Origin of the sequence: Leifsonia sp. ZF2019 (assembly GCF_019924635.1) — a bacterium.
In the GTDB taxonomy this organism is placed as follows: Bacteria; Actinomycetota; Actinomycetes; order Actinomycetales; family Microbacteriaceae; genus Leifsonia.
Map to the genome: position 1 here is coordinate 2,028,879 of NZ_CP065037.1, position 115,343 is coordinate 2,144,221.

The window sequence follows — 115,343 nt, forward strand, 5'->3', positions numbered from 1 at the left end:
GACCGCGGACTCGGGGGCCTCCCACCGGTCGAGGACGTGCCCGTCGCGGTGCACCTCGAGCCCGAGCGCGGCCAGTTCGTCGGCGATCGTGTCGACGAGCTCGCTGTGTGCGGCGGAACCGGTGGAGCGCATCCCGAGCAGGGTGAGCTGCTCCAGCTGGGCGGCGTATCGCGGCTTCGGGTTCTGCATGCCCCCATTCTGGCGCGCAGCGATGACCCCAGGACCGGGGGTGGCCCGCGTGGCCAGGCAGGCGCGTCTCGCAGCACTCGGAAAGGAAACGTCGGTAGGCTTTCCCGCATCCCACCGCTCCCGATCCCGGAAAGGCACGCCATGACGGACCTGCCGCGCCGCCACCAGCGCGCCCGTGGCCCGCAGCCCGTGCGCCACGGCCGACTCCGCCGCCGCGGCGCCGTCGGGTACGTGTTCGGGCTGCTCGCCGCGGCGATGGCGGTCGTGCTCGTGAGCGTCGGCGGTGTCGCGGCGTATGCGGTGTGGGACGTCGCCCGTTCGGTGAAGACCGGGGTGAAGCTCGTCTCGCTCCCCGGCCACACCCAGCAGGCCATCCCGGATGTCGCCGCGATGGAGGGTGGCATCAACCTCCTCATCGCCGGCACCGACAGCCGTTCCGGTCTCGGCGGGATCTACGAGTCGGCGGACGAGCAGGACGCGAGCAGCGGCGAGGGCAACAACGACGTCACGATGCTGCTGCACATCGCACAGGACCACAAGAGCATGATGGTGGTCAGCTTCCCGCGCGACCTGATGATCGCCATCCCGGACTGCCCGGCCCAGAACGGCGACGGGACCATCGACGGGAGCTCGTACGCACAGTTCAACACGGCGCTCTCCCGCGGCGGCCTTCCGTGCGTCGTCCTGACGGTCGAGAAGCTGACGGGGTTGACCATCCCGTTCGGCGCGATCATCAACTTCGCGGGCGTGAGCGCGATGTCGACCGCTGTCGGCGGCGTCTCCGTGTGCCTCGCGACGCCGGTGGAGGACAAGTACACGAACCCGCCGCTGGACCTCCCGGCCGGGGACAACGAGCTCGTCGGCGACGAGGCGCTCTCGTTCCTCCGCAGCAGGCACGGCGTCGGCGACGGCAGCGACCTCGGCCGCATCTCGAACCAGCAGGTGTTCCTCTCGGCTCTGGCGCGGAAGGTCGTCAGCGGCGGCGTGCTCTCCAACCCGGTGCAGCTCTACGGGCTCGCCAAGGCCGCCGTGCAGAACGTCACGCCCTCGGAGTCGCTGAGCAACCCCACGACGCTCGTGCAGATCGCCCTCGCCGTCAAGGACACGGGTCTCGAGAACATGGTGTTCGTGCAGTACCCGACGGTGACGGACCCGGACAACGTCAACCGGGTCATCCCGCAGTCCTCGGCGGCGAAGGCCCTCAACGAGGCGCTCGTCAACGACGTCCCGGTGAAGCTCACCGGGACGACGGGCCGGGCGGCGGAGGACCCGAGCGCGACATCGACGCCCGCCCCGACGGACACGGGTGCGGCGACCGATCCGGGCGCCGCGACGGACGCGGGGTCGCCCCCGGCGGATGCCCCGGCTGCGCCCGCGCCGACGGACACGGGAGCGGCGGTCGAGCTGCCCTCCAGCATCACCGGGCAGACCGCCGCGCAGGTCACGTGCACCAAGGGCAACAACTAGCCGCGCGGGAGAGCGCTTGCACCGGCGGCCCGGTGGCCGTTGAATGAGTCCATGGCGTCCGAACGCATGACTTCGCTGCAGCTGCGCGTGCTGATCATCGCGATCCTCGCCAGCTTCGTGGCCTTCCTCGACGGCGCGGTCATCAACGTCGCCCTTCCTGCGATCGACAAGGAGCTCGGCGGGGGATTGCCGCTGCAGCAGTGGGTGGTCGACGGGTATCTCGTGACCCTCGGGTCGTTCATCCTGCTGGCAGGCTCGCTGTCCGACGTCTTCGGCCGCAAGCGCGTGCTCTACATCGGGCTCATCGGCTTCGGGATCACCTCCCTGCTCTGCGCCTTCGCCCCCGACGGCGTCTTCCTCGTGATCGCGCGCGCCCTGCAGGGGATCGCGGGCGCGCTCCTGGTCCCGAGCTCGCTGGCGATCATCATCTCCCGCTTCGACGGCGCCGCGCAGGCGAAGGCGATCGGCCGGTGGACGGCGTGGACGGGAATCGCGATGATCGCCGGGCCGGTGATCGGCGGGGTCTTCGTGGACACTCTCTCCTGGCGGTGGGTGTTCGTGATCAACGTCGTGCCGATCGCGATCACCCTGGTGCTGATGCTCACCCTCGGCGAGACGGACCACGGCACCGGGGGCCGGGTCGACGTGCTCGGCGCGGTCTTCGGATCGGTCGGGCTGGCGGGCACCGTCTTCGCGCTGATCGAGCAGGGCGCCTACGGCTGGGTGAGTCCGCGGGTCTGGATACCGCTGGCCGTCGGTCTGCTCTCGCTCGCGTCCTTCTTCATCGTGGAGACGCGGGTGAAGCAGCCGATGCTGCCGCTCGCACTGTTCCGCGTGCACAACTTCTGGGTCGGCAACATCGCTACCGCGTTCGTGTACGGCGCACTCTCCTTCGGCCCGCTGATCGTCACACTGTTCCTCCAGCAGGTCGCCGGCTTCTCGGCGATCGCGGCCGGGTTTGTCTTCATCCCCTCGACGCTCTGCATGCTGCTGTTGTCGGGATTCTTCGGCGGCCTGGCGGGGCGGTACGGCCCGCGGCTGTTCATGGCGGTCGGGCCGATGGTGGCGTCGGTCGGCTTCCTGTGGCTGCTCCTGGCGGACGCGCACGTCGACTATTGGATCAGCCTGCTGCCGGCGGTGCTGCTCTTCGGCATCGGACTCTCGATGACGGTCGCGCCGCTCACCAGCGCCATCCTCGGCGCGATCCATCCGGCGGAGGCGGGGATCGCGTCGGCGGTCAACAACGCCGTGTCCCGTATCGCCGGGTTGATCACGGTCGCGATGGCGGGCCTCGTGATCGGGCAGCAGCTGGATGTCGACGGCCTCCACCGGGCGATGATCACGACCGCCGCACTCCTGCTCGCGGGCGGCATCGTCTCGGCCATCGGCATCCGCAACAAGGCGCCGGTGGCGGAGCCGGTTCAGGCCGCGACGACAGACTGACCCGCGATCGCCAGCATCAGCACATCGATCAGTGCGCACGTCATGATGAGCTGCATGAGCAGTCGGGTGGGACTGCTGCGCAGCAGGAGCACGACGCCGAGCGCGGCCGCGGCGAGTCCGAGCACCAGACCGACGGTGAGCGCGGGACGCATCGGCCACCCCGGTCCCAGCGCGACGAGCGCGGTCGCCACGGCAAGGCAGCCGAACGCGAGGAGACCGCTGACCATGGCACCCAGACGGTGCGGGAGGCCACGGATGCCGGTGCGCTCATCGTCCGCCAGGTCGGGCAGCACGTTCGTGATGTGGGCGGCAACGCCGAGCAGCGCCCCTGCGAGAAGCACCCAGGCCGCCGGGACCACCGGGCGCTCCTGCCCGAGTGTCGCGATCGCCGGCAGGAGGCCGAAGCTGATGGCGAACGGCACGAACGACAGGACGGTCGACTTCAGGCCGAGGTTGTAGGCCCAGCCTCCGGCGATGGCGACCGCGTGCGCAGCCAGTGCGCCGGGGCCCAGCGGAGCGGTCGCGACCAGAGCGAGCCCGAGGGCAGAGAAGGCGGCCGCCCGGACCGCGGTGGGGGAGATGTCACCGCGAGCGGCCGGCTTGTCCGCCCGGTCGACGGCGCGGTCGCGGGCGGCGTCCAGCCAGTCGTTCGACCACCCGATGGAGAGCTGGCCGAGCAGGATGGCCAGCGCGAGCAGGGCGAGGCGTCCGGGGGAGTATCCCAGACCGATTCCGAGACCGGCCGCGACGGCGGTGACCACGAGCGTCGGCCCGGGATGCGAGGCGAGCAGCAGGGAGGTCACGCGCGTCGCCATGCCCGCCATGCTAGACCTGGGCGCGCGCAATGCAAGAGACTTGCGTGATTCTGCAAGCACTTGCGTACACTGTCCGGTATGTCGAAACGTCTCGCCGAGGTCGCGCGTAAGGTCGGAGTCAGCGAAGCGACCGTCAGCCGAGTGCTGAACGATAAGCCGGGAGTGTCCGCGGCGACCAGGGAGGCTGTCCTGACCGCCCTCGACGTCCTCGGCTACGAGCGCCCCACCAAGCTGCGCGGGGAGCGCGCGCGCCTGGTCGGCCTCGTCCTCCCCGAACTGCAGAATCCGATCTTCCCGGCCTTCGCCGAGATCATCGGCGGCGCCCTCGCGCAGAACGGATACACCCCTGTGCTGTGCACCCAGACGGCCGGCGGGATCTCGGAGGCCGACTACGTCGAGCTGCTCCTGCAGCAGCAGGTGTCGGGCGTCGTCTTCGTCGGGGGTGCCTACGCCCAGGTCGACGCGTCGCACGAGCACTACGACCGGTTGCGCGACCTCAACCTCCCCACGGTCCTGGTGAACGCGCCGGTCGACGAGCTGCACTTCGCTACCGTCTCGTGCGACGACTCCGTCGCGACGGGGCAGGCGCTCGGCCACCTCCGCTCCCTCGGGCACGAACGGATCGGACTGCTCCTGGGGCCGCGCGACCACGTCCCCTCGATGCGGAAGCTGGAGGCGGCGCGCCGGATCAGTGCCGAGTGGGGCACGCCACTGTACGAGGGGCTCGTCGTCCATTCGCTGTATTCGTTGGAGGCGGGGCAGGCGGCGGCGGCCCGCCTGCTCGCCGCCGGTGTCAGCGCCATCGTCTGCGCGAGCGACCCCATGGCGCTGGGCGCCATCCGTGCGGCGCGCAGGGCGGGGCTGTCCGTCCCGCGCGACGTCTCGATCGTGGGTTACGACGACTCCGCGCTGATGAACTGCACCGAGCCGCCGTTGACGACCATCCGTCAGCCCATCGAGCCCATGGGGCGCACCGTGATCGAGCTGCTGCTGCGCCAGATCTCGAGCGACTCCGCCATCCGGGACGAGCTGTTCTTCGAGCCGGAGCTGGTGGTGCGGGGGTCCACCGGGCCCGCCTGAGGCGGCGGCGGAGCGCAATTCGGCGCAAATGTACGCAAGTGAATTGCGTATTGTTGAGTTCTTGCATCATCTTGTCGCGTTAGCTACATTTCGGTAGCAGCGACGGCGCCGAGAGCGCGTCGCGACAGCCGCGGCCCGCTCCGAAGGGCCGCCCGATGCGATGGGCTCACCGTGGATCTCTCCCTGCTGACCGGCGACACCGCCGGGCACGACACCGTCGCGGCGGCCGCCCCCGGCGCCGCCGCGCACCCGACCGGCGCGACTCCGAGGGACGACGACTCCGCCTGGTGGCGCAGCGCGGTCATCTACCAGATCTACCCGCGGAGCTTCGCGGACGGCGACGGTGACGGGGTGGGCGATCTCGCGGGTGTGCGGCAGCACCTGGACCACCTGAAGGCGCTCGGCGTCGACGCGATCTGGTTCACGCCCTGGTACGACTCCCCGCTCGCGGACGGCGGCTACGACGTCGCCGACTACCGCCGCATCCATCCCGCTTTCGGCGATCTGGCCGAAGCGGAGGCCCTCATCGCGGAGGCGCTCGCCCTCGGCATCCGGACCATCGTCGACATCGTCCCCAACCACGTCTCCGACCGGCACCCCTGGTTCCGGGCGGCGCTGGCGGCCGGCCCCGGCTCGCCCGAGCGGGAGCGGTTCTGGTTCCGCCCCGGACGCGGCGAGCACGGGGACACGATGCCCACGAACTGGGAGTCCAACTTCTCCGGGGACACCTGGACGCGCACGAGCGAGGCCGACGGCACGCCCGGCGAGTGGTACCTCCACCTCTTCAGCCCGGAGCAGCCCGATCTCAACTGGAACCACCCCGACGTGCGCCGCGAGCACGAGGACATCCTGCGGTTCTGGTTCGACCGCGGTGTGGCCGGGGTGCGCATCGACTCCGCCGCGCTCCTCGTGAAGGACCCGGCCTTGCCTGAGGTCCCGGAGGCGCCGGGCGCGGGCGAACACCCCACCCAGGACCGCGACGAACTCCACGACATCTACCGCTCGTGGCGGGCGATCGCCGACTCCTACCCGGGCACCCGGGTGCTGGTGGGGGAGATCTGGCTGCCCGACATCGACCGGTTCGCCCTGTACCTCCGCCCCGACGAGCTGCACACGGCGTTCAATTTCGACTTCCTCGCGCGGCCGTGGGATGCCCGCGAACTGCGCACCTCCATCGACGAGACGCTCGCGGCGCACGCTCCGGTCGGCGCGCCGAGCACCTGGGTGCTCTCGAACCACGACGTCACCCGGCCCGTCACGCGCTACGGGCGGGAGGACTCCTCGTTCGCCTTCGCGAAGAAGCGGTCGGGCACGCCGACCGATCTGGAGCTGGGGCGACGCCGCGCCCGCGCCGCCGCGCTGCTCACGGCGGCCCTGCCGGGATCACTGTATCTGTACCAGGGCGACGAGCTCGGGCTGCCGGAGGTCGAGGACCTGCCGCCCGACCGCCTCGAGGACCCGATGCACTTCCGCTCGGGCGGTGTGGACCCGGGGCGCGACGGCTGCCGGGTACCTCTGCCCTGGCGCGGCGCGACCGCCCCGTTCGGATTCAGCCCGGCCGGAGCGACCTCCGAGCCGTGGCTGCCCCAGCCGTCGGCCTGGGCGGCGCTCACCGTCGAGGCGCAGCAGAGCGACCCGGCGTCGATGCTCTGGCTCTATCGCCAGGCGCTGCGCATCCGGCATGAGGAGGCCGGTCTCGGCGACGGCCCCTTCGCCTGGCTGGACGCCCCTGACGGCGTGCTGGCGTTCGCGCGCGGCGACCGTTTCGCCTCCGTCACGAACCTCTCTCCGGATGCCGTCCCCCTGCCGGACAGCACCGCCATCCTGCTCAGCAGCAGCCCGCTGGTCGACGGCCTGCTGCCCTCCGACGCGACGGCCTGGCTGCGCACGCAGCCCTGACCGCCGCCGACCGCCACACCCGCACCACACTGAGTGACCCTCACCACATCACGGAAGGAAACACCGACAATGAAGTCACCACGCACGATCGCGGCCGTCACCGCGGTCGCCCTCGCCGGAGCAGGCATCCTCGCCGGCTGCTCGTCATCCGGAGGCGACGCCAACGACGGCAAGGTCCACATCACCGTCGCCAGCCTCATCCCGGGCAGCGACAAGGCCGCCTTCAAGGCGTTCGACGACCGGGTCAAGGAGTTCGAGAAGGCCAACCCCGACATCGTCGTGAAGTCGGAGGAGTACCAGTGGACGGGCCCGACGTTCGCGACGCAGCTCGCGGGCGGCACCCTCCCCGACGTCTTCAACGTGCCGTTCACCGACTCCCAGTCGCTCATCCAGGCGGGTCAGCTGGCCGACATCACGGCCGAGGTGAACAAGCTGCCCTACGCGTCGAAGTTCAACGAGAACGTGCTCGCGGTCGCCAAAGACGGCGACAAGATCTACGGGATCCCGTACGGCCCGTACGCGATGGGGCTCTCGTACAACCGCGAGATCTTCACCAAGGCAGGGCTCGACCCCGACAAGCCGCCGACGACCTGGGACGAGGTCCGCGCCGACGCCAAGACCATCTCCGAGAAGGTCCCCGGCGTCGCGGGCTACATGCAGATGACGCAGGGCAACACCGGCGGCTGGGAGCTCACCACCACCGTCTACGCGCGGGGCGGCCGCGTGGAGACCACCGAGGGCGGGAAGACGAAGGTCACGACCAACAACCCCGTCACCAAGGAAGCCCTGCAGTGGCTGAAGGACCTGCGGTGGAAGGACAACTCGGTCGGGAGCAACTTCCTGCTGGACTGGTCCGGCATCAACCAGGCGTTCGGCGCCGGGCAGATCGCGATGTACCCGTCCGGCTCCGACGTGCTCACCTCCCTTGTGCAGCAGAACGCGGTCGACCCGAAGAACTACGGGCTGACCATGCTGCCGATCGACCACAGCAACACGGACGCCGGCGTGCTCGCCGGCGGCAACGTCGCGGCCGTCAGCCCGAAGTCGACCCAGGAGCAGAAGGACGCCGCGGTCAAGTGGATCGACTTCTACTACATGCAGAAGCTGCTGAACCAGGACCAGGCCGTGGCTGACGCGAAGGTGCTGGTGAAGTCGGGCCAGCCGGTCGGTGTCCCCACCCTGCCGGTCTTCGATAAGGCGACGTACGACCAGAACATGGAGTGGATCACGGACGAGATCAACGTGCCGCAGCAGAACGTGGCTCCGTTCACGGACAAGATTTTCGACGCGAACCTGGTGCCCGAGCCGAACAAGCACACCCAGGAGCTGTACGGAGCGCTCGACACCGTCGTGCAGGCCGTGTTGACGGACCAGAACGCAGACATCGATCAGCTGCTGACGAAGGTCGACTCCGACATCCAGAAGCTCGTCGACGCCGACAAGTGACCACCCGGCCGGCCGGCGGCGCCACGTGCGTCGCCGGCCGGCCGGCTCGATCCGAGAGGGTGATCCGCGCATGACCGCGATCGACCGCACCCGCCCGGCCGCGCGCCGGGCCCGACGCACGCCCCTGACCTGGCTGCGCGGCGGCGGACTCAGCAACCTGCTGTTCCTGCTGCCGATGCTCCTGATCTTCGGCGTCTTCTCCTGGTGGCCCATCGTGCGCAGCGTGGTGATGAGCTTCCAGCACACCAATCTGGTGAGTCCGCCCGTCTGGGTGGGCTGGGACAACTTCGTCCAGGTGGTCAATGACCCGCTGTTCTGGACGGCCGTGGGGAACACCGCCTGGTTCGCGCTGCTCGCGCTCGTCCTGGGCTACCCCATCCCCTTGATCGCAGCGGTGCTGATGAGCGAGGTGAAGCGCGCGAAGGGACTCTACAGCGCGCTGGCCTACTTGCCGGTGGTCGTTCCGCCGGTCGTCGCCGTGCTGCTCTGGAAGTTCTTCTACGACGCGCGTCCCACGGGTGTCTTCAACACCATCCTGGGCTGGGTGGGCATCCCGCCGCAGCCGTGGATCCAGGATGCGACGCAGGCGATGCCGTCGCTGGTCGTCGAGGCGACCTGGGCGGCCGCCGGCGGCACGATCATCATCTATCTCGCCGCCATCACCGGTGTCGCTCCCGAGCTGTACGACGCCGCCGAGGTCGACGGCGCGAGCATCTGGCGCAAGATCTGGCACGTGACGCTGCCCCAGCTCCGGGGCGTGCTGCTGATCACCCTGATCCTGCAGATCATCGGCACGGCCCAGGTCTTCCTGGAGCCGTTCCTGTTCACCAGCGGCGGCCCGGTCAACTCGACCGTGACGATCCTGCTGCTGATCTACCGCTACGCGTTCCAGAACTCCCTCGGCGGCGACTACGGCGCCGCGACGGCGCTCAGCCTCATGCTCGCCGCGTTCCTGGCCGTCCTGTCCCTCGTGTACTTCCGCCTCACCAAGTCCTGGAGCCAGAATTGAGCACGTCCACCCAGCTTCCGCCCGAGGTCACGACGGTCGTGACCGCCGTCGTCGAGGAAGGCGCGAGCCCGGAGGCGCCCCGGCGTCGTCGGCGCCGAGGTCGGCCGCAGGAGGAGGGCGACCGCGGCATCCTCTCGATCTCCGACCGCCGTCGCCCCGGCGTGCGATGGACGTCGCGAGTCGTCAACGCCGTGCTCCTCGTGCTCCTGATCGTGGTCGGTCTCGGGCCGCTGCTCTGGCTCGCCAAGTCGGCCATCACCCCCACGGCGGACACCCTCAAGACCCCGATGGCGCTGTTCCCGAACGGCGTCGACTGGGCCAACCTGTCGACCGCGTGGTCCACCGTGCACATCGATGTCCAGTTCGTGAACACGATCTGGGTCGCTGCCGGGTCGTGGGCCGCGCAGATCCTCGTCGCCACCACCGCCGGCTACGCGCTGAGCGTGCTGCGGCCGAGGTACGGGAAAGTGCTCTACGGCCTCATCCTCACGACGCTGTTCGTGCCGTCGGTCGTGCTGCTGGTGCCGCTGTACCTGACCATCCTGAACCCGCCGCTGCTCGGCCAGTCGCTCATCAACACCTTCTGGGCGGTCTGGCTCCCGGCGGGGGCGAGCGCGTTCAACGTGGTCCTCGTGAAGCGGTTCTTCGACAACCTGCCGCGCGAGGTGTTCGAGGCGGCGCGGACCGACGGGGCGGGGCCGTTCCGCCTGTTCTGGTCGATCGTGCTGCCGATGTCCAAGCCGATCCTCGGCGTGGTCTCGGTGTTCGCGATCATCGCGGCGTGGAAGGACTACCTCTGGCCCCTCCTCGTGCTGCGCGATCCGGCCCTCCAGCCCCTCTCGGTGCGCCTGCCCACCCTGCAGGCGGCGATCCAGCTGGACGTGTACCTCGCGGCGCTCGCGATCTCGACCCTCATCCCGATCGTGCTGTTCCTGGTGTTCCAGGGACTCTTCCTGCGCAGCGCCGGGCTCGGAGGCGCCGTCAAGGGGTGAGGGCTAGCATCGTCTGATGCGGACGACGAGGCGGTGGGCGACGGCAGGCGTCGCGGCCGCGCTCGCGGTGACGGCCGCCGGCCTCGTGGGCTGCACCGCACCTGGTCCCGCTCGCCCTGCCGCCTCCGCTCCGCATGCTCCGGTCCGTGACTCGGCGACGCCGTCGCCGGCCCCGACCCGCGATCCCGCGGAGGCGTTCGCGGACCAGCGGCTGGCGAACATGACGCTCCGCCAGAAGGTCGCCAGCCTCTTCATGCTCCACGCTGGAGGGACGGACGGTGCGGCGCTGCGTGGCTTCTCCGATCGGTACGGGCTGGGCGGGCTGATCCTGATGGGCGACAACATCCCGGCGTCGCCGGAGGCGCTGGCCGGCCAGACGGCTGCGATGCGGGCATCCGACCCGACGATGCCGCCGCTCATCGGCATCGATGAGGAGGGCGGCGACGTCACGCGGCTCCCGTGGGACGGCCAGCCCGGCGGGGAGGAGCTGCGCGGCGGGAGCCCGGACGCGACACGTGCTGCGTTCTCCGCCCGGGCGGCCCTGCTGAAGCAGGCGGGCGTGAGCCTCAACTTCGGTGTGGTCGCGGACATGACGGCCGATCCGTCCTCGTTCATCTCCGACCGCGTGCTCGGGACCGACCCGGCCGGCGCGGCCGACCGCGTCGCGGCGGCGGTGGCGGGGGAGCGCGGCAGCGTGCTGAGCACCCTCAAGCACTTCCCGGGCCACGGGGAGACCGACGCCGACTCGCATCTCACCGTTCCGACGACCACGGTCTCGCGGGCGCAGTGGGAGGCCAGGGATCTGCCGCCGTTCCGCGCGGGGGTGGATGCGGGGGCCGAGGTCGTGATGTTCGGACATCTCGTCTACAGCCAGGTCGACGCCGCTCCCGCGTCCCTCTCGCCGACCTGGCACCGCATCCTGCGAGACGAGGTGGGGTTCCACGGCATCACGATCACCGACGATCTGCGGATGCTGCAGGACACGGGACTCCCGCAGTACCAGGACGCCGGGGCGAACGCGGTCGCGGCGATCGCCGCGGGCAACACGATGGTGCTCATGGTGCAGGGCGCCGACACCGATCCCGCTGCTCTGATCGACGCGGTCGTCGCCGCGGTCGGGGACGGTCGGATCCCGGTCGAGCAGATCGACGCGGACGCACGCGCGCTGATCGTCCTGCGTCATTCGATGACGAAGGAAGAGTGACGCGTCAACTTTTTTGGCAGAATCGGAATAGACCGACGATACATACGCTTGCATGTACTCGAGCGGGGCGAAGCATCGTCCGCCCGCTCCGCAAGCGAGACCACCGATTCTCAAGGAGATCACCGCATGACCATCGACATCCCCGGCTACAAGGCGGGCACCTGGACCATCGACCCCGTGCACAGCGAAGTCGGCTTCAGCATCCGTCACCTCATGATCAGCAAGGTCAAGGGCACGTTCGAGAACTTCGACGCGACCTTCGTGACCGCCGAGAACCCGCTCGAGTCGACCGTCACGGCGAAGGCCGAGGTCGCGTCCGTCAACACCAAGAACCCCGACCGCGACGCGCACCTGCGCACCGGCGACTTCTTCCTCGCCGAGGAGTACCCGACCATCGACTTCGTGTCGACCGGTGTGCGCCACGAGGACGGCGACTTCCTCGTCGACGGCGACCTGACGATCAAGGGCGTGACCAAGCCGGTCACGTTCGAGTTCGACTTCGGCGGCTTCGGCCAGGACCCGTACGGCAACTACAAGGCCGGCGCGACCGCGAAGACGAAGATCAACCGCGAGGACTTCGGCCTCACCTACAACGCGGCGCTCGAGACCGGTGGCGTGCTCCTCGGAGAGGACGTCACCATCACGCTCGAGCTGCAGGCGGTCCTCCAGCAGGCCTGACCTCTCCCGCGCGGAACGGAACCGCCGAGCACGCAGATCCTCTGCGTCCTCGGCGGTTCTTCGTGTTTCGGGGAGGCGAAGACTCGGCACGAATGCGGGGAACCCGCCCGTCGCTCTCGCGACGTTCGTGACGAATCGCGCGGTGTCAGTGGCCGATGAGGGGGCCGAGCGCGCGGGCGATGAGGGAGGCGCGGCCGGTGAGGGACTCCTCCAGGTCGGCGCCCTCCATCGCCAGGAGGCCGGCGTTGGCGCCCGCGAAACGGAGCGGCTCGGGCTCCCAGGGTCGTGAGCGGTGGCCCACCCAGGGAAGGCCTGTCAGGGCGGTGGCCCGCCCGGCGATGAGGTCGGCGAGTGTGCGGCCCGCGAGATTGGTGGTGCTCAGTCCGTCGCCGACATAGCCGCCCGCCCAGGCCTCCTTGCGCGCGGCGTCGAGGCCGACGCCGGCGTGCCAGTCACGCGGGACGCCGAGCGGACCGCCCCAGTGGTGGGTGATGCGCGCGCCCGCGGCATCGGGAAAGAGGTCGAAGAGGGTGCGCACCAGGTGGTCGCGCACCGTCTGCGAGCGGTCGTACGCCGGATGGACGGCGCTGCCCAGGTGGTAGCGTGCCCCGCGCCCGCCGAACGCGAACCGATCGTCCGCGGTGCGCTGTCCGTAGACGATGAGGTTACGGAAGTCGGTGAACGTCTGCCCGTGCGCGATCCCGATGCGGTCCCACGTCTCCTCGGAGAGCGGCTCGGTGGCGATCATGAGCGAGTAGAGCGGAAGGATGCGGCGGCCGACCTGCGGCACCTGGGAGCCGTAGCCCTCCGTCGCGTTCACGACGACTCCCGCCCGGACCGTGCGCTCCGCGCCGCCCGAGCGGGTCTGGACGACGCCGTCGCGCCACGAGAGCACTTCGGTTCCCTCGGCGATGGTCGCCCCCGCCTCCTCCACGACACGCGCCAGCCCCCGGACGAGCTTGCCGGGGTGGACGCGCGCGCAGTCGGGCGTGTACGTGGCGGCGACCGCGTCGGGGACACCGAATCGCTCGCGCACGGTCGCCGTGCCCCACAGCGCCACCCGGTCGACGCCGAAGCGCTCCGATTCGGCGAACTCCGCGCGCGCGGCGTCCAGTTGCGGACGGGAGCGGGCGAAGGTCACCGTGCCGCCGCGGCGGTAGTCGCAGTCGATGCCCTCGACGTCGGTCACGCGACCGACCTCGTGCACCGTGTCGATCATCGCGCGGCGCTGCGCGACGGCGGCGTCGAAGCCGTAACGCGCCTCCAGTTTCGTCGCCGACCACGGGAAGAGTGCCGAGCACCATCCGCCGTTGCGGCCGGATGCGCCGAACCCGGCGACCTCCTTCTCGAGCAGGACCACCCGCAGGGCCGGGTCGGAGCGCAGCAGGTAGTACGCGGTCCAGAGCCCGGTCAGCCCGGCGCCGACGATGGCGACGTCCGCCTCCACGTCCGCGGTGAGACCGGGCCGGGGCGCGAAACCTCCCTCGGTGTCGGCGATGGAGTCGAACCAGAAGCCGGTGCTGCGATAGTCCATGGGATCTCCGGGTGTCGGGGGAGGTGCGGATACGGAAGGCGGGCCCGGTCGCCGCTCGCGCGGAGGCCGGACCCGCCTCGTGCAGTCGGGTACTGCGGTCTTACAGGTGGTTGCTCGCCTCGGTCAGCACGGACTCGAGGATCTGGCGGATCTCGACGAACTCGTCGGGACCGATGGTCAGCGGCGGTGCGAGCTGGACGACGGGGTCTCCGCGGTCGTCGGCGCGGCAGTACAGGCCCGCGTCGTACAGCGCCTTGGAGAGGAACCCGCGCAGGAGCCGCTCGGACTCGTCGTCGTCGAAGGTCTCCTTCGTGGCCTTGTCCTTCACCAGCTCGATGCCGAAGAAGTAGCCGTCGCCGCGCACGTCGCCGACGATCGGGAGAGCGAGCAGCTTCTCGAGCTCGGCGCGGAAGAGCGGCGAGTTCTCGCGCACGCGGTCGTTCAGACCCTCCTCCTCGAAGATGTCGAGGTTCTCCATCGCGACCGCGGCCGAGACCGGGTGCCCGCCGAACGTGTAGCCGTGGTAGAACGACGTGTTGCCGTGCTTGAACGGCTCGTAGATCTTGTCGCTGATGATGGTCGCGCCGATCGGGGAGTACCCGGAGGTCATCGCCTTGGCACAGGTGATCATGTCGGGCACGTAGCCGTACTGGTCGCAGGCGAACATGTGGCCGATGCGGCCGAAGGCGCAGATGACCTCGTCGCTGACCAGCAGCACGTCGTACTTGTCGCAGATCTCGCGCACGCGCTGGAAGTACCCGGGAGGCGGCGGGAAGCAGCCGCCGGAGTTCTGCACCGGCTCGAGGAAGATCGCTGCGACGGTCTCAGGGCCCTCGAACTGGATCATCTCCTCGATGCGATTGGCCGCCCACACCCCGAAGTCCTCGATGTTGTCGGTCGGGGCCCCCATCTCGCCCGCGCGATAGAAGTTCGTGTTCGGGACGCGGAACCCGCCGGGGGTGAGCGGCTCGAACATCTCCTTCATAGCCGGGATGCCGGTGATCGCGAGCGCACCCTGCGGGGTGCCGTGGTAAGCGACGGAGCGCGAGAGCACCTTGTGCTTGGTCGGGCGCCCCTGCAGCTTCCAGTAGTACTTGGCCAGCTTGAAGGCGGTCTCGACGGCCTCGCCGCCGCCGGTGGAGAAGAAGACGCGGTTGAGGTCGCCGGGCGCGTAGTGCGCGAGCCGGTCAGCGAGCTCGATGGCGTTCGGGTGGGCGTACGACCAGATCGGGAAGAACGCGAGCTGCTCGGCCTGCTTGGCGGCGGCCTCGGCGAGACGCCTGCGACCGTGGCCGGCGTTGACCACGAACAGCCCGGAGAGCCCGTCGATGTAGCGCTTGCCGTGCGAGTCCCAGATGTGATGGCCTTCGCCGCGGGTGATGATCGGCACGCCTGCGCCGTCCTCCATCACCGACTGGCGCGCGAAGTGCATCCAGAGGTGGTCCTTGGCCTTGGCCTGGAGCGTCGCCTCGTCGGAGGTGATCGGCTCGCCGAACGTTTCTACGGTTGTCATGGTTATCGTGTTCCCCAGTTGTAGAACTGTTTGTGGAGTTTGAGATAGACGAACGTCTCGGTCGACAGCACGCCGTCGAGGGATCGGATCTCGGAGTTGAGCATCGTGATGAGGTCGAGGTCGTTCTCGCACACCACCTCGGCCAGGATGTCGTAAGTCCCGGCCGTGAGGACGACGTAGTCGACGGCCGGCATCGCAGCCAGCTTGTCGGCGACCACGCGGGTGTCCCCGGTGACGCGGATCCCGATCATCGCCTGGCGATAGAACCCGAGTTGCATCGGGTCGGTCACGGCTACGATCTGCATCACGCCCGACTCGGTCAGCTTCTGCACGCGCTGGCGGACCGCAGCTTCGCTCAGACCGACGGCCTTGCCGATCTCGGCGTACGACTTGCGGCCGTCCACCTGGAGCTGCTCGATGATCGCCTTGGAGACGTCATCGATCTGCGGAGCCTTCGCGCCGTTCGTTGCCCGAGGGGTACTCATGGAGCGATTCTGTCAGTGGAAGTGCTCTCTGGCAAGCGATTCCGCACGTTCCTGGTGCATTCGGTGACGGAATCAGTAGACTCCCGGCCATGACCGAGCTCAGGAACTTCGTGAACGGCACCCACGTCGAGGCGCGCGGGGACGCGACCCTCACTCTGATCGACCCGGCGACGGAGGAGGTCTACGCGAACGCGCCGATCTCCACCGCCGACGACGTCGCCGACGCCTACCGTGCCGCGCAGACCGCGTTCGAGACGTGGGGGGACACGACTCCCGCGGAACGCCAGCTGGCGCTCTTCCGGATCGCGGACGCGATGGAGGAGCGCGCCGAGGAGTTCGCCGACGCGGAGTCGCAGGACACCGGCAAGCCGCGCTCGACCCTGGTCGACGACGAGATCCTGCTCTCGATCGACCAGATCCGTTTCTTCGCCGGTGCAGCGCGCAACCTGGAGGGCCGCTCGGCCGGCGAGTATCTGCGCGATCACACGTCGTTCATCCGGCGTGAGCCGATCGGCGTCGTCGGGCAGGTGACGCCGTGGAACTACCCGCTCAACATGGCGGTGTGGAAGTTCGCCCCCGCGCTGGCGGCCGGCAACACGACGGTGCTGAAACCGTCGGACACGACGCCCCTGTCGACCCTGCTGCTGGCGGAGGTCGCCGCCGAGTTCCTCCCGGCCGGAGTGCTCAACGTCGTGCTGGGGGACCGCACCACGGGGGCGGCGATGACGGCCGACCCCATCCCGCAGCTCATCTCGATCACCGGGTCGGTGCGCGCCGGAATGGAGGTCGCGCGGGCAGCCTCGTTCGATCTCAAGCGTGTGCACCTGGAGCTCGGCGGCAAGGCGCCGGTGATCGTGTTCGACGACGCCGACATCCCGAAGGCCGTCGAGGGGATCGTCGCCGCGGGCTACTTCAACGCCGGCCAGGACTGCACCGCCGCGACGCGGCTCCTCGTGCAGACGGGCATCCACGACGAGTTCGTCGCGGCGCTGACCGAGTACGCCCGCGCCAACGCCGTGACCGGCGGGCCCCGGGAGGACGGCGTGCTCTACGGCCCGCTCAACAACGCGAACCAGCTGGCGCAGGTCAGCGGCTTCGTGGACCGGCTCCCGGACCACGCGACGGTCGAGACGGGCGGACGACGCCAGGGCGACCGCGGCTATTTCTGGGAGGCGACCATCGTGTCGGGCCTGCGGCAGGACGACGAGGCGGTGCAGAACGAGATCTTCGGCCCCGTGCAGACCGTGCAGCGCTTCGCCGACGAGGCGGAGGCCCTGCGCTGGGCGAACGGCGTGCAGTACGGGCTCGCCTCCTCCGTCTGGACGAAGGATCACGGCCGCGCCATGCGGTTCGCCAAGGGGCTCGACTTCGGCTGCGTGTGGATCAACACCCACATCCCGATCGTCGCGGAGATGCCGCACGGCGGCTTCAAGCACTCCGGCTACGGCAAGGATCTCTCGCAGTACGGCTTCGACGACTACACGCGCATCAAGCACGTCATGAGCTACATCGGGGAGTGACGCCGGAGCCCGACGTCCACCGGGGTCGCATCCTGCCGTTCCGCGCTTGCGGTGGCGGCAGGATGCGACCCCTGCGCCTCCGGGCGGATCAGGACTCGCGGCGCGGGATGCCGAGCGGGTTGCCGTCGCGCAGCTCGGGAGGGAGGACCTCCTGCGGTGCATCCTGATAGGCGATCGGGGTCAGCCAGCGGCGGATCGCGGTCGCGCCGACGGACGTGTGCACGGACGCCGTGGTGGCGGGCCACGCACCGCCGTGATGCTGCGCCCAGCCGATGGCGACCCCGGTGGGCCAGCCGTCGAAGAGCAGCCGCCCGGCGATCTCCGCGAGCCGGGCGGACAGGGCGGTGACGTCCTCGCCCGCCGCGCGATGGATCGTCGCCGTGAGGGATGGCTCGAGAGCGCCGAGCAGGGTATCGAGCTGCCCGGCGCGGTAGCGCACGAGCACGCTGACCGGCCCGAAGCACTCGGTGAGCAGGGCCTCCCGATGCGCGAGGAAGGCCGCGCCGTCCACCAGCGCGAGCGTCGGTGCGGACAGGCTGTCCTCGCCCGGGGCGGCTCGCACGAGCTCGACGCCGGGGAGGGCCCCATAGCCCGCGACCCCGGCCGCGAACGCCGTGCTCATGCCGGCGGTGAGCTGGCGTGACGCGGGGGCGGTGCCGAGCGCCTCCTGCGCCGCGCGCTCGACCTCGCCGCCCTCCGGGAGGAACACCAGCCCGGGCTTGGTGCAGTACTGCCCGGCGTCGCGGGTGAAGGAGGCGACGAGGCCCGCGCCGATCTCCGCCCCGCGCGCCTCGGCCGCGGCCTCGGTCACGACCACCGGATTGATGCTGCCCAGCTCGCCGTAGAACGGGATCGGCGCCAGCCGGGCGGCTGCGAGGTCGAACAGTGCGCGCCCGCCGCGCGTGGAGCCGGTGAAGCCGGCGGCGGCGATGGCAGGATGACGGACCAGCTCAACGCCGGCATCGAGCCCCTCGACGAGCGAGAGCATCCCGGCGGGGAGCACGGACAGCGCGAGCTCCGTCGTCCGGCGCGAGAGGCGGGGGTGGCCGGGATGGGCTTTCACCACGACCGCGCAGCCGGCCGCCAGGGCCGAAGCGGTGTCGTTGCCGAGAACAGAGAAGGCGAACGGGAAGTTCGACGCGGTGTAGACCGCCACCGGGCCGATCGGGCGCAGCATGCGGCGCAGATCGGGGCGCGGCGGGATCAGCTCGGGGTCGGGGGAGTCGAGCGTGGCCTCGAGGTAGGAGCCCTCGCGTGCGACCCCGGCGAAGAACCGGAGCTGCGCAGCGGTGCGGCTCACCTCGCCGTCGAGGCGGGAGGAGGCGAGCGCGGTCTCCTCGGCGGCGAGGGCGACGAGCCCCTCCCTGTCGGCCTCGAGAGCGTCCGCGAGGGCATCGAGCCATCCCGCGCGCTCGTCGCGGGTGCTGCCGGTGCGCATCGCGGCGGCCGCGGCAACGGCGGCCGTGTCGACGACGCCGCTCACGCGAACGCCGCCAGCCCGGTGAGGGCGCGGCCGAGCACGAGCGTGTGGATCTCGTCGGTGCCCTCATAGGTGCGTACCGACTCGAGGTTGGCCATGTGGCGCATCACCGGGAACGCACTGGTGATGCCGTCTCCGCCGAGGATGGTGCGCGCCTCCCGTGCGATCGCCAGGGCCTCCCGCACGCTGTTGAGCTTGCCGACGCTGATCTGTGTCGGCGTGAGGCGACCTGCCTCTTTCAGCCGCCCCAGGTGCAGGGCGAGCAGCATCCCCTTCTCGTACTCGACCAGCATGTTCGCCAGCTTCTCCTGGATGAGCTGGGTCGCTCCGATCGGCCGGCCGAACACCTCCCGGGTGGTCGCGCGGGCGATCGAGACCTCGAGACAGTCGCGCGCCGCGCCCATCGCGCCCCACACGATCCCGTAGCGGGCCTCGTTGAGGCACGAGAAGGGGCCTGACAGCCCGCGCGCCCCGGGAAGCTGCGCCGTCGCGGGCACGCGAACCTCGTCGAGCACGACGTCGCACTGCACGGAGGCCCTCATCGAGAGCTTGCCGTCGATCGCGACCGCCGAGAACCCCGGAGTCGCGGTGGGGACGAGGAAGCCGCGTACGCCGTCATCGGTCGCGGCCCAGACCACGGCGACGTCGGCGAGGACGGCGAGACCGATCCAGCGCTTGGTGCCGGTGATGACCCAGTCTCCGCCGTCGCGCCGTGCCCGGGTGCTCATCGCGGCGGGGTCGCTGCCGCCGTCCGGCTCGGTCAGGGCGAAGCAGCCGATGCGCTCGCCCCGCGCCATCGGGGGCAGCCACTCCGCCTTCTGCTCGGCGGAGCCGAACTTCGAGATGGCGCTCATGGCGAGCGAGCCCTGCACCGAGACGAAGGTGCGCCAGCCGCTGTCGGCGGCCTCGAGCTCGTGGCAGACGAGACCGTAGCTGACGGCCCCGGCTCCCGCGCACCCGTCGTCGGTCAAGTGCATGCCCAGGAAGCCGAGGGCGCCCAGCTCGGCGACGAGCTCCCGCCGGAAGTGCTTGTCCTCGAAGTCCTGCTCGATGACCGGGCGGATGCGGTCGGCCGCGAAGGCACGCGCCTTCGCGGCCCAGGAGCGCTCCTCGTCGGAGAGCAGGTGGTCGATGCTGAAGGCCTCGTCGAGGGGGGATACTGTCACGGTCGGTCCTTGTCGTCGATTGCGGATGCGGGTGTCGTGGCTACGGGAGGCTGCTCGTCGCGCCAGCGGGGCTCGTCGGCGCCGAGGAGGGGCGGCGGCGTGCGGTGGGCCGCCGGCGCGGTGTCGAGCCGGATCGGAGTCGCGGGCTGCCGGTTCGTGCGCCCGGTCGCGGGATCCCGCGTCTCGACGACGGGGGCGAGCCCGAGCTCCTCGGCGAAGGCGAACGCCTCCGCCACCGAGTTGACGAGCCCGGCCGGAACCCGGGCGCGGGCGAGAGCATCGACCCAGTCGGCGGCGGGCCGGGTGGCCAGCGCGGGTTCGAGCAGTGCCCGGAGCGCCGCCCGTTCGCCCACTCTGGCCTCGTTGGTGGCGAAGCGGTCGTCCGCGGCGAGAGCGGGCAGCCCGACGACCTCCGCGAACGCCGCGAACTGTCGGTCCGTGCCGACCGCCACGACGAGCGCTCGGTCGCGCGCGTGGAAGAGCTCGTACGGGGCGATGCTGGGATGCGCGTTGCCGAGTCGCGCGGGCGCGCGCCCGGTCGCCAGGGTGCTGGAGGCCTGATTGCTGAGGGCGGCCAGCAGCGAGCCGAGCAGGTCCACGTCCACGCGTGACCCCCGGCCGGTCTCGTCGCGCGAGCGGAGGGCGAGCAGGATCCCCGCGAGGGCGTTCTGGCCGGTCAGGATGTCGACCAGGGCGACGCCGACCTTGCTCGGCTCACCCTCCGGCGCGCCGGTGATCGACATCAGCCCGCCGACGGCCTGCACCAGCAGGTCGTAGCCCGGGAGGGCGGCACCCGCCTCGCGACCGAATCCCGTGATGGAGCAGTAGACGAGCCTCGGGTTGTCTGCGCGGAGGGAGGCCTCGTCGAGCCCGAAGGCCTCCATCACCCCCGGCCGGAAGTTCTCGACCACGACGTCGGCGGTCGAGGCGAGCCGGCGCGCGTCGGCGAGGCCGCCCTCGGTGCGCAGGTCGCAGACGACCGACCGCTTGTTGCGGTTGACCGACGCGAAGTAGGTGGACTCGCCGGCGTCGTCGACGGGCGGCCGCCAGCCGCGTGTGTCGTCGCCGGCGGGGCTCTCGATCTTCACGACGTCCGCCCCGAAGTCGGCGAGCATCATCGTGGCGTACGGGCCGGCGAGAACGCGGGAGAAGTCCGCGACACGCAGCCCGGCGAGGACTCCGTCGGCCATCAGCGCTCCGTTCCCTCCGGGCGCCTCCGCGCGCCACGATCGTGGATTCATTCTATACCGGATGATTCGATCGGGATATCGTGGGCGGATGACCAGCACCACCGGACCGGCCGCGGCACCCGCCCGCGTCTCGCCCGGGGCACGGGACGCGGTCTTCGCCCAGCTGGCGGATGTCGGGCGCGCCGAGCAGGTGTCTCGGCGCATCGCGGACGCGATCGTGCTGGGCGTGCTCGTGCCGGGGGAGCGCCTCCCGAGCGAGGCCGAACTGGCCAGGCGGTTCGGGGTCGCCCTCGTCACGGCGCGCGAGGGTCTCGGGATGCTGCGGGAGGCGGGGCTGGTCGCCACCCGGCGCGGCCGGGACGGCGGGAGCTTCGTGGTCGCACCCCGCGGCGGCGAGGACGTCCTGCTCGCGTCCCGCCTGCGCGGCCTCTCGCAAGTGGAGCTGGCGGATCTGGGTGTGTACATCATGACGATCGCGGCGGGCTGCGCAGACCGCGCGGCCGAACGCGCGACCTCGGCGGATGGGGAGCGCCTGGTCGCGTGGATCGACGCCGCGCCCTTCGATACCGCCGCCGACGCGCGCCGGAACGCCGGAGGCTTCCTGCTGGAGCTGGCGGTGCTCAGCCAGTCGGCGCGGCTCGTGCGCGAGCAGATCCGCCTCCAGGCCGAGTACGGCCCGCTGCTCTGGATCGGGCTGCAGGACACCGCGCTCCGATCGCGCGTGGTCGGCAGCCTTCGTGCGGCGGCGGAGGCCGTGGCGAGCCGCGAGCGCTCCCGCGCGCGCGAGGCCGTGACGGACCTCATCGGAGCGGTGACGGAGTGGCTCCTCGGCGCCAAGGCGCGCCTGGAGCGGGGCGGGGAGCTCGATGGCTGAGCCGACGCTCACCCCGGGCGAAGCGGCCGAGCGCGTCGGCGCCCTTTTCTCCCGCATCCAGGTGACCCTCGCGGGCTGGCGCGATGCGGTGCTCGCCGTCACTCCCGACCGGCCGACGACGACCGCCCTGGACGCCGCGATCGGAGCGCTCGTGCTTCCGGAACTGGACGCGGCCGACGCTCTCTTCGTCGGCGCAGGATTCATCGCCGCACCCGAGTTGACAGGAACTGACTCCGTCCACTTCTCCTGGTGGCTCGGCCCGCTGGAGGAGAACCCGGTGTACGGCGCCACGATGGGCCCGACCCGTCTGGATCTCACCACACGCTCCTACACCGATTACCTGCGCGACTTCCGGTCCCTCGAGTGGTACCGCGTCCCTCAGTCGACGCATCGGACGCATGTCACCGGTCCGTACGTCGACCACCTCTGCACGTGCGACTACATCGTCACCGTCACCGCCCCGGTCGAGCGGGACGGACGCATGATCGGGGTCGTCGGCGTCGACGTGTTCGTCAAGCGCCTCGAGCGCGACCTGCTGCCGGCCCTCCTCGCCACCGGCGTCCCTCTCGTCTTGGTGAACGCCGACGGGCGCGTCCTCGTCTCGACCGAGCCGTCGGTGCTCGCCGGGGCCGCCGTCGCTACGGAACCTGCGGGCGCCACCACTGCGGTCTGCCCCGGGACCCCGTTCCGGCTCCTCCCGGCGGCTACACTCGGATAGGTCGCCGCGGCAGCGGGCCGTCGCGACGACGAAGAAGGGGGCCACGCGTGAGTCCGGATCCGACGTCGGCCGACGCCCGCGGTGCCGACGCCCCCACCGGGTACGTCCGCTACGCGCCCACCGCCGGTCCCTCGCGCTGGCTGCTGATCGCCGGCCGCCGCTTCGTCGCCGCGGTCGAGAGCACCGTCTCGGACGCCATCGTCGACGCCATCTGGTGGCTGGCCGGGTCCGAGCTCGCCACCATCGAGTCCGTCGTCGGCGCCTTCCCGCTCGCCGGACCCGACAGCGTCCGGTCGTTCGCCGTCGCGGAGATCGGCCGGCCCGGATCGACCGGCGACGTCGTCGTCACGGCGGTCGTGCGCGGGTCCGCCGCGATCGACGTCTTCTCGGTCGGCGGATCCCGCCGGTTCTCGGCCGCCGGGGTGCAGCCGTGGGTCCTCGCCGAGTTCCGCAGTGTCACCGGGCTCGTCCTGCTGGGCGACGACGCCCCCACCGGTCCGGTCGCGCGGCTGTCGATCGGCTCCCTGCCGGTCGGGCTCGGGGTCGTGGACGGCGAGCTGCTCACCTGGTCGCTCTCGCCGATCGAACGGGTCGAACGCAGCGCCGCTCCCGAGCGGAGCGTGACGCCCGGCGGAGCAGGCACCGCCGGCGGCGAAGCCGACCCCGCCGACGGCGAGACGATCATTCCGCAGCGCGGCGCGGGTCTCTTCGGGCATGCGGCGGCGCCCGTGCTCGCGCCCGCGATGCCGTTCGCGGCCACCGGCGGCGAGATCCCGCCGGCCGCCGAGCGGCCCGTCGCACACGAGCTCCCGGGTGCCGTCGACATCGACGAGCCCGGAGTCGCCCTCGACACGCCAGATCTGCTCACCGTGCCCGTGGGGGAGGACGCCCAGCCTCTCACTGGGCCGCTGCTGGTCCCGCCTGCGCCGCCGACCTTCGCCGTCCGGCTGGGGGCGGGGGAAACGCTGGCGCTGGACACCCCGATCGTGTTCGGCAGGCACCCGGCGGCTCCCCGCGTGGGGAGTGGCGTCCCTCCGCGGCTCGTCGCCGTCGTGTCGGCCACTCAGGAGGTCTCCGGGACGCACGTGCGCATCGAGCAGTCCGGCGGCGCAGTGGTCGTCACCGACCTGCGCTCGACGAACGGCACGCGGGTCACCGCCCCCGGCGGCGCCCGTCTGCGTCTGCGGCCCGGCGAGTCGACGGTGGCGCTGGCAGGGGCGACCGTCGAGATCGGCGACGGTAATATCATCGAGATCACCGCCGCGCCGGGCGGCACCGGGGAGACGGACCGGCACCGAGACGAAGAAGGACGCGAGTGACCCAGATCGGTCGCAGCAACAGGCGCCACACCGTGGCCGTGCCCGGCACGCCGGACGCGCGGATCAGCCTCGCCTGGGCGGCGCTCAGCGACAAGGGATACCGGAGGAGCGTCAACGAGGACAGCCTCCTCGCTCGGTCGCCGATCTTCGCCGTGGCCGACGGGATGGGCGGCCACACCGCGGGGGACTTCGCCTCGACGGCGGTGGTGACGCGGCTCGCCGAGCAGGTGTCCACCGCGTTCGTGGGCGAGGCCGCGCTCACCGGCGCGCTCCGATCGGCCGTGGACGACATGGGCCGCGGCGTGGGGCACACCGATCTGGGCACCGGTACGACCGTCACCGGGGTCGCCCTCACCCTGGTCGACGGAGCACCCTACTGGCTTGTCTTCAACATCGGCGACTCGCGCGTGTACAGCTACCGTGACGGCACGCTGGAGCAGCTCACCGTCGACCACTCCATCGTGCAGGAGCTGCTCGACGCGGGAGCGATCACGCCCGCGGAGGCCGAGGTCCACCCGCACAGCAACGTCATCACGCGGGCGGTCGGCTTCAACGAGGACCCGGTTCCCGACTTCTTCCTCTTCCCGATCGTCGCGGGCTCCCGGCTGCTGGTGTGCTCCGACGGGCTCACGAAAGAGCTCACCGAGCACGGGATCCGGTACTTCCTCGGCGAGGGCTCGTCGCCGCTCGATGCGGCCCAGCAGCTCATGGACGCGGCACTGGGCAACGGGGGCCGCGACAACGTGACGGTGGTCGTCGTCGACGTGCTGGCCACCCCCGAGAGCGGCGCGCACCGCGAGGGCGTGTCGCGCCGCGCCGCCCGTCGGCACTGAGCCCGGCGGGCACCCCCGCCATCCGGCCGCCACGTGCGCGCTGGCATGACCCCCGGAGTGGGGGTGCCTGCGGCGCCCGCGGCGTCGTTCGAGGCCCGTAGACGGCCCTGTCCCGCTGCCTACAATTGGGAAACGCTCGCGCGCGGCGGGCGCAGTCGACGCGGAACGGAGGAGCCTCGTGGCCCGGCGCTTGCCGTCCCAGCCGCCGAACCTCCCCGGCTTCTCTTACGTCCGGGTGCTCGGGTCCGGCGGTTTCGCGGACGTGTTCATGTACGAGCAGAACCTTCCGCGCCGCCAGGTCGCCGCGAAGGTCATGCTCGCCGAGGTCGTCACCAGCCAGGTCAAGCAGATGTTCCAGGCCGAGGCGAATCTGATGGCGCAGCTCAGCACCCACCCGTCCATCCTGACCGTGTACCAGGCCGGGGTGTCGGGGGACGGCCGCCCGTACCTGGTGATGGAGCTCTGCTCGTCGGCCATCGGCCAGCGATACCGCATGGAGCCGCTGCCCGTGGCGGAAGCGCTGAGCGTCGGCGTACGCATCGCGAGCGCGGTCGAGACGGCACACCGTGCCGGAGTGCTGCACCGCGACATCAAGCCGTCGAACATCCTGACGACGGCGTACGGCCATCCCGTGCTGAGCGACTTCGGGATCGCCGCGACGCTCAGCGAGGCCGACGTCACCGAGGCCGTCGGTCTCTCGGTCCCGTGGTCGGCGCCCGAGGTGCTGCTCGACGAGACCAGCGGCACGATCGCGAGCGAGGTCTGGTCACTCGGGGCGACCGTGTACTCGTTGATCGCCGGGCGGTCCCCGTTCGAGGTGGCAGGCAAGGAGAACACCTCCGCCGAGCTGATCCACCGCATCACCAAGGGCCGCCCTCAGCCCCTCGAGCGAGCCGACATCCCGCCCCGGCTGGAGCAGGTCCTCCTCCGCTCGATGGCGCGGCGGCCGTCACAGCGCCAGCGGTCGGTGCTCGAGTTCGTCCGCGAGCTGCAGGCGGTGGAGGCGGAGCTCGCGCTCCCGCAGACGCCGATCGAGGTCGCGACGGACGAGTGGGCGGTCGCGGCCGCCGCCGACCCGGAGGATCGCACTCGCGTGACGGGCGTCCTCGCCGTCGATCCGGCCGGGTCGATGCGCCGCAGGCGCCGCGTCCCCGCTCCACCCGCTCCGGGCCGTGCCCCGACGCGCACGATCGTGCGCGAGAGCGGGAGCGCGCCCGGGACCGTCCCCGTGGCGCCCGCGCGCGCCCCGCGCGCACTCGTCTACTCCCTGGTCGCGTGCGCGGTGCTCGTCGTCGTTCTGGGCGTGACGGCCTCGATCGTCCTCGTGCGGGCCGGTGCGCCGGACGACATCCCGGTGGTGCGCGATCTCAGCGGCCAGGTCGCCGGGAGCACGATCGTCTTCCGTTGGTCGGACCCGGGCGTTCAGTCCGGTGACGTCTATCAGGTGGCGGTCGACGACGCGCCGCCGGCGAGCCAGCGCTCGACCGAGTTCCGGGTGGATGCGCGCGCCGGCCAGACCGTGTGCGCCACGGTGACCGTGAACCGCGACGGAAAGACCGGAGCGCCGAGCGGCCGTAAGTGCGTCGAGCGGAGCGACGGTCCGTGAGCAGGCTCGGGGCCGTCTGGGCGTGGGTCGCGACCCACAAGTCGATCGCCGCGACCGCGGTGAGCGGCACAGCGGTCGCCGCGCTCGTCACCACCCTCGCCGTCGTCTCCGGCGGGTACAGCGCACAGCAGCTGCGGCTCGACGACGCGTCGGTGTGGGTCGCGAGCGACGCGAAGAAGTCGATCGGGCGCGCGAACACCGAGATCGACAAGCTCAACTCGGTCGTGGCCGGCACGGGCGAGGCGCTGGAGGTGGTGCAGGACGGCGAGAACGTGCTCCTCATCGACCGCGAGGCCAACACGGTCGCGGTCGTCGACCCCGCGACCGCGGAGGCCGGCAAGTCGGTCGCGCTGCCGCCGCGAGCCCCCGCGGTCTTCCTCGTCGGAGACCGGGTGGCGCTCCTCTCGCAGACCACCGGCCAGCTGTGGCTGACGACGGTCGGGCAGCTGGACCAGTTCAATTCGGGATCGGCGGCGACGGTCGACTTGGGCGGCCGGACCGTCGCCGCGATGGACCCCGACGGCGCGCTCGTGACCTACCAGCCGTCGACGCGCTCCGTGGTGCGGATCGCGCTGAGCGGCAGCGAGCCCTCGACCACCACGGCGAAGGTCGCCACGCGCGGGGACGGGGCGAACGTCTCTCTGACGACGGTGGCCGGGCACTGGGCGCTGCTGGACCCGGACGAGCGCCGCCTGTGGCTCGACGGGCGGTCCGTCGATCTGTCGCCGGAGCTCGGCGACGGCTCCGACCCCGTGCTGCAGCAGCCGTCGTCGAGCGGGACCGCCGCATGGATCGGGACGACCAGCGGCGTCGTCCGGGTGCCGCTCGACGGAAGCGCGACGACGACGCCGTTCCGGACCGCCTCGGGCGCGGCCGCCGCGCCGGTGACCGTCGCGGGCTGCACGTACGCGGGCTGGAACAGCGGCATCGCCTGGCGCTCCTGCGATGCGGCGGGTTCGGGCGAGCGGTCGTCGCTGGCGACGGTTCCGGCGGGCGCGACCCTGGCCTTCCGCGCCAACCGCGACCGCGTCGTCCTGAACGACACACGGTCCGGCGTCTCGTGGGCGGTGCAGAGCGGCAACACCCGCATCGACAACTGGGACGAGCTGGTCGCCACGAAGACCACGAAGGAGCTCGTCGATCAGTCGAAGCAGGACACGACCCCCCAGTACGAGAAGCAGGAGCAGCCTCCCGTCGCGGTCGACGACCAGTTCGGCGCGCGCCCGGGCCGGGTGACGTCGCTGCCGGTGCTGCTCAACGACTACGACCCCAACGGCGACGTGCTGACGATCGACTCCTTCACGGCCATCCCGGACGAGCAGGGCACCATCGAGCTGACCAACGCCGACCAGCAGCTGCAGATCTCGTTGCCCGAGACGGCGACCGGGTCGATCGCCTTCGACTACACGATCTCGGACGGTCGCGGAGGCACGGCGACGGCCCATGTCGTGGTGGCGGTGCGTCAACCGCAGGAGAACTCGCCGCCGGTGTGCGTGCGCACGGCGAAGGCCGTGGTGCAGAGCGGAGGCCGCGTGACGACGGCCGTCCTGGGCGACTGCTACGACCCCGACGGCGACTCGTTCTATCTCGCCGGGGCCGCCGTGCCCCTGCCCGATACGGTCACGTTCACCCCGCAGGGCCAGGTGGCCTTCTCCGACCACGGCGAGGGCGGGGACCTCACGGACGTCGCCCTGACCCTCTCCGACGGCCGGTCCGAGGGATCCGGCCTGCTCGCGGTGACCGTGCGCCCACCCGGGCAGGTGCCCATCATCGCCGACCCCTTCGCCGTGCTGACCTACGAAGGCCAGGAGGTCGCCATCCGGCCGCTCGACCACGTGCGCGGGGGCAACGGCACCGTCCGGCTCGCCACGGTGCCGACGAAGGCCGACGCGACCATCACGCCGGACTACCAGGGCGGGACTTTCCGCTTCGAGTCCGATCAGCCGGGTACGCACAACATCGAGTATTCGGTGACGGACGGCGTGGTCACCACGACCGGCGTCGTGCGCGTCGAGGTCAAGGCGCCCCCCGGCGCGAAGACGGCGCCCATCGCCGTACCGCACACCGCGTTCATCCGGGAGCAGTCGACCCAGGATGTGGACGTGCTGTCCACCGACATCGACCCGTCCGGCGGCGTGCTGCTCGTCACGGGCGTCACGGAGCCGGACGCCTCCACGGGCGTGCACGTGCAGGTGCTGCAGCAGCGGACCCTGCGGGTCACCCTCGGGCGGCCGCTGGGCGGCCCCGTGGACTTCCACTACCGACTGAGCAACGGCCTCGCCGAGACGTCGGGGACGGTCACCGTCGTGCAGCTCCCGCCGCTCACGGTCCACCAGCCGCCGATCGCCGCGCCCGACTCCGTCTCGGTGCGCGTCGGGGACGTGGTGGACATCCCGGTGCTCGCGAACGACGTGCAGCCGGACGGGGACAAGCTGACCCTCGATCCTGCGCTCGCCTTGCCACTGCCTGCGGGCGCCGGTCTGCTGTTCGCGAGCGGCGACCACCTGCGCTACCTGGCTCCGACGCGTCCCGGCAACTACACCGCCGCGTACAAAGTGGTCGGCGAAGACGGCCAGTGGGCGACGGCCGACGTCACGATCGCGGTGCGCGAGCGCGATGCCGCGACCAACAACCCACCCGTGCCCAAGACGGTCACGGCCCGGGTGCTCGCGGGGGACGTGGTGCGCATCACCATCCCGCTCTCGGGGATCGACCCCGACGGCGACTCTGTGCAGTTCGTGGGGCAGGAGACGAACCCGCAGAAGGGCGCGGTGATCGCCTCCGGCGCCGACTGGATGGACTTCCAGGCGGGGGACTATGCGGCCGGGACCGACACCTTCACGTATGCCGTCGTCGATGCGCTCGGCGCGCGGGCGACGGGCACGGTCCGCGTCGGTATCGCCGCGCGGGCCGAGGGCGCGCGCAACCCCGTGGCCGTCGAGGACGACGTCACGACCCGACCGGGGAAGACGCTCAGCGTGCAGGTCCTCGCGAACGACAGCGACCCGGACGGCAGCCCGCTCTCCGTCACGGGGGTCTCGTCCCTCGACGGCGGCGCCAAGGCGAGAGTCAGCGGAGACATCGTCGTCGTGACCGCACCGCAGAAGCAAGGCGTGTACGGCTTCCTCTACACGATCCAGAACGAGCGCGGCGGTACGAGCCAGGCCTTCCTGCGGGTCACCGTCGATGCGAACGCGCCGCCCGCCCGTCCGATCGTCGAGGACACGACGCTCGGCCTGTCCGACATCCTCGGCAAAGACCACGTCGACGTGAACGTGCTCGCCAACGTCTTCTTCGCCGACGGAGCCGTCTCCAGTCTCCGGCTGTCCGTGGTTCCCGGATACGGCGACAGCGCTCAGATAACGGCGGCGAAGCGGGTCCGGGTGACGATCGGCGCGAAGAGCCAGGTCGTGCCGTTCGCGGTCGCGAACCCGGAGGACCCCTCCATCGTGGCCTACGGCTTCGTGCACGTGCCGGGCTACGACGACGCCCTGCCGCAGGTGAAGCGCGGCGCGGCGAAGCTCTCGGTGGTCAGCGAGAAGACGCTCACCATCCACCTCAACGACTACATCGTCGCGGTCGGCGGCCGGAAGGTCCGTCTGACGGACGCCGCGACCGTCCGCGCCACTCACGCCAACGGCGATGACCTGGTCGTGAGCGGGGACACGCTGCAGTACGCATCGACGTCGCGCTACTTCGGGCCCGCCTCCATCTCGTTCCAGGTGACGGACGGGTCGAGCGCCACCGATCCGTCGGGCAACGTCGCCACCATCGTGCTCCCGATGGAGGTGACACCGCGCGAGAACCAGCCGCCGGTCTTCACCGGCGCGCTCATCGACTTCGAGCCCGGCCAGAGCAAGACGATCGACCTCACCAAGCTCACCAGATATCCCTACGCGAAGGACCAGGGCGAGCTCGTCTACCGGGTGCAGGATCCTCAGCCCGCCGGGGTCTCGACGTCGCTCTCGGGCCAGAAGCTCACGATCACCGTCTCGGCGGGGACGCAGAAGGGAGCGACCCCCTCGCTCGCCATCGGAGTCAAGGACGCGGTGAATGCCGGCCAGGCGGGCAGGGTCGACATCAACGTCGTGCCGTCGACGCGCCCGCTCGCGAGCCCGCAGGCCGATCGCGTCGTCGCCCCGCGCGGGCAGACCACGCAGGTCGACGTGCTGGCCAACGACGCCGCGACCAACCCGTTCCCAGGCAAGCCGCTGCGTGTGCTCGCCGTTCGCGGACTCGGGGGGAGCCTGCCCGACGGCGTGAGCATCACACCGAGCGCCGACAGCTCGACCCTCTCCGTCAGCGTCTCGGCGACGGCGGCCCCGGCGGACACGACCCTCCAGTACGAGGTCGCGGACGCGACGGGCGATCCCGATCGGTACACCTGGGGAACCATCACGATCTCGGTGCAGGACCGCCCCGCGCCGGTGGCGAACGTGCAGATCTCGGCGATCGGTGATCGCAGCCTCACGCTGAGCTGGATCCCGGGAGCGTTCAACAACTCGCCGATCACCGGATTCGACGTCGCGATGACATCGGCCGCGAGCGGGACGACGCTCTCCACGACGAGCTGCACCACGACCTCCTGCGCGATCCAGACCCCGGGCAACGGCCCGGACAATGCGGTGCGGCTCAGCGTCAGGGCGCGCAACGCGCTCGGTCTCTCCGACCCGACACCGTACGCGGAGGCGACCTGGTCGGACGTCGTCCCGAATGCGCCGGCCTCCGTCGCATCGACCCCGCTCGACAGAGGGCTCCGCGTCACCTGGACCAAGCCGGCGAACGCCGCGGGGGCGAGTCCGATCACGTCGTATCTGGTGACCGTCGGGGGAGTCACGAGCTCGCTGCTCGTCGCCGGCGCCGACCCGGTCGGCACCGCGTACTCGATCAACGTCTCGGACGCGACGCTCGCGAACGGCGTCTCCGTCGGCTTCACCGTGGCGTCGCGCAACGAGTTCTACCAGGGCCGCACCACCTGGAATCAGACACAGTCGAGCGGTGTGCCCGCCGGCGCGCCGGTGACCACCGGAACGGCGCCCGTGGCCTCCCCGGACACCTCGGACGGTCGCACCGCGACGCTGAGCTGGCCGAGCGTGTTCGGGGACAACGGCAAAGCCATCACGTCGTACTTCGCGGGGGTGTTCCAGGGCGGAGCCCAGCCGTCGTGCTCCGTCAGCGGCGTGGAGAACGGCAACCCGGTCCTGAAGACCGATCCGCTCTCCGGATCCTTCCAGCGGGTGCAGGGGGGCAGCGCGACCTTCTCCAACCTGCAGCCGAACCAGCCATACGACTTCGTCGTGTACGCGTACAACGGACAGGGCTGCACGGCGAGCGCGGTCGTCTCCGCGACCCCGCGGCGCGCGCCGGGGCAGGTCTCGGGGGTCTCGGTGGATGCGACGCTCCAGCCGAGCGCGCAGGGCCTCTTCGATTTCTCGGTGAACGGCGTCTCCTACAGCGCGGGAAGCGGATCGACTTCGTCGGTGACGTACACGCTGACGTCGGGCGGGAGCGCCGTCGACAGCGGGACACTGAGCGGCTCGAACCCGACGAGCGGCATCGTCGCGGGCGGCAACGGACAGCATTACGGCATGGATCTCGCGATCACCATCACACGGATCTGCGAGACGTACCCGGACGGCTCCCAGCTCTGCACCGCCCAGGATCCGAACAGCTTCCCGCTCGGCGTCGCCGTGAGCACGGTGATCGGCGGCCAGCGCTACGACGCCACGACCCGCACGTTCACCTGGACCTCCTGGCCGACAGGCCCCGGCTACGCGGCGGTGCGGTACAGCTGCGGAGGGGCCGCCACCGACATGCCGGCGGCCGGCCAGACGGCGAGCTGCGTCGCACCGGGAGCCGACCCCGATCCGCAGCTCGTGATCTCGGTCACCCGCACGGCAGGAGACACGTACAGCACGCCCTATCGGTCTTCGGGGATGCAATGAGCTGCGACAGGCATACTGATCTCCGGACCGCGTGGCTGCGGCCGACCCGCCGAATCCCATCCTGAGAGGCCCGCGCATGACGATGACCCCTGAGCAGGCGACCTGGTTCTCCAGCGTGTTCGACCGCCTCGTGGCGAACATCGATCGCGTCCTGCTGGGCAAGTCTCACGTCATCCGGCTCGCGCTCACCGCGATGCTCAGCGAGGGCCACCTGCTGCTCGAGGACTACCCGGGGACGGGCAAGACGTCCCTCGCCCGGGCGATCGCCGAAAGCGTGCGCGGGTCGACCAACCGCGTCCAGTTCACCCCCGATCTGCTGCCCGGCGACATCACCGGCGTGAACATCTACGACCAGCGCACCGGCGCGTTCGAGTTCCATCGGGGGCCCATCTTCGCCAACATCGTCCTCGCTGACGAGATCAACCGTGCGAGTCCGAAGACCCAGTCGGCGCTGCTGGAGGTGATGGAGGAGCAGCAGGTGACGGTGGACGGCGTGCGCCACGCCGTGGGTGCGCCCTTCATGGTCATCGCGACGCAGAACCCGATCGAGCAGGCCGGGACCTACCGGCTGCCGGAGGCACAGCTCGACCGCTTTCTGATGAAGGCGTCCATCGGCTACCCCGATCACGAGGCGACGCTGCGCATCCTCGAAGGGGCGGAGCACCGCGCCCACGAGGTCGTGGTGCCCGAGGTGGTGTCGGCGGCGACCGTCGTCGAGATGGCGACGATGGCGCGCGGCGTGCACGTGGATGCGACGATCAGTGATTACGTGGCACGACTCGTCGACGCGACGCGGTCGGCGGAGGAGATCCGGCTCGGGGTCAGCGTCCGCGGCGCGCTCGCCCTGCTGCGGACCGCGAAGACGCTGGCGGCCTCGGCCGGACGCTACTACGTGACACCGGACGACGTGAAGGCACTGGCCGAGCCCGTCCTCGCCCACCGTCTCGTACTCGACCCGGAGGCGGAGTTCGAGGGCGTGTCCGCCTCGAGCGTGGTCGGGCAGCTGCTCATCGAGGTGCCGCCTCCCAGTGACCGGGCCATCGTGTGACCGGCACCGTCACCCGTACGCCGGCCGAGCTCACCAACGCCCGCTCCCGTATCGTCGGCGAACGCGAGGGGATGCTGGCGGATGCGATCGTCTGGATCGTCCGCTCGACGGCGACCGGGCGTCAGGCGGTCGCCCGGCTGGCCCGCCGTGCGGGCTCGGTCGTGACCCCGCTGGGGTGGTCGCTGGCGGCGGTCGTGGTCGTCGCGCTGGTGTCGGGCTATGTGCTCGGCTGGACCGAGGCGGTCGTGGCCGGGTGGACGGTGCTGGCCCTCCTCGTGATCGCGACAGGATACCTCGCCGGACGGATCGCGTTCGATGTCGGGATCTCGCTGCCGTCGAACCGCGTCGTCGTCGGCGACCGCGCCCCGGGCGAGGTCGTGGTTCGCAATCCGGGTCGCCGCCGGCTGTCGGGGGTGCACATCGAGGTCCCGATCGGAGCGGGGCTGGCGGAGTTCGCGTCGCCGGCGCTCGCGGCCGGTGAGGAGCACTCGGACGTGTTCGTGGTGCCCACCGCCCGGCGCGGGATCGTGCCGATCGGACCGGTCCGCACCGTACGCGCCGACCCGCTCGGTCTGCTGCGCCGCGAGGTGGTCCGGGCGGAAGCGCTCGACTTGTTCGTGCATCCCCGCACCGTCGCGATACCGAGCATGAGCACGGGCTTCGTGCGCGGTCTGGAGGGCGCTCCGACGCGCGACCTGACGTCGAGCGACATCGCATTCCACGCCCTCCGCGAGTATCAGCCGGGCGACGAGCGCCGCTACATCCACTGGAAGAGCACCGCCAAGACCGGCGACTACATGGTGAGGCAGTTCGAGGAGACGCGCCGCAGTCACCTGCTGGTCGCGCTCAGCCTCGCCGCGGCCGACTACGCCTCGGACGAGGAGTTCGAGCTCGCGGTCGGCGCGACCGGATCGCTGGGGGTCCGCGCCATGCTCGACTCCCGCACGGTGTCCGTCGTCGCGAGCGCGGAGACGCCCGAGTTCGCGAGGCGGATGGTGCTGAGCGCACGGCACCTGAGCACGGTCAACCGCGGCCGGCTCCTGGACGACCTCGCGGGCGTCGAGACGGCGGCAGCCACCCTCCGGCTCCCCGAGCTCGCCCGGGTGGCGGCGGATGACGCGGGCGGGACCTCGATCGCCTTCCTCGTGGCGGGGTCTCCGCCGACGGCGGCGCAGTTGCGGGCTGCGGCCGCGCACTTCCCGCTGGGGGTGGATGTCGTGGCCATCGTATGCGACGCCGGCGCTGTCCCCTCCCTCCGCCGCGTCGCCGACCTCACCGTGCTCACCATCGGTTTCCTCGAAGACCTGCAGCGCAGCCTCGCGAAACGGCTCGCGACATGACAGCGCGTGTGCGCGCGAGCAGTGCCGCCGTCGACACCGCGTTCGCGCTGGCGGCCGTCGCTCTCGCGGCCTGGTCGTTCTGGCCGGTGTACCAGTCGGGGCCGTTCGTCGTCCTGCTCATCGCGACGCTGGTGCTCGGCGGGGCGATCGGCGTGCTCGGAGCGGTGTTCCGCTGGCCGAGCATCGTGATCGCGGGCGCGGCGGCGCTGGTCTACCTCGGCGCCGGTGTGCAGCTCGCCGTGCCGACGGCCGCCACCGCGGGAGGCCTCCTGCCGAGCGGCGCGGGCTTCGTCGACCTGATCCGGGCCACCTGGCTCAGCTGGAAGCAGCTCGTGACGATCTCGGTTCCGGTCGGCTCCTACCAGGCGCTCCTCGTCCCGGCCTTCGTCCTGATCCTGCTGGCGGCGGTGGTCACCGTGAGTGTCGCGCTGCGTGCCCGTGTTCCCGAGTCGGCGGCCCTCCCTCCCGCCGTGCTGCTGGTGTGCGGCATCGCGCTCGGTCCCGGCACGACCGCGGTCCCGCTCTGGGTCGTACTCGGGCTGCTCGCGCTCCTGCTCGTCTGGCTGATCCGGTTCCGGCTCCGGCGTCGATCGGCCGCCTTGCGCGCGCTGGGGCAGCAGAGCGGGCTCTCCGTGGAGACGCCGCGGGAGCGCCGGTCGACGGCGCTGCTGACCGGGGTGGGCGCTCTCGTCATGCTCCTGGGAGCCTCGGTGGTCGGCATCGCCGCCGCGGCGGTCGTGCCGCCCGCGCCGTCGCGCCAGGTCGTCCGCACGGCGGTGGAGCAGCCCTTCGAACCGCGCGCCTATCCGAGCCCGCTCAGCGCCTTCCGTTCGTACCAGGAGGCCCCGCGCGCCGATGAGCCGATGCTGACCGTCCAGGGGCTGCCCCAGGATGGACGGCTGCGGATCGCCACCCTGGACACGTACGACGGCGTGACCTACTCGGTCGGGAGCGACGGAGTGACGAGCGCGTCCGGTTCGTTCACCCGCGTGCCCTATCGTCTCGACCAATCGCGAGTGCGTGGAGAGGAGCACGCCATCTCGGTCACGGTGCGAGCCTACCGGGGTCCGTGGGTGCCCGGCTCCGGACAGCTCCAGCAGATCGACTTCACCGGGACCGACTCCGCCACCCTGGCCGGAGCCTTCTTCTACAACGACGTGACCGGGACGGGCGCTGTGACGACAGGACTGCGCTCGGGAGACTCGTACACGGCCGACTCGGTCGTGGTGCCGACGCTCACGGCGGCGGCGATCGAGAAGGTGGAGCCCGGATCCGACGTCGTCCCGAAGCCGACCGTGGTGCCGGACGAGTTGACCTCCGTGCTGCAGAAGTACACCGCGGGCGTCTCCGGTGCCGGTCCCAAGCTCGCCGCCGCGCTGCGCGGTCTCGCCACAGACGGCTACATCAGCCACGGCGTGGGTCCCGACGAGCCCGCCAGCCGCTCCGGCCACGGCGCCGACCGCATCACCGAACTGCTGACGGACGTCCCGATGCTCGGGGACCAGGAGCAGTACGCCGTCACGGCCGCCCTGATGGCGCGGCAGCTCGGGTTCCCCGCCCGCGTCGTGTTCGGCTTCGCCGTTCCCGCGGGCACAGCCTCCTCCGGCACCGTCACGCTGAAGGGCGCAGACGTCTCGGCCTGGATCGAGGTCCAGACCACCGAGGGCTGGGTGACGGTCGACCCGACGCCGCCGCTGCGCCCGGTGCCGCCGAAGCAGCCCGACCAGCCGACGGAGATCTCGCGCCCCCAGACGAACGTCCAGCCGCCCGTCGACGAGAGCCCGCAGCGGAACGACGAGCCGCCGCAGGCCCAGGTCGACAGCACCGACCAGCGCCCGCCGGACCCGGTCGTGGAGACCCTCCTCGCCATCCTCGTCGCGGTGGGCTGGACCCTCCTGGTGCTCGCCGTCCTCGCCGCGCCGTTCCTCGCGGTGGTCGCGGCCAAGTGGAGGCGGCGCACGCTGCGGCGATCGGCGTCGACGGCGGTGGACCGGATCGTGGGCGGTTGGCGCGAGTTCGCCGATGCCGCCGTGGACCACGGGTACGAACCTCCGCCGGCCGCCACCCGCGTCGAGTTCGCGCAGACCATCGGAGGCGCCCGGGCTGCGGCGCTCGCGAAGGTCGCGGATCGTGCCGTCTACAGCCCCACCGCACCGACGCCGGCCGAGGCGGATTCCGTCTGGAAGACCGTCGACGAACTGCGCGGCCAGCTCGATCGGCGCGACACGCGCTGGAAGAGGCTGCTCGCGGCCGTGTCGCTGCGATCCCTCGGATACCGTGGAGGGAGGCGTGAGAGGAGAGACGGGCGATGAACTGTCGGGTGTGCGGTGCTGAGCTGAGCGAGGGGACGCTGTTCTGCGGCCGGTGCGGGAGCTCGGTGACTGCGGCGCGGGTCCGCGAGCCCGAGGTCGCCGACCCGCGGCCGTCGGACACCACCATCGTCGAACGTCTCCCGAGGCCGGCGGTCGCCGGCCCATTCGTCGATGAGGACGGCCTGCCGCCGACGGAAGCGGTCGCGGTGCTCCCGCTCGAGGCGGCGCCACGCATCCCGTCGGCCGCCCACGCGTACACCCTGAGCTTTTCGACCGGGGAGAGCGTCGTGGTGACGGGTTCCGGACTCATCGGCCGCCGGCCCATCACCCAGCCGGGCGAAGAGGTGGACCAGCTGGTGGTCGTCTCAGATCCGGCGCGCAGCGTGTCGAAGACCCACCTCGAGTTCGGGCTCGAAGGCGACGACCTCTGGATCTGCGACCGCTACTCCGGCAACGGGACGGTCGCCCGGCCGCTCGGGTCGGATGCGCGCCAGTGCGAGGCGGGTCGTCGCTATCGCGTCACGCGCGGCACGCGCGTGGAGATCGGCGACCAGTGGTTCGACGTCAGCTGACCCGCCTCGCCCGCTGTGGATGTAGTCAGACGAGCGCCTCCGCGATCTCGCCCGCCTGGAGGCCGTGCGCCTCGGCGACGCCGGCGTTGACGACCCGCCCGGCGTGCACGTTGAGGCCGAGACCCAGCGAGGCATCGGCCCGGAGAGCGTCTTGCCAGCCGCGGTTCGCGATCGCGCGGGCGTAGGGGAGGGTCGCGTTGGTCAGCGCGTAGGTCGAGGTGTGCGGCACCGCACCCGGCATGTTCGCCACACAGTAGAACAGCGACTGGTGCACCGTGAAGGTCGGGTCGGCGTGCGTGGTCGGGTGGGAGTCGGCGAAGCAGCCGCCCTGGTCGACCGCGATGTCCACGAGCACGCTGCCGGACTTCATGCGCGAGACCAGGTCGTTGCTGACCAGCTTCGGAGCCTTCGCGCCCGGCACGAGCACCGAGCCGATGACGAGGTCGGAGGCGATGACCGCCTTCTCGATCTCGAAGCTGTTGGAGGCGATCGTCTTGATGCGGCCGGCGTAGAGCGCGTCGAGCTCGCGGAGCCGGGCGATGTTCGTGTCGAGCACCGTCACCTCGGCGCCGAGGCCGACCGCGACCGAGATGGCGTTGGTGCCGGCGACGCCGCCGCCGAGCACGGTGACGACGGCGGGGTGCGTGCCGGGGACGCCGGGGACGAGGAGGCCCGGGCCGCCGTTGGGCTTGAGCATGGTGTTCGCGCCCACGATGGGGGCGAGCCGGCCCGCGACCTCGCTCATCGGCGCGAGAAGCGGAAGGGACCGGTTGGGCAGCTGCACCGTCTCATACGCGATGGCGGTCACACCCGCGTCGATGAGCGCTCGGGTGAGGGCCTCGTCGGCGGCGAGGTGCAGGTAGGTGAAGAGCACGAGGCCGTCGCGGAAGTAGCCGTACTCGGAGGCGATGGGCTCCTTGACCTTGAGGATCAGATCGCCGGCGGCCCAGGTCGCGGCGGCGTCGGGGACGATCGTCGCGCCCGCGCCTGCGTAGAGCTCGTCCGGGATGGAGGAGCCGACGCCCGCCCCGGCCTCGACGAACACCTCGTGCCCGGCGCCGACCAGGTCGTGCACGCCGGCCGGAGTGATCGCCACCCGGAACTCGTTGTTCTTGATCTCGCGGGGGATCGCGACCTTCATGGGATTCCTCTCACTTCGACGTGGTGTTCGCTCTCACCATAGTCGTCTCGACGGAGGATTTCGACATAAATCTCGGAGGCAGGACGCTGATTCCGTACAGGCATGGCATTCATTGAGTGGATTTCGTCTGTGCGCGGCGACAGTGATGACGTGGGGAGCCGCGGACGACGGTTTCCCGGGCGAATCGACCGGATCGAAACGGATTTCGTAAAGTTTGTGTTTCCGATCCGACGATTCGGCCCCTTTCTGGTGCGGATCGCTGCGTCCTGTGCCAGTATCGACCCCACCGCGACGGCACGCCGATGTGACTCGTCTCAGGCGTCGCCCAGTGGTCCGTGTTCGAGCCCCGAAGGAGCACCCGCAGTGAATCCCGGGCCCCTCCCGCAAGACCCGATGATCCGTCAGCTCGTGCAGTCCGCCCGCGCGTCGCAGCTCTCGCGCCGCGGACTCCTCGCCGGGCTCGGCGCCGGCGCCGCCACTCTGGCCCTCGCGGCCTGCTCGACCGGCGGAGCCTCCAGCAAGCCGACCGCGGCGAAGGACCAGTCGTCGTCGGACAAGACGATGACGTGGGCCAACTGGCAGGCCTACCTCGACCAGGACGAGAACGGCGGGTACCCGACCCTTCAGGCGTTCGAGAAGCAGAGCGGGCTGAAGGTCAAGTACGACGTCGCCGTCGACGACAACAACACGTACTACGCCAAGGTCAAGGACCAGCTCGCGCTCGGGAAGGACATCGGTGCCGACACCGTCTGCCTCACGGACTGGATGATCGCGCGCTGGATCCGGCTCGGCTACGTGCAGACGTTCGACGAGAGCGCCATCCCGAACAAGAAGAACCTCGTCAGCAATCTGCAGGACATCGACTTCGACCCGGGACGCAAGAAGTCTCTCCCGTGGCAGAGCGGTTTCGCCGGCATCTGCTGGAACAAGGAGAAGCTCCCGCAGGGCCTGAAGTCAGTGGACGACCTGTGGAAGCCGGAGCTCAAGGGCAAGGTCGGCGTCCTCAGCGAGATGCGCGACACCGTCGGCCTGATCCTCCTGCAGCAAGGGGTGGACATCTCCAAGGACTTCTCGGACACGGAGTTCGAGAAGGCGATCGACACGCTCACCACGAAGGTGAGCGACGGCCAGATCCGCAACATCAAGGGCAATTCCTACCTGAACGACCTCAAGAGCGGCGACACGCTGGCCGCGATCTGCTGGTCGGGCGACATCACGCAGCTGAACGCCGAGGCGGGGGACAACTGGGAGTTCGTGCTCCCGGAGGCGGGCGGCACTCTCTGGAGCGACAACTTCGTCATCCCGATCGGATCGCCCCGCAAGGCGAACGCCGAGAAGCTGATCGACTACTACTACCAGCCGGAGGTCGCCGCCGAGGTGGCCGCGTGGGTCAACTACATCACCCCGGTCGAGGGCGCCAAGGAGGCCGCGGTCGCCATCGACCCCGACCTGGCCGACAACCAGCTGATCTTCCCGGACGCCTCCACGCTGTCGAAGGCGCACATCTTCCGCTCGCTCAGCACGGCGGAGGAGCAGAAGTACCAGGCGGCGTTCCAGAAAGTGATCCTGGGGGCCTGATGCCGAAGGGAGTCTTCGCCGAGTCGGGAGCCGACCTGCGCCTCGCCGGCATCACCAAGCGCTTCCCGGGCTTCACCGCCATCGAGGAGCTCGACCTCACCATCCCTGCCGGGTCGTTCTTCGCCCTCCTGGGACCGAGCGGCTGCGGCAAGACCACGACACTCCGCCTGGTCGCGGGCCTGGAGGAGCCGACGGCGGGTCAGATCCTGATCGGCGGAAAGGACGTCACCACGACCAAGCCGTTCCAGCGGCCGGTCAACACGGTGTTCCAGAGCTACGCCCTCTTCCCGCACATGACCATCCTCGAGAACGTGGCGTTCGGGCTGCGCCGCCGCAAGATCGGCGACCCGGTCGCGAAGGCGCACGAAGCCCTGCGGCTGGTGGAGCTCGACCACCTCGCCGCGCGTCGGCCCGCGCAGCTCTCGGGAGGTCAGCAGCAGCGTGTCGCCCTGGCCCGCGCCGTGGTCAACCGACCGGCGCTCCTCCTGCTCGACGAACCGCTCGGCGCGCTGGACCTCAAGCTGCGCCGGCAGATGCAGCTGGAGTTGAAGTCCATCCAGACCGAGGTGGGCCTGACGTTCGTTCACGTGACCCACGACCAGGAGGAGGCCATGACCATGGCCGACACCGTCGCCGTGATGAACAAGGGTCGCATCGAGCAGATGGGTGCGCCGGAAGTGCTCTACGAGCTGCCCGCGACGGTCTTCGTCGCCAACTTCCTCGGGCAGTCGAACCTGTTCGTCGGGCGGGTGCAGGAGTCGACGGCCGACGCGGTCGGCGTGGAGGTCGGCGGTCATCGCGTGCGCGTCCCGCGGTCGCGGGCCCAGCGGGAGAGCGGCCTGGTCACCGTGGGGGTGCGGCCGGAGAAGCTCACCCTGCACGAGACCCCGGACACCATCCCCTCCGGCGCGAACGCCCTCGGGCCGGGTCGCGTCACGGACGTCTCGTTCAGCGGCGTCAGCACGCAGTATCTGGTCGACATCCCGGGCCTCGGCACGGTGATCGTGTTCGCGCAGAACATGCACGCCGGCCCGGTCGCCGCGCTCGGCGCCACCGCCTGGGTCGCCTGGGACGCGGCGCACACCTTCGTCCTCGGCGACGAGCCGCCGGCCGACGGCCGTTTCGTGGACGACACGGACACGCAGGCGATGGCCGCCCAGGCGCGCGAGCGGATGCTCACGGAGCTGGAGGAGGCGTAGATGGCCCTCGCCGCCTTCACCGGGCCGCCGCCCACCCAGGACGCCGAGCCCGCCGTCCGCCGGCGCAGCGGCATCGCACTCGTGCTGCTGCTGCCGGGCGTGCTGTACCTCGTGCTGTTCTTCCTGACGCCGCTCGTGTCGCTCATCATCACCTCCTTCCAGGCCCCGGTGCCCGACGGCGACATCGGGCAATACCAGGCCGCGTTCCAGTGGAGCAACTACACGGACGCGATCTCGGAGTACTGGCCGCAGATCATCCGCTCATTCGTCTACGCGCTCATCGCGACGGCGGCGGCGCTGGTGATCAGCTACCCGCTCGCCTACTTCATCGGAGTGAAGATGCGGGGGAGGGCGGTGCTGCAGAACCTCCTGATGACGCTCGTGATCGCCCCCTTCTTCATCAGCTTCCTGCTGCGGACGTTGGCGTGGAAGTCGATCCTGAGTGACGACGCGTGGATCGCGAGCTCGCTGAAGGCCCTCTCGATCCTCCCGCCGGACGCGCACATCACGGGGACGCCGTTCTCGGTCATCTTCGGTCTGACGTACAACTTCATCCCGTTCATGACGCTGCCGCTCTACTCCACGCTGGAGCGCCTCGATGTCCGGCTGCTGGAGGCGGGGCAGGACCTCTACGCGAACGCGTGGACGACGTTCCGGAAGGTGACCGTGCCGCTCTCGATGCCGGGCATCGTCTCGGGCACGCTCCTGACGTTCATCCCGGCGGCGGGCGATTACATCAACGCGTCGCAGGACTTCCTCGGCGCGGCGGACACCTCGATGATGGGCAACGTCATCGAGAGCAACTTCCTCGTGCTGCAGAACTACCCCGCCGCTGCCGCGATGTCGGTCATCCTCATGGCCGTCATCCTCGTCATCGTCGGCGTCTACGTGCGGCGGAGCGGAACGGAGGACCTGCTGTGACGACGACCGCACCGACGGCGCCCGCCGCGGGCGACCCCACTGCCGGGCAGAGGGTATCCCGCGCGCGTCGGTTCCGCTTCCAGGGCCTCGGGCTCGGAGTATACGCCTTCCTCGCGCTCGCTTTCCTGCTCATCCCGATCGTGTACACGTTCGTCTTCTCCTTCAACGACGCGATCAAGAACAACATCGCGTGGCGCGGATTCACCCTCCGCAACTGGACCAACGTGTGCGACGCCGCCGGCATCTGCGACGCGTTCATGGCGAGCATCGTCATCGGTCTCGTCTCGACGGTGATCGCCACGGCGCTCGGCACCATGATCGCGATCGCGCTCATGCGCTACCGGTTCCGGTTCCGGTCGCAGACCAGTCTGCTGCTGTTCCTGCCGATGGCGAGTCCGGAGGTCGTGCTCGGCGCGGGGCTGGCAGCCCAGTTCCTCAGCCTCGGCGTGAACAAGGGCTTCGGCACGATCATCATCGCCCACGTGATGTTCTGCATCAGTTTCGTGGTCGTGACGGTGAAGGCGCGCGTCGCGAGCCTGGACCCGGCGCTGGAGGAGGCGGGGCGCGACCTCTACGGTTCGCCCAACGCCGTGTTCTGGCGGATCACCTTCCCGCTGCTCCTGCCGGGCATCCTCTCCGCCGCGCTGCTCTCGTTCTCCTTGAGCTTCGATGACTTCATCATCACGAACTTCAACGCGGGCGCGGTGACGACGTTCCCGATGTACATCTACATCGCCGCATCCCGGGGCATCCCGGCCCAGGCGAACGTGATCGCGTCGGCCGTGTTCATCATCACGATCCTGGTGGTGCTGATCTCGCAGCTGAGCGCGGCCGCCCGGGCGCGGCGCCTGGCGCGCGCGACGCAGTAGACGCGGACGCGACCCCTACAGCCGTTCGGGCCCGACAGCGGACGCTGCCGGGCCCGGACAGTGCGTGCGTGTGGTCAGACGTAGGCGGCGCGGATCTCGCCGACCGGCTCGCCGCGGCCGAGGACGGCCAGGTCGAGCTTCGGGGCGAGCGCGTCGACCGCGGCTCGGTCGATCGCTCCGGCGTCGGCCAGGAGGGAGAGCGCCACGATGGTCGCCGCGCGGAGGCTGCCGTCCAGCATCTTGAGTGTGACGGTCGTGCCGTCGGGGGTCGCCATGACCATGACGCCCTCCGCCCCGCCCTTCGCGAAGACGCCGAGCTCGTCGATGACCACGGTGTTCGACCGTCCGGGGCCGTCTATCGCCCAGCCGTCCGCGAGCACGGCGTTCGTGAGGAGCGCGGCGTTGCGGTAGAGCGCGAACGGTGAGCCGTCGGAGGCCGTGGCGATGCGCTGGATGCCGCGCGCGAGGGCCACGAGCGACATGGCGTGCACCGGGGCGCCGCAGCCGTCCACGCCCGTCGCCACGACTTTCTCCCCGGTGAGGCGCTCGACGGTGTCGCGGATGCGGTGCTGCAGCGGGTGCTGCGGGTCGAGGTAGCTCTCGAGCGGCCAGCCGTTGACCCGGCACGCGACGAGCATCGCGGCGTGCTTGCCGGAGCAGTTCATGAACAGCGGCTGCTTCTGCTCGCCGGCGCGGATGGCGTCGTCGCGCGCAGCGGAGTCGAGCGGCCAGTCCGGCGGGCAGAGCAGGGCGTCCTCGGTGAGCTGGGCCTGCGCGAGGATGCTGCGCACGACGGAGAGGTGCGCGGGGGTCCCCGCGTGGCTGGCGGTCGCGAGCACCGCCCGCGCGCCCTCCAGCGGCACTCCCGCGCCGAGGATGGCGACGGCCTGGAACGGCTTCATCGTCGAGCGCGGGAAGACCGGCCTCTCCGGGGCCCCGAGCCGACGGGCCACAGCGCCGTCAGGCCCGAGAACGACGGCCGAGCCGACGTGCCGCGACTCGACGAACCCGCTCCGCTCGACCACGGCGAGCTCGACGGCCTCGGCCCCCGAGAAGACGGCGGCGTCCACGACGGGGCTCACAGGGCGGCGAAGGCGTCGTCGATCACGGAGATCGCGTCGGCGATGAGTTCGTCGGACACGGCGAGGCTCGGCAGGAAGCGAAGCACGTTGCCATAGGTGCCCGCATTGAGCAGGAGCACGCCCTGCTGCGCGGCGTACGCCACGATCTTCGAGACCGCGTCCGCGTTGGGCAGCTTCGTGGTCTGGGCCGTCCCGGGCTGGACGAGCTCGATCGCGATCATCGCGCCGATGCCGCGTACCTCGCCGATGATGTCGTACTTCTCCTGCAGGCCGCGCAGGCCCGCGGTGAGGGAGGCCTCGATGCGGCGCCCCTCGGCGAGGAGGTCGTTCTTCTCGATCTCGTCGAAGACGGCGACGGCGGCGGCAGCGGCGACCGGGTTGCCGCCGAACGTGCCCCCGAGCCCGCCGGGCTGGGCGGAGTCCATGATCTCGGCGCGGCCCGTGACGGCGGCGAGAGGGAGGCCTCCCGCGATGCCCTTGGCGCTGAGCACGAGGTCAGGCACGAGGCCGAAGTGCTCGCTCGCGAAGTACGCGCCGGTGCGCGCCATTCCGCTCTGGATCTCGTCGGCGATGAAGACGACGCCGTTGGCCGTGCACCACTCCTGCAGCGCCGGGAGGTAGCCGTCCGCCGGGACCATGAAGCCGCCCTCGCCCTGGATCGGCTCCGCCACGAGGCAGGCGAGGTCCGACGCGCCGACGACCTTCTCCAGGTAGGCGATGGTGCGGGCCGCGGCCTCCGCGCCGGTCAGACCGTCGTGGTAGGGGTAGGAGTTCGGGGCGTGGTAGACGTCGCCCGCGAACGGGCCGAAGCCGGTGGCGTAAGGTGCGGCCTTGTAGTTCATGGCCATCGTGAGGTTGGTGCGGCCGTGGTACGCGTGGTCGAGCACGGCGACGGCCCGGCGGCCCGTGTGCTTGCGGGCGATCTTGACGCCGTTCTCCACGGCCTCCGCGCCGGAGTTGACGAGCACGGTCTTCTTGGCGTGGTCGCCGGGCGTGTGCGCCGCGAGCAGCTCCGCCACCCGCACGTACTCCTCGTACGGCGTGATCGTGAAGAGCGTGTGGATCACGTCCTGCAGCTGCTCGGCAGCGGCGGACACGACGGCCGTCTCGGTGTGACCGACCGTGGTGACGCCGATACCCGCGCCGAAGTCGACGAACTGATTGCCGTCGACATCGACCAGGATGGCGCCGTTGGCGCGGGCGATGTACACAGGCAGCGCAGAGGAGACACCCGTCGGCACCACGGCGAGACGTCGCTCGTGCAGCGCCACGGAGGCGGGGCCGGGCACGGCTGTGACGATGCGGCGTTCCTGCGGAACGGTGAAGACGGGCGCGTTCAGAGTGTCAGTCATGATGCTCCGATTCTAGCCGCGGTGCCAGAATCGAACCATGAGACTCGAGCACAGCTACGCGATCGACCTGCAGTGGACGGGCAACCGGGGGAGCGGCACCAGCGGCTACAAGGACTACGGCCGCGACCACGTGATCAGCGCCGAAGGCAAGCACCCGCTCGAGGGCTCGGCGGACCGTGCGTTCTTCGGAGACCGCGACCGCTGGAACCCGGAGGAGCTGCTGCTCGCCGCGCTGGCCCAGTGCCACATGCTGAGCTATCTCGCGGAGGCCGCCCGAGCGGGCGTGGTGGTCGTCGGCTACACGGATGCCGCGACGGGGACGATGGAGCAGACGGCGAACGGGGGAGGGCACTTCACCGAGGCGACGCTGCACCCGCGGGTGACGGTCGCGGACCCCGCTCAGCGCGAACTGGCGGCGGCCCTGCACAAGCCCGCGTCGGAGAAGTGCTTCATCGCCGCGAGCGTGAACTTCCCGGTGCACCACGAGCCGGAACTCCTGACCCTGGCCTGAGCGCCGAACTCCGGCACGCATTCGTCACGAATCGCCGGAATGCGCGCGGTGGAGGCGACATTCGTCACGAATCTCGTGGCTCAGAGGCGCTCGGGGTGCAGGACCCGCTTCACGCGCTCGACCGGGTTGGCCGGTGGCGCCTCGTTGTAGGCGCCGGCGAGCTCCTGCCCGGTGAGGGCGTGGATGGCGGTCATGATCTCGTCGGTCGCCTGACGTCGGGCGCGCCCCGACTCCGCCGGGCCGTAGTGGGCCAGGTCGAGCGGCTCGCCGAAGGCGACGGTGACGCGGCGGATGCGCGGGAACTTTGCTCCGACCGGCTGCATCTCGTCGGTGCCGATGAGTCCGACCGGCACGACCTTGGCGCCGGTGGTGAGAGCCAGCCAGCCGATACCGGTCCGGCCCTTGTAGAGGCGGCCGTCGAGGGAGCGGGTGCCCTCCGGGTAGAGCGCGAACGCGGACCCGGTGTCGATGATCCGTCGGGACTGCTCGAGCGCCTCCTGCGCCGCCTGACCGGCGCCGCGCTTCACACCGACCGCGCCGATGGCGGTGAAGAAGGCGCGGGAGATGCGGCCCTTCACGCCGGTCCCCTCGAAGTAGTGGGACTTCGCCAGGAACTGCACGCGACGCGGCGAGGTGACGGGGATGAGGATCGAGTCGATGAACGACAGGTGGTTGCTCGCCAGGATGACCTTGCCATGCCGCGGGACGTTCTTGCGGCCGACCACCCGGGGCCGGTAGATCAGCTTGGCGATGGGGGCGAGGATCCACCGGCCGACGTAGTAGAGCGCACCGGGCCGCTGCACCGGGGCCTGCCCGTCGTCGGGTTCGTGGATCGTCACCATTCGAGGGTAGTCCGGCGCATATTCCACCGCGAGCATGCGCGCCGTGCTCGGGCGGATCGAGGCCGGGACGCGCCGGCCGTCACCCGGTGACGGCCGGCGCCTGCTCGAGCCGACCGTCCACGAGCCGCACCACGCGATGCATCCTCGGGAGGTGGACGACGTCGTGGGTCACCAGGAGGGTGGCGGCGTCGCGCTCGGCCGTGAGCCGCAGCAGCAGCTCGATGATCTCGGCGCCGCGCTCCTGATCGAGGGCGCTGGTCGGCTCGTCGACGAGGAGGGCGACCGGCTCGTTCATGAGGGCGCGCGCGATGTTGACCCGCTGGCGCTGGCCTCCCGAGAGCTGGTGCGGACGCTTGTCCCGCTGTGCGCCGAGACCGACGGCGTCGAGCAGGTCGTCCGCTCGCCGCGCAGCGGCGAGGCGGGCGCGGCGGCGCGCGCGTCGACGTCCGCCGAGCTCGCCCATCAGCCTCAGCTGCTCGCGCGCGATGAGCGCGGGAAGGAGGTTCGACTGCTGGAAGACGATCCCGATGCTCGTCCTCCGGAGCTCGGTCGCCTCCGCCGCGTCGAGCCGCGTGGCGTCGACCTCGCCGATGACGACGGTGCCGGAGTCGGGCCGGATGAGGGTGGAGGCGACGGCGAGCAGACTGGACTTGCCCGACCCGCTCGGTCCGGTGATCCCGGTCACGGTGCCGGGGCGGGCGGTCAGGCTGACGTGGTCGACGGCGGTGACGCGCGTGTCGCCGTCGGGGAAGGTGAGGGTGACGTCGTCGAGGCGGATCATCGGTTGCTCCCGAGTGCGGTGAGGGGGTCGGCGGAGGTGACGGACCGGAGCGCGAACGCCGCTCCGGCGAGCCCGAGGACGACGAGGATCGCCCCCGGGACGAGAGTGGTGAGCGGACTGAGGAGGAAGGGGAGTGCGCCGCCGGCCAGGGCTCCGGGGCCCGCCACCAGTGCGAGGCCGACGCCGATGCCGAGGACGAGCACGACCAGCGCCTGGCCGAGCGCATCCCGGATCAGCGTGCCGGTGCCGGCGCCGAGGGCCTTGAGCACGGCGATGTCGCCCGCGCGCTGGAGCGTCCACACAGTGAAGAACGCGCCGACGACGAGTCCCGAGATGCCGAAGAGCAGGGCGATCATCAGCAGGAGCGAGCCGATCTCCGACCGGAACGAGCTCAGGGCGGTGAGGGAGCCGATGATGCTCTCGGACACGGTTCCCGTCGCCGCGTCGGAGGCGGCCCAGTCGGGGTTTCCCGACACGGCGAGCACGGTGGCGTATGCGTCCGGCGCTCCGGTCGCGGCGGCGGAGGACTGCCAATCCGCGAGCGTCATCCGCACGACAGGGGTGTGGCTGTACCAATCGTCTCCGCCGACTTCGGCGACCGTGTAGTCGCGGCCGCCGATGCGGAGCCGGTCGCCGACCCTCGCGTCGAGCGCGGCGGCCGCTCCGGTCGAGAGCGTGACCGTTCCGTCCCGATCGGGCGCGGAGGTGGCTCCGTTCGCGGTCTGCCCGAACAGGGCGACCGCGGCCCGCGTGTTCCCCCTCCCGGCCCGCGACTGGCTGATGCCGATCGGCGCGACAGAGCGCACCCCCTCTCGCGCGGACCAGGCCCGCTGCTGGCCCGCTGTGACGGCGGAGCCGGCGAACGTCGCACCGGAGTCACCGGAGCCCGGTGCCGAGAACACCAGCCGATCACCGGGGAGCGAGAGCACCGCGGAGACGTTCTGGGTGGCGAGGCCTCCGGTCAGACCGCTCAGAAAGCCGACGAGCAGTGTGATCAGGGCCACGACGGAGCCGATGAGGAGGAAGCGGCCGCGGGCGAAGCGGAGGTCGCGCAGTGCGACGAACATGAGGCGCCTTTCGGACAGGGACGGGGACGTCCTCCAGCCTTCCCGCGGCGCCGCGAACGGACATCGACCGGCAGCACGGGCGTCGGCGACCGCGCGATGGACCGCGCGCTCCATCTTTCGGACGATGCCGTGGGAGCCGCTCCCGCGTAGAGTCGCCGCATGGCCCACACCGCGCTCACCCCGGTCTTCGTGGGCCTGCGCACCGGCCTGCACGTGCTGTTCGTCGTGCTCGACGGCCTCGTGGTGGTGCGCGCCCTCGTCGCGCCGTCCGCGTCGAGCGGTGTGATCGTCGCGGTCGCGCTCGTCCTGGCCGCGACGTATGCGGCGGGCGGCGTGGCGGCACGCACGGCGCCGAGACGACGTGACGCCGTCGGCCTGCTGTGGCTGACCGTGCTCACCCTCGAATGGGCGCTCCTGCTCTGGTTCAGCACCGAGGCGGCGTACCTCGTCTTCCCGCTGTTCTTCCTCTTCCTGCACCTGCTCGGAGCGCGCTGGGGGACCGTCGCCGTCGTGGTGGCGACGGCGGCTGCGGTCTGCGCGCTGGGCGTCCACGGCGGGTGGACCGTCGGCGGTGTCGTCGGCCCGCTGGTCGGGGCGGGCGTCGCCCTCCTCATCGGGCTCGGTTACCAGGCGTTGGCGCGGGAGGCCGCCGAGCGCGAGGCGCTGATGCGCGAGCTGCTCGACACGCGCGACCAGCTCGCCGCGACCGAGCACGAGTCCGGGGTGCTCGCCGAACGGGCTCGCCTCGCGCGCGAGATCCACGACACGGTGGCGCAGGGGCTCTCGAGCATCCAGCTGCTGCTGCACGCCGCCGAGCGCGCCGACCCCGACGGCGCCGGGGTGGAGCATGTCCTCCTCGCGCGCGAGGCCGCGGCGACCGCCCTCGCCGACACCCGGCGCTTCATCCGCGAGCTGGCTCCGCCGGAGCTGGAGGGCCGCGGCCTGGGCGGTGCACTGCGCCGGCTGGCGGACGGGCAGTGGGCGTCCCAGGGGCTGGAGGTCGCCGTGCGGGTCGCGGACGCCGTCCCGCTGCCGATGCACGTGCAGACCGCGCTCTTGCGCATCGCCCAGGGGGCGGTCGCCAATGTCGTGCAGCACGCGCACGCGCGGTCGGCGAGGATCGACCTCGTCACGGACGCCGACGGCCTCCGGTTCACGGTGTCGGACGACGGCGCCGGGTTCGACCCGGTGGCGGTCGCCGGCGAGCCGACCGGCATCTCAGACTCGTTCGGGCTGCGCGCCACGCGCGAGCGGGTCCAGCAACTGGGCGGCACCCTGGTGGTCGATTCGGCACCGGGGCGCGGAACGACTCTCACGGTCCTCCTCGCGAGCGAGGATTCCGCGTGATCCGGCTCGTCGTGGCCGACGACCATCCCATCGTTCGCGCGGGACTGGTCGCCCTCGTCGCCGCCGAGCCCGACCTCGCGGTCGTCGCGGAGGCCGCCACCCCCGACGAGGCGGTGACAGCGGCCGAGCGCGAGAACCCCGACGTCGTGCTGATGGACCTGCAGTTCGGTCCGGGGGCGGAGGGCGGGGGAGCCGACGCGACGCGACGCATCCGGGCGCTGGACGCCGCACCTTACGTGCTGGTGCTGACCAACTACGATTCGGACGCCGACATCCTGGGCGCGGTCGAGGCCGGGGCCAGCGGATACCTGCTCAAGGACGCGCCGCCGCACGAGCTGACGGCCGCGATCCGCGCGGCGGCGGCCGGCGAGAGCGCGCTCGCCCCCGTGATCGCGTCCCGCCTCCTGGACCGGCTGCGCGCACCGCGGGTCAGTCTCAGCGCCCGGGAGATCGAGGTGCTGCGCCTGGTGGCCGCAGGCCGGACGAACACGGAGGTGGCCGGCGCGCTGTTCGTGAGCGAGACGACCGTGAAGTCGCACCTGGCGCACATCTTCACCAAGCTCGACGTGACCTCCCGCACCGCCGCCGTCGCCGCCGCCCGCGAGCGCGGCATCCTGCGCTGACCGGGCGTCACCGGCGCAGACCGGGCGTCAGCCGCGCAGACCGGGAACGGGGGCGCAGCCGAAGCCGCCGACGTAGTCGAGGCACGGGAGCATGAACCCCGGATACCGCACGGCCGTCGGGTCGCCGAACCACAGCGTGTAGAGACGAGAGAAGTTGAGATTGCCGTACGTCGAGCAGCTGCCGGCCGGCCCGGTCGGAGCGGCCAGCGTCTCGTCGTTCGGCTGATACGGCGTGTAGTTGTAGAGGTTCGCCGTCGCCTGGTTCACGATGCGCACGCTGCTCGACCCGCAGGAGGCGTCGGGATGGAACTGGATGTCGTTCCTCCCGATGCGGTACCGCCAGTCGCCCGGGTGCACCGTGTACTCGCGGAACTGCCAGGCGGCCCGGTACACCTGGTTGACGAAGCCGAAGTAGCGCTTGTCGCACTCCGCGGTGTCCGGGCAGGCGTATCCGGTCGCCTTCTGATAGCCGGAGGCGCTCGGCGCGGTGAGCAGGGACTGCTCCTTCTGGAGCAGCACGAGGAGCACACGCGGGCTGATCGTGCACGCCTGCGCCACGCGCGCGATGACGCTGCTGGCGCGCTCGCCCTTCTTCGCCGGGATCGCCGAGCACCGGTCGGCCGACGCCGGGATGCGCGGCGTGTCGACGCGGTAGTCGGCGAGGCACGGCACCCCGTCCTTCGGCGTGCAGCTGCGCGCCTCGAGGAACGACTGGATCTGGCCCGTCGTCATGGCGTCCGGGTTGAAGAAGCTGTCGTCGCTGATGATGTCGCCGGGGTCGAAGGCGGCGCGTTCCGCCCCCAGCACCCCGGTCGCGGGCACGAGGGCGAGCGTGACGGCCGCGATGACGACCGCGGCGGCCGTCCGCCAGCGCCTGATCCGCATCTCCGGTCAGCCGAGCTGCGCCAGGGCCTCTTCGAGAACAGTGGCCGCGTCGTCGATCAGCTCCTCGCTGATGACGACGGACGGAAGCAGACGCAGGACGCTGTCCCAGCTCCCGGCGTCGAGCGGGATCACGCCGTTGGCGGTGGCGTGCGCGAGCACCGCCTTCAGCGCCTCGGGGTTCGGCGTCGTCGTGCCGGGCACGACCAGCTCGATGCCGAACATCGCACCCTTTCCGCGCACCTCGCCCACGACGGGGAAGCGCTCGGCCCAGTCGCCGATCCGCGCCCAGAGGGCCTTCTCGACGCGGCGCGCCTCGGCGAGCAGGTCCTCCTTCTCGAACGCCTCGAAGACTGCGAGCGCGGCCGCGGTCGAGACGGGGTTGCCGCCGAAGGTGCCGCCGACGCCGCCGGGCTGCACGGAGTCCATGATGTCGGCACGGCCGGTGACGGCCGCGAGGGGGAAGCCGCCCGCGATGCCCTTGGCGCTCGTGACGAGGTCGGGGACGACGCCGTGGTGCTCGATGGAGTACCACGTGCCCGTGCGGCCGATCCCGGCCTGGATCTCGTCGGCCACGAAGACGATGCCGTTCTCGGTGCAGAACTCCGAGAGGCGCGCGAAGTAGCCCGGAGCCGGGATGACGATGCCGCCGTCGCCCTGGATGGGTTCGACGAACAGCGCGGCGAGTTCGGTCGCGCCGATGTGCGTGCGGATGTAGTCGATCGTGCGTTCGGCCGCCTCCTCGCCGGTCATCCCTTCCGGGTCGCGGAACGGGTAGCTGATCGGGACGCTGTAGATCTCGCCGGGGAACGGGCCCATGCCTGCGCGCTCCGGCCAGGGGCGGTACGTCATGGCCATCGTGAGGTTGGTGCGGCCGTGGAAGGCGTGGTCCAACGTCGCGATCGCGCGGCGACCCGTGAACTTGCGCGCGAACTTCACCGCGTTCTCGACCGCTTCGGCGCCGGAGTTGACGAGGATGCTGCGCTTCTCGAAGTCGCCCGGTGTGATCTCCGCGAGCTTCTCGGCGACACGGACGTAGTTCTCGTACGGCGTGACAGTGAAGAGGGTGTGGGTGAGCTTCGCCGCCTGCTCCGCCGCCGCGGCGGCGACGTCGGGGTGCGCGTGGCCGATCGTGGTGACGCCGATGCCGCAGCCGAGGTCGATCAGACGGTTGCCGTCGACGTCGACGAGGATCGCTCCCGAGCCCGACTCCATGTAGATGTTCGCGAGCGTTCCCGCGCCGCGGCTCACCGTGGCCTCGCGCCGGCGCTGCAGCTCCTGCGAGCGCGGGCCGGGGAGGGCGGTGACGACATGGCGGGACTGGGGAACCGAGAATTCGCGGGTCATGCCTTCTATCGTAGGCGGCGACCGGGCGCGGTCCTGCCGCGGCGGCCCCGCACGGAGCCGACTGTCAGCGGAGGCCTAGGCGGATACGGCAGACTGTTCGATCGTGCGCAGATCTCTCTCCCTCCTCACCGCCACCCTCGTCGTCGCCGGGCTGGCCGCCTGCAGCTCCTCGTCCCCGGCGCCGTCCGCCACGAGCACGGCGGCCGCGGCCACCTGCCAGAACACGAAGGCGGGCGACACCTCGAAGTCGGTGAAGGTGGAGGGCGACTTCCGCAAGACGCCGACCGTGACCTTCAAGACCCCGCTCAAGGCCACCGATGTCCAGCGCAGCGTCGTCATCACGGGCGACGGCGCAGAGGCGAAGGCGGGCTCGAGCGTCGATATCGCCCTCGCCGCCTACAACGGCGCGACCGGCAAGGAGCTGACGACGTCCGCCGGTTTCGACGGGCAGGCCGCTCAGACCATCACCGTCGACGACACCAAGTTCGTCCCCGGTCTCGTGCGCGCCGTCGAGTGCCTCACGGTCGGCTCCCGCGTCGTGCTCACGGCGACGGCCAAAGAGGCCTTCGGCAACGCCGACATCAGCCAGCTCGGCCTCAAGGAGGCCGACACGGTCGTCTTCGTCGCCGACCTCGTCGACGTGCTCCCGACGCGCGCCAACGGCACCCCGGTCGAGCCCAAGGCCGGGTTCCCGACCGTGAAGCTCTCGAAGACCGGCGAGCCGACGATCACCATCCCGAAGACCGACCCGCCGGCCCAGACCGAGCTCGAGGTGCTCAAGCAGGGCGACGGCGAGACGGTCCAGCCCGGCGACACCGTCACCGTGCAGTACAAGGGCGTGATCTGGCGAACCGGCGAGATGTTCGACTCCAGCTGGAGCCGCGGAGCGCCCACGTCGTTCGCCACCACCGGTGTCGTGGTCGGCTTCAAGAAGGCCCTCGAGGGTCAGAAGGTCGGCTCGCAGGTGCTCGTCGTCATCCCGCCGGCGGACGGCTACGGCGACGCGGGCAACGGCGACATCAAGGGCACGGACACCATCGTGTTCGTCGTCGACATCCTGAAGACCACCCGCTGATGACCGGTCGACCGCGACGCGTGGTGCTCCTCGGCTCGACGGGGTCGATCGGCACGCAGGCGCTCGACGTCGTCGCTGCCAATCCCGATCTCTTCACCGTCGTCGGCCTCTCGGCCGGTCGCGACGCCGAGGGCCTCGCCGCGCAGGCGGAGCGGTTCGGTGTGCGCGAGACCGCGCTCGGGGCCGAGGACTCGGAGCGGCTCGTGCGCTCCGTCGAGGCGGACGTCGTGCTGAACGGCATCACCGGGTCGGTGGGACTGGGTCCGACGCTGGCCGCGCTGGAGACCGGCGCGAGCCTCGCCCTGGCGAACAAGGAGTCGCTGATCGTCGGCGGCGAGCTGGTCACGCGCGCCGCCGCTCCGGGCCAGATCGTGCCCGTCGACTCCGAGCACTCGGCGATCGTGCAGGCGCTGCGCTCGGGCACGGCGGAGGAGGTGCGCCGGCTCGTGCTGACCGCCTCGGGCGGCCCGTTCCGGGGGCGGAGCCGCGCGTCCCTGCGCGACGTCACGCCGCGCGAAGCCCTCGCCCATCCCACGTGGGACATGGGCCTGGTCGTCACGACCAACTCCTCCACCCTCGTCAACAAGGGCCTCGAGGTCATCGAGGCGCACCTGCTGTTCGATGTGCCCTACGACCGGATCGACGTCACCGTGCACCCGCAGTCGGTCGTCCACTCGATGGTGGAGTTCGTGGACGGCTCGACCATCGCCCAGGCGTCGCCCCCCGACATGCGCCTCCCGATCTCGCTCGGCCTCGGCTGGCCCGACCGCGTGGCCGGGGTCGGCGTCCCGCTCGACTGGACCGCCGCCCACACGTGGACGTTCGAGCCGCTCGACCACGAGGCCTTCCCTGCCGTCGCCCTCGCGAAGCGCGTCGGGACCGCCGGCTCCACCTACCCGGCCGTCTTCAACGCCGCGAACGAGCAGGCCGTCGCCGCCTTCCACGCGGGCGCCATCGGCTACCTCGACATCCTCGACACGGTCGAGCGCGTCGTCGACGCCCACGATCCGGTCGACGAGCTCTCGCGCGCAGCGCTCTCGGCGGCGGAGTCGTGGGCGCGAGAGAAGGCGGACGCCCTCATCGCCTCCCGCTAGGGCGGCGCCGGGACGTACAGGACCCGACCCGCACATAGGTGTCTAGCGGCTGGCTCCAAGCTGGCCGCCACTACCCTGAGTGCGTGGAAACCGTGCTCCTGTTCGTCCTCGGCGTCGTCATCATCCTGATCGGCCTCGGTGTTTCCATCGCGCTGCACGAGATCGGCCACCTGGTCCCCGCCAAGCTGTTCGGCGTCAAGGTCACGCAGTACATGATCGGCTTCGGCAAGACCCTGTTCTCGTTCCGTCGCGGCGAGACAGAGTACGGCGTCAAGGCGCTCCCGCTCGGCGGCTACATCTCCATGATCGGGATGTTCCCCCCGGGCAAGCAGGGCGGAGCCGGCCGCAACGCCACCACCGGCTTCATGCAGTCCATGGCGCAGGACGCGCGCACCGCCAGCGCCGAGACCGTCGCGGTCGGCGAGGAGGAGCGCACCTTCTACCGGCTCGCGGTCTGGAAGCGCGTCATCATCATGTTCGGCGGCCCGTTCATGAACCTCCTCATCGCCGTCGTGCTGTTCGGCGTGCTCCTGATGGGCTTCGGAGCGCCGCAGAACTCGACGACGGTCGGCAGCGTGAGCCAGTGCGTGATCCCCGCCTCCAGCACCAGCCAGACCTGTTCGGCGGACGATCCCCAGGGTCCTGCGGCCGCGGCAGGGCTGAAGCCGGGCGACACCATCGTGAGCATCGACGGCACACCGATCACCTCCTGGGCGCAGTCCACCACGATCATCCGCGAGTCGGCCGGACGCTCGCTCTCCGTCGTCCTGCGCCGCGACGGCGCCGAGCGCACCGTGACCCTGACGCCGGCCACCAACCAGGTCGCCAAGATCGACGCGGCCGGTCTCGTCGTGAAGGACGCGAACGGAAAGGTGGAGACGTACTCGGCGGGCTTCGCCGGCATCGGCGCGGTGCAGGAGCTGGTGCCGCAGCCGATCACGTCGGTGCTGCCCGCCGTCGGGGCGCAGATCGGCGGGGTCTTCGGCGTCGTGATCCACCTCCCCGAGCGCATGGTGGACATCTGGAACGCCGCGTTCGGCTCCGGCCAGCGCGACGCCAACGGGCCGGTTGGTGTCATCGGCATCGGCCGGGCGGCCGGCGAGCTGACCGCCCTCGACGGCGTGCCTGTCGTGGACAAGGCCTACACGATGATCGGCCTGCTCGCCTCGCTCAATGTCGCACTGTTCGTCTTCAACCTGATTCCGCTGCTCCCTCTCGACGGCGGCCACATCGCCGGCGCCCTCTGGGAGGGCATCCGCCGCAGCTTCGCGAAGATCTTCCGCCGCCGCGACCCCGGCCCCGTCGACATGGCCAAGCTGATGCCGCTCACCTTCGCCGTCGTCATCGTGCTCGGCGGCATGAGCCTCCTGCTCGCCTACGCGGACATCGTCAAGCCGATCAACCTGTTCGGGTAGCGCCCGCAGAGCCCACTCCCCGCCGACGCCCAGCCGGTTCCCACCGGCCCGCGTAGGATTGTCGGGTGGCAGCAATCAATCTGGGGATGCCCAAGGTCCCCGAGACCCTCGCACCCCGTCGCAAGTCCCGTCAGATCCGTGTCGGAAAGGTCCTCGTCGGAGGCGACGCCCCGGTGAGCGTGCAATCGATGTGCACGACGCCGACGACGAACATCAATGCGACCCTGCAGCAGATCGCCGAGCTGACCGCGTCCGGGTGCGACATCGTGCGTGTGGCGGTGCCGAGCCGGGATGACGCCGAGGCGCTGCCGATCATCGCGAAGAAGAGCCAGATCCCGGTGATCGCGGACATCCACTTCCAGCCGAACTACGTGTACGCGGCGATCGACGCCGGCTGCGCGGCCGTGCGAGTGAACCCGGGCAACATCCGCAAGTTCGACGACCAGGTGGGCAAGATCGCCGCCTACGCGAAGGCCGCGGGCGTCTCGTTGCGTATCGGCGTCAACGCCGGGTCGCTGGAGCCCAGCCTGCTGCAGAAGTACGGCAAGCCCACCGCTGAGGCCCTCGTCGAGAGCGCCGTCTGGGAGGCCAGCCTCTTCGAGGAGCACGACTTCCACGACTTCAAGATCTCCGTGAAGCACAACGACCCCATCGTGATGGTCAAGGCGTACCGCCAGCTCGCCGAGCGAGGGGACTGGCCGCTGCACCTCGGCGTCACGGAGGCCGGGCCGGAGTTCCAGGGCACCATCAAGTCGGCGACCGCGTTCGGCATCCTGCTCTCCGAGGGCATCGGCGACACGATCCGCGTCTCGCTCTCGGCCCCGCCCGCCCAGGAGGTCAAGGTGGGCCTGCAGATCCTGCAGTCGCTCAACCTCCGCGAACGCAAGCTCGAGATCGTCTCCTGCCCCAGCTGCGGCCGGGCGCAGGTCGACGTCTACACGCTGGCGAACGACGTGACGAGCGGGCTCGAGGGCATGAGCGTGCCGTTGCGCGTCGCAGTCATGGGCTGTGTCGTGAACGGCCCCGGCGAGGCTCGCGAGGCCGACCTCGGCGTTGCGAGCGGCAACGGAAAGGGGCAGATCTTCGTCAAGGGCGAGGTCATCAAGACCGTCCCCGAAGCCGAGATCGTGCAGACGCTGATCGCGGAGGCCAACCGCATCGCCGCCGAGATGGGCGAGGAGGGCGGCCCGTCGGGGGAGCCCGTGGTCACCGTCGGCGCTCACTGAGGCGCGGCGGGGCGGTCATCCGACGACGTCGAACCGGACGGTCCCGGTCGGGATGTCCGCCGCGACCAGGTGCAGGCGCACGCGCTCGCCCGGGCGCACGCCGTCCGGCCGTGGGACGGTGGCGGTCACGACCGGGTCGGCGAGCTGCACGTTGATCGTCCCGTTGCGCACCGCGAGCACCGTCGCATCGAACACCGCGCCGATGCGCGATGCCAGCAGAGCGGCCTCGACGCGGTCGAGCGCCTCCGAGTCGAGGCGGGAGGCGAGCCGGGTCGAGGCCCCCATGATCGACGGCAACGCGCTCAGCGAGTCCCGTGCCCAGACCGGCACGGGCCGGCCGGCGCACAGAGCCTCACAGACGACGAGCACCCACCGGTCGACGAGCCGTCGCAGGGGAGCGGTCGTGTGCGCGTACGGAGCGGCGATGGCGGACTGCTGCGGGTCCGCAGGCGCCTCGCCGTCCAGAACGACGTAGCCGGCACCGCGGAACAGCCCGGCCGCCGCCTGCAGGACGGCCGCAGCGCGGGGCTGGTCGTGGTCGAGGGTGCGCAGGTACTCGCCGTAGTCCACGTCATCGGACCAGGGAAGACCCAGTGCGACGGTCTGCGCCCGGAAGCCCTCCACGGCCTCCGGTGCGGGGGCGGGCATCGTGCGCAGGATTCCGATGCGCGCGTCGAGCATGATGCGCGCGGCCGCCATGCCCGTCAACAGGGAGAGCTGGGCGTTCCAGTCCTCGACGGGCAGGGGCGCACGGCGTTCGATCGCGTAGGCTCCGTCGCGGAGCACGATCTCCTCGTCCGGCCGGTTGAGGCTGGCGCCGCCGCGCAGGCGCTCCTGCTCGATGCGGGCCGGGCCGATCTCCGCCAGCAGAGCCAGCTCGTCGGGCGCGGAGCCGTCGTCCAGCGCGGCCTGCGCTTCCGCGTAGGACCACTGACGTCGTGAGCGGATGCGCGCGCGCGCGACGGAGGCCGTGACCTCGCGGCCGGTCGCGTCGAGGGCGATGTCCCAGACGTATGCGCCCCGCACCTGGTCGGGCAGCAGCGAGCCCGCGTGCTCGCCGATCGCCGCCGGATGCAGCGGGACGCGGCCGTCCGGGGCGTAGAGCGTCTGCCCCCGTCGTCGCGCCTCGCCGTCGACCGCGCCGTCCGGGAGCACCAGCGCAGGCACGTCGGCGATGGCGTAGCGGACCCGGAAGCCGTCGCCCTCCCGCGCCAGATGCAGAGCCTGGTCGAGATCGGTCGAGCCCGCCGGGTCGATCGTCAGGAACGGGATCGCGGTCAGGTCGGCGTCGGGGAGCGCCGGCTCTGCGGCGGCCCGGCGCGCCTCGGACTCCACCGCCGCAGGGAACTCCTCCGGCAGCTCCAGGGTCGCGCGCAGCGCCGCCAACGCGCCGGCGAGCTCGCTCTGCGCCGCGGACGGGGCGATGGAGGTGCGACGGTCGGGCATACCGCCAGACTATGCCTCGCCTCATCGTGCCCGCCGCCGCGTACCCCCTCCGCCCTCTAACATGGAACGGTGCCTACACGCCTGACGAACTATTTCCTCCGCACGCTCCGCGAAGACCCCTCCGACGCCGAGGTCACCAGCCACAAGCTGCTGGTGCGCGCCGGTTACATCCGGCGCCAGGCGCCGGGCATCTTCGCCTGGCTGCCGCTCGGTCTGCGGGTCAAGGCCCGCATCGAGACGATCATCCGCGAGGAGATGGCCGCCGCGGGCGCTCACGAGGTCCACTTCCCGGCATTGCTCCCGCGCGAGCCGTACGAGGTGACCAATCGCTGGGAGGAGTACGGCGAGGGGCTCTTCCGCCTGCAGGACCGCAAGGGTGCCGACTACCTGCTCGCGCCCACGCACGAGGAGGTCTTCACGCTGCTGGTGAAGGATCTGTACTCGTCGTACAAGGACCTCCCTCTGACGATCTTCCAGATCCAGGACAAGTACCGGGACGAGGCCCGGCCGCGCGCCGGCCTCCTCCGCGGGCGCGAGTTCACGATGAAGGACGCCTACTCGTTCGACACGAGCGACGAGGGACTCGACGCGAGCTACCTCGCCCAGCGCGACGCATACGAGCGCATCTTCCAGCGCCTCGGCCTGTCGTACGTGATCGTGCAGGCCGACGCCGGCGCGATGGGCGGCTCCCGCAGCGAGGAGTTCCTGCACCCGACCGTCGTGGGCGAGGACACGTTCGTGCGCTCGGCCGGCGGCTACGCGGCCAACGTCGAAGCGTTCACGACCATCGCACCTCCGACCCGCGGGTACGAGAAGCTCACCCCGGCCGAGGTGCTGGACACGCCGAACACTCCGACCATCCAGACGCTCGTCGATGTCGCCAACGAGAAGCACCCGCGTCCGGACGGACGCGCGTGGACCGCCGCCGACACGCTCAAGAACGTGGTGCTCGCGCTGACGCACCTCGACGGAACCCGCGAACTCGTCGTCGTCGGTGTGCCGGGCGACCGGGAAGTCGACACCAAGCGCGCCGAGGTCGCCTTCGCGCCGGCGGACGTCGAGCCGGCCACGGAGGCGGACTTCGCCAGGCACCCGGGACTGGTCAAGGGCTACATCGGCCCCTGGTCGCCGGAGGGCGCCGCACTGGGCGAGGAGTCGGCGACCGGGATCCGCTTCGTCGTGGACCCGCGCGTCGTCGACGGCTCGGGCTGGATCACGGGCGCCAACGTCGAGGGCAAGCACGTCTTCGGCCTCGTCGCCGGTCGCGACTTCGCCTGGGACGGCGTGGTCGAGGTGGCCGAGGTGAAGGAGGGCGACCCCGCCCCGGACGGCTCCGGACCCGTCGAGCTCGCGCGCGGCATGGAGATCGGCCACGTCTTCCAGCTCGGCCGCAAGTACGCCGAGGCGCTCGGGCTCAAGGTGCTGGACGAGAACGGCAAGCTGGTCACGGTCACGATGGGGTCGTACGGCATCGGCGTGACGCGCATCCTGGCGATCATCGCCGAGGAGAACAACGACGACAAGGGTCTCGTCTGGCCCGAGTCGGTCGCGCCGTTCGACGTGCACGTCGTGGCCGCCGGCCGAGACCAGGCCGCGTTCGATGTCGCCGAGGAGGCCGCCGCCGAGCTCGAGGGGGCCGGCCTCGAGGTGCTCCTCGACGATCGCCCCAAGGTCTCGCCCGGTGTGAAGTTCGGGGACGCCGAGCTCATCGGCGTCCCGCGCGTGCTCGTGGCGGGCCGCGGGGCGGCCGAGGGCGAGGTCGAGCTCTGGAACCGCCGCACCGGCGAGCGCCAGACGCTCCCGCTGGCGGAGGCCATCGCCCAGCTCCTCGCGTAACGGCGGATGACGGGGCCGCTCAGGCGGCCTCGTCATCCCCGGCGATCTCCGAGTGGATGCGGCGGAGATCCTCCACGAGCGAACCCAGCAGCACCCAGTGCCGCGGGTCCGGGGTCGAGATCACCAGCGGGGCCGTCAATGCGGGGATGCCCGCCGTCTCGGTGTCGGGTTCGACGATCGGAGTGTCGGGATCCCGGCTGAGCAGGCGCAGATCGTGCGCGGAGCGGCTCAGCTCCTCGGCGATCGCGATCATCGTCGGCTCGCCGACCAGGCCGTCGTCGTAGTGGTCGTGGAAGGCGCGCGTCATGCCGACCGCGCGGGTGACGATCGGCCGCAGCCGTGCGAAGAGCGCCTCGTCATGCTCGAGCATGATGCGGTGCTTGCCCTGCCGGGGGTTGAGCGTGAGGCTTTCGCGGGCGGCGGTGAGCGCCGCCCCGGCCTTCGTCTCCATCGGGCGCAGGAGCCGCGCCTCGATCAGCAGCGCGTCCAGCTCGCCCGGGGTGAGCCTGCTGGTGATCGCGCGCGCGAGTCGGTCCAGCGTGGCGGCGAGCTCGTTGCCGAGCGCGAGGACGGCGGTGCGGGCGGGAGCTGTGAGCACCGGCGGGACGACCGCGATGTTGACGATCACCCCGATCACGGCACCGACGATCGTCTCACCGATGCGGGCGAACGCGTACTCCGGGTTGGAGGCGCCGATGGCGAGCACCAGCATGGCGCTGATCGGCACCTGGTTCGCACTCCCGGGCGTCAGCTTGAGCACCCAGGCGAGCAGCACGGCGACGACGACGGCGATCAGCACGATCCAGCTGTTGGTGCCGAAGGCGATCCCGACGGCATACGCGACGAGTACGCCGACGATGACGCCCAGCGAGCGCTCGATGGCGCGGCCGACGGACTGGTTGACGCTCGGCTGCACCACCAGGAGCGCGGCGATCGCCGCGAAGACCGGCAGCTCTCCCGGCACGATGAGGCTCGCCGCCAGCCACGCCAGGACCATCGCGACGGCCGTCTTCAGCACCTGCGGGAACGGGGTGCGGCTCGACGCGCGGATGCCGGCGGGGAGTTTCAGGGCCACGCTTCCAGGCTAGCCCGCGAAGCGGAGGTAGGCGGCCGCCGCGCGTTCCGCGGCAGCCGCACGGGCACCTGACAGCGGTTCGAACGGAGCGGTCTCGATGGCGGTGCCCGCGCGCCGCCAGGTGCCGGCCACGCGCCCCTGCGTGACGAGGACGGGGGAGAACACTCCGTTCTTGCCGGGCACGACGCGCTCGAAGAGCGCGTCATCGATGACGGGCGCACGGTCCTGGTAGCCCAGCAGGTACTCGTCGAAAGCCGGCAACAGCTGGACGGCTCCGCGCTCGGACCGCGTCGCGGGGAGGGAGGCGGCCCGGTCGGCGAGTTCGGCGCCCAGCAGGTACTCGACCCCGTCGACCTCGAGCGTCGTCAGCTCGTCGCCGAGGATCGCGACGGCGGCGCGCGCGGAGGCGAGCGTGCCCTTGGTCCACCAGACGAAGTCCTTGACGGTGGCGGGACCGTGCCCGGCCAGGTATCGCCGGAGGTACTCGGCGCCGGCCTCGTCGGGGTCGAGCCGGCGGGCGCGCTCGGGCGGCGCCCACTCGTCGACAAGCACGAGGGCCTGCTGCGTCCGCAGCGTGGGGCCCCAGCAGATCACGCCGGTCTGCGCGAGGTAGTAGAGCAGGTGATAGCCGCGCTGGCCGCCGGTGGCGATGCCCGCGGACTCCCAGAGTTCCATCGCGTCGGCCCGGCTGAGCGCGCGTCCCCCGGCCAGCGCGGAGGTGAGGAGGTCGCGGGCACGCGTGAAGTCGGACGGCTCGAGTTCCAGCTGCCGGTGCCGGCGGGTGAGGCCCGCCAGCATCCGCTCCGTGGTGACGGAGAGCATCCAGCGGAGGTCCTCGGGCGGCACGAAGTGCAGCGTTCCGCGCATGGGCCACGAGCGCACGATGCGGCCGGCGTCGAGGTCTGCCAGCACAGCGTTCCGCGACGGCGCGACGGTGCGGAAGGCGATCGCCCAGCAGGCCGCTCCGAAGTCCTGCGCCTGCACGGCGAGCATCCGGCGGGTGACGTCGGCGGGCGTCTGCTCCCGTGGGCCGTCGATGGCGTGCGCGAGGCGCCGCATGCGGAGCAGGTCGGCGCGGCGTGCAGGCATGCGCCCAGTCTGCCGCACACGCCCGACAGAGACGGGGAACGCGTCAGGGCGTCAGGGGAGCAGGCCGTGCGCTCGGAGCTGCTCGCTCAGGCCGGCACCGTCCGGCGCGTAGACCCAGGGCGCGCCCGAGAGCTCGCTGTGCTTGTCGGCCTTCGAACGGCCGCCCGCGAGGACCGCCTCGCCGCCGGACAGCTGCCGGATCGCGACGCCGGCGACGTTGTCGGGGTGGGCGATGCTGAACTCGCCGTAGAGCTGCTCGTCGTGCTGCCCGTCATCGCCGATGAGGAGCCACTTGAGGCCGGGGAACTCCGACGACAGTCGCTCCAGGCTGGTGCGCTTGTGCTCCCGCCCGCTGCGGAAGATGCGGTCGTGGGTGGGTCCCCAGTCGGTGAGCAGCAGCGGGCCGGACGGGAAGAGGTTGCGTGAGAGGAAGCGACGCAGGGTGGGGGCGACGTTCCACGCCCCGGTGGAGAGGTAGATGACCGGCGTACCCGGATGCGTCCCGGCGAGGCGCTCCAGGAGGACGGCCATGCCCGGGGTGGGGACGCGGGCGTGCTCGTCGAGCACGAAGGTGTTCCACGCCGCGAGCAGCGGGCGGGGGAGCGCGGTCACCATGACGGTGTCGTCGACGTCGGAGATGATGCCGAAGGTGGCCTTCGGATCGACGATGAAGATCGGCGCCTCGAAGACGCGGTCCGACTCCGGTGTCGACATGCGCACGGTGTGCCAGCCGGGTGCGAGCTGCACGGGGACCACCGTGTCGATCACGCCGCCACGGTCGGGTTCGACTGTGTGCCGGTCGCCTTCGATCTCGATCGTCACGGTGACATCGGAGACCGGCACGCTGACGAAGGACCGCCATCCGCGGATGGACTCCTCGCGCTTGCGGTGCTTGCGCTCGGCGCGGCTGCCGGGCCGCGGCTCTCTGGCGAGCACGACCCGCCCCAGGATGCGTACCCACGACGGCGCGCCGTAGCCGGTGTACGGCACGACCGTGGCCAGATAGCCGCGTCGGCGTGCGCGGCGTGCCCGGAACTCGTGGAAAGCGTCTTCGATACGCGCCGCGCGGTGCATGATGGGCTCGACGGCGGCGCTGCGCTTATCGGGAGTTGCGGTCATAGAGATTCAAGTCTCTCATGGAGTGCAGGATCGATTTCCGCACTCCCCAGATCTGGGGGGCGGTTCTGCGGCGAGTCATATCCGATTCCCCGCAAGAAGTGAGGTTTCCCCGAATATGATCGTTTCAATGGAGTGCGCCACGCGAGCCGAGGCGCACGGGTTGGGGACCCGCAACACGTAACGTAGACAACCGGGAAGTAGAGGAGTCGCGATCGTGCCCATCAACGACCTTGTGGCCGGACAGAACACCGTCGGAGCCGCTCTCGTGCGCACCGAGCCGATCCAGGAGCGCAGCGCCGCCCGGGTCGACGCGCTGCTGGACGCGGCCGCCGAAGTGGTCGACGAGATCGGATTCGACCGGTTGACGACCGCGATGGTAGCCGAGCGGGCCGGGGCCTCGATCGGAACCGTCTACCGGTACTTCCCCGACCGCATCGTCCTCCTCCAGGCGCTGCGCGACCGCGCGGTGCTGCGGTACCGTCGCGCCGTCGTCTCCGCCATCCGCGAGCAGCAGCCGGAGCACTGGTGGAACGCCGTCGAGGCGGCGATCGACTCCTTCGTCGCGATGTTCCGTGAGGAGGCGGGCTTCCGTATCATCCGCTTCACCGACGCCGAGCGGTCGGGTGTCCCGGGCGACGAGGTCGTGCGTGACGTGTCGTTCGCCGCCCAGTTCGCCGAGATCCTTTCCGACGAGTACCGCCTCCCGGCCGGCCAGGATCTGGCGTTCCGGCTCGAGATCGTGGTCGAGGTCATGGATTCCCTGATCAACCGCGCGTTCCGCGACGATCCGACCGGCGACGAGCGCTACATCGCGGAGGCGCGCATCGTCGCTCGGGAGTACTTGGAGAGCCGTTACGGCTCCGGAAGCTGATTCGTCGGCCCATCCGGGAATGTCGGAGGTTCGCGAGACGCTGATTTCCGTTATAGAAGGACTCATCCGTTGCCAAACGGCCAGAACGCTGTTTGGGTGGAATGGATGGACCTCACCGACAGAAATGGGCCCCAGCGATGATCGAGTTCCGTTCGGTGACGAAGCGGTTCCCCGACGGGACGGTCGCGGTCGACGACTTCTCGCTGGTCATCCCGTCGCGCAAGATCACCGTGCTGGTTGGCTCCTCCGGCAGCGGTAAGACTACGATCCTCCGCATGATCAACCGCATGGTCGATCCGACCAGCGGCACGATCGAGATCGACGGGGAGGACGTCCAGAGGCTCCAGCCGGTGCAACTGCGGCGGAGCATCGGCTACGTGATGCAGAACTCCGGGCTCCTCCCGCACCGCAAGGTGGCGGACAACATCGCCACCGTCCCCCTGCTTCGCGGCGTGAAGAAGAAGGAGGCTCGCGAGAACGCGCTCACGCTCATGGACACCGTCGGCCTGGAGCGCTCGCTCGCGGACCGCTATCCCAGTCAGCTCTCGGGCGGCCAGCAGCAGCGCGTGGGCGTCGCGCGCGGGCTCGCGGTCGACCCCAACATCCTTCTGATGGACGAGCCGTTCGGCGCAGTCGACCCGATCGTGCGCGACGAGCTGCAGAACGAGCTCCTGCATCTGCAACGCGAGCTCGACAAGACGGTGGTGTTCGTGACGCACGACATCGACGAGGCCTTCCGGCTGGGCAGCCAGGTGGTGATCTTCCGCAAGGGCGGCATCATCGCGCAGCAGGGAACGCCGTCGGAGATCCTGGCCGCGCCCGCCGACGAGTTCGTGGCATCGTTCATCGGCGCCGACCGCGGACGGCGTGCGCTGCACGTCGAGCAGACCCCGACCGGCTCGGTGCTGGTCGACAGCGAAGGGCGCCCGGCCGGTGTGCTGGCGTCCGACGAGGCAAAGGCCACGACCCTCCCGGTCGTGGGTGCTCCGGCGCAGGGTGAGGAAGCGTCGTGAGCTGGCTGTGGTCGAACCTCGGCCTCGTCTGGGATCTCACGGTCGCTCACGTGACGTTGAGCGTGTTCCCGATCGTCATCGGGTTCCTGGTCTCGCTTCCGATCGGATGGGTGGCGAACCGATACCGCGCGAGTCGCGGCGTGCTGCTGACGATCGGCGGCATCCTCTACACGATTCCGTCGCTGCCACTCTTCGTCGCGATGCCCGCCCTGATCGGCACACAGATCCTCGACCCGGTCAATGTCGTGATCGCGCTGAGCCTCTACGCGCTCGCCCTCATGGTCCGCACGACGTCGGACGCGTTGGCAAGCGTCCCCGGCGACGTGCTGCAGTCCGCGACGGCCGTCGGCTTCAGCACCTGGCGCCGGTTCTGGTCGGTGGAGCTGCCCTTGGCGGGTCCGGTGCTGCTCGCGGGTCTCCGAGTGGTGTCGGTGAGCACAGTGAGTCTCGTGAGCGTCGGCTCACTGGTCGGTGTGAGCAACCTCGGCACGATGTTCGTGCAGGGACTCAATCAGTACAACAACGCGGAGGTCGTGACGGGCATCGTCACGATCGTCATCATCGCGCTCCTGTTCGACCTTGTTCTCGTCCTGTTGGGCCGGGCGCTCATGCCCTGGACGAGGCTCGGCACCACGAAGCGCGCGAGCCGTCGCGCCGCACTGAAGGCGGTGACCGGCGTATGACCGACATCCTCGCGGCCTTCGCCTGGGTCTTCGACCCCGCCAACTGGGCCGGGGCCTCCGGAATCCCCGCCCGCCTCGGCGAGCACGTCTGGTACTCCTTCCTGACGCTGGTCCTCGCCGCCGCGATCGCGCTGCCGATCGGCCTCGCGATCGGGCACACCGGCCGGTTCCGCGGTCTTGCGGTCGGCGTCTCGGGCGCGCTGCGCGCCATCCCGACGCTGGGCCTCGTCGTCTACCTCGCCCTGATCACGCTGAACCTCAGCATCGTGCCCCCGTTGATCGCCCTGACCATCCTGGCGATCCCGCCCGTGCTCGCCGGGGCGTACTCCGGGCTGGAGTCGGTCGACCGCCGGACCATCGACGCGGCGCGGGCGATGGGCATGACGGAGCTGCAGATCCTGTTCAAGGTCGAGATCCCGCTGTCCCTTCCGCTCATCATCGGCGGGCTGCGTTCTGCGGCCCTCCAAGTCATCGCGACCTGGACCGTCGCCGCCATCCTGCCGGTCGGCGGTCTCGGCCGCTTCCTGTTCGACGGCCTCGCCGTCCAGCGCTATGACGAGATGCTGGGCGGCTCCATCCTCGTCATCGTGCTCGCGCTCGTCACCGACGGCGTCTTCGCGATCGTGCAGCGCCTCGTCGTGCCGCGCGGCGTGCGCGCCGGGAGCGTGCAGGACGTCCGCACGAAGAAGGACCCCTGGCGTCCGATCGGGCCGTCCGTGCCCAACCGTCCGGTCGGCTCCGGAACCTGACCCCCGAACCCACCAAGATCCCCAGCACCCACCGAAAGAGAGAAACCAAAATGTTCGCATCCAAGAGAGGCCGCATCACGGCCGGCGTGGTCGCGGCGGGAGCCCTCCTCGCTCTCAGCGCCTGCTCGTCCGGCGGCGGCGCGCTCGGCGGCAACACCTCGTCCTCGTCGAGCGACAGCGTCACGATCGGCTCGGCGGCGTTCGGCGAGTCCGAGATCCTCATGCAGGTCTACGGCCAGGCCCTCGCGGCCAATGGCGTGAAGGTCAACTACAAGCCCAGCATCGGCCAGCGCGACGTCTACCTCAAGGCGCTGCAGGACGGATCGATCGATCTCATCCCCGAGTACAGCGGGAACCTGCTGCAGTTCTACAAGAAGGACGCCACCGCGACCTCGAGCGACGACGTGTACACAGCGCTCAAGTCCGCGCTTCCGAAGGGCTACGAGGTGCTCGACCAGGCCGAGGCGCAGGACGCCGACTCCTACAACGTCACCAAGGAGTTCTCGGAGAAGTGGGGCGTGACCAGCCTCTCCGACCTCTCCAAGGTCACCGAGCCGCTCACGGTCGGCGCCAACCCGGAGTTCGAGACCCGTCCCTACGGCATCCCGGGGCTCAAGTCGGCTTACGGCGTCACCGCGACGCTGAAGCCGATCAGCGACTCGGGCGGCCCGCTCACCGTCACCGCCTTGAAGAACGGCGACGTGCAGCTGGCGGACATCTACACGACGACGCCGGCCATCAAGGACAACGGGTTCGTGACGCTCAAGGACCCGAAGAGCCTGATCGCGGCCCAGAACATCGTCCCGCTGATCAACAGCGGCAAGGCGACGGACAAGGTCAAGGAGGTCCTCAACAAGGTCTCCGCCGAGCTGACCACCGACGACCTGATCGCGATGAACAGCGAGAACCAGGGCGACAGCAAGACCGCGCCTGACGTGGTCGCGAAGAACTGGCTGAAGGACCACCCGGTCAAGTAGCCGGGAGGATCATTCTCCGTCGTGCGGCGGCTCGGGAGACCGGGCCGCCGCACTCATGTGCGCGGCCTCGCGCTTCTGCAGGAGTTTCTTCACCAGGAACACCAGCAGGACGAACACCGCGATGATCGCCACGAAGATGTAGCCGGCCCAGTGCAGCTCGCGCGAGAGCTCCCGATAGCTCCCCGCGGCGAGCGATCCCACGGTGACGTAAGCGAACGCCCACAGGATGCAGGCGGGCGCGGTCCAGGCCATGAAGGTGCGGTACCGCATCGGGCTCATCCCGACCGTCAGCGGGATGAGGGAGTGCAGCACGGGCAGGAACCGCGACAGGAAGACGGCGATACCGCCCCGTCGTGCGAGGTACGCCTCCGCCTTGTCGAAGTTGTCCTGGCCGAGCCTCCGGCCGAGCCGGCTCGCCCGGATCCGCGGACCGAACCAGCGGCCGAGGGCGAACCCGAGGGACTCGCCGCACAGCGCGCCGACGACGACGGCCGCGACCATCGCGATGTACTCCACCGGGCCCTCGACCGCGGTGCTGGCCACCAGCACGACGGTGTCGCCCGGCACGATCAGTCCGATCAGGATGGAGGTCTCCAACATGATCCCGACGCCGGCCAGCAGGGTGCGCAGCACCGGGTCGACGCCCTGGACCAGGTCGAGCAGCCAGTTCAGGGCGTCGTTCATACGACCGGGCCCGTGCGCACCAGGGTCCAGAACGCGGTGAGGACCTCGGCCATGTCGGCGGAGGGGTCGAGCATCCACTGCACTTGCATGCCGTCGGCGACCGCGATGCCGAGCTGGGCGACCGTGCGCGCGTCGACCGCCGTCGTCATCCGCCCGGCCTCCTGTTCGGCGCGCACGTGCTGCTCGAGCCCCGCGACGATCTTCCGGTAGCGCTCGATGAAGTACCCGTGCCCGGGATGGTCGGGATCGGCCGCCTCGGCGGAGAGGGTCGCATAGAGCTGCACGAGCCCGGGGACGTCCGCGTTGTGGCGTACGACCCGCACGAGCCCGTCGGCCGCGTCGTGCCACTGGTCGTCCAGCGCTGCCGTGCCGGTGTCGACCTCGTCGCGCTTGCGGAGCACTTCCGAGAAGAGCTCCTCCTTCGAGGAGAAATGGTGCAGGAGGCCGGCCTGGCTGAGCCCGACGGATTCGGCGATCTCGCGCAGGGATGCTTTGCGATAGCCCTTGTCGGCAAAGACCTCCAGCGCGCGGGACAGGATCTCCTCGCGCTTGGCGATCCCCTTGGCGTACGACCCCTTCTTCGGCATAGGGACGATGCTACTGGGCACTGGCTGGGAGAGTCGGGGCGGCCCGAGCCCAGGCGCGGGATGCCGATCGCGTCAACTGGTGAGGACGAGGACGGGTGGGACCAGCACCAGGAGGACGATCGCGATCGTCACGCTTGTGCGAAGCGCAGGACCGACGGTGCGGCGGCCGGCGGTGAGCCGTGTCTCCCGGGCCAGCAGGGCATCGCGGCGCTGCTCGGGCGAGCGGCGGTCCTTGGGGGCACCGAGAGCGGTGCCCGCGGAACCGGTCTCGTCGACGATACGGATGGCCTCGGCGAGCACGGCGTCCCCCGAGGAGCGCCGCGCGGTGTCGTCCGCGAGCATCTCGAGCAGGAGCGCAACGGCGTCCTGTGCGCGCGTGGCGATCGGGAACCACGGGAGCGCGCGCTTCCACGAGCGGAAGGCGTCCAGCAGCAGATGGTGCTTCTGGCGGAGGTGGGTGCGCTCATGGGCCATCACGGCGTCGAGCTCCTCCGGGCTGAGGAGGGCGATCATCCCCTCCGAGAGCACGGTGACGCTGCGCGCGCCGGGAAGGCAGTACGCGGCCGGCGCCGGATGGTCGATGACGCGGGTGCTCGGGAGGTCGGGCAACGGCGAGCTCAACAGGCGCAGGAGCTCCATGTGCCGGTGCCGCTGGCTTCTGCTCCGCGCAGAGGTGAGCGCCAGGTTGAGGAGGAGGTGGGCGGTGAGCAGCACCGCTGCACTCAGCAGGAAGGCATTGAGGAGCGTGACGCCGGCGGGGAGGGGACCGCTGAAGAGCGTCCCGGCGGCGCTGCCGATCCGGCTCCACAGATCATCGCCGAACGGATGCAGCCCCGCGAGGAGGAGGGAGCCGATCATCGAGACGCCGCCGGCGAGCGCGATCGACTGCCACAGCGCCACGGCGAGCACGGGGGCGGCGGGCGGCCAGGTGGCACGCGCCAGCAGCACCGGCACGGGCCAGGCGAGGGCGATCGCCAGCAGGCCGAGGGCGATGGCCGTCTCGTTGACGGGGAGCACGGGCGGGCTAGGCGGTGCGTGCGTCGAGCAGGCGGCGCAGCACCTGCGCCTCCGACTCGTCCACCGTTCCCACGAAGTAGGCGAGGGCCTCGGTGCGGTCGGAGGAGGACTCCAGGACCTCGTGCATGAGGTCGGCGACGTGACCGGCGCGAGTCAGGGTCGCGAAGTAGACGTGGGGACGTGCATCGCGGTCGCGGTCGACCATGCCCTTCTGCTCGAGCCGCGAGAGCACGGTGAGCACCGTGGTGAGGGCGGGAGTCTTGCCCTCTCCGCGCACGGCCGATAGCTTGTCGCGTAACTCGTTGGCGGTGATCGGGGCGTCGCCCGCCCACAAGGCGTCCATGACCGCCCGTTCCAGTTCTCCGAGATTCGCCACGGACCAAGAGTACCGCGAAGAGGCTGAGAATGTTCTACACTCTGTAGAAGAGGCGCTTCTACACCGTGTAGAAGACTGATCGAAGGGTGAGACGCCGTGCACGATCTCCTGGACCCGCTGCTCCTGTCGAGGTGGCAGTTCGGTCTTACAACGATCTACCATTTCCTGTTCGTGCCGCTCACCATCGGCGTCGTCACGGTGGTCGCGATCTTCCAGACCTGCTGGTATCGCACGGGCAAGGTCCACTACCTGCAGCTCACGCACTTCTTCGGCAAGCTCTTCCTGATCAACTTCGCCATGGGCGTGGTCACCGGCATCGTGCAGGAGTTCCAGTTCGGCATGAACTGGTCGAACTACTCGCGGTTCGTCGGTGACATCTTCGGCGCGCCGCTCGCCCTGGAGGGCCTGCTCGCCTTCTTCCTCGAGGCGACGTTCATCGGCCTGTGGATCTTCGGCTGGGACAAGCTGCCCCGCGGCCTGCACCTCGCGACCATCTGGCTCACCGCCGCCGGGACGATCCTGTCGGCCTACTTCATCATCGCCGCGAACGCCTTCATGCAGAACCCGGTCGGTTACACGCTGAATCCCGAGCGCGGCCGGGCCGAGCTCACGGACATCTGGGCGGTTCTCACGAACAAGGTGGCGCTGGCGGCCTTCCCGCACACGATCTTCGGCGCCTTCATGGTGTCGGCCGGACTGATCATCACGGTCGCCGCGTGGCACCTCTCGCGGAACCAGCACCTCGAGACCATGCGCCCCGCTCTCAAGTTCAGCCTCTGGATGATGGTGGTCGCCGGCATCGGAACCGTGCTCAGCGGCGACCAGCTGGGCCTGGCGATGGTCGAGACGCAGCCGATGAAGATGGCAGCGGCGGAGGCGTTGTACAAGACCTCCACGGGGGCGGACGCATCGTTCTCGATCTTCACGCTGGGCACGCCGGACGGTGTGCACGAGCTGTTCTCGATTCGCGTGCCGTATCTCCTCTCGTTCCTCTCGACCCACACGCTCAACGGCACGGTCGAGGGCATCAACGACCTCCAGGCGCAGTACGTGCAGCTGTACGGTCCCGGCGACTACACCCCGACCATCTGGATCACCTATTGGGCCTTCCGCTGGATGATCGGGCTGGGCATGCTGCACGTGCTGGTCGCGGTCGTCGGACTCTGGCTGACCCGCAAGGGCCGCATGCCGCGACACCAGTGGCAGTGGAAGCTCGCCATCTGGGCGATGCCGCTCTCGCTGGCCGCGATGATCGTCGGCTGGATCTTCACCGAGATGGGTCGGCAGCCGTGGATCGTCTTCAGCCTCATGAAGACGGCGGACGGGGTCTCGCCCAACACCACCGGGCTCGAGGCGCTCATCTCGATCATCGCGTTCACCCTCGTGTACGGCGCCCTCGCCGTGGTCGAGTTCAAGCTGATCAAGCGCGCGGCCCAGAAGGGACCGGCCCCCGTCGAGGAGCATCTCGACGACGAGGGCAAGCACGTCCCGGTCGCGACGGTCTACTAGGAGGAGACGGAAAATGGATCTCGCAGTTCTCTGGTTCGGTATCGTCGCCTTCTTCTTCGTCGGCTACTTCGTCCTCGACGGGTTTGACTTCGGCGTCGGGATGGCACTGCCCTTCCTCGGCAAAGACGACGTGGACCGCCGCGTCATGATCAACACCATCGGCCCGGTCTGGGACCTCAACGAGACCTGGGTCATCGTGGGCGGCGCGGCGCTCTTCGCGGCGTTCCCCGAGTGGTACGCGACGCTGTTCAGCGGCTTCTACCTGGCGCTCCTGCTCATCCTGATCGCGCTCATCCTGCGCGGCGTGTCGTTCGAGTACCGCCACCAGCGGCCCGGCGCACGGTGGAAGAAGTGGTTCGACGGGATGATCGTCGTCGGCTCGGCGCTGCCCGCCTTCCTCTGGGGCTGCGCGTTCGCCAACATCGTGCAGGGCGTCGCCCTCGACGCCGGGCACAACTACACGGGCACGCTGTTCGACCTCCTGAACGGGTACGGCCTGCTGGGCGGCCTGACGACACTTCTGCTCTTCTTCACCCACGGTGTCGTGTTCATCTCGCTGAAGACGGACGGTGACATCCGCGAGCGGGCGCGCGCGCTGGCCGTCAGGTCGGGCGCAGTCACGATCGTGGTGGCGGCGGCGTTCCTCCTCTGGACGGGCATCGCGCACTTCTCGGTCGTGTTCCTCGTGTTGGCCGCGCTGGCCGCCGTCGCGCTGATCGCGTCGTGGGTCGCCAACCTGCGCGGAGCGGAGGGCTGGTCGTTCGCGCTCATGGCGGCCACGATCGCCTTCGCGGTGATCTCGCTGTTCGCGGCGCTCTTCCCGAACGTGATGCCGTCGTCGCCGAACCCGGAGAACAGCCTCACGATCGCGAACGCGTCGAGCACCACCGCGACACTGACGGTGATGACCTGGGTGGCGGCGATCTTCCTTCCGCTCATCCTGCTCTACCAGGGATTCACCTACTGGGTGTTCCGCAAGCGGGTCACCCGGGCGCAGATCCCGGACGAGACGCCCGAGCCTGTGGCCGCCTGACCCGTGCGGCCTCTCGACCCCCGCCTGCTGCGCTACGCCTCCGCGGCCCGCGGCACCCTGGTCGCCGGCGGTCTGCTCGCCCTCGTGCAGACCGCCGCCGGCCTGGCGTTCGCGTGGCTGGTCACCCACCTGATCGTGCGGGCGATCGCCGGCGACGGCCTGGCGGCGCTCAGCGGGCTGATCGCGTCCCTGGTGCTCGTCGTGCTCGGTCGCGGCGCCGTCCTCTGGGCGATGGACGCCGTCGCGGCGCGCGGGGGAGCCCGCGTGGTCGGTCAGCTGCGCGAGCGGCTGATGTCGGCGGTCGCCGCTCTCGGGCCGGGATGGACGGCCTCCCGCAGTTCGGCCGACGTCGCCCTGGTGGCGGGGCGCGGCATGGACGCGCTGGACGGCTACTTCGGCAAGTACCTGCCCCAGCTCATCCTCACGGCGGTGGCGACCCCGATCCTGGTGGTGGTCATCGCCTGGCAGGATCTCACCAGTGGCATCATCATCGTGCTGACCCTGCCGCTGATCCCGCTCTTCATGGTCTTGGTGGGTTGGGCGACGCAGGCCGCCCAGAAGAGGCAGTGGAAGGCCCTGTCGACTCTGTCGCGCGGCTTCCTCGACGTGGTCGGCGGCCTGTCGACCCTCAAGCTGTTCGGGCGTCAGCACCGGCAGGAGGCGCGCATCCGCTCCGTGAGCGAGGACTACCGCGTGCACACCATGAAGGTCCTGCGCATCTCCTTCCTCTCCGGATTCGTCCTCGAGCTGGCGGCGAGCCTCTCGGTCGCGCTCGTGGCGGTGACCATCGGTCTGCGGCTCGTCGCCGGTGACATGGAGCTCTCCGTCGGGCTCTTCGTACTGCTTCTCGCGCCGGAGGCCTTCCTGCCGCTCCGCAACGTGGGGGCGAGCTACCACGCCGCGGCGGAGGGCGTCGAGGCGGCGGACAACGCCTTCGCGGTGATCGAGGAGGCCGAGGCGCTGCGACCGGGGACGACCGGGACGACGCGCACGATGGCCGCGCCCCGGCCGGCCACCGTCGCGGACGGTCGCACGGCGCTCGCCTTCGAGGAGGTCTCGGTCGCCTACGACGGTCGGGCGGTCGTCGGCCCCTTCACCGCCGCCGTCCCGTCGGGCGCCCTCGCGGTGCTCAGCGCGCCGAGCGGAGCGGGCAAGTCCAGCCTCGTCGCGGCCGCGCTCGGCTTCGTGCCGGCGGAGGGCACCGTGACCGTCGCGGGCCGCGCGGACGCCGACGGGCGCCGCGCCGGCATCGCGTGGGCCGGGCAGCGCCCGGGGCTCAACGCCGGGACGATCGCCGACAACATCGCGCTCGGCGACCCGCATCCCGAGCGAACCGCGATCATCGACGCTCTGCACGATGCCGCGGCCGGCGAGCTCGACCCCGATGCGCCGCTCCACCAGGGCGGGTCCGGGCTCTCCGGCGGCCAGGCCCAGCGGGTCGCCGTCGCCCGTGCCCTGTACCGACTGCGCACGCGGAGGTGCCCGGTCCTCATCCTCGACGAGCCCACGTCGGCGCTCGACGCGGCGACGGAGTCCGCGCTGCTCGCGAGCCTCCGTCGCATCGCCGACGCCGGCACGGCCGTCCTGGTCGTCAGCCACCGCGCCGCCGTGGTCGCCGCAGCCGACCTGATCCTCGAACCGGAGGCGACGAACCGTGTCCGCTGACGTCCGCCGCATCCTCCGGCTGGCACTCCCGCCCGCCCGCCGCCTGTGGGCCGCGATCGCGCTCGGCGCACTGAGCGCGGCGTGCGCCGTGGCGCTGCTCGGGGCGTCGGCGTGGCTCATCACCTACGCGGCCGAGCAGCCTCCCGTCCTCTTCCTGTCGATGGCGGTCGTCGGGGTGCGCGCGTTCGCCCTGGGACGTGCCTTCTTCCGCTACCTGGAACGCCTCGCCGGCCACGACGCCGCCTTCCGCCAGCTGCCGGCCATCCGCTCGTCGCTGTACGCGCGGCTCGTCCCGCTGGCGCCCGACGGCGTGCGCGGGAACCGCTCCGGCGACGTGCTCTCCCGTCTCGCCGACGACGTCGACGAACTCCAGAACCACTCGCTGCGGGTCGTCCAGCCCCTGGTGACGTCGGGAGTCATCGCGCTCGCGAGCGTCGTCGCGACCTTCTTGCTGCTGCCTGAGGCCGGGGGTGCCCTGCTGGCCATGCTCGTTCTGGCCGCCATCGCGGGGTCGGTCGTCAACTCCTGGGCCGCCGGTGCCGCCGAGCGGCGCGTGGCCCCGTTGCGGGCTGAGCTCACCGCCGGGATCCTCGACCTGGTGCGCAACGTGGACGTGCTCACCGCGTACGACGCGCTGCCGGACGCGCAGCGACGCGTCCGCGAGGCGAGCGAGCGCCTGACGGGCGCCGTGCGAGCGCGGGCGGCAGGACTCGGCCTCACGGCGGGCGTCGTCTCCCTCCTCGCCGGCGGTGCGACGGTCCTGGGCCTGGTGTTCGGCATCCCCGCCGTCGACACCGGGCGTATCGGCGGCCCGGTACTCGCGGTGATCGCATTGCTGCCCCTCGCGGTGTTCGAAGTGTTCGGGATGGTGCCGCTCGCCTTGGGCGCCTGGCGTCAGGTGACGGCGAGCGCGCAGCGCATCGCGGAGGCCGCCCCGGCGACGCTTCCCGCGGGAGTGCCCGTCGACGGACCCGACGCTCGGCCGCTGACGATCGACGGAGTGCCGACGGTGCGACTGTCCGGCATGTCCGCTCGGTGGCCCGGCACGGATCTCCCGGTGCTCCACGACATCGACCTGGAGCTCGCTCCGGGCGAGCGCGTGCTCCTCACGGGCCCGAGTGGGGCGGGCAAGACGGCGCTCGCCCACGTGCTCGTGCGGTTCCTCGATCACGAGGGCAGCGTCGCGATCGACGGTGTCGAGACGCGCGACGCCCGCCAGGACGATGTCCGGCGCGTCGTCGGCCTGTGCGAGCAGCAGCCGTACCTGTTCGACGCCGACCTGCAGCAGAACCTCCTCTTCGCCCGCGAGACCGCGACCGAGGACGAGCTTCTGGCGGTGCTGCATCGGGTCGGGCTCGCCGAGTGGGCCGCGGAGCGTGACGGCCTGGCCACGAGAGTCGGTGAGCGCGGCGCGCTCGTCTCGGGCGGTCAGGCGCAGCGGATCGCACTCGCCCGCGCGTTGCTCGCCGACTTCCCGGTGCTCGTGGTGGACGAGCCGACCGCGAACGTCGACGTGGCGGCGGCGGACCGGGTCGTCGCCGACATCCTGCGGACTGCGGAGGAGGACGGACGCACGGTCCTGCTCATCTCCCACACCGACGTCCCTCCCGCACTGATCACCCGCCGGATCGAGCTGGAAGACGGCCGGATCAGGGGAGCGGCGGCAGCGGCCTGACCAGCGCGGAGAAGCGTGCTCGCCACGCGTCGAGACGCGCCCCGTCCGGGGACAGCGCCGGTCCGTCGACCCAGGCCGTGACGGTGCGGATGCCGTGAAGGGCGTTGACCGCCCAGAGGGTGACGCCGTCGAGCTGGGCGGGCCGGGCCTCCTCCTCGTCGACCGGGATGCGGAGCGCGGCCGCGACGCCGCGGACGGTGCGAGCGGCGACGCTGTCGACGCGGGGGAGCGAGAGCGGCGGGGTGACCAGGGTGTCGCCGCGCCACCACAGCAGCGCCGTGGTCGCGCCGTCGGCGACGAACCCCTCGTCGAGGATCACGGCCTCCTGGGCGCCTCGCTGCTGAGCGCGCTGGCGCAGGACCGACAGCCGCTCGATGTCCGGCCCCTTGATGTCGGGGACCCGGCGCGGGTCGGAAGCGGCGGTGGCGACCACGAGCTCGGTGCCGAGCGGCGGGGCGGTCCGCAGCCGGAAGCGGAGACGGAGCGCGTCGCGGGTGCGGACGAGCTCGAACCGCGGGAACCACGCGCCGTCCCGCGGTATCGCGGCGACGCCCGCCTCCCAGAACCGTTCGAGGTCGGAGCGATCCAGGTGCCCCTGCAGCCGTGCGGACTCGGCGAACCGCGACCCGTGCAGCCCAAGGGCGAGCACACCGCCGCCGTCGACCAGGAACGAATCGGCGACGAGCAGTTCGGTCTCCGCGACCTCGCAGCTGTCGCGAGCCAGCAGCTCCGCGTCAGACCAGTCGAAGAGGGTGCTGCTCGCGTCCATTCGCCTAGGCTAGCCCAGTGGTCCTCCCGCCCCTCGCGCGGCAGCTCGACGACTGGGTCGATCCTGCCGACGCCTTCGTCGCCCTGTTCGGGCCCGACTCCGCCGTCGCCCCCGGCGTCGACGCCGTCTGGCTGGATAGCGGGCCGGGCGCGACGTCGGGCCGCAGTATCCTCGGCACCGGCAGCCGTGTCCTCACCGCCTCGGCGGCGCGCCGGAGGGTCGTCGTCGACGGCGTGCCCACCCCCGGCGGCGTGCTGGATGCGCTGCGGCGCGAAGTCACGTCGTCGCGCGCCGCGCGCACCCCGGGATCGCCGCTCGGCTGGACCGGCTGGATCGGCTACGAGAGCGGAGCAGTCGCACTCGGCGTTCCGACGCGGGCCGGCGACGGCGCGGACTCCGCGCTGCTGCTCCTCGACCGCGCCGCCGTGTTCGACCACGCGACGGGTCGGGTCGAGCTGATCGCCGACGACCTGCCGGAGGGCTCCGACTGGCTGGAGGCGGCCGCGCGGGCACTGAGTGCGAGCGCCGGGGCCGCGGACGCGCACCTCGCCGAGCATCCTGCGCCCCCCGCCAGGGCGGCGTGGCGGCACACCGAGGACGAGTACCTGGACATGATCCGCGCCTGCCGGGACGCGATCTGCGCCGGGGACGCCTACCAGCTCTGCCTCACGAACCTCGCGACCGCCCGTACCGCGGCGGATCCCCTCGCCGTGCACCTGCGGCTCCGCACGGCGAGTCCGGCGCACCACGCGGGGTTCCTGCGGATCGGGGGCGAGACGCTGGTCAGCTCGTCTCCGGAGCAATTCCTGCGGGTGACGTCGGACGGCCGCGTGCGCACGAAGCCGATCAAGGGCACGCGGCCGCGAGGCACGACTCCCGCGGCCGATGTCGCCCTGCGCGCCGAACTGGAGGCGAGCGAGAAGGAGCGCGCGGAGAACGTCATGATCGTCGACCTCATGCGCAACGACCTCGGGCGCGTGTGCGAGGTGGGGACGGTGGAGGTGAGCCGGCTGCTGGCCGTCGAGAGCTACGCGCAGGTCCACCAGCTGGTGAGCACGGTCGAGGGACGACTGCGGTCGGGGATGACAGCCGTCGACGCGGTCGCGGCCTGCTTCCCGGCAGGTTCGATGACGGGCGCTCCGAAGCTCAGCGCGATGACGATCCTCGCCGGTCTCGAGCGGGGGCCGCGCGGCGTCTACGCCGGCTGCTTCGGGATGTTCGGCGCCGACGGTTCGGCGGATCTCGCGATGGTGATCCGCAGCCTCCGATTCCGCGACGGAGGTGTGGAGATCGGCGCGGGCGGCGGCATCACGGCGCTGTCCGTCCCGTCCGAGGAGGTGGAGGAGGTGCGGGTGAAGGCGTCCGCGCTGCTGCGTGCGGCGGGACTCTCCGCCTCCGCTCTCTGACCCGGCCCGTCTTGGCGTCCGCTGGGAACGGACTGGACACCTCCGACGTTTAGTAGTCTGGAGACCCGGGCTTCGTGCCCGGCGTCTGCTTCGCCGCCCACTCCGCCCGACGCTCCGCCGTCCGGCGCGACCGGACGGCGCCGACACAGCGCTAGCGAGAAAACAGGAGCCCCGTGGCACACCAGCACGATTCAGGGAGCACGCCCGCCGAGGGCGCGCAGTACGACTTCGCCGCCATCCAGAGCAAGTGGCTTCCGGTCTGGGACGAGCTGAAGCCGTTCGCCACGGACGACCCGGACGACACGCGCCCCCGCAAGTACATCCTCGACATGTTCCCGTACCCCTCCGGCGACCTGCACATGGGCCACGCCGAGGCGTACGCGCTGGGCGACGTCATCGCCCGCTACTGGCGGCAGCAGGGCTTCAACGTGCTGCACCCGATCGGCTGGGACGCCTTCGGCCTGCCCGCCGAGGGCGCGGCGATCAAGCGCAACCTGGACCCGCGCGACTGGACGTACGACAACATCGCGCAGCAGAAGGCCAGCATGCGCCGCTACGCCCCCAGCTTCGACTGGGATCGCGTGCTGCAGACGTGCGACCCGGACTACTACCGCTGGAACCAGTGGCTGTTCCTGAAGCTGTACGAGAAGGGCCTGGCCTACCGCAAGGCGAGTCAGGTCAACTGGTGTCCCTTCGACCAGACCGTGCTGGCCAACGAACAGGTCGTCAACGGGCGCTGCGAGCGCTGCGACAATCTGGTGACCAAGAAGAAGCTGACCCAGTGGTACTTCCGGATCACGGACTACGCCGACCGCCTGCTGGATGACCTGAAGCAGCTGGAGGGCGCGTGGCCCTCCAAGGTGCTGAGCATGCAGCGCAACTGGATCGGCCGCTCGACCGGCGCCGACGTGCAGTTCGCCATCGAAGGCCGCGAGGAGCCCGTGACGGTCTACACGACCCGACCCGACACGCTCTACGGTGTGACGTTCATGGTCGTCGCGCCCGACTCCGACCTGGCCGCCGAGCTGGTCGAGGGCGCCCGCCCGGAGGTGCGCCAGCGCTTCGACGAGTACCTGGAGACCGTCCGCGGCACGACGGAGATGGACCGGCTGAGCACGGAGCGCGAGAAGACAGGCGTCTTCCTGGAGCGTCACGCGGTCAACCCGCTGACCGGCGAGCGCATCCCGATCTGGGCGGCCGACTACGTGCTGAGCGACTACGGCCACGGGGCGATCATGGCCGTACCCGCGCACGACCAGCGCGACCTGGACTTCGCGCGCGCCTTCGATCTGCCGGTGCGCGTGGTCGTCGACACGACCCAGCCGGTGACGGGCGTCATCCCGGTGATCCCCGTCGACCCGGAGACGGGCGAGCCGATGATGCCGGAGGGCGCTCCGCCGGAGAACCCGTCCGAGACGGGCGTCGCTCTGACCGGCGAGGGACGCCTGATCAATTCGGGGCCGTTCGACGGCCTGAGCAAGTCCAACGCGATCCGCAGGGTGACCGAGGCGCTACAGGCGTCCTCGCTGGGCGAGCCCGCCAAGAACTTCCGTCTGCGCGACTGGCTGATCTCGCGTCAGCGGTATTGGGGCACGCCCATCCCGATCATCCACTGCGCGTCCTGCGGCGAGGTGCCGGTCCCCGAGGACCAGCTGCCCGTGCTGCTGCCGCCGGCCGAGGGCCTGGACCTGAAGCCGAAGGGCACCAGCCCGCTCGGGGCGGCCGAGGACTGGGTCAACGTCTCCTGCCCGACGTGCGGCGGCCCGGCCAAGCGTGACGCCGACACGATGGACACGTTCGTCGACAGCTCCTGGTACTTCCTCCGCTTCCTGTCGCCGAAGGACGACACGCAGGCGTTCGACCCGCGCGAGGCGGAGAAGTGGGCACCGGTCGACCAGTACGTCGGGGGCGTGACGCACGCCATCCTGCACCTGCTGTACTCGCGCTTCATCACCAAGGTGCTGTTCGACATGGGCTCGATCAGCTTCACCGAGCCGTTCACGGCTCTGCTCAACCAGGGCATGGTGCTGATGGAGGGCTCGGCGATGTCGAAGTCCCGCGGCAACATCGTGAAGCTGTCCGAGCAGCTGGACGAGCACGGTGTGGACGCGGTGCGCCTGACGATGGCCTTCGCCGGCCCTCCGGAGGACGACATCGACTGGGCGGACGTGTCGCCGTCGGGCAGCGCCAAGTTCCTCGCGCGCGCGTGGCGCGTCGCGCACGACGTGACGAGTTCGCCGGACATCGTCTGGAAGACGGGCGACCCCGCGCTACGCCGGGTCACTCACCGCTTCCTCGCCGACGCGCCCGGCCTGATCGAGGCGTTCAAGTTCAATGTGGTCGTCGCGCGTCTGATGGAGCTCGTCAACGCGACCCGCAAGGCGATCGACACCGGCGCCGGTGCGGGCGACGCTGCCGTGCGTGAGGCGGCCGAGGTCACCGCGATGGCTCTCAACCTGTTCTCCCCGTACACGGCGGAGGACATGTGGCAGCTGCTCGGCTACGAGCCGTCGGTGGCGCTGGCGCAGTGGCGCAAGGCCGATCCGACGCTGCTGATCGAGGAGTCGGTCACCGCTGTCGTGCAGGTCGACGGCAAGGTGCGCGACCGCGTGGAGGTCTCGCCGAAGATCTCCGCCGACGACCTCGAGGCGCTGGCCCGCGCCTCCGAGGCCGTGATCCGCTCGGTGGGCGACCGCGAGATCGTGAACGTCATCGTGCGGGCGCCCCGCCTGGTCAACATCGCCACCCGACCGAAGGGCTGAGGGGGGCGGTCGGGACGACCGGCCCGACACGCACCGGACGGCGGTCCTCCACAGGAGGGCCGCCGTTCTACGTTGTGCACTGTTTTCGGGTGGCACCGCCGACAACCGCGCCGGTTTCCTAGCGTGAGGACATGCGCCACCGCTCCGAGACCTCCGTGAGTCCGACCGAGTCGGACGCGCCGTCGTCCGAGCGGCGTCGACTGCGGCTCGGAGTCGGCGCAGTGGTGGTGCTCCTGCTCGGTGCGTTCGTCGTCGCCATCCTGACCTCGGCGTTCGCGCAGCGAGGTGAGGAGCAGCAGGGCGTGGATGTGCCTTCGGCTCCTGCGTCGGCGGGCCCGCCGCCCAGCGCGGGCGCGCCGGGGGCGGCCGAGCTCTTCGTCCACGTCTCGGGTGCAGTCCTGTCGCCCGGGCTCGTCACCCTCGACGCCGGAGCGCGAGTCGTCGACGCCATCGCCGCGGCGGGAGGTCTTGCGCCCGATGCCGATCCGGACGGAGTGAACCTGGCCCGGCCGATCGCGGACGGAGAGCAGCTGGTCGTGCCGCGGGAGGGCGAGGCTCCCGCGCAGGTCGATGGGGCGGCGAGCGGGCCCGGTGGAGGCGCTGCCGGCGCGTCGGCGGCGGCAGCGGTCAACCTCAACACCGCGGGACGGAGCGAGCTGGAGACTCTCCCGCGCATCGGCCCCGCTCTGGCGCAGCGCATCCTCGACTGGCGCGCCGCCAACGGGCGGTTCTCGCAGCCGTCCGACCTGCTCCAGGTGACCGGGATCGGCGAGAAGGTGTTCGACGGGCTGAAGGACCGGGTGACGGTGTGACCGGCCGCGCCGCGTCGCCCTCGGACCTGCGGCTGGCCCTCCCCGCCGCCGCACTGTGGACGGCGTGCGCCGTGGGCGTCGGCTGGCCGGAGGGGATCGGGCCCATGGCGGTGGGGGCGGGGGTCGGCGCCGCGGCGCTCGTCGCTGCCGCGGCGTGGATGCGGCGCGGGAGGCGTCGGGTGCTGGTCGCCGCCGTGATGGCCGCAGGCGTCGCGCTCGGTGGCGCCGTGACGGCGGTGCGCGCTCCGGAGCGGACGGCCGCCGTGCTGGAGGAGGCCGCCGCAGAGCACCGCGCGGTCACGCTCACCGTGCGGGTGGACGGCCCCGCGCGACCGGTGGCGATGGGACTCGACGGGCGACCCCGGTGGAGCTGGCGGGGAACGGCGACCGCAGCGGATGCTCAGGGGGAGTCATCGCGCGTGTCGCCCTCGCGAGCCGCTGGGAGGGGGATCCGGGTGCCGATCACCGTGTTCTCGGACGGCGAGGAGGGTGCGGGGTCCGGTGTGCCGACGATCGGCGCCGCAGCGATGGTCTCGGGGACGCTTCGCCGCAACGAACCCGGGGAGGCGACGAGCTTCCGCGTGGCGGCGTCGACGGCGCCACGGGAGGTGGAGCGGGCCCCCGCCTGGCTGTCGTGGACGGCGCCGGTCCGCGAGGCCTTCGCAACTGCGGCGCGGACGATGCCGGGGGACGGCGGCGCGCTGCTCCCAGGGCTCGCGATCGGCGACGAGTCCGCGGTGCCCAGCGACCTCGACGAGGCGATGAAGGCGAGTTCGCTCAGCCATCTGACCGCCGTCTCCGGGGCGAACTGTGCGCTGGTTACCGGCTTGGTCTTCGTGGTCTCCGCACGCCTCGGCGCAGGGCGCCGGTTGCGGCTGGCGATCGCGGGAGGCGCCCTGCTGGCCTTCGTCGTCCTGGTCGGGCCGGGGGCGAGCATCCTGCGGGCGGCGGTGATGGCGATCGTCGTCCTGGTTGCGCTCGCCCGTGGACGGCCTGCCGATGGACTGCCCGCGCTCGGTCTCGCCGTCATCGTCCTGCTCGTGCACGACCCCTGGATGGCGCGCGACTATGGCTTCGCACTCTCCGTGGCGGCGACCGCCGGGCTTCTCCTTCTCGCAGGACCGATCGCCCGCGCGCTCACCCGGTGGATGCCGCGCCAACTCGCCCTGGGCATCGCGATTCCGGCTGCCGCGCAGCTCGCGTGCCAGCCCATCCTCGTGCTGCTCAGCCCGACCCTCCCGCTGTACGGCGTCGTCGCGAACCTCCTGGCCGAGCCGGCCGCGCCGATCGCGACCGTGCTCGGCTGCCTCGCCTGCCTGGTGCTGCTGTGGGCGCCGATGCTGGGGGAGGTGCTCGTGCGGCTGGCCTGGCTCCCCTCCGCATGGATCGCGCAGATCGCGCACACGGCCGCCGGGCTCCCCGGCGCGGCTCTGCCCTGGCTCGAGGGGCTGCCCGGCGTTCTGGCGTGCAGCGCCGCGGTGATCGTGGTCGGGACGCTGAGCAGGGGAAGAAGGCTCCCGCGCGCGGTGACCGCGGCGATGGCGGCGACACTGGCCGCCGGTATCGTCGCGTACGCCGGGATCCTCGCCGGAGGCGCCGTGGGGCGTGCGCTGGCGATACCGCCGGACTGGCAGATCGCCGCGTGCGACGTCGGTCAGGGCGACGCCCTGCTGGTCCGCGGCGACGGCGGGGTCGCGATGATCGACGTGGGCCGCACTCCGGAGGCGGCCGCGGCGTGCCTCGACCGGCTCGGAGTGGAGCGGATCGCTCTGTTGGTCCTGACCCACTACGACGCCGATCACGTCGGCGGGCTCCCCGGGGTCGTCGAGCGCGTGGACGGTGCGCTCGTCGGGCACGCGGACGGAGCTGCGGATGAGGCCGTGCTCCGCGCGCTGGCGGCACGCGCCATCCCGGTGGCGGAGGCTCGACGAGGAATGTCGGGGGTACTCGGGTCGCTGCAGTGGGACGTCCTCTGGCCGGCGGCGACGGGGGCCGACGTGCCGACCGGGAACGATGGCAGCGTCGTCGTCCGCACGTCGGGGGCGGGACTCACCGGCCTGTTCCTCGGAGACCTGGGGGAGCGGTCTCAGGGGCACGTGCTGCGCGCCGGCGGTCTCGGCGGCGTCGATGTGCTCAAGGTGGCGCATCACGGTTCGGCCGATCAGAGCGAGCGGCTCACCTGGGCGGTGGCGGCGCGCGTCGGGCTGGTCTCGGTCGGCGCGGGCAACGGGTACGGACACCCCACGGCCCGCGCGCTCGGCCTGGTCGAGGCGGCGGGCGGCGTCGTCGCCCGCACGGATCGGCAGGGTCTGGTGCTCGTGGCGGCAGGGTCGGAGGGCCCGCGGGTCTGGTCGGAGCGCCGGACGGACGCCGATGCCGGTGGTCGCCCGTATCCTGGAGGGGAACGAGGAGGAACGTGGCGACCCGAAACAGCGGCCGCGGCGGCGCGAGCCGCTCCGGAGCGACCAAGGCCCGTGCGGCCGCCAGTGCCATCCCGCAGCTCGCCTGGAACCAGATCCGGCCGGCTCCGGTCGTGCTGGTGTCCGGCACGGAGGGCTTCCTGGCGGACCGCGCCATCCGGTCGCTGCGTGATGCGCTCAAGGCCGACGACCCGAGTCTCGAGATCAGCGACATCTCCGCATCGGACTACGCACCCGGTGAGCTGCTCACGCTCGCGAGCCCCTCCCTGTTCGGCGAGCCGCGGCTGATCCGGGTCGACGCCGTCGAGAGGTGCACGGACGCGTTCCTGACCGAGACCCTGGACTACGTGGCCGCGCCGGCCGAGGGCACGGTCGTCGTGCTTCGGCACGGAGGCGGTGTGCGCGGCAAGAAGTTGCTCGACGCCATCCGCGGCGGGGCAGGCGGCGGCATCGAGATCGTCTGCGCCGAGCTCAAGAAGGACGCCGAGAAGTACGAGTTCGCCCAGGCGGAGTTCACGGCGGCCGGCCGGAAAATCACAGCGGGCGCCCTCCGAGCCATCACGTCCGCGTTCGCGGATGATCTGGCCGAGCTGGCGGGAGCCTGCCAGCAGCTGATCTCCGACGCCGCCGAGCAGATCACCGAGGCGACGGTCGACAAGTACTACGGCGGCCGGATGGAGACGAACGCGTTCCAGGTGGCCGACGCCGCCATCGCGGGTCGCCACGGTGACGCGCTCCTCACCATGCGCCACGCCTTGGCATCCGGCGCCGACCCCGTTCCGATGGTGGCGGCGTTCGCCAGCAAGATCCGCACGATGGCCAAGATCTCGGGCGCTCGCGGCGGCTCCGGCCAGCTCGCGCAGCAGTTCGGGCTGGCACCCTGGCAGGTCGACCGCGCCAAGCGTGACTTGCACGGCTGGACCGAAGACGGCCTCGGGCGCTGCATCGAGGTGCTCGCCGAGACGGACGCCAACGTGAAGGGCGGAGGCCGCGATCCCGTGTTCGCCCTGGAGCGCATGATCCGCGTCGTCAGCTCCCGCGGCCGGGCCTGACACGCCGACACGCCGACACCCGCCAGCCGCGACAGCCGCGTCTCCGTGCACGGCAGCGGGCGGGCATGCAGAAAGCCCCCGCCGTCGGACCGGGGGGTCCTCGGGAGCGGGGGCTCTTCGCGGGCGGGCGGGTGCCGGCCGTGGATCAGCGGCTCAGAGAGCGGCGACCTGCTTGGCGATGGCCGACTTGCGGTTCGCTGCCTGGTTCTGGTGGATGACGCCCTTGCTGGCCGCCTTGTCGATCTTCTTCGAGGCGACGCGCAGCGCCGCGGTGGCCTTCTCCTTGTCGCCGGCGACGACGGCCTCACGGGTCGCGCGGATGGCGGTCTTGAGCTCGCTCTTGACGGCCTTGTTGCGCTCCTGCGCCTTCTTGTTGGTGCGGTTGCGCTTGATCTGCGACTTGATGTTTGCCACGGATGGTTACTTTCGTTCGGAGTCAGTATCGGATGTGCCGCTCAGCGAGAGAGGGCGCCTCGCGGCGTTCGTGCGGTTACACCCACACGCAAGCCAACAAACAACTTTACCAGCGGGCCACCCAGGCGCCAAATGACGCGCGCGCGTCGTACCGCTCAGCCCGCGGCGATCGTCTCGGGGGCGTACGACCCGGAGACGATCTCGTCGAGCAGACTCGCGCCGTTCGGCTCCCAGCCCAGGTCGATGCGCGCCTTCGAGCCGCGCGACCGCTGGTCGAGCAGCAGCGCCTCCGTGAGCCCGGCACCCAGGCGCTCGGACGTCTCGTCGGCGGTCTCGGCCACGACGCCTCCCGCGAGGCCCGCAGCGGAGGCCGCCGCCTCGCCCAGCTCGCGCACGGTGGGGTTCGCCCCTCCGGCCCCCAGATAGACCTGGCCCGCGTCGCCGTTCTCGAGGGCGAGGACGTAGAGCTGGGCGAGGTCGTCGACGTGCACGGTCGCCCAGTGCTGGGCGCCGTCCCCGATGAGGTGCAGGGCGGGCGCAGCAGCGTCGCCGCGCGGTGCGTCGACGACGACGCGGGCGAGGCCCGCCCCGTGTCCGTACACGATCGAGGGGACGACGACCATCCCGCGCACACCCGCGGCGCCGAGCACGACGGCTTCGTTCGCGCCGCGCCAGGCAGTGAGCGCGGGCGGCGCGGCCGGGGACTCCTCCGTGATGTCGTCGTTGGAGCCGTAGGTCCACATGCCGCCGGTGTGCACGAAGGGCTTGTCGCTGCCCTCGAGGCCGCGGAGGACGGCGGCGATGAACGCCGGGTCGACGTCCTGGCCCGAGGCGAGGTGGATGACCCCGTCGCTCTCGAGCGCCGCGCGGGCGACCAGGTCTCCGTCGGTCGCGTCGCCGATGAGCGCGGTGGCGCCGGCGGCCTCCACGATCTCCGCCTTCGCGGCGTCCCGCACGAGGGCGGTCACGCCGTGGCCCTCCTCGATCAGGCGGGGGAGGACGGAGGTGCCGATGTAGCCGGTCGCGCCGGTCAGGAGGATGCTCATGCAGAGGGCCAACGCACGCGGCGCCCGCGCATTCCCGGGTCGCCGGGCGAGCGTAGGCTCGATCCCATGACCAGTTCGAGCATCGCCATCGTCAACGCCCGCGTCGTCCCCGTGATCGGGGAGCCCATCGAGGGCGGCACCGTCCTCATCCGCGACGGCGTGATCGCGGCGGTCGGCGCGGCGCCGGAGGTGGAGATCCCGGAGGGCGTCGAGACGATCGACGCGACGGGCAAGTGGGTCCTGCCCGGCTTCGTCGAGTCGCACGGTCACGTGGGCATCCACGAGGAGGCGAACGGCCCGGCGGGCGACGACACCAATGAGATGACCACCCCGAACACCGCGGCGGTGCGCGCGATCGACGCCGTCAACATCGACGACGAGGGTTTCCGCGACGCGCTCTCGGGAGGGGTGACCTCCATCGTCGTCAAGCCCGGCTCCGGCAATCCGATCGGCGGCCAGACCGTCGCCATCAAGGCGTGGGGCGGGCGCACGATCGACGAGCAGCTCATCAAGGCGGCGGTGAGCGTCAAGTCCGCCCTCGGCGAGAACCCGAAGCGCGTCTACGGCGCCAAGAACGTCACCCCGAGCACCCGCCTCGGGGTGACGATGGTCATCCGCGAGGCGTTCGTGGAGGCGCAGAACTACCGCGCCCAGCGCGAGGAGGCCGAGCGCGACGGCAAGCCCTTCGCCCGCGACCTGACCAAGGAGACACTCACCCGTGTGCTCGACGGCGAGCTGTACTGGGACCAGCACACCCACCGGCACGACGATATCGCGACCGCGCTGCGGTTGGCCGACGAGTTCGGCTACAAGCTGGTCGTCAACCACGGCACGGAGGCGCACAAGATCGCCGATGTGCTCGCCGAGCGCGACGTCCCGGTGATCTTCGGCCCGATGTTCACCTCCCGCTCGAAGGTGGAGCTGCGCGACCGCGCGATCGCGAACCTCGCCGCGCTCGCGGCGGCGGGTGTGCGTGTCGCCATCACGACCGACCACCCCGTCGTCCCCATCAACTTCCTCGTCTACCAGGCGGCCCTCGCCGTCAAGGACGGCCTGCCGCGGCAGACCGCGCTCGAGGCGCTCACGGCGAACCCCGCCGCGTTCCTGGGGCTGGACGACCGCATCGGCGCCCTGGTGGAGGGACGCGATGGCGACGTCGTCATCTGGTCGGGCGACCCGCTCGACGTGAACTCGCGCGCGGAGCACGTCTTCATCGAGGGTGCAGAGGTCTACCGCTGGGAGGACGGCGCCGGGCACGTGGTGGAGCGCTCCGAGCGCTTCGCCTGACCGTCGGGCGGCGCGGCCCGGCTCCCGGTTCATGGGAGAATGGCGGCACGATGTCACCACGAGCTTTGACGGCCCTCGAGCCCGCCGCCACCGATCCCGCGTTCCTGCGCAACTTCTGCATCATCGCGCACATCGATCACGGCAAGTCCACCCTGGCCGACCGCATGCTGCAGATCACCGGCGTCGTCGCCGAGCGCGACATGCGGGCGCAGTATCTCGACCGCATGGACATCGAGCGCGAGCGCGGCATCACGATCAAGAGCCAGGCGGTGCGGATGCCGTGGCAGCTCGACGGCGACACCTTCGCGCTGAACATGATCGACACCCCCGGGCACGTCGACTTCACCTACGAGGTGTCGCGGTCCCTGGCGGCCTGCGAGGGCGCCATCCTCCTCGTCGACGCAGCGCAGGGCATCGAGGCCCAGACCCTGGCGAACCTGTATCTGGCGCTCGAGAACGACCTGACGATCATCCCGGTCCTGAACAAGATCGACCTCCCGGCCGCCGACCCCGACAAGTACGCGGCCGAGCTCGCCGGCCTCATCGGCGGTCGTCCGGAGGACGTCCTGCGCGTCTCCGGCAAGACGGGGATGGGTGTCGACGCGCTGCTGGACCGGGTCGTGCAGGAGATCCCGGCGCCGGTCGGCGTCGCGGACGCACCCGCCCGCGCGATGATCTTCGACTCGGTGTACGACAGCTATCGCGGCGTTGTCACCTACGTCCGGATGGTGGACGGCAAGCTCTCGCCGCGCGAGCGCGTGCAGATGATGTCGACGAAGGCGACCCACGAGATCCTCGAGATCGGCGTCTCGTCGCCGGAGCCCACCCCGTCGAAGGGCCTGGGGGTCGGTGAGGTCGGCTACCTGATCACCGGCGTGAAGGACGTCCGCCAGTCCAAGGTCGGCGACACCGTCACCTCGGCGGCCAAGCCGGCGACCGTGGCCCTCCCGGGCTACACCGAGCCCAAGCCGATGGTGTTCTCCGGCCTGTACCCGATCGACGGCAGCGACTACCCCGAGCTGCGCGAGGCGCTGGACAAGCTGAAGCTGTCCGACGCCGCCCTCGTCTACGAGCCCGAGACCTCGGTCGCGCTCGGCTTCGGCTTCCGTTGCGGCTTCCTCGGCCTCCTGCACCTGGAGATCATCACCGAGCGCCTGTCGCGCGAGTTCGGCCTCGACCTCATCACGACCGCGCCCAGCGTGGTCTACGAGGTCACGACCGAGGACAAGAAGACGATCACCGTCACGAACCCCAGCGAGTTCCCGGGCGGCAAGATCGAGAAGGTGGAGGAGCCCGTCGTCAAAGCGGCGATCCTCGCGCCCAAGGACTACGTCGGCGTGATCATGGAGCTCTGCCAGAGTCGCCGCGGGACCCTGCTCGGCATGGAGTACCTCGGCGAGGACCGCGTCGAGATCCGCTACACCATGCCGCTCGGCGAGATCGTCTTCGACTTCTTCGACAACCTCAAGAGCCGCACCGCCGGCTACGCCTCGCTCGACTACGAGCCCGCGGGCGAGCAGGAGGCCGACCTGGTGAAGGTCGACATCCTCCTCCAGGGCGAGACCGTCGACGCGTTCAGTGCGATCGTCCACCGCGACAAGGCCTACGCGTACGGAACGATGATGGCCGGCCGCCTGCGCGAGCTCATCCCGCGGCAGCAGTTCGAGGTCCCCATCCAGGCCGCCATCGGCGCCCGCATCATCGCCCGCGAGAACATCCGCGCCATGCGCAAGGACGTCCTCGCCAAGTGCTACGGCGGCGACATCACCCGCAAGCGCAAGCTCCTCGAGAAGCAGAAGGAGGGCAAGAAGCGCATGAAGATGGTCGGCCGCGTCGAGGTCCCCCAGGAGGCGTTCATCGCCGCGCTGAGCGGCGACACGGAGAAGAAGGACGCGAAGAAGTAGGCGTCACTCCGCGCCCGGCCGCCGGAACACGTTGATCTGCACCCCGGACCCCAGCGTCCGCGTCTCCACGAGCGACAGCGTCGTGCGCGGGAACCCCTCCGGGAACAGCTTCTTCCCGGTGCCGAGGACGATCGGGTAGACCATCAGCCGGTACTCGTCCACGAGGTCGTGGGCGCCGAGGGTCTGGATGAGGTCGGCGCTGCCCCACACGCGGATCTCGCCACCGGGCTGCCCGCGGAGGGCGGCAACCGCGGCGGGCACGTCGTCGCCGAGCAGGTGGGAGTTCTTCCAGCCCAGTTCGGTGAGCGTGCGCGAGGCGACATACTTGGGGACGCGGTTGTAGCGGCGCGTGAACTCGCCCTGCAGCCCAGGTGCATCCTCCGGCCAGAGGCCCCAGGCCTGCGCCCAGATGGAGTAGGTGAGCCGGCCGAGGAGCAGCGCCTCGGTGCGCTTCTCCCACTCCAGGATGACGTCGTCGTCGGAGTCGGCGCCGTGGTCGCGGTCGTAGTCCTGCTGCCATCCGCCGTACGGGAATCCGCGTTCGTCGTCCTCCGTCGACCCTCCCGGCGCCTGGATGACGCCGTCCAGGGTGACGAACTCCTGCACCACGATGCTGCTCATGCCGATCCTCCTCGATGGTCGCCGATGGCGCGAAGGCGCCGTCGTGCGCCCAGTGTCGTCCCGGTCGTCGCGGCCCGCCAGCCTTCGTGACGATTCCCGTCCCGGTTCGCGCTCGCGCGCGGATTGGCGGAGGATAGTCTCCATGCGTCGTTCCACCTTCACCGACCAGCCCGTCACGTATGGCGCCGTCGGTGGAACGCAGGCCCCCGACCTGCTCTACTACCCGCCGAAGGGCTACCGTCCGCTGCAGAAGAAGGTGCGCCTCGGCTCGGGCGACGAGCGGTTCGACGCCGCCGTGTCCGCGCTGATGACGTGGGGCGTGCAGCGCGGGAGCGGCATCCAGATCACCGAGGTGAGCGAAGGGACCGGCGTCCAGTACGAGGGCATCGAATACGCGGAGGACGGCACCCCGAAGGGGATGCGCGAGCACCGCGCCGAAGAGGACGTCTTCGCCGACGACGGATCGCCGTACATCCGCAACGGCATGACGGCCGTGCTGAAGGTGCCGTTCGGGCCGTTCACGGTCTCGGCGCCGATCCGGGTCGTCTACGTGGTCGACGAGCCGTTCGTGAAGGGGTTCGCCTACGGCACACTGCGCGGGCATCCCGAGAGCGGCGAGGAGGCCTTCCTGGTCGAGCAGCGCGAGGACGGCACGGTGTGGTTCATCGTGAAGTCGCTGTCGCGTCCGTCCAACGGCTTCTACCGTCTCGTGTCGCCCGTGCTCCGGTTCATGCAGGGCCGCATCACGACGAAGTACCTGCGCGCGCTGCTCCCCGCGCGGTCCGTCTGATGCCGAGCGCACTGCCGCTGGGCGATCCGGCCCCGGCCGACGGCCTGCTGCCCGCGTCCGCCCGGCGCGGCGTCGGCGATCGGGACTTCGGCGTCTACCTGCACGTGCCGTTCTGCCGCGTGCGCTGCGGCTACTGCGACTTCAACACCTACACCGCCACGGAGCTGCGCGGGGTGCGCCAGTCGGACTACGCCGGCCACGCGGTCGCCGAGATCGCCTTCGCGGCCCGTGCGCTCGAGGCGAGCGGCCTGCCCGCCCGCCCGGTCTCGACCGTCTTCCTCGGGGGAGGGACGCCCACCCTGCTCCCGCCGGACGATCTCGGCGCGATGCTCGGTGCCGTGCGCGACGCCTGGGGGCTCGCACCGGGGGCGGAGGTCACGACCGAGGCGAACCCCGACTCCGTGGACGGGTCCGATCTGCGCCGGCTGGCCGACGCCGGCTTCACCCGCGTCTCGTTCGGGATGCAGTCCGCGGTCCCGCACGTGCTCGCGACCCTCGAGCGGACCCATGACCCCGAGCGGATCCCGCTCGTGGTGCAGTGGGCGCGGGAGGCCGGCCTGCAGGTGAGCCTCGACCTCATCTACGGCACGCCGGGGGAATCGCTCTCCGACTGGGAGCGGAGTCTCGAGACGGCGCTCGCGTGCGCACCCGACCACCTCTCGGCGTACTCCCTGATCGTCGAGCCGGGCACCAAGCTGGCCCGCCAGATCACGAGCGGCCAGGTGCCCCAGCCGGACGAGGACCTCCAGGCCGACATGTACGAGCTGGCGGACGCGCGGCTCGCCGCCGGCGGCTACGGCTGGTACGAGGTGAGCAACTGGGCGCGCGACGACGACCACCGGTCCCGTCACAACCTCTCGTACTGGCTCGGCCACGACTGGTGGGGCATCGGGCCCGGCGCACACAGCCATGTCGGCGGCGTCCGGTGGTGGAACGTCAAGCATCCCGCCGCATACGCGCAGCGCGTGCTCGCGGGAGAGTCGCCCGCGGCCGGACGTGAGACGCTCGACGACGAGACGCGCCGGGTGGAGCGGGTTCTGCTGCTGACGCGCATCCGGGAAGGGCTCCGCACGGCGGAGCTCTCCGCCGAGGGGCGCCGGGAGATCGCCGGGCTGATCGCCGACGGACTCGTCGACGGAAAAGCCGCCCTCGCCGGGTCGGTGACGCTGACCCTGCGAGGACGGCTGCTGGCGGACGCCGTCGTCAGACGGCTGCTCGCCGAGGAGTGATCGGGAGCCTCAGCTCACGAACTTGATGGCGATCGGGTAGGTGTAGTACTGACCCTGGTTCGCCTTGAGGGCGGCGATGATGCTGAAGACGATGTTCACGACCCAGACGGCCGCCCACAGGATGAGGCCGATGCCGACGACGGTCAGGATGCCGCTCACGACATACGCGATGAGGACGGTGAGCTGGAAGTTCAGCGCGGTCGCGGTGTGCGAGCGGACGAACGGGCCGCGGTCCTTCAGGACGAGGTAGCCGATGAGCGCGGGGATCCAGTTGAAGAGGATTCCGCCGACGTGGACCAGGGTGGCCCAGAGCTTCTCGTCGGAGGGGCTCAGCTGCTGAGAAGCGCCTCCGTACGGCTGCTGGGGCGGCGGTGGGGGCGTTGCGGACATGGTGTCTCCTTGCAAGGAGCCCGGGGGTCCCGGGCTGATCGACGGACGAATACCACCACAGCCTAGGGCCGGAGGCCCGAGTCTGAGAAGACGCCGTGAGCGATTCGCTACTTGATGAAGCGGAAGTTCACCGGGTAGCGGTAGGAGCCCCCGCTGTTCACCTTGACGAAGCCGAGGATCGAGAACACGAGGTTCAGGATGTAGAGCGCCCAGGGGATGAGGAGGCCGAACAGCAGCCAGCCCACGCCGGTGAAGGCGAGGATGATGCCGATGATCTGCGACGCCACCCAGACGATGATCCAGGTGATCTGCCAGTTGAGCGCCTCCTTGGCCTCGACGTCGGCCTTCTGTCCGCGGTCTTTGAAGACGAGCCAGATGATGAGCGACGGGAGGAACCAGAGGATGCCGCCGAGGTGGGCGAACGACGCCCACTGCTTGTCCTGTGCGGCGTCGAGAGGCGCACCGGGCGCGGCGTACGGCTGCTGCGGGGCTCCCGCCGGCTGCGCGCCGTAGGGCTGCTGCGAGCCGTACGGCTGCTGGGGCACTCCGGGCGGAGGGCCGGCCGGCTGCTGCGGCGGCACCGGCGGCTGCTGGGGAGGGACGCCGCCCTCGGGGTTCTGCGGCTGCGTGGGATCGGACATGGTGTTGCCCTTTCGTGATCGGATGCGGACGACGCCGACCCGGTGCGGCTAACGTACAGCCGCGCGTCCGCGTGGACAATGATCCGACCGTGTCTTTCGCGGGATATGATTAGCACTCAAGAACGCTGAGTGCTAAGAGCAGACGGGAGGGTGCCATGGTCTCCGAGCGCAGTCTCGAGGTCCTGCGGGTGATCGTCCAGGACTATGTGGCCTCCCGCGAGCCCGTCGGATCGAAGAGCATCGTCGAACGGCACTCGTTCGGCGTCTCGGCTGCGACCATCCGCAACGACATGGCCCTGCTCGAAGAGGAGGAGCTGATCGCGGCCCCGCACACCTCGTCGGGTCGCGTGCCCACCGACAAGGGCTACCGGCTGTTCGTCGACCACCTCTCCGAGATGCGCCCGTTGACGCAGGCGCAGCGTACGGCGATCGAGACCTTCCTGGGCGAGTCGATCGACCTGGACGACGTGCTCGCCCGCACGGTGCGCCTGCTGTCCCAGCTGACCAACCAGGTCGCGCTGGTGCAGTACCCCTCCGTGTCGCGCTCCCGCATCCGGCACATCGAGCTGGTGTCGCTCGCTCCGCACAGACTCCTGAGCGTGCTCATCACCGACTCCGGGGCGGTGGAGCAGCGCGTCATCGAGCTCGGCAGCGAGCTCGACGACGCCGAGATCGCCGAGATCCGGGGCGCCATCAACGGCGCCGCCGCCGGGCTCTCGCTTCCCGATGCGGCCGCCCGGCTGCGCGAGCTGCCTGGCGCCCTCGCGGAGCGGACGCGCGAGCTCGTCGCGCCGGTCGCGAGCGCCCTGCTCGACCAGATCGCGGCGAATCGTCAGGAGCGGCTCGTGATGGCCGGGGCCGCCAACCTCGTCCGCACCGAGACCGACTTCCCGGGCACCATCACCCCGGTGCTGGAGGCGATCGAGGAGCAGGTGGTGTTGCTGCGGCTGTTCGACGAGATGGCGCTCGACCAGCACGGCGTCGCCGTCAGCATCGGGCGCGAGAACGCCGTCCGCGGCCTCAGTGAGGCCTCCATCCTGTCGAGCGGCTACAGCGCCTCCGGCTCCGACGTGGCCAGGATCGGCCTGGTCGGGCCGCTCCGCATGGACTACTCGGGCAACATGGCCGCCGTCCGCGCGGTCGCCCGCTACCTCTCCCGCCTCCTCGGCGACTAGAACACACGACAAACGAGAAGGAACGCACCTTACGTGGCCGACCACTACGAAGTCCTCGGCGTTGAGCGCAACGCCACCCCCGACGAGATCAAGAAGGCGTACCGCCGGCTCGCGCGCGAGCTGCACCCGGACGTGAACCCCAGCTCGGAGGCGCAGGAGCGCTTCAAGCTCGTCACGCACGCGTACGACGTGCTGAGCGACCCGCAGCAGCGCCAGCAGTACGACCTCGGCGGCTCGTCCGGCTTCGGCGGTGGCGGCCAGGGCGATTTCGCGGGGTTCGGCGACATCTTCGAGACGTTCTTCGGTGGCGGAGGCGGTGCCCAGCGCGGCCCGCGGTCCAGGCGCGAGCGCGGGCAGGACGCTCTGCTGCGCGTGGAGGTCGACCTCGACGAGGTCGTCTTCGGCACGCACCGCGACCTCGAGGTCGACACCGCGGTGGTCTGCGAGACCTGCAACGGCTCGTGCTGCCAGCCGGGCACCGCGCCGGTGACCTGCGACATCTGCCACGGCACCGGCAGCCTCCAGCGCTCCGTGCGCTCGCTGCTCGGCAATGTCATGACCTCGACGCCGTGCGGCACCTGCCGCGGCTACGGCACCGTGATCGCGACGCCGTGCGTGACGTGCCAGGGCCAGGGCCGCGTGCGCGCCCGCCGCACCGTCCCGGTGGACATCCCCGCCGGCGTCGACACCGGGTTGCGCCTGCAGATGCCGGGCAGCGGCGAGGCCGGTCCCGCCGGTGGCCCCAACGGGGACCTGTACCTCGAGATCAAGGTGAAGCACCACGACGTCTTCAGCCGCGACGGCGACGACCTCCTGTGCACGCTGGAGGTGTCCATGGTCGATGCGATCCTCGGCACCACGGCGACGATGAAGGCCCTCGACGGCGACATCCGCCTCGACCTCAAGGCCGGCACCCAGAGCGCTGACATCATCACCGTGAAGGATCGCGGCATCACCCACCTGCGTGGCAGCGGCCGCGGCGATCTGCGGGTGGGCATCCAGGTGGTCACGCCGACCAAGCTCGACCACAAGGAGAAGGAGCTCATCAAGAAGTTCGCGGCCACGCACCAGTCGGTGGAGCCGTCGCTCGCCCGCTTTCAGCAGGGGCTCTTCGCGAAGCTCCGCGACCGGTTCCTGAACCTCTGATCCGATGAGCTCGCTGTACCTCCGCGAAGACCTCGAGACGGCGGTGCCGGGCGCTCGGCTCACGCTCACCGGCCCCGAGGCGAAGCACGCCGCGACGGTGAACCGGACGCGCACGGGCCAGACCGTGCTGATCGGCAACGGCCGCGGCCTGCTCGCCTCGGGGGAGGTCGTCGTCGCCTCGAACACGGAGCTGACCATCGAGGTGGACGCCGTGGAGCGTATCGAGCCCTCGGCCCCGCGCATCACCCTCGTCCAGGCGCTGGCGAAAGGCGACCGCGACGAGCTCGCGATCCAGGCGGCGACCGAGCTGGGCGTCGACCGCGTCGTACCGTGGGCGGCGGCGCGCTCGGTGTCGCGCTGGGAGGGCGCGAAGGTCGCGAAGGGCCGCGAGCGCTGGTCGTCGATCGTGCGTGAGGCCTCGAAGCAGTCGATCCGGGCCTGGGTGCCCGAGGTGGGCGCGCTCGCGAGCACGGCGCAGGTCGCGGCGCTCGCCTCCGATGCCGACGTGCTCGTGCTGGAGCCGACCGGGGAGTCGGCGCTCACCGACCTGGCTCCCGGATCGCGCGAACTCGTGCTCGTGGTCGGTCCTGAGGGCGGGATCGCCCCCGCCGAGCTGGAGGCGCTGCGAGCGTCCGGCGCGCGCATCGTCCGACTCGGCGCCACCGTGTTGCGCACCTCCACCGCCGGACCCGCCGCCCTCGCGGTGCTGAACGCCGCTCTCGGACGCTGGTAGCGGACAGCGGCGGATGTGTCCCAGGGGACGAATAGGATGGACGGCATGGAAAGCGCACAGCCCTCGATCTTCTCGCGCATCATCGCGGGGGAGATCCCGGCCGACATCGTCTACGACGGCGAGCGCATCATCGCGTTCCGTGACATCGCGCCGAAGGCGCCGGTGCACCTGCTCGTCGTCCCCAAGACCGAGCAGTACCGCGACGTGACCGAGCTGGCGGCCGGCGATCCGGCCCTCCTGGCGGAGATGGTCGCGGTGGCCCAGCGGCTCGCCGCGGCGTCCGGCGGCGATTTCCGATTGGTCTTCAACACCGGGGCGGGTGCCGGCCAGACCGTGTTCCACGTCCACGCCCACGTACTGAGCGCCGGCCCCGGCGGGTCGCTCGAGGAAGGAAGTCTTGCCGACTAGCGAACCGATGCCCGAGGCGGGCGCCGCATCGAACGGGGCCGCCGAGGCGCGTCTGCACGTCGACGGCGTCCAGATGGTCCGGCTCCTCGGACCGCAGGACCGTCTGCTGACCACGCTGGAGCGGCAGTACCCCCTGGTGAGCGTGCACGTGCGTGGCAACGAGATCGGCCTGAGCGGCGACGCGGGCCAGGTGGACGCTGCGCGGCACCTCCTGGAGGAGCTGCTGGAGCTGGTGCGGAGCGGGCAGGACATCAGCCCCGCGGAGGTCACGACGTCGGCCAAGATCCTGAACGCGGATACGAGCGCGACGCTGACGGATGTGCTGGGCCAGGCCATTCTGAGCGCGCGCGGCAAGACCATCCGCCCGAAGACGCTCGGACAGAAGCAGTACGTCGACGCCATCGACAACAGCACCATCGTGTTCGGCATCGGCCCGGCGGGCACCGGCAAGACCTACCTCGCGATGGCGAAGGCGGTGCAGGCCCTCCAGCGCAAGGAGGTGAACCGCATCATCCTGACGCGTCCGGCGGTCGAGGCGGGCGAACGGCTGGGCTACCTGCCCGGCACGCTGACCGACAAGATCGACCCGTACCTGCGTCCGCTCTACGACGCCCTCAACGAGATGATGGACCCGGAGCTCGTGCCCAAGCTTCTCGCGGCGGGGACGATCGAGGTCGCGCCGCTGGCCTACATGCGCGGCCGCACACTGAACGACTCGTTCATCATCCTGGACGAGGCGCAGAACACCACGCCCGAGCAGATGAAGATGTTCCTCACCCGTCTCGGTTTCGGCTCGCGGATGGTCGTGACGGGCGACATCACGCAGATCGACCTCCCGAATGCGGCGAGCGGCCTCCGGCTCGTGACGCGCGTGCTCAAGGACGTCGACGACATCCACTTCGCCCGGCTGACCAGCGAGGACGTCGTGCGCCACACCCTCGTGGGCCGCATCGTCGACGCATACACCGAGTACGACGCGAAGCAGCAGGCCCGCCTGTACGAGCGTGAGAAGGCGGCGGAGTTCGCAGGCCGCGCCGAGCGCCGCGGCGCCGCCCGCGACCATCTCCCGAAGCGACGATAGGGCCGCCATGAGCATCGAGATCAACAACGAGTCCACGATCGAGGTGGACGAGGCGGCGCTCCAGCGCCTGGCCGCGTACGCCTTCGACATCATGCACGTTCACCCCGACGCCGAGCTCGCGATCGTTCTGGTGGACGAGGCCGCGATGGAGCAGCTGCACGTGCAGTGGATGGACGAGCCCGGCCCGACCGACGTGCTGAGCTTCCCGATGGACGAGCTGCGCCCCGGCACCGAGGAGGAGCCCTCGCCCGCCGGACTGCTCGGCGACGTCGTCCTGTGCCCGCAGGTGGCGCAGGTGCAGGCGGAGACCGCAGGGCACACCCTGATGGACGAGCTCCTGCTGCTCACCACGCACGGCATCCTCCACCTGCTCGGGTTCGATCACGCCGAGCCGGCGGAGGAGCGCGAGATGTTCGGCATCCAGCGCGACATCCTGGTGGGCTTCGCCCGCTACGACCGACAGCGCTAGGAGGCGACGATGCTGCCGGCGCTGTTCTTCATCGTCGCGTTCCTGCTCGTCGCCTTCGGCGGCCTGATGGCGGCGGTCGACTCCGCCCTGGGCGTGCAGTCGCGCGGCGACCTCGCCGACCTGGCGGAGACGTCGCGGTCCAGGAAGTCCCTGCGGGCGATCGCGGAGGACCCGGGGCCGTACCTCAACGCCGTCAACTTCAGCCGCATCATTGCGGAGACGACGGCCGCGGTGCTGGTGACCCTCGCGTTCGAGCAGATCTTCGAGGAGTGGTGGATCTCGCTCATCCTCTCCGCCCTCATCATGACCGGGGTCTCGTTCGTCCTCGTCGGGGCGAGCCCGCGCAGCGTCGGCCGCGCGAACTCGACGGTGCTGTTGCGGGCGACCGCCGGTCTGGTGCGGTTCGTCCGCGTGGTGCTCGGTCCGATCCCGGGAGGGCTGGTCGCGCTCGGCAACCGCGTGACGCCGTCCCGCGCGCGTTCGGCCCCGGTCACGAGTGAGGAGCAGCTCCTCAGCATCGTCGACGAGGCGACCGAGTTCGACGTCCTCGAGGAGGACGACCGCGAGCTCATCCACTCCATCTTCGAGTTCAGCGACACCGTCGTGCGTGAGGTGATGATCCCGCGCACCGACATGATCGCCGTGGACACCTCTGCCGGCCTCGGCACCGCGATGGGACTCTTCTTCAGCAAGGGCGTCTCCCGCATGCCCGTGATCGACGGCGACCCCGACGAAGTGGTCGGCGTACTGTACCTGCGGGACGTCGCGAAGCTGAGCTTCGAGAGCCCGCTGGGCGCCGACGAGCTGACGATGGGCGAGATCGCGCGTCCCGCCCTCTTCGTGCCGGAGTCGCAGAAGGCGGACGCGCTGTTGCGCGAGATGCAGCGGGAGTCGAACCACCTGGCGATGGTCGTAGACGAGTACGGCGGGATCGCCGGGCTGGTGACGCTCGAGGATCTCATCGAGGAGCTGGTGGGCGACATCTCGGACGAGTACGACCACGAGGTCGCGCTCGTGCAAGAGCTCGGCGACGGCGTGTACCGCGTGGCGACCCGGCTTCCCATCGACGACCTGGGTGAGCTGTTCGACCTCGAGATCGAGGAGGACGACGTGGACAGTGTCGGGGGTCTCGTCGCGAAAGCGCTGGGCAGGCTCCCGGAGGTCGGGTCCACGATCGGGGTGCACGGCCTCCGCTTCACCGTCGATCGGATCGAGGGCCGCCGCAAGCATGTCAGCACCGTGCTCGTGGAGCGCGACACCGCGCTGCTGCCGGAGCACGAGCCGTCGATCACCTTCCACCGCGCGGAGGACAGACCCCGCGCAGAGGACAAGCACCAGAAGCGCGACAGACACGAGAAGGAAGCACGCCCGTGACCGAGTACCACGCCGGATTCGTCTCGTTCGTCGGACGCCCGAACGTCGGCAAGTCCACGCTCACCAACGCCCTCGTCGGCGAGAAGGTGGCGATCACCAGCTCCAAGCCCCAGACGACGCGGCGCGCGATCCGCGGAATCGTCCATCAGAAGGGCGGACAGCTCATCCTGGTCGACACCCCGGGGATCCACCGGCCGCGCACGCTGCTCGGCGAACGTCTGAACACGCTCGTGCAGTCGACGCTCGGTGACGTGGACGTCATCGGGTTCTGCGTCCCGGCCGACGAGAAGATCGGCCCGGGCGACCGCTTCATCAACGACCAGCTCGACGACTACCCGTCGGCGAAGAAGGTCGCGATCGTCACGAAGATCGACAAGGCGAGCCGTCCGCAGGTCGCCGCGCAGTTGCTGGCCCTCTCGGAGCTGCGCGAGTGGGAGGCCATCGTGCCGATCTCCGCGACGAGCGCCATCCAGCTCGACACCCTCACGAGCGAGCTCATGAAGCTCCTGCCAACCTCGCCCGGCCCGCTCTACCCGGAGGACGCGATCACCGACGAGGGGCTGGAGGACCGGATCGCGGAGTACATCCGCGAGGCGGTGCTCGAGGGCGTGCAGGACGAGCTCCCGCACTCCCTCGCCGTCACGATCGATGACATCGTGGAACGTGACGACAAGGACCTGGTCGAGGTGTACGCCAACCTGTTCGTGGAGCGCGACAGCCAGAAGGCGATCGTGATCGGCAAGGGAGGCAGCCGCCTGCGCGATGTGGGCGCCGCGGCGCGCGAGCCGATCGAGCAGCTGCTCGGCCGCCACGTGTTCCTGTCGATCCGGGTGAAGGTGGCCAAGGACTGGCAGCGCGACCCGAAGCAGCTCGGCCGGCTGGGCTTCTGACGCGGCGGGGCGGATGCGCGCGTACATCCCGAGGATGATTCGCGCAGCCGGATGCGACCGGGCGGCTGCGCGCCCCGTACCGTAGAGACATGCTCGACCGCACCCGCCTCCTCAGCGCGCTCGCGCCCCACCGCTGGGTGCTCGAACCCGCCGTGGCCGTCGTGCTGTTCGTGGCGTGGCTGTTCAGCGGGCTGCCGACCGCCCTCTCCGCTCTCGCGCTGCTCTTCTATTGCGCCGCGGTGGCGCTCTCCCGCGTCCTGCCCGGAGTTGCCCTCGGGATCGTGTGGACGGCTGTGCTGTTGGAGCTGACCGAGCCCGATCCGCTTCCCGGCGCGTTCCGGATCATCGGGGCGGTCGCGATCTTCGCCACGGTGTTCGGGATCGCCGCGCACGGTGGAAGAGTGCTGCGCTGGTTCGCATTCGCCTCGGCCTGCCTGATCGGACCGGCGATGGCGTACCTCTTCACAGTGAAGGGCGAGCTCAAGTTCCTGCAGTTCGGACCGGTGATCGGCGGCTATTACGCAAGCCAGGGTGTCGGGCTGCTGCTGATGAGCCTGCTGATGATCGTGGCCTTCCTGATCGGCTGGCTGCTGGGCTACCTGGTGGCGCGGCAGCGCGCGTTCGCGTCGGCGGCGGGAGGTCCGTCCGCGGGAGGCGGCCAGCGGGGGTCGGTGCTGGTCTGGCTCGCGTCGTCCGGCGGCGCGGTCGTCGCGGAGGGCGATCCCGACCGCCCGCGGCTCGTGCAGCGGCTGAGCCGAGGCCAGCTGACCTTCGACATGGCCGGAGCAGCCGCATTCGTGGTGTTCTGCCTGTTCGTCGACTCGGCCGACCTGTTCGGAGCGACCCGGGACGGGAGCCGCTCGGGCACGATCGTGCTCGCCGTCTTCACCGTTGCGGTGGCGTTGCGGCGTATGTCGCCCGCCGTCGCCCTCGCCTTCGCCTGGCTCGCCGCCGTCATCCAGATGACGACCGGCAACAGCATCCTCGCGAGCGACCTCGGCGTGCTGCTGGTGCTGTACGCCACGGCGGCATACGGGGACCGGGTGGTGCGCTGGGTCGGACTCGTCTCGGCCGGGCTGGGCGCCCTCGTCGCGGCGCTGTACCTCTCGGTCACCAGCGCCCTGTCGCAGGGCTATTTCGACCTCCTCTCCACCTCGCTCACCAGCATCGCGCTCCAGTTCGCGTTCCTCTTCGTCGTGAGCGCGACGATGCTGGGGCTGTCCTGGGTGCTCGGCCTGCTGATGCGCACCTGGAGGGAAGCCCGCTTCTCCCGCTACGCGCAGACGGTCGCCGAGCTCGACCGCAACCGCGCGGAGGAGGTCGTGGTCGTCGAGCAGGAGCGCACGCGCATCGCGCGCGACATGCACGACGTCGTCGCGCACTCCCTGGCTGTCGTGATCGCCCAGGCCGACGGTGCCCGCTACGCCCGGCACACCGACCCGGGCGCCGTGGACGAGGCCCTGACCACCATCGCGGCGACCGCGCGCTCCGCGCTCGGCGACGTGCGCGTGCTGCTCGCGGAGCTGCGCCAATCGCAGCCGGAGGGCCCCCAGCCGTCGCTCGACGACGTGCCGCAGACCATCGAGCACATCCGCGCGGCCGGCCTCCCCGTCGCCTTCGAACGGCTCGGGCGCGTGGACGGTCTCGGCTCCGCGCAGCAAATCGCCGGCTTCCGCATCGTGCAGGAGGCGCTCACCAACGCGCTGCGGCACGGCGACACCAGTCAGCCCGCCACCGTCGTCCTGGCCGCCGTGGCCGCGGACGCCGGGGGGCCGGGGATCGTCATCACCGTGAGGAACACCATGAAACACCTGCCCGCCGACGAGCTCTCCACCGGGACGGTGCCGCGTATCGGTCACGGGTTGCCCGGGATGCGCGAGCGCGCCTCCCTTGCCGGGGGCACGCTCTCCGCCGGCCCGGTCGACGGGGTCTTCGTGGTCTCCGCCTTCCTCCCCGCCGGAGGCGCGGCGTGACGGGCGCGACTGCGGGGGCGATCCGGGTCCTGCTAGTCGACGACCAGGCCCTGTTCCGGGCCGGCGTCCGGATGCTCGTCGGCTCGCAGCCCGATCTCGAGTTCGCCGGGGAAGCCGCCAACGGGCAGGAAGGGGTCGAGCTGGCCCGCAGCGTGCGCCCGGACGTCGTGCTGATGGACATCCGCATGCCGGTCATGGACGGCATCGCCGCCACCGGTGCGATCATCGCCGAGGCCGAGCGGGAGGGCCGCACGCCACCCCGCATCGTCGTCCTGACGACGTTCGACCTCGACGAGGCCGCGGCCCGCGCGATCCGCGGCGGCGCCAGCGGTTTCGTCCTCAAGGACGCCGAGCCGGAGTTCCTGCTCGCGGCGATCCGCACCGTCCACGCCGGCAGCGCCGTGATCGCCGCGGGTGCGACCCGCGAGCTGTTCCAGTACTTCTCCGAGGGACGCACGGAGCGCCCGGAGCCCGCCGAGTTCGGCTCCCTCACCGCTCGCGAGCGCGAGATCTTCGTGCTCGCCGCCCGCGGCCTCAGCAACTCCGAGATCGCCGGCTCCGAGTTCCTCAGCGAGGCCACCGTCAAGACCCACATCAGCCGCATCCTGGCCAAGCTCGGCCTCCGTGATCGCGTGCAGATGGTCGTGTACGCGTTCGAGCACGGTCTGACCGGGGGCGCGGGGGACTGAGAAACGTCCGCGCGCACCGCGGAATCATCCTCCCGACGGATACCGGATGGCCCTGCAGCGCGATCCCCGCAGGGGCGCGGATTCCTAGCGTGGAGGTATGACTGAGACCTCCGCACAGCCGCCCGCCGCAGCGTCTGCGGCCCCCGCCGCCGCCGCTCCCGTCGCCCGCGTCGAGGGTGCGACGAAGACCTACGGCTCGGGCGCCGGCCGGGTCGCCGCGCTCGACGGTGTCACGCTCGGCATCCCGGCCGGGCGGTTCACCGCGATCATGGGGCCGAGCGGGTCGGGCAAGTCGACGCTCATGCACGTGATGGCGGGGCTCGACACCGTGACGGGCGGGCGCGTGTTCCTCGGCGACACCGAGATCACCCGGCTGCCGGACACGGAGCTCACGCTGCTGCGGCGCCGCCGGGTCGGGTTCGTCTTCCAGTCGTTCAACCTCGTGCCGACGCTCGACGTGCGGGCGAACATCCACCTTCCGTTCGAGCTCGACGGGCGCAAGCCGACCCTCCCGCAGCGCGAGTGGATCGATCACCTGATCGAGTCGCTCGGACTGGGGGAGCGGCTGACCCACCGACCGCACGAGCTCTCGGGCGGGCAGCAGCAGCGCGTCGCGATCGTGCGTGCGCTCGCCACGCGACCCGACCTCGTCTTCGCCGACGAGCCGACCGGCAACCTCGACTCGCGCACCGGCCGCGAGGTGCTGGCCGTCCTGCGCGAGGCCGCGCACACGTACGGGCAGAGCATCGCGATGGTGACGCACGACCCGGTCGCGGCGAGCTTCGCCGACCGGATCGTCTTCCTCGCGGACGGCCGCGTGGTCGCCGAGCGCGACGCGTCCTCGGCCGAGGAGATCTCGTCGTACATGCTCGGGATGGAGGCGGTGGCGTGATCCGCGCGTTCCGCGCCAACGCCCGCGATCACCGGGCGAGCATCCTGGTTGCCGCGCTGAGCTCCGCCTTCGGGGTCGCCCTGCTCGCGTGCACGAACGTCCTCGCCACGTACATCCGGTCGACGGAGATGGGCGAGTACGGCTCCACACAGGTGGCGCTCACCATCGTGTCGGGCATCTTCTTCGTGATCGCGGTCTACGTGGGCGCCATCGTGACGACGAACACCTTCGCGACGATCATCGCCGGGCGGACGCGCCAGATCGCCCTGCTTCGCCTCATCGGATCGAGTGCACGGGCGCAGCGGCGCTCGGTCGCGAGCGAGGGGCTCACGGTCGGCGTCATCGGCGCCGTGGCCGGGGGAGCGGGTGCGGCCGCGCTGTCGCTGCTCGCCGTGCGCCTGCTCACACTGGGGAGCGTCCTGCCCGCTGCCAGCTACCGCGTCCTGACGCCGTCCCTGTTGGTGCCGGTGGTGACGGTGGTGCTCACCACGTGGCTGGCATCCTGGGCGGGCAGCCGACGCGTGCTGACCGTCTCTCCGATGGAGGCGCTCGGCGCCGCACAGGAGCGCCCGTCCGCGGCGGTGCGGACGGTCGGGCGCACCGTCGCCACCTCTCTGCTTCTCGCGGCGGGTCTCGCCCTGCTCGTGCTCGGCGTTCTGCTCGCCCTGGGGGTCTTCGCCGGCGTGCCGGCGCTCGCGGGGCTGTCGTCCTACGGAATCCTCGTGGCGTTCCCGGGTGGAGTGCTCTCCTTCACGGGGCTCGTTCTCGCCGCCCCGCTGTTCATGCCGGCGGTCCTCCGCGGCGCAGGGCTGCTCCTCGGGCGTGGGGCGGCGGCCAGACTCGCCGCGGCGAACGCGGTTCGCAACCCGGAGCGCAGCTCTCGCACCGCGATCGGTCTCGTCATCGGCGTCACCCTCGTGACGATGTTCGTGGTGGCCGCAGAGTCGTGGCTGCAGATGATCCGCGCGGCGAGCGATCAGTACCCCGGGATGTACGCCGGCGTTGAGAGTGTCCTCACCATCACGATGGTCGTGTTCAGCGTGCTCGTCGGCTTCTCGGCGGTCATCGCGGCGATCGGCGTGGTGAACAGCCTCGCCCTCAGCGTGCTCCAGCGGGCGCGCGAGCTGGGGCTTCTGCGGGCGCTGGGATTCACGGCTGCGCAGGTGCGCCGGATGGTCCTCGCCGAGAGCGCCCAGGTCACGATCGCGGGCGTGGTGACCGGCGTCCTCCTGGGGACGGCGTACGGCTGGGCCGGTGCGCAGTCCCTGCTCGCGGGGATCCCCGGCGGCGGCCTCCTGCTGCCGGTGCTGCCCTGGCCCTACCTCCTCCTGATCGCGGGAGCGGGTGCCCTGCTGGCCGTGCTGGCCTCGGTCGCCCCGACGCGCCGGGCTACGCGCATCAGCCCGGTCGCGGCGCTGGCGGTCGACTAACCGGCTCCGAGTTTCCTGAACCTGAACCCGCCTCCAGCTCTGGGAGAGCTGTGACCCGGATAATGGCAGCGCACCGAGGAGAGGACCCGCCCTGAACTGGCTCATGACACTGAGGATCGACAAGCCGCCGTTCCTCATCGCCCTCGACCTCGTCGCCGCGGTGCTGGCGCTGTACCTGCTGGTGCGGCCGACCGGTCGGCGTATGCTCGCGGGCCTCCTCGCGGCCGTCGGCGGCGGTCTCCTGGGCTGGCTGGTGGTCTGGATCTCGGACGACGTCTTCGACGTCTTCGGCGTGGGGCTGACACCGGTGACGACCTTCTGGGCGGCGCTCGGCTTCGCCGGGGTGAGCCTCGCCATCGCGAACCTGTTCCGTTCGCGCTGGTGGCGCAAGGTGATCGCCGTCGTGAGCATCCCGGTGTTCCTCGCCACCGCCGCGGCCGGCGTGAACGTGGACTTCGGGGCGTACCGTGATCTCAACGACGCGCTCGGGGTCGTGCCCTACCGGTCCCTCCACCTGCACGCGGAGCGCGGGGAGGTGCTCGACATCGGCACGGACTACGCATCGACGGCGACGCCGGGGCAGACGGTGCCGGCGAAGGGCGAGATCGGGACCGTGGACATCCCGGGCACCACGTCGCAGTTCCCGGCACGCACCGCCGTCGTCTACCTCCCACCCGTCGCGCTCACGGCCAAGCCGCCCGCGCTCCCCGTCCTGTACGCCCTCTCCGGGCAGCCCGGAGCCCCCGCCGACATGTTCACGGCGGGACGTCTCGGTCCCGAGATGGATGCCTTCGCGGCGGCGCACGACGGCTACGCGCCGATCGTGGTCGCCGTCGACCAACTCGGCGGCCCCGGCCGCAACCCGATGTGCGTCGACTCGCGGGAGTACGGCAACTCGGCCAGCTACCTCCTCCACGACGTGCGCGATTGGATCTCGTCGCATCTGCGGGTCAGCAGCGACCCTGCCGCGTGGGGCGTCTTCGGGTACTCGCAAGGGGCGACCTGCGCGGTGCAGTTCGCGACGGGACATCCGGAGCTGTTCGGCTCCGCCCTCGCCTCCTCGAGCGAGCTGGGTCCGACTCTCGGCGACCGCACGCTCACCATCGACACGGGCTTCGGCGGATCGGCGAAGGCCTTCGAGGCCGCGCAGCCGTTGGCCATGATGGCCGCCAACGCGCCGTACAAGAATTCGACGATCGTGTTCGGGGTCGGGCAGAACGACGCCAAGTACACGGCGTTCGCCCGCACGCTCCACGCGGCCGCGCAGAAGGCGGGCATCCACAGCGAGCTGCTGATCTCCCCGGGCACGGCTCATGATTGGAACACGGTGCGGCACACCCTGCACGACGGCTTCCCGGCCATCGCCAGGGAGATGGGACTCGGCCGATGAGTGACGACGAGCAGCAGGCGACGCGCGAGCAGCCGACACCCGAGCAGCCCACACCCGAGCAGTCCACACTCGAGCGACCGGCGCCCGAGCGGGCGCGGGAGCCCTTGCCCCTGACCGGGACCCTCGCTGTGCAGACGCAGGAGCGTCCTGTGCACCGGGTGGGGCGCATCATCGCGCGCTATCCGTTCACCGCCGGGATCACGCTGCTCGTGCTGGTCTTGGCGCTGGTCACGGGGCCCCTCCACGGTCCCCACCGACCGCTGCGCATCTGGGTGGGGACCGGCGCTGCCCAGATCGCGGACGGGCACTGGTGGTCGCCCCTCACGTCCGTCCTGTTCACGAGCAATCTCGCGGAGCTGATCGTCACGCTCGTGCTCCTCGTCGTGCTCGTCGGCGCCTCCGAGCACCTGATGCGGACGTGGCGCACCGCGCTCGCCTTCGTGGTCACACCGGTCATCGGAATCGTGCTCGGCTCGGCTCTCCAGCTGCTCGGCGCCCAGACGGGTGAGATGTGGTCCAGCAACGTGCACCGCTTCGTATCGCTCGATTCCTTCACGGCGATCGGCGGCACGATCATGGCGGCGAGCGCGTTCGCCGGCCCGCTGTGGCGGCGGCGCATCCGGGTGATGACGCTGCTCGTGGCGATCATGTTCCTGCTCTACTCGGGCTTCCCCTCCGACCTCGACCGGCTGCTGGCCGTGCTCGCCGGACTCGCGGTCGGCGCACTGCTGAACCGGTCCGGCCGCGCGCGCGGCTGGCGACGCAGCTCCCATCACGAGATCCGGGTGCTGCTCGCGTCGGCCGTGACCATCACCGCGATCGGACCGGTGATCGGCCTGCTGACCCGCTCGCGCTACGGTCTGCTGTCGCCGATCGGCCTGCTCTTCAGCGACGACGTCGCGAACCGCGGCAACGTCCTGGAGCGCTGCCAGGCGTTCGCGGTGACCCGGGACTGCGTCCGCGAGATCACGCTGGAGCGGATCAACGGCTTGGGGCCCGTGCTGCTGTCGGTGCTGCCCCTGCTCGTGCTGCTGGTCGCCGCCTTCGGGCTCCTGCGCGGTCGGCGATTCGCCGTGTGGCTCGCGGTGGGCGTCAACGGCCTGCTCGCCGTGCTCTCCATGCTCTACTTCGGCATCCTCCCGGTCGCGGGCGCCGCCACCCGCGCCGCGCTCTCGCCCCGGTATTGGGAGGTGACGGCGATCCTCGCGATCTCGTCCGCCGTCCCCCTGGTGATGGCCATCCTCCTCATCGTCCTCCGCCGGCACTTCCCGGTGCTGCCGACGGCCCGCGCCGTGCGCCGCTACCTGATCACGGTGGTGGGGTCCGCCGTGGGGCTCGCCGCGCTGTACGTGCTCGTCGGGTGGCTCCAGCGCGACACCGGGTTCACGCGGCCGATCGACATCGGCGACCTCCTCGACGACGTCTTCGAGCGCTTCGTCCCCGTGAGCTTCCTGCGTCGGGAGCCCGTGCAGTACCTCCCGACGACGCCGCTGGCCTCTCTCGTGTACCACAACATCGGTACCCTGTTCTGGTTGATCGCGATCATCGCGGCCCTCCCTCCCATGCTCGGCCGCGGGACCATCGGCCGCTCCCCGGACGAAGCGGCCCGGGTGCGCGACAGCCTCCTGCGCGGCGGGGGAGACGCGCTCTCCTTCATGGCGACCTGGCCCGGCACGAGCCACTGGTTCGACGGCCCGGAGGGCGGTGCCATCGCCTACCGGGTGGTCGGCCGTGTCGCCATCACGACGGGCGGCCCGTTCGGCGCACCGCCCCCGCACGACGGCACCATCGAACGATTCGCCCGGTTCTGCGACGACAACGGCTGGATCCCCGTCTTCTACAGCGTGGAGGACGACTACCAGCCGCTCTTCGAGCGCATGGGCTGGTCGACGATGACCGTCGCGGAGGAGACGGTGATCCGCCCGCAGAACTGGGCGACCACCGGCAAGAAGTGGCAGGACGTCCGCACCTCCATCAACCGTGCGCAGCGAGCGGGGATCCGTGCCGAGTGGACATCGTACCCGGCGCTGCCGCTCAGTGCGACGGTCCAGATCTCCGACATCTCGGAGCAGTGGGTGGCCGAGAAGGACCTGCCCGAGATGGGGTTCACGCTGGGCGGCATCGACGAGCTCCGCGATCCGGCGGTGCGCCTCATGCTCGCCATCGACGAGAGCGGTCGCATCGAGGGCGTGACCAGCTGGCTCCCCACCTGGCGCGACGGCGTCGTGATCGGCTGGACCCTCGACTTCATGCGGCGTCGGCCGGGAAGCATCAACGGAGTGATGGAGTTCCTCATCGCGGAGTCCGCCACCCGCATGAAGGCGGACGGTGTGGAGTTCATGAGCCTCTCGGCCGCGCCCCTCGCGCACACGGCGGGGACCCCCGACGGAGAGAAGAGCGGGATGGACCGCATCCTGGGCTACCTCAGCACCTCGCTCGAGCCGGTCTACGGGTTCCGCTCGCTGCTCAACTTCAAGCAGAAGTTCCAGCCCGAGCTGCACCCGCTGATCATGGCCTACCCCGACCCGGTCGCGCTGCCGGAGATCGGGATCGGCCTGGTGCGCGCCTACCTCCCCGATCTGTCGGTGCGCCAGGCGGCGTCGCTGGCGCGCGGTCGCTCCTGACCATGCGTGGTACCCTCGTTCCTGTGTACGGTCTGCTCCTTCTTAGCTGCCGCGACGAGTCCTAGTTCCGGGCCTCCCTCGTCGCGGAGTTCGTCGTCGGCTCTCCACACCACACCGCGAGGAGAAAACAGACCATGAAGAACACGCAGGCGCCGAGCGCCATGCCGATCCACAAGTACCGCCCGTTCCACGAGCAGATCCGTGTCGACCTGCCGGACCGCACCTGGCCGGGAAACCGGATCACCACCGCGCCGCGCTGGTGCGCCGTGGACCTGCGCGACGGCAACCAGGCACTCATCGACCCGATGAGCCCCGAGCGCAAGCGGATCATGTTCGACCTGCTCGTGCGCATGGGCTACAAGGAGATCGAGGTCGGGTTCCCGAGCGCGAGCCAGACCGACTTCGACTTCGTCCGCAGCCTGATCGAGGAGGGTGCGATCCCGGACGACGTCACCATCCAGGTACTGACCCAGGCGCGTGAGCACCTGATCAAGCGCACGTACGAGTCGCTGGTCGGCGCCAAGCGGGCCATCGTGCACCTCTACAACTCGACGAGCATCCTGCAGCGCGACGTCGTCTTCCGCACCGACCAGCAGGGCGTCGTCGACATCGCGCTGGCCGGTGCCCGGCTCTGCCGCGAGATGGAGTCGCTGGTCCCCGGCACCGAGATCTACTACGAGTACTCGCCCGAGAGCTACACCGGCACCGAGCTGGAGTTCGCCGCCGACATCTGCAACCAGGTGATCGAGATCTTCGAGCCGACCCCGGACCGCAAGGTCATCATCAACCTGCCCGCCACGGTCGAGATGGCGACCCCGAACGTCTACGCCGACTCGATCGAGTGGATGTCGCGCCATCTGAACCACCGCGAGAACGTCATCCTGTCGCTGCACCCGCACAACGACCGCGGCACCGCCGTCGCCGCGGCCGAGCTGGGCTACATGGCCGGTGCGGACCGCATCGAGGGCTGCCTGTTCGGCAACGGCGAGCGCACCGGCAACGTCGACCTGGTGACGCTGGGCGTCAACCTGTTCACGCAGGGGATCGACCCGCAGATCGACTTCAGCGACATCGACCAGATCAAGCGGACGGTCGAACACTGCAACCAGCTGCCCGTCGGCGAGCGCAGCCCGTGGGGAGGCGACCTGGTCTTCACCGCCTTCAGCGGCTCCCACCAGGACGCCATCAAGAAGGGCTTCGAGGCGATGGCCGCGCGCGCCGAGGCCGAGGGCACGTCGGTCGACGACCTGGTCTGGGCGGTGCCCTACCTGCCCGTCGACCCGAAGGATCTGGGCCGCAGCTACGAGGCGGTGATCCGTGTGAACTCGCAGTCGGGCAAGGGCGGCGTGGCCTACCTGCTGAAGACCGACCACGCGCTCGACCTGCCGCGCAAGCTGCAGATCGAGTTCTCCGGCGTCGTGCAGGCGAAGACCGACGCCGAGGGAGGCGAGGTCACGAGCGAGCAGATCTGGGACATCTTCCAGGACGAGTACCTGCCGGCGCCCGCGACCGACGCCGACGCCAAGTGGGGCCGCTTCGAGCTGGGCGGCACCTCGACGACCAACGAGTCGGGCGACCACGTCAGCCTCACCGTCGCGCTGCGCGACGGCGACACCGTCTCCAAGGTCACCGGCGAGGGCAACGGCCCGATCGCCGCCTTCATCGACATCCTCAACGCCCGCGGGATCAACGCGCACCTCTACGACTACTCGCAGCACACGCTGTCCGCGAGCGAGTCCGCCCTGGCGGCGGCATACATCGAGCTCGACGTCGACGGCGTGCGCCTGTGGGGCGTCGGGATCGACGGCGACACCACCACCGCGTCCTTCAAGGCCGTCGTGTCGGCGGTCAACCGTGCGGTGCGCGCGTCGGCTGGCACCGCGGCGGAGGCGGAGCTCGTCACGGTCTGACACCGGTTCGCGTCGAACGCCGTCCGCGGGAGCGGGCGGCGTTCGTGCCTGCGGGAGCGATCAGGCGTCGGCGTCCGCGTCCGGCTTGTCGATGCGGTAACGCGGGATGGCACCCGTGTCCGTCCTGTCGTCGACGTGGGTCTCGGGCGGCCGGGTCGCGAATCGGCGCCAGCGCACCCGGGGCAGGCGCCCCAGCTCGCGCTGCTCCGGCAGGCTCCAGCCGAATCGGACGGCGAGCAGGCGGATGACGAGGGTGACGAGCACGCACACGATCGCCGCGATGGTGAGCGGAACACCGAGGTCGATCAGCACGACCAGCACGACCGTGCCCGCGCCGGCGGCGACGGCGTAGAGCGACCCCACGTGCATCAGCGCGATCGGGAGGTTCAGCAGGACGTCCCGCAGGATCGAACCGCCGACCGCCGCGACGACTCCCACGAAGATGGCGGGCACCTCCGGGAGGCCGAGCGACAGGGCCTTGCTCGCGCCGATCGCACCGAAAAGGCCGATGGTCAGGGCGTCGAGGAACGTGATCAGCGGGTCGAGCCGCCGGAAGAGCCGCACCAGCAGCATCCCGACCAGTGCGGCGAACACGGTCGCCGGCAGGTACCAGTTCGACTGCAGGGCGACCGGGGTCACGGTGAGCAGCAGGTCACGGAGCAGACCCCCGCCGACCCCGGTCGCCACGCCGATGATCGCCACGCCGAGCAGGTCGAGCCGTCGATCCCGGAAACCGGATGCGAACATCGCCCCCTGCAGGCTGCCGATGCCGACGGCGACGAGGTCTCCCCAGAGCGGGATGATCAGGGCGGTGGTGCTCACAGTCACTTCTACCACGCGGCGCTGGCCGCGACTGTCGGTCTCGCGCGAGATAATCGGGAGGTGCCTGTCTATCGTGATGAAGCCGTCGTGCTGCGCACCCACAAGCTGGGGGAAGCCGATCGCATCGTCACGCTGCTCAGCCGCCAGCACGGCAAGATCCGTGCCGTGGCGAAGGGCGTTCGCCGCACGGCGTCGCGCTTCGGGTCGCGCCTCGAACCGTTCATGGTGGCGGACATCCAGCTGTATGAGGGCCGCACCCTCGACGTCGTCACGCAGGCGGAGTCGCTGGGGGGCTACGGTGCGCTGATCGCGGACGACTACGCAAGCTACACGGCCGCGAACGCGATGGTCGAGGCTGCGGACCGTCTCACCGACGCCGAGGCGTCGCTGCAGCAGTACCTGCTGCTCGTCGGCGCCCTCCGCTCCCTGTCCCGCCGCGAGCACACGCCGACGCTCACGCTCGACTCGTACCTGCTGCGGGCGCTGTCGCTGGCCGGCTGGGCGCCGAGCTTCCTCGACTGCGCGCGTTGCGGCCGCCCCGGCCCCCACGAGCACATCGTCGTGCAGCTCGGGGGCGTGGTCTGCCCCGAGTGCGCGCCGCACGGGGCGCCGCGCGTGGACATGGCGACGATCGACCTCCTCGGCGCCCTGCTCACCGGGGACTGGGCGGCCGCCGAGGCGGCGGACGAGGGGACGCGCTCCAAAGCGGACGGCGTCGTCTCGGCGTACACCCAATGGCACCTCGAGCGCGGCCTGCGCTCCCTCCAGCACGTGCACCACGACGCCCCCGCCGACGCCGCGCAGCGACGGCTCGATCGGAAGGGGAGCGCATGAGCCCCAAGCCATACACGCACAAGGATGCGGTCGAGTACCGCCCCCTCGATTGGACCGGCGTCTACCCGCCGCCGCTTCCCGCCGCCGCGGTGCCGGCGCACGTGGCGATCGTCATGGACGGCAACGGCCGGTGGGCCAATCGGCAGGGCCTGACGCGCATCGAGGGCCACCGCGCGGGGGAGGCCTCGCTGCTCGACGTCGTGGCCGGCGCGATCCAGATCGGTGTCAAGCACCTCAGCGTCTACGCCTTCTCCACCGAGAACTGGAAGCGCTCGCCCGACGAGGTCCGCTTCCTCATGGGCTTCAACAGGGACGTTCTGCACCGCAGGCGCGATCAGCTGAACGAGTGGGGCGTGCGGGTCCGTTGGGCCGGCCGCAAGCCGCGCTTGTGGGGGTCGGTCATCAAGGAGCTGCAGTACGCCGAGCAGCTCACCGCCGGGAACGATGTTCTCACCCTGACGATGTGCGTCAACTACGGAGGCCGCACCGAGATCGCCGACGCCGTGCGCTCGATCGCCGAGGAGGTC

Annotated in this window: 97 protein-coding genes and 1 pseudogene (2 of these 98 cut by a window edge); 67 read left to right on the top strand and 31 right to left on the bottom strand. The window is 70.8% G+C overall.

What is annotated here, in order from left to right; translation table 11 throughout:
* On the bottom strand, positions 1-189 hold the 5' end (the start) of the coding sequence (locus tag IT072_RS10050; RefSeq protein ID WP_223360807.1) for a hypothetical protein. Its footprint begins 1,248 nt before the window's first position; 189 of the gene's 1,437 nt are visible here — the first part of the coding sequence; the start codon lies at positions 187-189; the stop codon falls past the left edge of the window.
* A 141-nt stretch (positions 190-330) separates the two neighbouring features.
* Between IT072_RS10050 and IT072_RS10055 the strand changes: the two genes are divergently transcribed.
* Complete coding sequence (locus tag IT072_RS10055; protein ID WP_223360808.1) at positions 331-1,656, top strand: LCP family protein; 1,326 nt, start codon at positions 331-333, stop codon at positions 1,654-1,656.
* A 51-nt stretch (positions 1,657-1,707) separates the two neighbouring features.
* Positions 1,708-3,099, top strand: coding sequence for an MFS transporter (locus tag IT072_RS10060; protein ID WP_223360809.1), 1,392 nt, complete (start codon positions 1,708-1,710; stop codon positions 3,097-3,099).
* On the opposite strand, the gene IT072_RS10065 is transcribed toward IT072_RS10060, so the two are convergent.
* Entirely contained in the window at positions 3,078-3,914 is an 837-nt protein-coding gene (locus tag IT072_RS10065; RefSeq protein WP_223360810.1) for a UbiA family prenyltransferase, read from the bottom strand. The two genes, IT072_RS10060 and IT072_RS10065, sit on opposite strands and share 22 nt — an antisense overlap.
* A gap of 78 nt (positions 3,915-3,992) precedes the next feature.
* Here IT072_RS10065 and IT072_RS10070 point away from each other — a divergent pair, with 78 nt between their 5' ends.
* The 7 genes from IT072_RS10070 to IT072_RS10100 all read left to right on the top strand — a co-directional run bounded on the left by IT072_RS10070 (position 3,993) and on the right by IT072_RS10100 (position 12,222).
* Entirely contained in the window at positions 3,993-4,994 is a 1,002-nt protein-coding gene (locus tag IT072_RS10070; protein WP_327058948.1) for a LacI family DNA-binding transcriptional regulator, read from the top strand.
* 303 nt (positions 4,995-5,297) lie between these two features.
* Positions 5,298-6,893 (top strand): glycoside hydrolase family 13 protein, encoded by a 1,596-nt coding sequence (locus IT072_RS10075; protein ID WP_442786802.1) that lies wholly within the window; start codon positions 5,298-5,300, stop codon positions 6,891-6,893.
* Between the two features lie 69 nt (positions 6,894-6,962).
* Entirely contained in the window at positions 6,963-8,339 is a 1,377-nt protein-coding gene (locus IT072_RS10080) for an ABC transporter substrate-binding protein (RefSeq protein ID WP_223360813.1), read from the top strand.
* A gap of 70 nt (positions 8,340-8,409) precedes the next feature.
* On the top strand, positions 8,410-9,348 hold the full coding sequence (locus tag IT072_RS10085; protein WP_223360814.1) for a carbohydrate ABC transporter permease: 939 nt from the start codon (positions 8,410-8,412) through the stop codon (positions 9,346-9,348).
* A 128-nt stretch (positions 9,349-9,476) separates the two neighbouring features.
* Positions 9,477-10,340 carry a carbohydrate ABC transporter permease gene (locus tag IT072_RS10090; RefSeq protein WP_442786803.1) on the top strand — a complete coding sequence of 288 codons (864 nt, stop codon included), beginning with the start codon at positions 9,477-9,479 and terminating at the stop codon, positions 10,338-10,340.
* 16 nt (positions 10,341-10,356) lie between these two features.
* On the top strand, positions 10,357-11,544 hold the full coding sequence (locus IT072_RS10095; protein WP_223360815.1) for a glycoside hydrolase family 3 N-terminal domain-containing protein: 1,188 nt from the start codon (positions 10,357-10,359) through the stop codon (positions 11,542-11,544).
* A gap of 126 nt (positions 11,545-11,670) precedes the next feature.
* A complete protein-coding gene (locus IT072_RS10100; RefSeq protein WP_223360816.1) occupies positions 11,671-12,222 on the top strand; it encodes a YceI family protein in 552 nt (183 codons plus the stop codon).
* A gap of 145 nt (positions 12,223-12,367) precedes the next feature.
* Here IT072_RS10100 and IT072_RS10105 read toward each other — a convergent pair whose 3' ends face one another.
* From IT072_RS10105 to IT072_RS10115, 3 genes are all read right to left on the bottom strand, one after another.
* Positions 12,368-13,756, bottom strand: coding sequence for an NAD(P)/FAD-dependent oxidoreductase (locus IT072_RS10105; protein WP_223360817.1), 1,389 nt, complete (start codon positions 13,754-13,756; stop codon positions 12,368-12,370).
* 100 nt (positions 13,757-13,856) lie between these two features.
* On the bottom strand, positions 13,857-15,269 hold the full coding sequence (locus IT072_RS10110) for an aspartate aminotransferase family protein (RefSeq protein ID WP_223360818.1): 1,413 nt from the start codon (positions 15,267-15,269) through the stop codon (positions 13,857-13,859).
* Between the two features lie 2 nt (positions 15,270-15,271).
* A complete protein-coding gene (locus tag IT072_RS10115; protein ID WP_223360819.1) occupies positions 15,272-15,754 on the bottom strand; it encodes an Lrp/AsnC family transcriptional regulator in 483 nt (160 codons plus the stop codon).
* A gap of 89 nt (positions 15,755-15,843) precedes the next feature.
* Between IT072_RS10115 and IT072_RS10120 the strand changes: the two genes are divergently transcribed.
* Positions 15,844-17,274 carry a gamma-aminobutyraldehyde dehydrogenase gene (locus IT072_RS10120; RefSeq protein WP_223360820.1) on the top strand — a complete coding sequence of 477 codons (1,431 nt, stop codon included), beginning with the start codon at positions 15,844-15,846 and terminating at the stop codon, positions 17,272-17,274.
* 88 nt (positions 17,275-17,362) lie between these two features.
* Here IT072_RS10120 and IT072_RS10125 read toward each other — a convergent pair whose 3' ends face one another.
* From IT072_RS10125 to IT072_RS10135, 3 genes are read right to left on the bottom strand one after another with little or no spacing between them, the layout of a single operon-like run.
* Positions 17,363-18,757, bottom strand: a complete 1,395-nt coding sequence (locus tag IT072_RS10125; RefSeq protein WP_223360821.1) for an aldehyde dehydrogenase family protein — start codon at positions 18,755-18,757, stop codon at positions 17,363-17,365.
* Complete coding sequence (locus IT072_RS10130) at positions 18,754-19,920, bottom strand: acyl-CoA dehydrogenase family protein (RefSeq protein WP_223360822.1); 1,167 nt, start codon at positions 19,918-19,920, stop codon at positions 18,754-18,756. Before IT072_RS10130 ends, IT072_RS10125 begins: the two co-directional genes overlap by 4 nt.
* Positions 19,917-21,110 carry a CaiB/BaiF CoA transferase family protein gene (locus tag IT072_RS10135; protein ID WP_223360823.1) on the bottom strand — a complete coding sequence of 398 codons (1,194 nt, stop codon included), beginning with the start codon at positions 21,108-21,110 and terminating at the stop codon, positions 19,917-19,919. Before IT072_RS10135 ends, IT072_RS10130 begins: the two co-directional genes overlap by 4 nt.
* An 88-nt stretch (positions 21,111-21,198) precedes the next feature.
* Between IT072_RS10135 and IT072_RS10140 the strand changes: the two genes are divergently transcribed.
* The 10 genes from IT072_RS10140 to IT072_RS10185 all read left to right on the top strand — a co-directional run bounded on the left by IT072_RS10140 (position 21,199) and on the right by IT072_RS10185 (position 37,677).
* Positions 21,199-21,984 carry a FadR/GntR family transcriptional regulator gene (locus tag IT072_RS10140; RefSeq protein WP_223360824.1) on the top strand — a complete coding sequence of 262 codons (786 nt, stop codon included), beginning with the start codon at positions 21,199-21,201 and terminating at the stop codon, positions 21,982-21,984.
* Positions 21,977-22,702 (top strand): cache domain-containing protein, encoded by a 726-nt coding sequence (locus IT072_RS10145; protein ID WP_223360825.1) that lies wholly within the window; start codon positions 21,977-21,979, stop codon positions 22,700-22,702. Before IT072_RS10140 ends, IT072_RS10145 begins: the two co-directional genes overlap by 8 nt.
* Positions 22,703-22,749: 47 nt before the next feature.
* Positions 22,750-24,021, top strand: a complete 1,272-nt coding sequence (locus IT072_RS10150) for an FHA domain-containing protein (RefSeq protein ID WP_223360826.1) — start codon at positions 22,750-22,752, stop codon at positions 24,019-24,021.
* Positions 24,018-24,854, top strand: a complete 837-nt coding sequence (locus IT072_RS10155; RefSeq protein ID WP_223360827.1) for a PP2C family protein-serine/threonine phosphatase — start codon at positions 24,018-24,020, stop codon at positions 24,852-24,854. The genes IT072_RS10150 and IT072_RS10155 overlap by 4 nt, the downstream gene beginning before the upstream one ends.
* Before the next feature lie 178 nt (positions 24,855-25,032).
* The gene (locus tag IT072_RS10160) at positions 25,033-26,460 is read left to right on the top strand and encodes a serine/threonine-protein kinase (RefSeq protein ID WP_223360828.1); all 1,428 of its coding nucleotides are present in this window, start codon (positions 25,033-25,035) and stop codon (positions 26,458-26,460) included.
* Positions 26,457-32,405: an Ig-like domain-containing protein gene (locus IT072_RS10165; protein ID WP_223360829.1), complete on the top strand. Its 5,949-nt coding sequence runs from the start codon at positions 26,457-26,459 to the stop codon at positions 32,403-32,405. Before IT072_RS10160 ends, IT072_RS10165 begins: the two co-directional genes overlap by 4 nt.
* Before the next feature lie 76 nt (positions 32,406-32,481).
* Positions 32,482-33,453: an AAA family ATPase gene (locus IT072_RS10170; protein ID WP_223360830.1), complete on the top strand. Its 972-nt coding sequence runs from the start codon at positions 32,482-32,484 to the stop codon at positions 33,451-33,453.
* Positions 33,450-34,793 (top strand): DUF58 domain-containing protein, encoded by a 1,344-nt coding sequence (locus tag IT072_RS10175; protein WP_223360831.1) that lies wholly within the window; start codon positions 33,450-33,452, stop codon positions 34,791-34,793. The genes IT072_RS10170 and IT072_RS10175 overlap by 4 nt, the downstream gene beginning before the upstream one ends.
* Entirely contained in the window at positions 34,790-37,105 is a 2,316-nt protein-coding gene (locus IT072_RS10180; protein WP_223360832.1) for a transglutaminase domain-containing protein, read from the top strand. Before IT072_RS10175 ends, IT072_RS10180 begins: the two co-directional genes overlap by 4 nt.
* Complete coding sequence (locus IT072_RS10185) at positions 37,102-37,677, top strand: zinc ribbon domain-containing protein (protein WP_223360833.1); 576 nt, start codon at positions 37,102-37,104, stop codon at positions 37,675-37,677. The genes IT072_RS10180 and IT072_RS10185 overlap by 4 nt, the downstream gene beginning before the upstream one ends.
* Positions 37,678-37,702: 25 nt before the next feature.
* Here IT072_RS10185 and ald read toward each other — a convergent pair whose 3' ends face one another.
* Complete coding sequence (gene ald / locus IT072_RS10190) at positions 37,703-38,818, bottom strand: alanine dehydrogenase (RefSeq protein ID WP_223360834.1); 1,116 nt, start codon at positions 38,816-38,818, stop codon at positions 37,703-37,705.
* Between the two features lie 363 nt (positions 38,819-39,181).
* Here ald and IT072_RS10195 point away from each other — a divergent pair, with 363 nt between their 5' ends.
* The 4 genes from IT072_RS10195 to IT072_RS10210 all read left to right on the top strand — a co-directional run bounded on the left by IT072_RS10195 (position 39,182) and on the right by IT072_RS10210 (position 43,385).
* The gene (locus tag IT072_RS10195; RefSeq protein WP_223360835.1) at positions 39,182-40,396 is read left to right on the top strand and encodes an ABC transporter substrate-binding protein; all 1,215 of its coding nucleotides are present in this window, start codon (positions 39,182-39,184) and stop codon (positions 40,394-40,396) included.
* A complete protein-coding gene (locus IT072_RS10200; protein ID WP_223360836.1) occupies positions 40,396-41,595 on the top strand; it encodes an ABC transporter ATP-binding protein in 1,200 nt (399 codons plus the stop codon). The genes IT072_RS10195 and IT072_RS10200 overlap by 1 nt, the downstream gene beginning before the upstream one ends.
* Positions 41,596-42,516, top strand: a complete 921-nt coding sequence (locus IT072_RS10205) for an ABC transporter permease (protein WP_223360837.1) — start codon at positions 41,596-41,598, stop codon at positions 42,514-42,516.
* Between the two features lie 125 nt (positions 42,517-42,641).
* Positions 42,642-43,385: an ABC transporter permease gene (locus tag IT072_RS10210; RefSeq protein WP_442786804.1), complete on the top strand. Its 744-nt coding sequence runs from the start codon at positions 42,642-42,644 to the stop codon at positions 43,383-43,385.
* A gap of 74 nt (positions 43,386-43,459) precedes the next feature.
* Here the strand turns inward: IT072_RS10210 and IT072_RS10215 are convergent, their stop codons facing one another.
* Together IT072_RS10215 and gabT are read right to left on the bottom strand one after the other, a co-directional pair.
* Positions 43,460-44,467, bottom strand: a complete 1,008-nt coding sequence (locus IT072_RS10215; protein ID WP_223360839.1) for an asparaginase — start codon at positions 44,465-44,467, stop codon at positions 43,460-43,462.
* A complete protein-coding gene (gene gabT, locus IT072_RS10220) occupies positions 44,464-45,819 on the bottom strand; it encodes a 4-aminobutyrate--2-oxoglutarate transaminase (RefSeq protein WP_223360840.1) in 1,356 nt (451 codons plus the stop codon). The genes IT072_RS10215 and gabT overlap by 4 nt, the downstream gene beginning before the upstream one ends.
* Positions 45,820-45,856: 37 nt before the next feature.
* On the opposite strand from gabT, the gene IT072_RS10225 reads away from it, so the two are divergent.
* Entirely contained in the window at positions 45,857-46,330 is a 474-nt protein-coding gene (locus IT072_RS10225; RefSeq protein WP_223360841.1) for an OsmC family protein, read from the top strand.
* An 80-nt stretch (positions 46,331-46,410) separates the two neighbouring features.
* Here the strand turns inward: IT072_RS10225 and IT072_RS10230 are convergent, their stop codons facing one another.
* From IT072_RS10230 to IT072_RS10240, 3 genes are all read right to left on the bottom strand, one after another.
* The gene (locus IT072_RS10230; protein WP_442786795.1) at positions 46,411-47,172 is read right to left on the bottom strand and encodes a lysophospholipid acyltransferase family protein; all 762 of its coding nucleotides are present in this window, start codon (positions 47,170-47,172) and stop codon (positions 46,411-46,413) included.
* 79 nt (positions 47,173-47,251) lie between these two features.
* Positions 47,252-47,953 (bottom strand): ABC transporter ATP-binding protein, encoded by a 702-nt coding sequence (locus IT072_RS10235; RefSeq protein ID WP_223360843.1) that lies wholly within the window; start codon positions 47,951-47,953, stop codon positions 47,252-47,254.
* The gene (locus IT072_RS10240; protein ID WP_223360844.1) at positions 47,950-49,020 is read right to left on the bottom strand and encodes an ABC transporter permease; all 1,071 of its coding nucleotides are present in this window, start codon (positions 49,018-49,020) and stop codon (positions 47,950-47,952) included. The genes IT072_RS10235 and IT072_RS10240 overlap by 4 nt, the downstream gene beginning before the upstream one ends.
* A gap of 159 nt (positions 49,021-49,179) precedes the next feature.
* On the opposite strand from IT072_RS10240, the gene IT072_RS10245 reads away from it, so the two are divergent.
* Complete coding sequence (locus IT072_RS10245; protein WP_223360845.1) at positions 49,180-50,367, top strand: sensor histidine kinase; 1,188 nt, start codon at positions 49,180-49,182, stop codon at positions 50,365-50,367.
* Positions 50,364-50,990, top strand: coding sequence for a response regulator transcription factor (locus IT072_RS10250; RefSeq protein ID WP_223360846.1), 627 nt, complete (start codon positions 50,364-50,366; stop codon positions 50,988-50,990). The genes IT072_RS10245 and IT072_RS10250 overlap by 4 nt, the downstream gene beginning before the upstream one ends.
* Before the next feature lie 27 nt (positions 50,991-51,017).
* Here IT072_RS10250 and IT072_RS10255 read toward each other — a convergent pair whose 3' ends face one another.
* Positions 51,018-51,875: a hypothetical protein gene (locus IT072_RS10255; protein ID WP_223360847.1), complete on the bottom strand. Its 858-nt coding sequence runs from the start codon at positions 51,873-51,875 to the stop codon at positions 51,018-51,020.
* A 6-nt stretch (positions 51,876-51,881) separates the two neighbouring features.
* On the bottom strand, positions 51,882-53,219 hold the full coding sequence (locus IT072_RS10260) for an aminotransferase class III-fold pyridoxal phosphate-dependent enzyme (protein ID WP_223360848.1): 1,338 nt from the start codon (positions 53,217-53,219) through the stop codon (positions 51,882-51,884).
* A gap of 103 nt (positions 53,220-53,322) precedes the next feature.
* On the opposite strand from IT072_RS10260, the gene IT072_RS10265 reads away from it, so the two are divergent.
* The 4 genes from IT072_RS10265 to ispG all read left to right on the top strand — a co-directional run bounded on the left by IT072_RS10265 (position 53,323) and on the right by ispG (position 58,029).
* The gene (locus IT072_RS10265) at positions 53,323-54,294 is read left to right on the top strand and encodes an FKBP-type peptidyl-prolyl cis-trans isomerase (RefSeq protein ID WP_223360849.1); all 972 of its coding nucleotides are present in this window, start codon (positions 53,323-53,325) and stop codon (positions 54,292-54,294) included.
* Positions 54,294-55,388, top strand: a complete 1,095-nt coding sequence (locus IT072_RS10270) for a 1-deoxy-D-xylulose-5-phosphate reductoisomerase (RefSeq protein WP_223360850.1) — start codon at positions 54,294-54,296, stop codon at positions 55,386-55,388. Before IT072_RS10265 ends, IT072_RS10270 begins: the two co-directional genes overlap by 1 nt.
* A gap of 83 nt (positions 55,389-55,471) precedes the next feature.
* Entirely contained in the window at positions 55,472-56,803 is a 1,332-nt protein-coding gene (locus tag IT072_RS10275) for a M50 family metallopeptidase (RefSeq protein ID WP_223360851.1), read from the top strand.
* 86 nt (positions 56,804-56,889) lie between these two features.
* Positions 56,890-58,029, top strand: coding sequence for a flavodoxin-dependent (E)-4-hydroxy-3-methylbut-2-enyl-diphosphate synthase (gene ispG / locus IT072_RS10280; protein ID WP_223360946.1), 1,140 nt, complete (start codon positions 56,890-56,892; stop codon positions 58,027-58,029).
* A gap of 15 nt (positions 58,030-58,044) precedes the next feature.
* On the opposite strand, the gene IT072_RS10285 is transcribed toward ispG, so the two are convergent.
* A complete protein-coding gene (locus tag IT072_RS10285) occupies positions 58,045-59,475 on the bottom strand; it encodes an RNB domain-containing ribonuclease (protein WP_223360852.1) in 1,431 nt (476 codons plus the stop codon).
* A gap of 69 nt (positions 59,476-59,544) precedes the next feature.
* Between IT072_RS10285 and IT072_RS10290 the strand changes: the two genes are divergently transcribed.
* Complete coding sequence (locus IT072_RS10290) at positions 59,545-61,311, top strand: proline--tRNA ligase (protein WP_223360853.1); 1,767 nt, start codon at positions 59,545-59,547, stop codon at positions 61,309-61,311.
* A 19-nt stretch (positions 61,312-61,330) separates the two neighbouring features.
* Here the strand turns inward: IT072_RS10290 and IT072_RS10295 are convergent, their stop codons facing one another.
* Genes IT072_RS10295 through IT072_RS10305 form a run of 3 tightly spaced genes read right to left on the bottom strand, consistent with a single transcriptional unit; the run spans position 61,331 to position 64,594 of the window.
* The gene (locus tag IT072_RS10295) at positions 61,331-62,380 is read right to left on the bottom strand and encodes an FUSC family protein (RefSeq protein WP_223360947.1); all 1,050 of its coding nucleotides are present in this window, start codon (positions 62,378-62,380) and stop codon (positions 61,331-61,333) included.
* A 15-nt stretch (positions 62,381-62,395) separates the two neighbouring features.
* Entirely contained in the window at positions 62,396-63,475 is a 1,080-nt protein-coding gene (locus tag IT072_RS10300; RefSeq protein ID WP_223360854.1) for a winged helix DNA-binding domain-containing protein, read from the bottom strand.
* Between the two features lie 51 nt (positions 63,476-63,526).
* Positions 63,527-64,594: an App1 family protein gene (locus IT072_RS10305; protein ID WP_223360855.1), complete on the bottom strand. Its 1,068-nt coding sequence runs from the start codon at positions 64,592-64,594 to the stop codon at positions 63,527-63,529.
* 214 nt (positions 64,595-64,808) lie between these two features.
* Between IT072_RS10305 and IT072_RS10310 the strand changes: the two genes are divergently transcribed.
* The 5 genes from IT072_RS10310 to IT072_RS10330 all read left to right on the top strand — a co-directional run bounded on the left by IT072_RS10310 (position 64,809) and on the right by IT072_RS10330 (position 68,887).
* A complete protein-coding gene (locus IT072_RS10310; protein ID WP_223360856.1) occupies positions 64,809-65,465 on the top strand; it encodes a TetR/AcrR family transcriptional regulator in 657 nt (218 codons plus the stop codon).
* Positions 65,466-65,602: 137 nt separating this feature from the next.
* Complete coding sequence (locus IT072_RS10315) at positions 65,603-66,478, top strand: ABC transporter ATP-binding protein (protein ID WP_223360857.1); 876 nt, start codon at positions 65,603-65,605, stop codon at positions 66,476-66,478.
* A complete protein-coding gene (locus IT072_RS10320; protein ID WP_223360858.1) occupies positions 66,475-67,161 on the top strand; it encodes an ABC transporter permease in 687 nt (228 codons plus the stop codon). Before IT072_RS10315 ends, IT072_RS10320 begins: the two co-directional genes overlap by 4 nt.
* Complete coding sequence (locus IT072_RS10325) at positions 67,158-67,910, top strand: ABC transporter permease (RefSeq protein WP_223360859.1); 753 nt, start codon at positions 67,158-67,160, stop codon at positions 67,908-67,910. Before IT072_RS10320 ends, IT072_RS10325 begins: the two co-directional genes overlap by 4 nt.
* Positions 67,911-67,960: 50 nt before the next feature.
* Positions 67,961-68,887 carry an ABC transporter substrate-binding protein gene (locus tag IT072_RS10330; RefSeq protein WP_223360860.1) on the top strand — a complete coding sequence of 309 codons (927 nt, stop codon included), beginning with the start codon at positions 67,961-67,963 and terminating at the stop codon, positions 68,885-68,887.
* 9 nt (positions 68,888-68,896) lie between these two features.
* Here the strand turns inward: IT072_RS10330 and IT072_RS10335 are convergent, their stop codons facing one another.
* The 4 genes from IT072_RS10335 to IT072_RS10350 form a co-directional block, all read right to left on the bottom strand.
* A complete protein-coding gene (locus IT072_RS10335) occupies positions 68,897-69,571 on the bottom strand; it encodes a DedA family protein (protein ID WP_223360861.1) in 675 nt (224 codons plus the stop codon).
* Positions 69,568-70,158 carry a TetR/AcrR family transcriptional regulator gene (locus IT072_RS10340; protein ID WP_223360862.1) on the bottom strand — a complete coding sequence of 197 codons (591 nt, stop codon included), beginning with the start codon at positions 70,156-70,158 and terminating at the stop codon, positions 69,568-69,570. Before IT072_RS10340 ends, IT072_RS10335 begins: the two co-directional genes overlap by 4 nt.
* A gap of 72 nt (positions 70,159-70,230) precedes the next feature.
* On the bottom strand, positions 70,231-71,175 hold the full coding sequence (locus IT072_RS10345) for a M56 family metallopeptidase (protein WP_223360863.1): 945 nt from the start codon (positions 71,173-71,175) through the stop codon (positions 70,231-70,233).
* Between the two features lie 7 nt (positions 71,176-71,182).
* Positions 71,183-71,551 (bottom strand): BlaI/MecI/CopY family transcriptional regulator, encoded by a 369-nt coding sequence (locus IT072_RS10350; protein ID WP_223360864.1) that lies wholly within the window; start codon positions 71,549-71,551, stop codon positions 71,183-71,185.
* 96 nt (positions 71,552-71,647) lie between these two features.
* Between IT072_RS10350 and IT072_RS10355 the strand changes: the two genes are divergently transcribed.
* Genes IT072_RS10355 through cydC form a run of 4 tightly spaced genes read left to right on the top strand, consistent with a single transcriptional unit; the run spans position 71,648 to position 77,433 of the window.
* Positions 71,648-73,060, top strand: a complete 1,413-nt coding sequence (locus IT072_RS10355; RefSeq protein ID WP_223360865.1) for a cytochrome ubiquinol oxidase subunit I — start codon at positions 71,648-71,650, stop codon at positions 73,058-73,060.
* Positions 73,061-73,073: 13 nt separating this feature from the next.
* Positions 73,074-74,093 (top strand): cytochrome d ubiquinol oxidase subunit II, encoded by a 1,020-nt coding sequence (gene cydB / locus IT072_RS10360; protein WP_223360866.1) that lies wholly within the window; start codon positions 73,074-73,076, stop codon positions 74,091-74,093.
* 3 nt (positions 74,094-74,096) lie between these two features.
* A complete protein-coding gene (cydD, locus tag IT072_RS10365; RefSeq protein ID WP_223360867.1) occupies positions 74,097-75,758 on the top strand; it encodes a thiol reductant ABC exporter subunit CydD in 1,662 nt (553 codons plus the stop codon).
* Positions 75,748-77,433, top strand: coding sequence for a thiol reductant ABC exporter subunit CydC (cydC, locus tag IT072_RS10370; protein ID WP_223360868.1), 1,686 nt, complete (start codon positions 75,748-75,750; stop codon positions 77,431-77,433). Before cydD ends, cydC begins: the two co-directional genes overlap by 11 nt.
* Here the strand turns inward: cydC and IT072_RS10375 are convergent.
* Entirely contained in the window at positions 77,408-78,202 is a 795-nt protein-coding gene (locus IT072_RS10375) for an aminotransferase class IV (RefSeq protein ID WP_223360869.1), read from the bottom strand. The genes cydC and IT072_RS10375 overlap by 26 nt on opposite strands.
* Positions 78,203-78,219: 17 nt before the next feature.
* Here IT072_RS10375 and pabB point away from each other — a divergent pair, with 17 nt between their 5' ends.
* The 5 genes and pseudogenes from pabB to holA all read left to right on the top strand — a co-directional run bounded on the left by pabB (position 78,220) and on the right by holA (position 86,654).
* On the top strand, positions 78,220-79,608 hold the full coding sequence (pabB, locus tag IT072_RS10380; RefSeq protein WP_223360870.1) for an aminodeoxychorismate synthase component I: 1,389 nt from the start codon (positions 78,220-78,222) through the stop codon (positions 79,606-79,608).
* A 173-nt stretch (positions 79,609-79,781) separates the two neighbouring features.
* Positions 79,782-82,370 (top strand): leucine--tRNA ligase, encoded by a 2,589-nt coding sequence (gene leuS / locus IT072_RS10385; protein WP_223360871.1) that lies wholly within the window; start codon positions 79,782-79,784, stop codon positions 82,368-82,370.
* Between the two features lie 131 nt (positions 82,371-82,501).
* Entirely contained in the window at positions 82,502-83,182 is a 681-nt protein-coding gene (locus IT072_RS10390) for a helix-hairpin-helix domain-containing protein (RefSeq protein ID WP_223360872.1), read from the top strand.
* A gap of 680 nt (positions 83,183-83,862) precedes the next feature.
* Positions 83,863-85,341: pseudogene (locus tag IT072_RS10395) on the top strand (ComEC/Rec2 family competence protein); the annotation flags it as partial.
* Between the two features lie 257 nt (positions 85,342-85,598).
* Complete coding sequence (holA, locus tag IT072_RS10400) at positions 85,599-86,654, top strand: DNA polymerase III subunit delta (protein WP_223360873.1); 1,056 nt, start codon at positions 85,599-85,601, stop codon at positions 86,652-86,654.
* A gap of 153 nt (positions 86,655-86,807) precedes the next feature.
* On the opposite strand, the gene rpsT is transcribed toward holA, so the two are convergent.
* Positions 86,808-87,068: a 30S ribosomal protein S20 gene (gene rpsT, locus IT072_RS10405; protein WP_223360874.1), complete on the bottom strand. Its 261-nt coding sequence runs from the start codon at positions 87,066-87,068 to the stop codon at positions 86,808-86,810.
* Positions 87,069-87,223: 155 nt separating this feature from the next.
* Positions 87,224-88,114: an NAD-dependent epimerase/dehydratase family protein gene (locus IT072_RS10410; protein ID WP_223360875.1), complete on the bottom strand. Its 891-nt coding sequence runs from the start codon at positions 88,112-88,114 to the stop codon at positions 87,224-87,226.
* A 66-nt stretch (positions 88,115-88,180) separates the two neighbouring features.
* Here IT072_RS10410 and IT072_RS10415 point away from each other — a divergent pair, with 66 nt between their 5' ends.
* Together IT072_RS10415 and lepA are read left to right on the top strand one after the other, a co-directional pair.
* Positions 88,181-89,401, top strand: a complete 1,221-nt coding sequence (locus IT072_RS10415; protein WP_223360876.1) for an amidohydrolase — start codon at positions 88,181-88,183, stop codon at positions 89,399-89,401.
* A 50-nt stretch (positions 89,402-89,451) separates the two neighbouring features.
* On the top strand, positions 89,452-91,305 hold the full coding sequence (lepA, locus tag IT072_RS10420) for a translation elongation factor 4 (protein ID WP_223360877.1): 1,854 nt from the start codon (positions 89,452-89,454) through the stop codon (positions 91,303-91,305).
* Positions 91,306-91,308: 3 nt separating this feature from the next.
* Here the strand turns inward: lepA and IT072_RS10425 are convergent, their stop codons facing one another.
* The gene (locus tag IT072_RS10425; protein WP_223360878.1) at positions 91,309-91,926 is read right to left on the bottom strand and encodes a dihydrofolate reductase family protein; all 618 of its coding nucleotides are present in this window, start codon (positions 91,924-91,926) and stop codon (positions 91,309-91,311) included.
* A gap of 142 nt (positions 91,927-92,068) precedes the next feature.
* Between IT072_RS10425 and IT072_RS10430 the strand changes: the two genes are divergently transcribed.
* Together IT072_RS10430 and hemW are read left to right on the top strand one after the other, a co-directional pair.
* Entirely contained in the window at positions 92,069-92,716 is a 648-nt protein-coding gene (locus IT072_RS10430) for a DUF1990 family protein (RefSeq protein WP_223356188.1), read from the top strand.
* The gene (hemW, locus tag IT072_RS10435; protein WP_223356190.1) at positions 92,716-93,945 is read left to right on the top strand and encodes a radical SAM family heme chaperone HemW; all 1,230 of its coding nucleotides are present in this window, start codon (positions 92,716-92,718) and stop codon (positions 93,943-93,945) included. The genes IT072_RS10430 and hemW overlap by 1 nt, the downstream gene beginning before the upstream one ends.
* Before the next feature lie 9 nt (positions 93,946-93,954).
* On the opposite strand, the gene IT072_RS10440 is transcribed toward hemW, so the two are convergent.
* Positions 93,955-94,335: a DUF4870 domain-containing protein gene (locus IT072_RS10440; protein ID WP_223356192.1), complete on the bottom strand. Its 381-nt coding sequence runs from the start codon at positions 94,333-94,335 to the stop codon at positions 93,955-93,957.
* 107 nt (positions 94,336-94,442) lie between these two features.
* Positions 94,443-94,976, bottom strand: coding sequence for a DUF4870 domain-containing protein (locus tag IT072_RS10445; protein WP_223356195.1), 534 nt, complete (start codon positions 94,974-94,976; stop codon positions 94,443-94,445).
* Between the two features lie 155 nt (positions 94,977-95,131).
* On the opposite strand from IT072_RS10445, the gene hrcA reads away from it, so the two are divergent.
* From hrcA to leuA, 15 genes are all read left to right on the top strand, one after another.
* Complete coding sequence (gene hrcA, locus IT072_RS10450; RefSeq protein ID WP_223356197.1) at positions 95,132-96,151, top strand: heat-inducible transcriptional repressor HrcA; 1,020 nt, start codon at positions 95,132-95,134, stop codon at positions 96,149-96,151.
* A 33-nt stretch (positions 96,152-96,184) separates the two neighbouring features.
* Positions 96,185-97,297 carry a molecular chaperone DnaJ gene (gene dnaJ / locus IT072_RS10455; protein WP_223356199.1) on the top strand — a complete coding sequence of 371 codons (1,113 nt, stop codon included), beginning with the start codon at positions 96,185-96,187 and terminating at the stop codon, positions 97,295-97,297.
* A 4-nt stretch (positions 97,298-97,301) separates the two neighbouring features.
* Complete coding sequence (locus IT072_RS10460) at positions 97,302-98,030, top strand: 16S rRNA (uracil(1498)-N(3))-methyltransferase (protein WP_223356201.1); 729 nt, start codon at positions 97,302-97,304, stop codon at positions 98,028-98,030.
* Between the two features lie 45 nt (positions 98,031-98,075).
* Positions 98,076-98,438: a histidine triad nucleotide-binding protein gene (locus IT072_RS10465; RefSeq protein WP_223356203.1), complete on the top strand. Its 363-nt coding sequence runs from the start codon at positions 98,076-98,078 to the stop codon at positions 98,436-98,438.
* Between the two features lie 7 nt (positions 98,439-98,445).
* A complete protein-coding gene (locus tag IT072_RS10470; RefSeq protein WP_223360948.1) occupies positions 98,446-99,519 on the top strand; it encodes a PhoH family protein in 1,074 nt (357 codons plus the stop codon).
* A gap of 7 nt (positions 99,520-99,526) precedes the next feature.
* A complete protein-coding gene (gene ybeY / locus IT072_RS10475) occupies positions 99,527-99,988 on the top strand; it encodes an rRNA maturation RNase YbeY (RefSeq protein WP_223356212.1) in 462 nt (153 codons plus the stop codon).
* Positions 99,989-99,997: 9 nt separating this feature from the next.
* Positions 99,998-101,362, top strand: coding sequence for a hemolysin family protein (locus IT072_RS10480; RefSeq protein WP_223356214.1), 1,365 nt, complete (start codon positions 99,998-100,000; stop codon positions 101,360-101,362).
* Positions 101,359-102,252: a GTPase Era gene (era, locus tag IT072_RS10485; protein ID WP_223356216.1), complete on the top strand. Its 894-nt coding sequence runs from the start codon at positions 101,359-101,361 to the stop codon at positions 102,250-102,252. The genes IT072_RS10480 and era overlap by 4 nt, the downstream gene beginning before the upstream one ends.
* 89 nt (positions 102,253-102,341) lie before the next feature.
* Positions 102,342-104,225, top strand: a complete 1,884-nt coding sequence (locus tag IT072_RS10490; protein ID WP_223356219.1) for a sensor histidine kinase — start codon at positions 102,342-102,344, stop codon at positions 104,223-104,225.
* Positions 104,222-104,914 (top strand): response regulator, encoded by a 693-nt coding sequence (locus tag IT072_RS10495; protein WP_223356221.1) that lies wholly within the window; start codon positions 104,222-104,224, stop codon positions 104,912-104,914. The genes IT072_RS10490 and IT072_RS10495 overlap by 4 nt, the downstream gene beginning before the upstream one ends.
* A 97-nt stretch (positions 104,915-105,011) precedes the next feature.
* Positions 105,012-105,806, top strand: a complete 795-nt coding sequence (locus IT072_RS10500) for an ABC transporter ATP-binding protein (protein WP_223356222.1) — start codon at positions 105,012-105,014, stop codon at positions 105,804-105,806.
* Entirely contained in the window at positions 105,803-107,236 is a 1,434-nt protein-coding gene (locus IT072_RS10505; RefSeq protein WP_223356224.1) for an ABC transporter permease, read from the top strand. The genes IT072_RS10500 and IT072_RS10505 overlap by 4 nt, the downstream gene beginning before the upstream one ends.
* A 103-nt stretch (positions 107,237-107,339) precedes the next feature.
* Complete coding sequence (locus tag IT072_RS10510) at positions 107,340-108,626, top strand: alpha/beta hydrolase (RefSeq protein ID WP_223356226.1); 1,287 nt, start codon at positions 107,340-107,342, stop codon at positions 108,624-108,626.
* On the top strand, positions 108,623-111,250 hold the full coding sequence (locus IT072_RS10515; protein ID WP_223356228.1) for a bifunctional lysylphosphatidylglycerol flippase/synthetase MprF: 2,628 nt from the start codon (positions 108,623-108,625) through the stop codon (positions 111,248-111,250). Before IT072_RS10510 ends, IT072_RS10515 begins: the two co-directional genes overlap by 4 nt.
* Before the next feature lie 134 nt (positions 111,251-111,384).
* Positions 111,385-113,160 (top strand): 2-isopropylmalate synthase, encoded by a 1,776-nt coding sequence (leuA, locus tag IT072_RS10520; protein WP_223356230.1) that lies wholly within the window; start codon positions 111,385-111,387, stop codon positions 113,158-113,160.
* Positions 113,161-113,220: 60 nt separating this feature from the next.
* Here leuA and IT072_RS10525 read toward each other — a convergent pair whose 3' ends face one another.
* Complete coding sequence (locus IT072_RS10525; protein WP_223356238.1) at positions 113,221-113,982, bottom strand: trimeric intracellular cation channel family protein; 762 nt, start codon at positions 113,980-113,982, stop codon at positions 113,221-113,223.
* 60 nt (positions 113,983-114,042) lie between these two features.
* On the opposite strand from IT072_RS10525, the gene recO reads away from it, so the two are divergent.
* Both recO and IT072_RS10535 read left to right on the top strand, forming a co-directional pair.
* Positions 114,043-114,816, top strand: a complete 774-nt coding sequence (gene recO, locus IT072_RS10530) for a DNA repair protein RecO (RefSeq protein ID WP_223356240.1) — start codon at positions 114,043-114,045, stop codon at positions 114,814-114,816.
* Positions 114,813-115,343 carry the 5' portion of an isoprenyl transferase gene (locus IT072_RS10535; protein WP_223356241.1) on the top strand. It continues 318 nt past the right edge of the window, so only the first 531 of its 849 coding nucleotides appear in the window; the start codon lies at positions 114,813-114,815; its stop codon lies beyond the right edge, outside the window. The genes recO and IT072_RS10535 overlap by 4 nt, the downstream gene beginning before the upstream one ends.

Bases quoted from the DNA above. Each gene is read 5' to 3' on its own strand.
- ybeY (WP_223356212.1), top strand. From the start codon at position 99,527: ATGAGCATCGAGATCAACAACGAGTCCACGATCGAGGTGGACGAGGCG.
- IT072_RS10170 (WP_223360830.1), top strand. From the start codon at position 32,482: ATGACGATGACCCCTGAGCAGGCGACCTGGTTCTCCAGCGTGTTCGAC.
- IT072_RS10080 (WP_223360813.1), top strand. From the start codon at position 6,963: ATGAAGTCACCACGCACGATCGCGGCCGTCACCGCGGTCGCCCTCGCC.
- IT072_RS10180 (WP_223360832.1), top strand. From the start codon at position 34,790: ATGACAGCGCGTGTGCGCGCGAGCAGTGCCGCCGTCGACACCGCGTTC.
- IT072_RS10110 (WP_223360818.1), bottom strand. From the start codon at position 15,269: ATGACAACCGTAGAAACGTTCGGCGAGCCGATCACCTCCGACGAGGCG.
- IT072_RS10070 (WP_327058948.1), top strand. From the start codon at position 3,993: ATGTCGAAACGTCTCGCCGAGGTCGCGCGTAAGGTCGGAGTCAGCGAA.
- IT072_RS10115 (WP_223360819.1), bottom strand. From the start codon at position 15,754: ATGAGTACCCCTCGGGCAACGAACGGCGCGAAGGCTCCGCAGATCGAT.
- IT072_RS10340 (WP_223360862.1), bottom strand. From the start codon at position 70,158: ATGCCGAAGAAGGGGTCGTACGCCAAGGGGATCGCCAAGCGCGAGGAG.
- IT072_RS10300 (WP_223360854.1), bottom strand. From the start codon at position 63,475: ATGCCTGCACGCCGCGCCGACCTGCTCCGCATGCGGCGCCTCGCGCAC.
- ald (WP_223360834.1), bottom strand. From the start codon at position 38,818: ATGAAGGTCGCGATCCCCCGCGAGATCAAGAACAACGAGTTCCGGGTG.
- IT072_RS10230 (WP_442786795.1), bottom strand. From the start codon at position 47,172: ATGGTGACGATCCACGAACCCGACGACGGGCAGGCCCCGGTGCAGCGG.
- IT072_RS10060 (WP_223360809.1), top strand. From the start codon at position 1,708: ATGGCGTCCGAACGCATGACTTCGCTGCAGCTGCGCGTGCTGATCATC.
- IT072_RS10335 (WP_223360861.1), bottom strand. From the start codon at position 69,571: ATGAACGACGCCCTGAACTGGCTGCTCGACCTGGTCCAGGGCGTCGAC.
- IT072_RS10270 (WP_223360850.1), top strand. From the start codon at position 54,294: ATGACCGGTCGACCGCGACGCGTGGTGCTCCTCGGCTCGACGGGGTCG.
- ispG (WP_223360946.1), top strand. From the start codon at position 56,890: ATGCCCAAGGTCCCCGAGACCCTCGCACCCCGTCGCAAGTCCCGTCAG.
- IT072_RS10255 (WP_223360847.1), bottom strand. From the start codon at position 51,875: ATGCGGATCAGGCGCTGGCGGACGGCCGCCGCGGTCGTCATCGCGGCC.
- IT072_RS10145 (WP_223360825.1), top strand. From the start codon at position 21,977: ATGGCTGAGCCGACGCTCACCCCGGGCGAAGCGGCCGAGCGCGTCGGC.
- IT072_RS10205 (WP_223360837.1), top strand. From the start codon at position 41,596: ATGGCCCTCGCCGCCTTCACCGGGCCGCCGCCCACCCAGGACGCCGAG.
- lepA (WP_223360877.1), top strand. From the start codon at position 89,452: ATGTCACCACGAGCTTTGACGGCCCTCGAGCCCGCCGCCACCGATCCC.
- IT072_RS10470 (WP_223360948.1), top strand. From the start codon at position 98,446: ATGCCCGAGGCGGGCGCCGCATCGAACGGGGCCGCCGAGGCGCGTCTG.
- IT072_RS10445 (WP_223356195.1), bottom strand. From the start codon at position 94,976: ATGTCCGATCCCACGCAGCCGCAGAACCCCGAGGGCGGCGTCCCTCCC.
- IT072_RS10490 (WP_223356219.1), top strand. From the start codon at position 102,342: ATGCTCGACCGCACCCGCCTCCTCAGCGCGCTCGCGCCCCACCGCTGG.
- IT072_RS10235 (WP_223360843.1), bottom strand. From the start codon at position 47,953: ATGATCCGCCTCGACGACGTCACCCTCACCTTCCCCGACGGCGACACG.
- IT072_RS10440 (WP_223356192.1), bottom strand. From the start codon at position 94,335: ATGTCCGCAACGCCCCCACCGCCGCCCCAGCAGCCGTACGGAGGCGCT.
- IT072_RS10465 (WP_223356203.1), top strand. From the start codon at position 98,076: ATGGAAAGCGCACAGCCCTCGATCTTCTCGCGCATCATCGCGGGGGAG.
- gabT (WP_223360840.1), bottom strand. From the start codon at position 45,819: ATGACTGACACTCTGAACGCGCCCGTCTTCACCGTTCCGCAGGAACGC.
- IT072_RS10085 (WP_223360814.1), top strand. From the start codon at position 8,410: ATGACCGCGATCGACCGCACCCGCCCGGCCGCGCGCCGGGCCCGACGC.
- IT072_RS10200 (WP_223360836.1), top strand. From the start codon at position 40,396: ATGCCGAAGGGAGTCTTCGCCGAGTCGGGAGCCGACCTGCGCCTCGCC.
- IT072_RS10240 (WP_223360844.1), bottom strand. From the start codon at position 49,020: ATGTTCGTCGCACTGCGCGACCTCCGCTTCGCCCGCGGCCGCTTCCTC.
- cydB (WP_223360866.1), top strand. From the start codon at position 73,074: ATGGATCTCGCAGTTCTCTGGTTCGGTATCGTCGCCTTCTTCTTCGTC.
- leuA (WP_223356230.1), top strand. From the start codon at position 111,385: ATGAAGAACACGCAGGCGCCGAGCGCCATGCCGATCCACAAGTACCGC.
- IT072_RS10120 (WP_223360820.1), top strand. From the start codon at position 15,844: ATGACCGAGCTCAGGAACTTCGTGAACGGCACCCACGTCGAGGCGCGC.
- IT072_RS10140 (WP_223360824.1), top strand. From the start codon at position 21,199: ATGACCAGCACCACCGGACCGGCCGCGGCACCCGCCCGCGTCTCGCCC.
- IT072_RS10225 (WP_223360841.1), top strand. From the start codon at position 45,857: ATGAGACTCGAGCACAGCTACGCGATCGACCTGCAGTGGACGGGCAAC.
- IT072_RS10245 (WP_223360845.1), top strand. From the start codon at position 49,180: ATGGCCCACACCGCGCTCACCCCGGTCTTCGTGGGCCTGCGCACCGGC.
- IT072_RS10285 (WP_223360852.1), bottom strand. From the start codon at position 59,475: ATGCCCGACCGTCGCACCTCCATCGCCCCGTCCGCGGCGCAGAGCGAG.
- IT072_RS10500 (WP_223356222.1), top strand. From the start codon at position 105,012: ATGACTGAGACCTCCGCACAGCCGCCCGCCGCAGCGTCTGCGGCCCCC.
- IT072_RS10065 (WP_223360810.1), bottom strand. From the start codon at position 3,914: ATGGCGACGCGCGTGACCTCCCTGCTGCTCGCCTCGCATCCCGGGCCG.
- IT072_RS10430 (WP_223356188.1), top strand. From the start codon at position 92,069: ATGCGTCGTTCCACCTTCACCGACCAGCCCGTCACGTATGGCGCCGTC.
- IT072_RS10410 (WP_223360875.1), bottom strand. From the start codon at position 88,114: ATGAGCATCCTCCTGACCGGCGCGACCGGCTACATCGGCACCTCCGTC.
- IT072_RS10415 (WP_223360876.1), top strand. From the start codon at position 88,181: ATGACCAGTTCGAGCATCGCCATCGTCAACGCCCGCGTCGTCCCCGTG.
- IT072_RS10330 (WP_223360860.1), top strand. From the start codon at position 67,961: ATGTTCGCATCCAAGAGAGGCCGCATCACGGCCGGCGTGGTCGCGGCG.
- IT072_RS10055 (WP_223360808.1), top strand. From the start codon at position 331: ATGACGGACCTGCCGCGCCGCCACCAGCGCGCCCGTGGCCCGCAGCCC.
- IT072_RS10135 (WP_223360823.1), bottom strand. From the start codon at position 21,110: ATGGCCGACGGAGTCCTCGCCGGGCTGCGTGTCGCGGACTTCTCCCGC.
- IT072_RS10425 (WP_223360878.1), bottom strand. From the start codon at position 91,926: ATGAGCAGCATCGTGGTGCAGGAGTTCGTCACCCTGGACGGCGTCATC.
- IT072_RS10105 (WP_223360817.1), bottom strand. From the start codon at position 13,756: ATGGACTATCGCAGCACCGGCTTCTGGTTCGACTCCATCGCCGACACC.
- IT072_RS10480 (WP_223356214.1), top strand. From the start codon at position 99,998: ATGCTGCCGGCGCTGTTCTTCATCGTCGCGTTCCTGCTCGTCGCCTTC.
- IT072_RS10095 (WP_223360815.1), top strand. From the start codon at position 10,357: ATGCGGACGACGAGGCGGTGGGCGACGGCAGGCGTCGCGGCCGCGCTC.
- IT072_RS10510 (WP_223356226.1), top strand. From the start codon at position 107,340: ATGACACTGAGGATCGACAAGCCGCCGTTCCTCATCGCCCTCGACCTC.
- IT072_RS10460 (WP_223356201.1), top strand. From the start codon at position 97,302: ATGAGCTCGCTGTACCTCCGCGAAGACCTCGAGACGGCGGTGCCGGGC.
- IT072_RS10260 (WP_223360848.1), bottom strand. From the start codon at position 53,219: ATGACCCGCGAATTCTCGGTTCCCCAGTCCCGCCATGTCGTCACCGCC.
- hemW (WP_223356190.1), top strand. From the start codon at position 92,716: ATGCCGAGCGCACTGCCGCTGGGCGATCCGGCCCCGGCCGACGGCCTG.
- hrcA (WP_223356197.1), top strand. From the start codon at position 95,132: ATGGTCTCCGAGCGCAGTCTCGAGGTCCTGCGGGTGATCGTCCAGGAC.
- IT072_RS10390 (WP_223360872.1), top strand. From the start codon at position 82,502: ATGCGCCACCGCTCCGAGACCTCCGTGAGTCCGACCGAGTCGGACGCG.
- IT072_RS10515 (WP_223356228.1), top strand. From the start codon at position 108,623: ATGAGTGACGACGAGCAGCAGGCGACGCGCGAGCAGCCGACACCCGAG.
- IT072_RS10325 (WP_223360859.1), top strand. From the start codon at position 67,158: ATGACCGACATCCTCGCGGCCTTCGCCTGGGTCTTCGACCCCGCCAAC.
- IT072_RS10100 (WP_223360816.1), top strand. From the start codon at position 11,671: ATGACCATCGACATCCCCGGCTACAAGGCGGGCACCTGGACCATCGAC.
- IT072_RS10375 (WP_223360869.1), bottom strand. From the start codon at position 78,202: ATGGACGCGAGCAGCACCCTCTTCGACTGGTCTGACGCGGAGCTGCTG.
- IT072_RS10315 (WP_223360857.1), top strand. From the start codon at position 65,603: ATGATCGAGTTCCGTTCGGTGACGAAGCGGTTCCCCGACGGGACGGTC.
- IT072_RS10305 (WP_223360855.1), bottom strand. From the start codon at position 64,594: ATGACCGCAACTCCCGATAAGCGCAGCGCCGCCGTCGAGCCCATCATG.
- IT072_RS10185 (WP_223360833.1), top strand. From the start codon at position 37,102: ATGAACTGTCGGGTGTGCGGTGCTGAGCTGAGCGAGGGGACGCTGTTC.